The 113102-nt window shown below is 69.3% G+C and carries 107 protein-coding genes (1 of these 107 running past the window's edge); 59 read left to right on the top strand and 48 right to left on the bottom strand.

What is annotated here, in order from left to right; genetic code table 11:
* Positions 1-98: 98 nt before the first annotated feature.
* A complete protein-coding gene (locus AMK34_RS00005; protein WP_073842204.1) occupies positions 99-689 on the bottom strand; it encodes a GNAT family N-acetyltransferase in 591 nt (196 codons plus the stop codon).
* 159 nt (positions 690-848) lie between these two features.
* On the opposite strand from AMK34_RS00005, the gene AMK34_RS00010 reads away from it, so the two are divergent.
* Complete coding sequence (locus AMK34_RS00010) at positions 849-1256, top strand: VOC family protein (protein ID WP_038515242.1); 408 nt, start codon at positions 849-851, stop codon at positions 1254-1256.
* Positions 1257-1401: 145 nt separating this feature from the next.
* Positions 1402-1749: a hypothetical protein gene (locus tag AMK34_RS00015; RefSeq protein WP_228694567.1), complete on the top strand. Its 348-nt coding sequence runs from the start codon at positions 1402-1404 to the stop codon at positions 1747-1749.
* On the opposite strand, the gene AMK34_RS00020 is transcribed toward AMK34_RS00015, so the two are convergent.
* The gene (locus AMK34_RS00020) at positions 1746-1994 is read right to left on the bottom strand and encodes a dihydrofolate reductase family protein (protein WP_241832644.1); all 249 of its coding nucleotides are present in this window, start codon (positions 1992-1994) and stop codon (positions 1746-1748) included. The genes AMK34_RS00015 and AMK34_RS00020 overlap by 4 nt on opposite strands.
* Before the next feature lie 217 nt (positions 1995-2211).
* Here AMK34_RS00020 and AMK34_RS00025 point away from each other — a divergent pair, with 217 nt between their 5' ends.
* From AMK34_RS00025 to AMK34_RS00080, 12 genes are read left to right on the top strand one after another with little or no spacing between them, the layout of a single operon-like run.
* Positions 2212-3468, top strand: coding sequence for an ATP-grasp domain-containing protein (locus AMK34_RS00025; RefSeq protein ID WP_038515237.1), 1257 nt, complete (start codon positions 2212-2214; stop codon positions 3466-3468).
* Positions 3469-3527: 59 nt separating this feature from the next.
* Positions 3528-4841 (top strand): lysine N(6)-hydroxylase/L-ornithine N(5)-oxygenase family protein, encoded by a 1314-nt coding sequence (locus tag AMK34_RS00030; RefSeq protein WP_073842205.1) that lies wholly within the window; start codon positions 3528-3530, stop codon positions 4839-4841.
* Between the two features lie 21 nt (positions 4842-4862).
* A complete protein-coding gene (locus AMK34_RS00035; RefSeq protein ID WP_037344297.1) occupies positions 4863-5228 on the top strand; it encodes a cupin domain-containing protein in 366 nt (121 codons plus the stop codon).
* A gap of 2 nt (positions 5229-5230) precedes the next feature.
* Positions 5231-6850 (top strand): class I tRNA ligase family protein, encoded by a 1620-nt coding sequence (locus AMK34_RS00040; RefSeq protein WP_073842206.1) that lies wholly within the window; start codon positions 5231-5233, stop codon positions 6848-6850.
* Between the two features lie 6 nt (positions 6851-6856).
* On the top strand, positions 6857-8116 hold the full coding sequence (locus tag AMK34_RS00045; protein ID WP_038515231.1) for an MFS transporter: 1260 nt from the start codon (positions 6857-6859) through the stop codon (positions 8114-8116).
* Between the two features lie 31 nt (positions 8117-8147).
* Positions 8148-9899, top strand: a complete 1752-nt coding sequence (locus tag AMK34_RS00050) for an ABC transporter substrate-binding protein (protein WP_073842207.1) — start codon at positions 8148-8150, stop codon at positions 9897-9899.
* Positions 9896-11176 (top strand): ATP-grasp domain-containing protein, encoded by a 1281-nt coding sequence (locus AMK34_RS00055; protein WP_073842208.1) that lies wholly within the window; start codon positions 9896-9898, stop codon positions 11174-11176. Before AMK34_RS00050 ends, AMK34_RS00055 begins: the two co-directional genes overlap by 4 nt.
* Positions 11173-11637 carry a cobalamin B12-binding domain-containing protein gene (locus AMK34_RS00060; RefSeq protein ID WP_073842209.1) on the top strand — a complete coding sequence of 155 codons (465 nt, stop codon included), beginning with the start codon at positions 11173-11175 and terminating at the stop codon, positions 11635-11637. Before AMK34_RS00055 ends, AMK34_RS00060 begins: the two co-directional genes overlap by 4 nt.
* Entirely contained in the window at positions 11634-12944 is a 1311-nt protein-coding gene (locus AMK34_RS00065) for a methylaspartate mutase (protein ID WP_038515222.1), read from the top strand. Before AMK34_RS00060 ends, AMK34_RS00065 begins: the two co-directional genes overlap by 4 nt.
* Positions 12941-13936: an asparagine synthetase A gene (locus AMK34_RS00070; RefSeq protein WP_038515220.1), complete on the top strand. Its 996-nt coding sequence runs from the start codon at positions 12941-12943 to the stop codon at positions 13934-13936. The genes AMK34_RS00065 and AMK34_RS00070 overlap by 4 nt, the downstream gene beginning before the upstream one ends.
* Entirely contained in the window at positions 13933-15186 is a 1254-nt protein-coding gene (locus tag AMK34_RS00075) for a glutamate synthase-related protein (RefSeq protein WP_073842210.1), read from the top strand. The genes AMK34_RS00070 and AMK34_RS00075 overlap by 4 nt, the downstream gene beginning before the upstream one ends.
* Positions 15183-15512 (top strand): hypothetical protein, encoded by a 330-nt coding sequence (locus AMK34_RS00080; RefSeq protein ID WP_037344313.1) that lies wholly within the window; start codon positions 15183-15185, stop codon positions 15510-15512. Before AMK34_RS00075 ends, AMK34_RS00080 begins: the two co-directional genes overlap by 4 nt.
* 301 nt (positions 15513-15813) lie before the next feature.
* Here AMK34_RS00080 and AMK34_RS00085 read toward each other — a convergent pair whose 3' ends face one another.
* Both AMK34_RS00085 and AMK34_RS00090 read right to left on the bottom strand, forming a co-directional pair.
* Positions 15814-16164 (bottom strand): MmcQ/YjbR family DNA-binding protein, encoded by a 351-nt coding sequence (locus AMK34_RS00085; RefSeq protein WP_037344315.1) that lies wholly within the window; start codon positions 16162-16164, stop codon positions 15814-15816.
* Positions 16148-16840 (bottom strand): hypothetical protein, encoded by a 693-nt coding sequence (locus AMK34_RS00090; RefSeq protein ID WP_073842211.1) that lies wholly within the window; start codon positions 16838-16840, stop codon positions 16148-16150. The genes AMK34_RS00085 and AMK34_RS00090 overlap by 17 nt, the downstream gene beginning before the upstream one ends.
* Positions 16841-17027: 187 nt before the next feature.
* Between AMK34_RS00090 and AMK34_RS00095 the strand changes: the two genes are divergently transcribed.
* From AMK34_RS00095 to AMK34_RS00130, 8 genes are all read left to right on the top strand, one after another.
* Positions 17028-18494 carry an NB-ARC domain-containing protein gene (locus tag AMK34_RS00095; protein WP_073842212.1) on the top strand — a complete coding sequence of 489 codons (1467 nt, stop codon included), beginning with the start codon at positions 17028-17030 and terminating at the stop codon, positions 18492-18494.
* Positions 18495-18581: 87 nt separating this feature from the next.
* On the top strand, positions 18582-20150 hold the full coding sequence (locus tag AMK34_RS00100; RefSeq protein WP_037344321.1) for a carbamoyltransferase C-terminal domain-containing protein: 1569 nt from the start codon (positions 18582-18584) through the stop codon (positions 20148-20150).
* A gap of 88 nt (positions 20151-20238) precedes the next feature.
* Positions 20239-21396 carry an NAD(P)/FAD-dependent oxidoreductase gene (locus AMK34_RS00105; RefSeq protein ID WP_073842213.1) on the top strand — a complete coding sequence of 386 codons (1158 nt, stop codon included), beginning with the start codon at positions 20239-20241 and terminating at the stop codon, positions 21394-21396.
* The gene (locus tag AMK34_RS00110) at positions 21393-22646 is read left to right on the top strand and encodes an ATP-grasp domain-containing protein (RefSeq protein WP_037344324.1); all 1254 of its coding nucleotides are present in this window, start codon (positions 21393-21395) and stop codon (positions 22644-22646) included. Before AMK34_RS00105 ends, AMK34_RS00110 begins: the two co-directional genes overlap by 4 nt.
* Before the next feature lie 79 nt (positions 22647-22725).
* Positions 22726-23547, top strand: coding sequence for a dimethylargininase (gene ddaH / locus AMK34_RS00115; RefSeq protein ID WP_073842214.1), 822 nt, complete (start codon positions 22726-22728; stop codon positions 23545-23547).
* Positions 23548-24957: a cation:proton antiporter domain-containing protein gene (locus AMK34_RS00120; protein WP_073842215.1), complete on the top strand. Its 1410-nt coding sequence runs from the start codon at positions 23548-23550 to the stop codon at positions 24955-24957.
* Positions 24954-25964, top strand: coding sequence for a TauD/TfdA family dioxygenase (locus AMK34_RS00125; protein WP_073842216.1), 1011 nt, complete (start codon positions 24954-24956; stop codon positions 25962-25964). The genes AMK34_RS00120 and AMK34_RS00125 overlap by 4 nt, the downstream gene beginning before the upstream one ends.
* Positions 25965-26257: 293 nt before the next feature.
* Positions 26258-27112: an SDR family oxidoreductase gene (locus AMK34_RS00130; protein WP_073842217.1), complete on the top strand. Its 855-nt coding sequence runs from the start codon at positions 26258-26260 to the stop codon at positions 27110-27112.
* Here the strand turns inward: AMK34_RS00130 and AMK34_RS00135 are convergent.
* From AMK34_RS00135 to AMK34_RS00145, 3 genes are read right to left on the bottom strand one after another with little or no spacing between them, the layout of a single operon-like run.
* Positions 27075-28100, bottom strand: a complete 1026-nt coding sequence (locus AMK34_RS00135; RefSeq protein ID WP_073842218.1) for a glycosyltransferase family 9 protein — start codon at positions 28098-28100, stop codon at positions 27075-27077. The genes AMK34_RS00130 and AMK34_RS00135 overlap by 38 nt on opposite strands.
* Positions 28097-29584 (bottom strand): HAD-IIIA family hydrolase, encoded by a 1488-nt coding sequence (locus AMK34_RS00140; RefSeq protein WP_073842219.1) that lies wholly within the window; start codon positions 29582-29584, stop codon positions 28097-28099. The genes AMK34_RS00135 and AMK34_RS00140 overlap by 4 nt, the downstream gene beginning before the upstream one ends.
* Positions 29585-29618: 34 nt before the next feature.
* Positions 29619-31724, bottom strand: coding sequence for a catalase (locus AMK34_RS00145; RefSeq protein WP_073842220.1), 2106 nt, complete (start codon positions 31722-31724; stop codon positions 29619-29621).
* A gap of 106 nt (positions 31725-31830) precedes the next feature.
* On the opposite strand from AMK34_RS00145, the gene AMK34_RS00150 reads away from it, so the two are divergent.
* Genes AMK34_RS00150 through AMK34_RS00175 form a run of 6 tightly spaced genes read left to right on the top strand, consistent with a single transcriptional unit; the run spans position 31831 to position 37515 of the window.
* Entirely contained in the window at positions 31831-33195 is a 1365-nt protein-coding gene (locus AMK34_RS00150) for an aldehyde dehydrogenase family protein (RefSeq protein WP_073842221.1), read from the top strand.
* Positions 33195-34229, top strand: coding sequence for an FUSC family protein (locus AMK34_RS00155; RefSeq protein ID WP_073842222.1), 1035 nt, complete (start codon positions 33195-33197; stop codon positions 34227-34229). Before AMK34_RS00150 ends, AMK34_RS00155 begins: the two co-directional genes overlap by 1 nt.
* A 28-nt stretch (positions 34230-34257) precedes the next feature.
* A complete protein-coding gene (locus tag AMK34_RS00160) occupies positions 34258-35307 on the top strand; it encodes an NAD-dependent epimerase/dehydratase family protein (RefSeq protein ID WP_073842223.1) in 1050 nt (349 codons plus the stop codon).
* Positions 35304-36113: a nucleotidyltransferase gene (locus AMK34_RS00165; protein ID WP_038515196.1), complete on the top strand. Its 810-nt coding sequence runs from the start codon at positions 35304-35306 to the stop codon at positions 36111-36113. The genes AMK34_RS00160 and AMK34_RS00165 overlap by 4 nt, the downstream gene beginning before the upstream one ends.
* Positions 36110-36847 (top strand): metallophosphoesterase family protein, encoded by a 738-nt coding sequence (locus AMK34_RS00170; RefSeq protein ID WP_198941609.1) that lies wholly within the window; start codon positions 36110-36112, stop codon positions 36845-36847. Before AMK34_RS00165 ends, AMK34_RS00170 begins: the two co-directional genes overlap by 4 nt.
* Positions 36844-37515, top strand: a complete 672-nt coding sequence (locus tag AMK34_RS00175; protein ID WP_073842224.1) for a phosphate signaling complex PhoU family protein — start codon at positions 36844-36846, stop codon at positions 37513-37515. Before AMK34_RS00170 ends, AMK34_RS00175 begins: the two co-directional genes overlap by 4 nt.
* Positions 37516-37923: 408 nt before the next feature.
* Here the strand turns inward: AMK34_RS00175 and AMK34_RS00180 are convergent, their stop codons facing one another.
* The 11 genes from AMK34_RS00180 to AMK34_RS00230 form a co-directional block, all read right to left on the bottom strand.
* The gene (locus AMK34_RS00180; RefSeq protein WP_073842225.1) at positions 37924-38487 is read right to left on the bottom strand and encodes a hemerythrin domain-containing protein; all 564 of its coding nucleotides are present in this window, start codon (positions 38485-38487) and stop codon (positions 37924-37926) included.
* A gap of 62 nt (positions 38488-38549) precedes the next feature.
* The gene (locus AMK34_RS00185) at positions 38550-39224 is read right to left on the bottom strand and encodes a DUF6766 family protein (protein WP_073844448.1); all 675 of its coding nucleotides are present in this window, start codon (positions 39222-39224) and stop codon (positions 38550-38552) included.
* 98 nt (positions 39225-39322) lie between these two features.
* Positions 39323-39703, bottom strand: coding sequence for a hypothetical protein (locus AMK34_RS00190; protein ID WP_051972569.1), 381 nt, complete (start codon positions 39701-39703; stop codon positions 39323-39325).
* A 42-nt stretch (positions 39704-39745) separates the two neighbouring features.
* Positions 39746-40357: a flavodoxin family protein gene (locus AMK34_RS00195; protein WP_038515191.1), complete on the bottom strand. Its 612-nt coding sequence runs from the start codon at positions 40355-40357 to the stop codon at positions 39746-39748.
* Positions 40354-41661, bottom strand: coding sequence for a UDP-glucose dehydrogenase family protein (locus AMK34_RS00200; protein ID WP_073842226.1), 1308 nt, complete (start codon positions 41659-41661; stop codon positions 40354-40356). The genes AMK34_RS00195 and AMK34_RS00200 overlap by 4 nt, the downstream gene beginning before the upstream one ends.
* Positions 41654-42592 (bottom strand): glycosyltransferase family 9 protein, encoded by a 939-nt coding sequence (locus AMK34_RS00205; protein ID WP_443111195.1) that lies wholly within the window; start codon positions 42590-42592, stop codon positions 41654-41656. The genes AMK34_RS00200 and AMK34_RS00205 overlap by 8 nt, the downstream gene beginning before the upstream one ends.
* Positions 42589-43275, bottom strand: coding sequence for an SDR family oxidoreductase (locus AMK34_RS00210; protein WP_073842227.1), 687 nt, complete (start codon positions 43273-43275; stop codon positions 42589-42591). Before AMK34_RS00210 ends, AMK34_RS00205 begins: the two co-directional genes overlap by 4 nt.
* Positions 43275-44633 carry a PfkB family carbohydrate kinase gene (locus AMK34_RS00215; protein ID WP_073842228.1) on the bottom strand — a complete coding sequence of 453 codons (1359 nt, stop codon included), beginning with the start codon at positions 44631-44633 and terminating at the stop codon, positions 43275-43277. Before AMK34_RS00215 ends, AMK34_RS00210 begins: the two co-directional genes overlap by 1 nt.
* Entirely contained in the window at positions 44630-45193 is a 564-nt protein-coding gene (locus AMK34_RS00220) for a D-sedoheptulose-7-phosphate isomerase (protein WP_073842229.1), read from the bottom strand. The genes AMK34_RS00215 and AMK34_RS00220 overlap by 4 nt, the downstream gene beginning before the upstream one ends.
* A gap of 16 nt (positions 45194-45209) precedes the next feature.
* Positions 45210-46832 carry a carbamoyltransferase family protein gene (locus AMK34_RS00225; RefSeq protein ID WP_073842230.1) on the bottom strand — a complete coding sequence of 541 codons (1623 nt, stop codon included), beginning with the start codon at positions 46830-46832 and terminating at the stop codon, positions 45210-45212.
* 518 nt (positions 46833-47350) lie between these two features.
* On the bottom strand, positions 47351-48310 hold the full coding sequence (locus AMK34_RS00230; protein WP_073842231.1) for an NAD-dependent epimerase/dehydratase family protein: 960 nt from the start codon (positions 48308-48310) through the stop codon (positions 47351-47353).
* A gap of 70 nt (positions 48311-48380) precedes the next feature.
* Between AMK34_RS00230 and AMK34_RS00235 the strand changes: the two genes are divergently transcribed.
* The 3 genes from AMK34_RS00235 to AMK34_RS00245 are packed head-to-tail and all read left to right on the top strand — an operon-like array spanning position 48381 to position 51032.
* Entirely contained in the window at positions 48381-49268 is an 888-nt protein-coding gene (locus AMK34_RS00235) for a polysaccharide pyruvyl transferase family protein (protein ID WP_073842232.1), read from the top strand.
* Positions 49265-50137 (top strand): glycosyltransferase family 2 protein, encoded by an 873-nt coding sequence (locus AMK34_RS00240; RefSeq protein WP_073842233.1) that lies wholly within the window; start codon positions 49265-49267, stop codon positions 50135-50137. The genes AMK34_RS00235 and AMK34_RS00240 overlap by 4 nt, the downstream gene beginning before the upstream one ends.
* Entirely contained in the window at positions 50127-51032 is a 906-nt protein-coding gene (locus tag AMK34_RS00245) for a glycosyltransferase family 2 protein (RefSeq protein WP_073842234.1), read from the top strand. Before AMK34_RS00240 ends, AMK34_RS00245 begins: the two co-directional genes overlap by 11 nt.
* Positions 51033-51623: 591 nt before the next feature.
* Here AMK34_RS00245 and AMK34_RS00250 read toward each other — a convergent pair.
* From AMK34_RS00250 to AMK34_RS43080, 4 genes are all read right to left on the bottom strand, one after another.
* Positions 51624-52841 (bottom strand): glycosyltransferase, encoded by a 1218-nt coding sequence (locus tag AMK34_RS00250; RefSeq protein WP_073842235.1) that lies wholly within the window; start codon positions 52839-52841, stop codon positions 51624-51626.
* Between the two features lie 29 nt (positions 52842-52870).
* Positions 52871-53836 (bottom strand): glycosyltransferase, encoded by a 966-nt coding sequence (locus AMK34_RS00255; protein ID WP_073844451.1) that lies wholly within the window; start codon positions 53834-53836, stop codon positions 52871-52873.
* Between the two features lie 28 nt (positions 53837-53864).
* Positions 53865-54296, bottom strand: a complete 432-nt coding sequence (locus AMK34_RS00260) for a DUF4383 domain-containing protein (RefSeq protein WP_073842236.1) — start codon at positions 54294-54296, stop codon at positions 53865-53867.
* Between the two features lie 75 nt (positions 54297-54371).
* Positions 54372-54509 (bottom strand): hypothetical protein, encoded by a 138-nt coding sequence (locus tag AMK34_RS43080; protein WP_198941610.1) that lies wholly within the window; start codon positions 54507-54509, stop codon positions 54372-54374.
* A gap of 235 nt (positions 54510-54744) precedes the next feature.
* Here AMK34_RS43080 and AMK34_RS00265 point away from each other — a divergent pair, with 235 nt between their 5' ends.
* Together AMK34_RS00265 and AMK34_RS00270 are read left to right on the top strand one after the other, a co-directional pair.
* Positions 54745-55437 carry a HemK2/MTQ2 family protein methyltransferase gene (locus AMK34_RS00265; protein WP_073842237.1) on the top strand — a complete coding sequence of 231 codons (693 nt, stop codon included), beginning with the start codon at positions 54745-54747 and terminating at the stop codon, positions 55435-55437.
* A complete protein-coding gene (locus AMK34_RS00270; protein WP_038515167.1) occupies positions 55421-55636 on the top strand; it encodes a CDGSH iron-sulfur domain-containing protein in 216 nt (71 codons plus the stop codon). Before AMK34_RS00265 ends, AMK34_RS00270 begins: the two co-directional genes overlap by 17 nt.
* Here the strand turns inward: AMK34_RS00270 and AMK34_RS00275 are convergent.
* The 3 genes from AMK34_RS00275 to AMK34_RS00285 are packed head-to-tail and all read right to left on the bottom strand — an operon-like array spanning position 55604 to position 59244.
* Positions 55604-56614, bottom strand: coding sequence for an iron-containing redox enzyme family protein (locus AMK34_RS00275; protein ID WP_038515164.1), 1011 nt, complete (start codon positions 56612-56614; stop codon positions 55604-55606). The genes AMK34_RS00270 and AMK34_RS00275 overlap by 33 nt on opposite strands.
* 18 nt (positions 56615-56632) lie before the next feature.
* Complete coding sequence (locus AMK34_RS00280) at positions 56633-57730, bottom strand: carboxylate-amine ligase (RefSeq protein WP_038515162.1); 1098 nt, start codon at positions 57728-57730, stop codon at positions 56633-56635.
* Positions 57730-59244 carry an FAD-dependent oxidoreductase gene (locus AMK34_RS00285; protein ID WP_073842238.1) on the bottom strand — a complete coding sequence of 505 codons (1515 nt, stop codon included), beginning with the start codon at positions 59242-59244 and terminating at the stop codon, positions 57730-57732. The genes AMK34_RS00280 and AMK34_RS00285 overlap by 1 nt, the downstream gene beginning before the upstream one ends.
* A gap of 74 nt (positions 59245-59318) precedes the next feature.
* Between AMK34_RS00285 and AMK34_RS00290 the strand changes: the two genes are divergently transcribed.
* The 4 genes from AMK34_RS00290 to AMK34_RS00305 all read left to right on the top strand — a co-directional run bounded on the left by AMK34_RS00290 (position 59319) and on the right by AMK34_RS00305 (position 64152).
* Positions 59319-60617 carry an ATP-grasp domain-containing protein gene (locus tag AMK34_RS00290; RefSeq protein WP_073842239.1) on the top strand — a complete coding sequence of 433 codons (1299 nt, stop codon included), beginning with the start codon at positions 59319-59321 and terminating at the stop codon, positions 60615-60617.
* 3 nt (positions 60618-60620) lie between these two features.
* Complete coding sequence (locus tag AMK34_RS00295; protein ID WP_073842240.1) at positions 60621-62645, top strand: CocE/NonD family hydrolase; 2025 nt, start codon at positions 60621-60623, stop codon at positions 62643-62645.
* The gene (locus tag AMK34_RS00300; RefSeq protein WP_073842241.1) at positions 62632-63555 is read left to right on the top strand and encodes an alpha/beta hydrolase; all 924 of its coding nucleotides are present in this window, start codon (positions 62632-62634) and stop codon (positions 63553-63555) included. The genes AMK34_RS00295 and AMK34_RS00300 overlap by 14 nt, the downstream gene beginning before the upstream one ends.
* 150 nt (positions 63556-63705) lie before the next feature.
* Positions 63706-64152 (top strand): DUF6098 family protein, encoded by a 447-nt coding sequence (locus AMK34_RS00305; RefSeq protein WP_073844453.1) that lies wholly within the window; start codon positions 63706-63708, stop codon positions 64150-64152.
* 108 nt (positions 64153-64260) lie between these two features.
* Here AMK34_RS00305 and AMK34_RS00310 read toward each other — a convergent pair whose 3' ends face one another.
* Positions 64261-65349 (bottom strand): carboxylate-amine ligase, encoded by a 1089-nt coding sequence (locus tag AMK34_RS00310; RefSeq protein ID WP_073842242.1) that lies wholly within the window; start codon positions 65347-65349, stop codon positions 64261-64263.
* A gap of 71 nt (positions 65350-65420) precedes the next feature.
* Here AMK34_RS00310 and AMK34_RS00315 point away from each other — a divergent pair, with 71 nt between their 5' ends.
* Positions 65421-65780, top strand: a complete 360-nt coding sequence (locus tag AMK34_RS00315) for a hypothetical protein (protein WP_073842243.1) — start codon at positions 65421-65423, stop codon at positions 65778-65780.
* Positions 65781-65790: 10 nt separating this feature from the next.
* Here AMK34_RS00315 and AMK34_RS00320 read toward each other — a convergent pair whose 3' ends face one another.
* Positions 65791-66729 (bottom strand): universal stress protein, encoded by a 939-nt coding sequence (locus AMK34_RS00320; RefSeq protein ID WP_038515150.1) that lies wholly within the window; start codon positions 66727-66729, stop codon positions 65791-65793.
* A gap of 147 nt (positions 66730-66876) precedes the next feature.
* On the opposite strand from AMK34_RS00320, the gene AMK34_RS00325 reads away from it, so the two are divergent.
* Positions 66877-67224, top strand: a complete 348-nt coding sequence (locus AMK34_RS00325; RefSeq protein ID WP_228694566.1) for an STAS domain-containing protein — start codon at positions 66877-66879, stop codon at positions 67222-67224.
* A 4-nt stretch (positions 67225-67228) separates the two neighbouring features.
* Here the strand turns inward: AMK34_RS00325 and AMK34_RS00330 are convergent, their stop codons facing one another.
* The 4 genes from AMK34_RS00330 to AMK34_RS42925 form a co-directional block, all read right to left on the bottom strand.
* Positions 67229-68479 carry a PucR family transcriptional regulator gene (locus tag AMK34_RS00330; protein ID WP_073842244.1) on the bottom strand — a complete coding sequence of 417 codons (1251 nt, stop codon included), beginning with the start codon at positions 68477-68479 and terminating at the stop codon, positions 67229-67231.
* A 22-nt stretch (positions 68480-68501) separates the two neighbouring features.
* On the bottom strand, positions 68502-68849 hold the full coding sequence (locus AMK34_RS00335) for an STAS domain-containing protein (RefSeq protein ID WP_063777632.1): 348 nt from the start codon (positions 68847-68849) through the stop codon (positions 68502-68504).
* A 191-nt stretch (positions 68850-69040) separates the two neighbouring features.
* The gene (locus tag AMK34_RS00340) at positions 69041-71218 is read right to left on the bottom strand and encodes an ATP-binding protein (protein ID WP_073844455.1); all 2178 of its coding nucleotides are present in this window, start codon (positions 71216-71218) and stop codon (positions 69041-69043) included.
* A 182-nt stretch (positions 71219-71400) separates the two neighbouring features.
* A complete protein-coding gene (locus AMK34_RS42925) occupies positions 71401-71559 on the bottom strand; it encodes a hypothetical protein (protein ID WP_158073266.1) in 159 nt (52 codons plus the stop codon).
* A 262-nt stretch (positions 71560-71821) separates the two neighbouring features.
* Here AMK34_RS42925 and AMK34_RS00345 point away from each other — a divergent pair, with 262 nt between their 5' ends.
* Positions 71822-72790 carry a hypothetical protein gene (locus tag AMK34_RS00345; protein ID WP_241832645.1) on the top strand — a complete coding sequence of 323 codons (969 nt, stop codon included), beginning with the start codon at positions 71822-71824 and terminating at the stop codon, positions 72788-72790.
* On the opposite strand, the gene AMK34_RS00350 is transcribed toward AMK34_RS00345, so the two are convergent.
* Entirely contained in the window at positions 72757-75231 is a 2475-nt protein-coding gene (locus AMK34_RS00350; protein ID WP_073842245.1) for a hypothetical protein, read from the bottom strand. The genes AMK34_RS00345 and AMK34_RS00350 overlap by 34 nt on opposite strands.
* Before the next feature lie 220 nt (positions 75232-75451).
* Here AMK34_RS00350 and AMK34_RS00355 point away from each other — a divergent pair, with 220 nt between their 5' ends.
* The gene (locus tag AMK34_RS00355) at positions 75452-75886 is read left to right on the top strand and encodes a hypothetical protein (RefSeq protein WP_038515142.1); all 435 of its coding nucleotides are present in this window, start codon (positions 75452-75454) and stop codon (positions 75884-75886) included.
* Between the two features lie 4 nt (positions 75887-75890).
* On the top strand, positions 75891-76544 hold the full coding sequence (gene shbA / locus AMK34_RS00360) for an RNA polymerase sigma factor ShbA (protein ID WP_073842246.1): 654 nt from the start codon (positions 75891-75893) through the stop codon (positions 76542-76544).
* 495 nt (positions 76545-77039) lie between these two features.
* On the opposite strand, the gene AMK34_RS00365 is transcribed toward shbA, so the two are convergent.
* Complete coding sequence (locus tag AMK34_RS00365; protein ID WP_073842247.1) at positions 77040-77975, bottom strand: SEFIR domain-containing protein; 936 nt, start codon at positions 77973-77975, stop codon at positions 77040-77042.
* Positions 77976-78197: 222 nt separating this feature from the next.
* Between AMK34_RS00365 and AMK34_RS00370 the strand changes: the two genes are divergently transcribed.
* From AMK34_RS00370 to AMK34_RS00395, 6 genes are read left to right on the top strand one after another with little or no spacing between them, the layout of a single operon-like run.
* The gene (locus AMK34_RS00370; protein ID WP_228694565.1) at positions 78198-78791 is read left to right on the top strand and encodes a TIR domain-containing protein; all 594 of its coding nucleotides are present in this window, start codon (positions 78198-78200) and stop codon (positions 78789-78791) included.
* A 3-nt stretch (positions 78792-78794) separates the two neighbouring features.
* The gene (locus AMK34_RS00375; RefSeq protein ID WP_073842248.1) at positions 78795-80429 is read left to right on the top strand and encodes a CATRA system-associated protein; all 1635 of its coding nucleotides are present in this window, start codon (positions 78795-78797) and stop codon (positions 80427-80429) included.
* 21 nt (positions 80430-80450) lie between these two features.
* Complete coding sequence (locus AMK34_RS00380) at positions 80451-81077, top strand: hypothetical protein (RefSeq protein ID WP_038515139.1); 627 nt, start codon at positions 80451-80453, stop codon at positions 81075-81077.
* Complete coding sequence (locus tag AMK34_RS00385; RefSeq protein ID WP_073842249.1) at positions 81077-84154, top strand: ATP-binding protein; 3078 nt, start codon at positions 81077-81079, stop codon at positions 84152-84154. Before AMK34_RS00380 ends, AMK34_RS00385 begins: the two co-directional genes overlap by 1 nt.
* A 53-nt stretch (positions 84155-84207) precedes the next feature.
* The gene (locus tag AMK34_RS00390) at positions 84208-87576 is read left to right on the top strand and encodes a hypothetical protein (protein WP_073842250.1); all 3369 of its coding nucleotides are present in this window, start codon (positions 84208-84210) and stop codon (positions 87574-87576) included.
* Between the two features lie 55 nt (positions 87577-87631).
* Entirely contained in the window at positions 87632-88309 is a 678-nt protein-coding gene (locus AMK34_RS00395) for a DNA alkylation repair protein (RefSeq protein WP_073842251.1), read from the top strand.
* Between the two features lie 243 nt (positions 88310-88552).
* Here the strand turns inward: AMK34_RS00395 and AMK34_RS00400 are convergent, their stop codons facing one another.
* On the bottom strand, positions 88553-88936 hold the full coding sequence (locus AMK34_RS00400) for a nuclear transport factor 2 family protein (RefSeq protein WP_073842252.1): 384 nt from the start codon (positions 88934-88936) through the stop codon (positions 88553-88555).
* 124 nt (positions 88937-89060) lie between these two features.
* Between AMK34_RS00400 and AMK34_RS00405 the strand changes: the two genes are divergently transcribed.
* A complete protein-coding gene (locus AMK34_RS00405) occupies positions 89061-89609 on the top strand; it encodes a PadR family transcriptional regulator (RefSeq protein WP_073842253.1) in 549 nt (182 codons plus the stop codon).
* A gap of 5 nt (positions 89610-89614) precedes the next feature.
* Positions 89615-90037: a VOC family protein gene (locus tag AMK34_RS00410; RefSeq protein ID WP_073844459.1), complete on the top strand. Its 423-nt coding sequence runs from the start codon at positions 89615-89617 to the stop codon at positions 90035-90037.
* A 6-nt stretch (positions 90038-90043) separates the two neighbouring features.
* On the opposite strand, the gene AMK34_RS00415 is transcribed toward AMK34_RS00410, so the two are convergent.
* On the bottom strand, positions 90044-91885 hold the full coding sequence (locus AMK34_RS00415) for a cellulase family glycosylhydrolase (protein ID WP_073842254.1): 1842 nt from the start codon (positions 91883-91885) through the stop codon (positions 90044-90046).
* A 61-nt stretch (positions 91886-91946) separates the two neighbouring features.
* On the opposite strand from AMK34_RS00415, the gene AMK34_RS00420 reads away from it, so the two are divergent.
* From AMK34_RS00420 to AMK34_RS00430, 3 genes are all read left to right on the top strand, one after another.
* Positions 91947-92495 (top strand): cysteine hydrolase family protein, encoded by a 549-nt coding sequence (locus AMK34_RS00420; RefSeq protein ID WP_073842255.1) that lies wholly within the window; start codon positions 91947-91949, stop codon positions 92493-92495.
* Positions 92496-92558: 63 nt separating this feature from the next.
* Positions 92559-93545, top strand: coding sequence for an aldo/keto reductase (locus tag AMK34_RS00425; RefSeq protein ID WP_073842256.1), 987 nt, complete (start codon positions 92559-92561; stop codon positions 93543-93545).
* Positions 93545-93979: a VOC family protein gene (locus tag AMK34_RS00430; RefSeq protein ID WP_037344416.1), complete on the top strand. Its 435-nt coding sequence runs from the start codon at positions 93545-93547 to the stop codon at positions 93977-93979. Before AMK34_RS00425 ends, AMK34_RS00430 begins: the two co-directional genes overlap by 1 nt.
* Before the next feature lie 2 nt (positions 93980-93981).
* On the opposite strand, the gene AMK34_RS00435 is transcribed toward AMK34_RS00430, so the two are convergent.
* The 4 genes from AMK34_RS00435 to AMK34_RS00450 all read right to left on the bottom strand — a co-directional run bounded on the left by AMK34_RS00435 (position 93982) and on the right by AMK34_RS00450 (position 98202).
* Entirely contained in the window at positions 93982-94566 is a 585-nt protein-coding gene (locus AMK34_RS00435; protein WP_073842257.1) for a hypothetical protein, read from the bottom strand.
* A 220-nt stretch (positions 94567-94786) separates the two neighbouring features.
* Positions 94787-97096 carry a PQQ-dependent sugar dehydrogenase gene (locus tag AMK34_RS00440; RefSeq protein WP_198941611.1) on the bottom strand — a complete coding sequence of 770 codons (2310 nt, stop codon included), beginning with the start codon at positions 97094-97096 and terminating at the stop codon, positions 94787-94789.
* 114 nt (positions 97097-97210) lie between these two features.
* Entirely contained in the window at positions 97211-97633 is a 423-nt protein-coding gene (locus AMK34_RS00445) for a YkvA family protein (protein ID WP_073842259.1), read from the bottom strand.
* A complete protein-coding gene (locus AMK34_RS00450; protein ID WP_073842260.1) occupies positions 97630-98202 on the bottom strand; it encodes a Chromate resistance protein ChrB in 573 nt (190 codons plus the stop codon). The genes AMK34_RS00445 and AMK34_RS00450 overlap by 4 nt, the downstream gene beginning before the upstream one ends.
* A gap of 73 nt (positions 98203-98275) precedes the next feature.
* On the opposite strand from AMK34_RS00450, the gene AMK34_RS00455 reads away from it, so the two are divergent.
* On the top strand, positions 98276-99388 hold the full coding sequence (locus AMK34_RS00455; protein WP_073842261.1) for a sensor histidine kinase: 1113 nt from the start codon (positions 98276-98278) through the stop codon (positions 99386-99388).
* Positions 99385-100047 carry a response regulator gene (locus tag AMK34_RS00460; RefSeq protein WP_073842262.1) on the top strand — a complete coding sequence of 221 codons (663 nt, stop codon included), beginning with the start codon at positions 99385-99387 and terminating at the stop codon, positions 100045-100047. The genes AMK34_RS00455 and AMK34_RS00460 overlap by 4 nt, the downstream gene beginning before the upstream one ends.
* Positions 100048-100144: 97 nt before the next feature.
* On the opposite strand, the gene AMK34_RS00465 is transcribed toward AMK34_RS00460, so the two are convergent.
* Positions 100145-101002, bottom strand: coding sequence for an alpha/beta fold hydrolase (locus AMK34_RS00465; RefSeq protein WP_073842263.1), 858 nt, complete (start codon positions 101000-101002; stop codon positions 100145-100147).
* A gap of 114 nt (positions 101003-101116) precedes the next feature.
* Entirely contained in the window at positions 101117-101746 is a 630-nt protein-coding gene (locus AMK34_RS00470) for a TetR/AcrR family transcriptional regulator (protein ID WP_073842264.1), read from the bottom strand.
* Positions 101747-101844: 98 nt separating this feature from the next.
* Here AMK34_RS00470 and AMK34_RS00475 point away from each other — a divergent pair, with 98 nt between their 5' ends.
* Complete coding sequence (locus AMK34_RS00475) at positions 101845-103287, top strand: MFS transporter (protein ID WP_073842265.1); 1443 nt, start codon at positions 101845-101847, stop codon at positions 103285-103287.
* Between the two features lie 17 nt (positions 103288-103304).
* Positions 103305-104540: an FAD-dependent monooxygenase gene (locus AMK34_RS00480; RefSeq protein ID WP_198941612.1), complete on the top strand. Its 1236-nt coding sequence runs from the start codon at positions 103305-103307 to the stop codon at positions 104538-104540.
* Here AMK34_RS00480 and AMK34_RS00485 read toward each other — a convergent pair.
* Together AMK34_RS00485 and AMK34_RS00490 are read right to left on the bottom strand one after the other, a co-directional pair.
* Positions 104479-104916, bottom strand: coding sequence for a hypothetical protein (locus tag AMK34_RS00485; protein WP_241832646.1), 438 nt, complete (start codon positions 104914-104916; stop codon positions 104479-104481). The genes AMK34_RS00480 and AMK34_RS00485 overlap by 62 nt on opposite strands.
* A gap of 259 nt (positions 104917-105175) precedes the next feature.
* Entirely contained in the window at positions 105176-105616 is a 441-nt protein-coding gene (locus AMK34_RS00490; protein ID WP_073842267.1) for a PPOX class F420-dependent oxidoreductase, read from the bottom strand.
* Positions 105617-105801: 185 nt separating this feature from the next.
* Here AMK34_RS00490 and AMK34_RS00495 point away from each other — a divergent pair, with 185 nt between their 5' ends.
* Complete coding sequence (locus AMK34_RS00495; RefSeq protein WP_073842268.1) at positions 105802-106581, top strand: endonuclease I family protein; 780 nt, start codon at positions 105802-105804, stop codon at positions 106579-106581.
* Here the strand turns inward: AMK34_RS00495 and AMK34_RS00500 are convergent.
* Together AMK34_RS00500 and AMK34_RS00505 are read right to left on the bottom strand one after the other, a co-directional pair.
* A complete protein-coding gene (locus AMK34_RS00500) occupies positions 106572-107069 on the bottom strand; it encodes a GNAT family N-acetyltransferase (RefSeq protein WP_073842269.1) in 498 nt (165 codons plus the stop codon). The genes AMK34_RS00495 and AMK34_RS00500 overlap by 10 nt on opposite strands.
* A gap of 34 nt (positions 107070-107103) precedes the next feature.
* On the bottom strand, positions 107104-107907 hold the full coding sequence (locus AMK34_RS00505; protein WP_073842270.1) for a dienelactone hydrolase family protein: 804 nt from the start codon (positions 107905-107907) through the stop codon (positions 107104-107106).
* 72 nt (positions 107908-107979) lie between these two features.
* Here AMK34_RS00505 and AMK34_RS00510 point away from each other — a divergent pair, with 72 nt between their 5' ends.
* Complete coding sequence (locus AMK34_RS00510) at positions 107980-108951, top strand: GlxA family transcriptional regulator (protein WP_073842271.1); 972 nt, start codon at positions 107980-107982, stop codon at positions 108949-108951.
* A 42-nt stretch (positions 108952-108993) separates the two neighbouring features.
* Here AMK34_RS00510 and AMK34_RS00515 read toward each other — a convergent pair whose 3' ends face one another.
* The 3 genes from AMK34_RS00515 to AMK34_RS00525 all read right to left on the bottom strand — a co-directional run.
* A complete protein-coding gene (locus AMK34_RS00515; protein ID WP_073842272.1) occupies positions 108994-110934 on the bottom strand; it encodes an NPCBM/NEW2 domain-containing protein in 1941 nt (646 codons plus the stop codon).
* A gap of 77 nt (positions 110935-111011) precedes the next feature.
* On the bottom strand, positions 111012-112652 hold the full coding sequence (locus tag AMK34_RS00520; protein ID WP_073842273.1) for a DHA2 family efflux MFS transporter permease subunit: 1641 nt from the start codon (positions 112650-112652) through the stop codon (positions 111012-111014).
* Positions 112649-113102 carry the 3' portion of a PadR family transcriptional regulator gene (locus AMK34_RS00525; RefSeq protein ID WP_038515089.1) on the bottom strand. It continues 140 nt past the right edge of the window, so only the last 454 of its 594 coding nucleotides appear in the window; the start codon falls outside the window, past its right edge; its stop codon occupies positions 112649-112651. Before AMK34_RS00525 ends, AMK34_RS00520 begins: the two co-directional genes overlap by 4 nt.

The following is a 113102-nucleotide window of genomic DNA, read 5'->3' on the forward strand; positions in this document are numbered from 1 at the left end:
AGACCTCGCCAACCTCACCCACACCCCTTGACATCAATAGGAGCATCTTTCGGGACATCTGATGTCCCGAAAGTGGCTTTCGCGACACCGCTGGCCGGTCACGAGCCGTCGCGCAGGTCCAGCCGCATGAGCCAGCGCGGCTTCCGGTCCGACCGCGCCTTGGTCTCTTCGACGAGCTCGAACCCCGCGGCCGCGAACAGTCCGATGGTCCCCACGTGCGCCGCGGAAGAGTTGATCCGTCCTTCACCGGGATCGACGGGATAGCCCTCGATGACCGGGGCGCCGTGCGAACGCGCGTAGGAGACGGCGCCGTCCAGCAGTGCGTGCGCCACACCCTTCCGGCGATGACCGGAACGGACGACGAAACAGATGACCGTCCACGCCGGGACGTCGTCGATCGGCGGCATCGTGCGGGAACGCGTCATCCGGTGCAGGTGCGCGCGCGGGCCGACGCCGCACCAGCCGACCGGGGTGGCGCCGTCGTAGGCGAGCACGCCCGGCGCCAGGTCCGCCGCGCACAGGGCGCGGACGTGTTCGGCGCGTTCGTCACCGCGCAACCGGCTGTAGTCCGCGGGTTTCGCGCGGTAGGCGAGACACCAGCAGGCGCGGTCGTTCCCGTTCGGATTGAGGATGGTCGCGACGTCGCCGAACCGGTCGGCCGTCGCGGGGTGGATCCGGAACGCGGGCATGTGCCGACATTAAAGCGGCATTCGGGAAATCGCTCACGCATTCGGTGAACGGCGTTGAATTTTCGTTGCGCGAAGGATTCACCCGGCCGTAGTCCAGCCGTTGTCGCGTCGGGAGGCGTCTGCCAGGATGCTCGTGACCCGACCAGAAGGAGCGTTCCAGTGGCTTCTCGTCTCAATCCCTACATCAGCTTCGCCGGCGACGCCCGGCAGGCCATGGAGTTCTACAAGTCGGTGTTCGGCGGCGAACTGACGCTGAATACGTTCGGTGAGTCCGGTATGGCGGGAACGCCGGCGGAGGATCAGATCATGCACAGCCAGCTCGATTCCCCGAGCGGCTACACGATCATGGCGTCGGACACGCCGCCGGGAATGGAGCACAAACCGGGCACCAACCTGTCGGTCAGCCTCAGCGGCGACGACGGTGAGGAATTGCGCGGATACTGGGAGAAACTCTCCGCCGAAGGTACCGTTTCGGTTCCTTTCGAAAAGCAGATGTGGGGCGACGAATTCGGTGCCTGCACCGACAAGTTCGGCATCTCGTGGATGGTGAACGTCATTCAATCCTAGGGTCTTCCGGCCCTGTCCGGTCCGTGCCGAAGCTCCCGACTTCCGGGGACTTGCGGCTCCGATCGCGCGAAACCCGTTATGTCACCGGTGAAACCGCCGTTCTCCCTCGCGTGAGGATTCGGCGGTTCCACCGGGAGGCAAGAGGATGAACAGGATGGTCGCGGCACTGCTGGTATCGGCGGGTGCCGTCGCGGCGCTGGGCGGGTGCGGGACGACGACGGCCGGGACACCGGTCACCGTGGTGCGGGAGATCGTTCCGCCGCCCGCCACGACCACCGCCGTCGTCGCGCCGCCCGCCACCTCGGTGGTCGTGGTCGAGCCGCCGGTGACGGTCACCCGGGCGCCTTCGCTCACGTCGTGCCAGCGCCTGTTCGCCGAAGGGTTCTCCTACACGTACGCGTACAACGCCTGGGTGAACGCGGGGCGCCCGCTGAGCTGGGACGCCGACCGTGACGGGTATCCGTGCGAGCAGTCGTACGGGAACCGGAACTAAGCCGGCCGGAACCGCACGTCGATCGCCCCATTGGGATCCTCCGTACCGAGCCCGTGCAGCCGGATCGGCGCGCCGCCGGGGTTGTCGTACAGGCGGACGCCGTCGCCGAGCAGCACCGGTGCGATGTGCAGGTCGATCTCGTCGATCAATCCCAAGGCGAGCAACTGGCGGCCGATGTCCGGCGAGAACACTTCGAGGTTCTTCCCGTTCGCCGCTTCCAGGCCGATCCGGACGGCTTCGTCCACACCGCAGTTCAGGAACGTGAGCCCGGGGGTGGGCGTGGCGTCCTCGGGGTGGTGGGTGAGGACCGAGCATCACGGCCTCCTGACGGTTCATTCCTCGTATCATCCGCGTCTTCACCACGCATCTCGTTGATTGTTCTTCCCGAATCAAGGGTTCCGGTCAACCCGCCCCCGGGATGTAGTAGCCCGCGACGAAGTGACGGGCTGGTGGGGAGAGGGAATGAGCTCAGCGGAGGGTGTTGTCCTGGTGATCGGCTGCGGGATGCGGCCGTACCGGGAGTACCTGTTGGCGTCGGCCGGGCACCGGCATCCCTTGTGGTTGTTCAACGGGACCGAACCGACCTGGCAGGAGCGCTACATCACCGGCGCGACCGTGCTGGACACGCAGGACCAGGACGCCGTGCTGGCCGCGGCCCGCGCGCTCCACGCCACCACGCCGGTGCTCGGCGTGGTGTGCTGGGACGAGGCGCTGATCGTGGCGGCGGCACATGTCGCGGACGAACTCGGCGTCCCGGGCGCGGGGGTCTCCGCGATCGAAGGCTGCCGTGACAAGTGGTTCAGCCGGCGGACGCTCACCGCGGCCGGTGTCGCGCAGCCCGATTTCGGGTTCGTGCACGACGACGAGCAGGCGGTCCGCGTGGCGGAGCGGATCGGGTATCCGGTCGTCGTCAAACCGCGCGGCGGCGGGGCCAGCATCGGCGTCAGTCTCGCGGAAGACGCCGAGGCGGTGCGGAAGGCGTTCCGGACCGCGGAGGACGCCAGCTTCAACGGCTCTCCCGCCTACAAGGGCGGAGCGCTGGTCGAGGAGTACCTGAGCGGCCCGGAGATCAGTGTGGACGGCGCCGTCGTCGACGGCGAGTACACGCCGATGTTCGTCGCGCGCAAGACGGTCGGGATGCATCCGTACTTCGAGGAGCTCGGCCATCTGGTCAGTTCCGCGGACGAACTGCTCGCCGACCCGGCCCTGCGCTCGACGCTGGCCCGCGCGCACGGCGCGATCGACTTCCGGTACGGCATCACCCACACCGAGCTCAAGCTCACCGAACGCGGGCCGGTGATCGTGGAGATCAACGGCAGGCTCGGCGGCGACCTGATCCCGTTGCTCGCCAAGTTCGCGACCGGGATCGACCCCGGCGCGGCCGCGGTCGACGTCGCCCTCGGCATGCGCCCCCACATCCCGCACGAGGCCGAGCCCCGGTGGGTCGGCGTCCGGTTCGGCTACCCGAAACAGGACTGTGTCGTCGAGTCGGTGTCCGTGCCGGATTCCTTGCGGAACAACGGGATCCTCGCTTCGGACAGCCTCGTCGAGCCGGGTTCGCGCCTGCGGCTGCCGCCGGCGGAGTTCATCTCGCGCCACGCGTACGTGATCTGCGCCGGCGTCGATCCCGACGACTGCGAAGCGGTGCTGGACAAGGCCATGGCCCAGGTCCGGCTGACCGCGCACCCCCTGCTGCCCTCGGTGGCCGCCGGTGGCTGACCGCGCACCGGAACCACAGAACACCTTCCCAGCACTCACAAAGATGGCGGAGCGAACAAATGGCGAACCGTGATGTCGAGCTGCTCGCAGTCGGAGCAGGACCGTCGAACCTGGCCTTGGCCGTGGCGCTGGAAGAGCTCGCGCCCGGACTGGCCCGCGAATCGGTCCTGCTCGAACGCGACGAAGAGGTCTCCTGGCAGCGGGGGATGCTCCTGCCCGAGGCCCTCTCGCAGGTCTCGTTCCTCAAGGATCTGGTGACCCTGCGCAATCCGCGCAGCCGCTTCTCGTTCCTCAACTACCTGCACGCCACCGATCGGCTCAACGAGTTCGTGAACATGGGCAGCTTCGTCCCGTACCGGGTGGAGCTCGCCGACTATCTCAAGTGGACGGCCGACTCGCTTTCCCTGGTGGACCTGCAGCGTGGCCGCGAGTGCCTCGAAATCACTCCCGTGTGGACGGACGGCACGCTCACCGGCTGGAACACCCACGTCGCCGACGGCGAGACCATCCGCAGCCGGTACCTGGTGGTCGGCGCCGGCCGCGACGCGCGGATCCCCGACCGGCTCCGGACGGTGAACCAGGACCGCGTCATCCACAGCACGCAGTACCTGCCGAGGATCGCCAAGCTGCGCAAGGACCTCCCGTACCGCGTCGCGGTGATCGGCGCCGGGCAGAGCGCGGCGGAACTGTTCAGCGCGGTGCAGAAGGACCTGCCCGAATGCAAGCCGACCATGGTGATGCGGTCGATCGGCCTGAACTACTACGAGAGCAGCAAGTTCAACAACGAGCTGTTCTTCCCGTCCCATGTGGACAAATTCTTCGAGGCGCGGCCCGAAGCGCGCGAGCAGATGCTCAAGGAGATGCACCACACGAACTACTCCGGGCTCGCCCCGGGCACGATGGACGCGCTATACCGCTCGATCTACCTGGACCGCCTCTCCGGCCGTTCGCGGCTGACGATGATCACGATGAGCGACATCACCGACGCCCGCGACGAGGGCGACGAGATCGTGCTGGAACTGACGGACCGGCGTACCGGCGAGGTCCAGGAACTGCGCACCGATCTCGTGCTGCTCGGCACCGGCTTCTCCCCGGAGATGCCGAGGATGGTCCAGGAGATCGCGAAGTCGATCGGGCTGTCGGAGATCAAGGTGACCCGCGACTACCGGCTGGAGATCGAGCAGCCCGCCACCGCGGCCGTCTACCTCCAGGGCGTCAACGAGGCGACGCACGGGATCGCGGACTCGTTGCTGAGCGTCCTCGCCCCGCGCGCCAACGACATCCTGCAGGACATCCTCGCCCATCGCGGTGAGAACCCCTCGGTGCCGCCGCAGCCGACGTCGGAAACCGCCCCCATCGTCGCCACCCGCTGACCCACGAAGGAAGAGGAAGTCATGGAGATCCGTCCGCTCGAGCGGGAAAAGATGGTCTTCGAGAACGGTGCGTACGGCCAGCGGCTGCTGCCGTGGGCGGCGCTGAACGCGCCGTTCGAAGGCGCCTGGGTGACGGTGCCCGCGCACGGCGCGACGGGTGCGCATTCCCACCACGAGTACGAGATCTTCATCGCCGTCAGCGGCGAGGCGGTCGTCGAGTCCGGGGGAGAGCGCCGCGCCTTCCGTCCCGGCGACATCGAGTTCCACAAGCCCGGCACCGAGCACCGCATCCTCAACGACGGTGCCGAGGACTTCGAGATGTACGCGATCTGGTGGGACTCCGACATGACGGTGAAGTTCGCCGCCCGGCACGAGGCGGAGGCGTGAGGATGACCGACAAGCGACCGGTCGTGATCATCGGCGGCCCCCCGACGTCCAACGGCGACCTGCACATCGGGCATATCGCCGGCCCGTACCTCGGTGCCGACGTGCACCGCCGGTACCTGCGCGCGGCCGGCCGCGAGGCCGTGTTCGCCTCCTGCACCGACGACAGCCAGACCTACCTCGTCACCAGCGCGGCCAGGGTCGGGCTGACGCCCCCCGAACTGGTGGAGCAGTCGACCGAGAACATCCAGCGCACGTTCAAGGCGATGGGGGTCGAGGTCGACGGCTTCTCGCCGACCGACGACGGCTACAAGGCGCTCGTCCACGACTACGTCAAGCGCTTGTACGACAAGGGAAAGCTGCGTCTGCGCAAGGTGCGGCTGCCGTACAGTGAGAGCAAGGGCGAGTTCCTGGTCGAGGGTTTCGTCGGCGGTGGCTGCCCGACGTGCCTCGCCGACAGCCGCGGCGGATTCTGCGAGGGCTGCGGGCATCCGATCGACTTCGACGCGCTCATCGAGCCGTATTCGGTGCTCGACCCGGCCGACGAGGTGACCTACCGCGAGACCGAGATCATGGTCTTCCCGGTCTCGGAGTACCGCGAACAGCTCCTGGCCTACTACGAGGAGCGCGGTCCCGCGTGGCGGCCGCACGTGCTCGGGCTGATGCGAGAACTGCTGTCCGGGCCGTTGCCCGACTTCGCGATCACGTACCCGGTGAAATGGGGCCTGCCGGCGCCGTTCCTCCAGACGCCGGGGCAGCGGCTCAACGCGTGGGTCGAGGGGATGCCCGCCTCGATGTACTGCACCGAGTACGCGTTGCGGCGCAACGGTAAGCCGAAGGTCGCCGACGACGACGCCTGGCTCGCGGAGAACGACGCGCGGGTCGTGGTGTTCATGGGATTCGACCCCCTGTTCACGTGGGGCGTCGTCCACGTCGCCGAGCTGATCGCCCTCGAAGGACGCTACGTCCTCCCGGACGCCTTGCTGGTCAACGAGTTCTACGAGCTGGAGAACGAGAAGTTCTCCACCAGCAAGGGACACGTGGTCTGGGCTCGTGAACTGGCGGCCGAGGTACCCCGCGACATCGCGCGGTTCCACCTCAACCTCACCGCCCCCGAGTTCGCGCGGACCAACTTCTCCCGCGCCGCGCTGGAAAAGGTCGCGGGGGAGCGGCTCGTCACGCCCTGGAACGAGCTCGCCGAGACCTTGGCCAAGCTCACCGCCGAGGTCGGCGGCGAGAACGGCTCGCTCCCCGTGTCGACCGAAGCCACGGAACGGGCCGCCGCGATGGTCTCCCGGTTCGCCCTGAACTACGAGCTGGAGGACTTCAGCCTCAGCCGGGCCGCCGATCTGATCGTGCAGCACGTCGAACGCCTGCGGGCGGCGACGGAACGCACCCTGAAGGGCAACCTCGACCAGGAGATGCTCCGCGCGCGGCTCGGTGACCTCTTCCTCGAACTGCGGGCGTTGATCGGCTGTGCCTCACCGATCCTGATCGACCTCGCCGAACGGGCCGCCGCGGCGGGCGGGTTCGCCCTCCGGATCACCGCGGCCGCCTTCGACGTCACGCACACCACGGCCTTCCCCGTGCCCTCACTGGAATTCCCCCCGACGAGCGAGGTCTGACCCACCATGTCACTCGACAGCACCCCATCCACCGACGCGGTCCGGAGTTCCCGGCTCGCCGAACGCCTGCTGGTCCCGGCGGGATTCGTCACCACGGCGGGCAACGCGTTCCAGATCACCGCCGCCGCGATCCTGGTCTTCCACGCCGAGCAGACCACCCTCGCGGTCGGCTGGCTGTTCATCGCGGTGTCCATCCCGCAGGTCGCGCTGGCGGTCCTGTTCGGGAAACTGGTCGACAAGGTCGACCGACGGATGCTGTGCGTGGCGGCGGACCTCGTGAGCGCGATGACCGCGTTCGCGCTGCCGGTGTGGCTGTGGCTCGGCGGTCCGGCGAACCTCGGTTCCTATATCGCGAACTTCATGCTCGCCTGCACCGCGGCGTTGTTCATGCCCGCCAGCAACGGCCTCATCAAGGAACGGATCCGCGACGAGCGACTAGGGAAGTTCAACTCGCATTTCGAGATGGCGAGCAACGCCGGCATGCTGCTGGCGTCCTCGCTGGCGGGCTTCCTGGTGATCTGGTTCGGTGCCACGCCGTTGTTCGTGTTCAACTCGCTGAGCTTCATCCTCTCGGCCGTGCTGGTCTACGCGATCGGCCGCAAGCCCGCCAAGGCACCCGTGGCCGAAGAGGCTGCGGCGACCGACCCGTCGGCGCCGGTCGAAGCCCCGGTGCGCCAGCCGATCAAGCGGCTCGCGCTGCTGTACGCCAACGGCAACATCGGCCTGATGGTCGCCAACGTCATCCTGACCACGCTGATCCTGCAGACCTTCAACCAGGGCGCGTGGATGATCGGCGTGGTCGACGCGCTGGCGGGTGTCGGGTTCATCGTCGGCGCCGCCGCGTACGGCAAGGTCAGCAAACGGTTCAAGGGCATCCATCTGGCCGTGTTCGGCACTCTCGGCAACCTGATCTGCCTGGCGATCCAGCCACTGCACTACATCGCGCTGATGGCGGCGATCCCGTTCGCCGGCTTCTGTTTCGCGCAGGGCCGGATCGCGGCGCGCACGCTGCTGATGCGGGCCAGCCCGGAGGAGCGGGTCGGCCGGATCTTCGGCAGCACCCAGGCGCTCGGGCTCGGGCTCGGTGTCGGGGCGACGGTCGGGCTGTCCGCGCTGGCGGACGCGACCACCGTGCCCTACGCGTTCTGGGGGCTGGCGATCCTGCAGGGCGCGATCGTGATCGGCACCTACTTCAGTCTGGCGAAACCGTTGTCGGCGCAGGAGAAGCAGCGACCGGCCGAGGTTCTCGAGGCGACCGCCGCGTAAGCGCGGCCGAACTGCGGAGGAAGCGAAAGTCATGACGGACAAGCCGATCAAGGGCGGCGTGGCGACCTGGGCCTGCCTGCCCGGGTTCCCGCCCGCGGTGATCTTCCCCTTCACCCCGGGCGAGCGCTTCGGCGTGCGGAGCCTCTACGAGTTCCAGATGCTGATGTACCGGCCGCTGTACTGGCTGGGCCGGGACGGCGCGCCGGAGATCGACTGGGACCTCAGCGTCGGTGAAGAGCCGGTGTGGGACGAGACCGGCCGCACCTGCGTGGTCCGGATCAAACCGTGGAAGTGGTCCAACGGCGAGACGGTCTGCGCGGACAACGTCATCTTCTGGATGAACATGCTGAAGGTGAAGGGGCCGAGGTTCGGCGCCTACTCAGAGGGCTACTTCCCGGACAACCTGGTGTCGTTCGAGAAGGTGGCCGATGACAAGGTGAGCTTCACCTTCGACAAGGCGTACTCGAAGAACTGGGTGCTGCTGAACCAGCTCACCATGATCACGCCGATGCCGAAGGCGTGGGACCGCACCGCGGAGGGCCCGGCCGACGCGACGCACGACATCGAGCAGGCCGAAGCGGTTTACGAGTTCCTCATGGCGGAGAACGGCGACGTCGTCGAGGAGGACAACTCGCATCGCACACGCTGGGCCGACAGTCCGGTGTGGAGTGTCGTGAACGGACCGTGGCGACTCAAGAGCTACACCGAGGAAGGTGTCGTCACCTTCGTCCCGAACGAGCACTACAGCGGGCCCAATCCGGCGCATCTCGACGAGCTGCGCCAGGTCTCGACGACGTCGGACGAGCAGCAGTACGAGCTGCTGCGGTCCGGCGACGTCCAGGTCGGTTTCCTGCCGCCGGGGATGGGCGTCCAGCCCGACGGCGACCCGACGAAGGGCGGGCCGAACCCGCTGGGCGACGGGTTCCAGCTGGAGCCGCAGATCCTGTTCAACATCAACTTCATGGCGGTCAACTTCAGCAACCCGACCGTCGCGGGGAACATGATCAGGCAGTCCTATGTCCGGCAGGCGCTGCAGAGCTGCTTCGACCAGGAGTACGGCGCCCGCGAGGTCTACCAGGGTTACGGCTGGAGCCAGACGGGGTCGATCCCGGTGTTGCCCAAGAGCGACCTGGTCTCCCCGAAGATCGCCGAACGCGGCGGATTCTGGCCGTTCGACCTGGAGAAGGCGCGGCAGCTGCTCGCCGACAACGGCTGGGACGTCACCACCTCACCCGCGGTGTGCGTCCGGCCCGGCACCGGCCCCGGCGAGGCGGGCGAGGGCATCCCGGCCGGCACCGAACTGAGCTTCTCCTTGCGCTACTGGGAAGGCAGGCCGTCGCTGGCGCGGCTCATGGCGCAGTTCCGGGACGACGCGGCCAAGGCCGGGATCGAGATCCGCCTCGAAGAGGTGATGGGGTCGGTCCTGGTGGCGGAGGACGGTCCCGGCGAGAAGCGGATGTGGCAGCTGTCCTGCTGGGGCGGCGGCTGGGTCTACAACTACCCGACGGGCGAGAACCTCTTCCAGAGCGGCGCCGCCTGCAACTTCAGCAACTGGCGCGACGCCAAGGCGGACGAGCTCATCGCGAAGACCGTCACCACGGACTCGCTCGAAGCGCTTTACGAGTACCAGGAGTACATCGCCGAGCAGGCGCCGGTGATCTTCATGCCGACGTTCCCGCGACGGCTGTTCGAGGTCGCGGGCAACCTGCGCGGGTTCTCGCCGATCAACCCGTACGGCCTGATCAACCCGGAGAACTGGTACTACGTCGAGGAGGGGTCATGACGCGCCCGGTGGTGCTGGTCGGGTTCGTGGCCGCGGCGCTGGGATCGTCCATCAAGGACTTCCAGCCGGACGGCTCGGTCATCTTCGTCGAAGAGCCCGACGTCGTCCGCAAACGCGACGCGCGGAAGACCGTGGCCGGTTCGGCGCTGGTGCGCGAGCTCATCGAATGGGAGTTCCACCTGCCCGGCAAGGCGGACGAGTTCTACCACGTCCACCACGACCTCGACCCGGCCGCCGTGGTCCCGCTGACCGAGTACGCGACCCCGTTCGCGGCCCGGCTCGCGGAACGCTACGGCGTGGCGGGCGCGGGATTCGGCGCGGCCCAGATCCTGCGGGACAAGGCGGTGCTGCGCCTGGTCAGCCGGGCGGCGGGGATCGCGAACCCGGCGTCGGCGCGGGTCGAAAGCCCGGAGCAGGTCCGTGAGTTCATGGCGCGGCACCCGGGGAAGACCGTGCTGAAGCCGTCGAACCGGCAGGCGTCGGTGGGGACGCAGGTGCTCACCGACCCGGCCGAGGCCGAGCAGGCGTGGACGAACTGCGTCGTGCAGGACGAGGGGATCTTCGTCCCGGACCGCGCGATGGAGCTGAAGATGCTCGCCGAGAGCTTCGTCGAAGGAGACGAGTTCAGCGTCGAGATGCTGCTGCGCGACGGCGAGCCGCTGTTCGCCAACGTCACCGGCAAACGGCTGTTCCCCGGTCCGCGGCCGATCGAACTCGCGCATATCGTCCCCGCCGACATCCCGGACGAGCTGACCGCGACGCTGACCGAGGAGACGCGGCGGCTCACCGCCGCGACCGGCTTCCGCACCGGGATCGTCCACTGCGAGTGGATCGTCTCGGACGGCGTCCCGTACCTGGTCGAATGCGCCGGCCGGTTCGCGGGCGACGGCATCATCGAGCTGATCCAGCGCGCCTACCCGGTGGAGCTCAACCGCGCCTACTTCTCGGTGATGAAGGACGAGCCGGTCGTGGACCTGTTGCCACGCAAGGCCGAACGCGGCGCCGCGGTCCGGTTCCTGTCGATCGAGCCCGGCCTCATCGAGGACGTGCGCGGGGTGGAAAAGGCGGCGCAGTCCGAAGGCGTGTTCCTGTGCGACGTCAGTGTTTCGGCGGGCGACCGGTTCGACGGGCTGCGCAGTTCGTGGGACCGCGTCGGCGATCTGATGGTGACCGCGGACAGCCCGGCGGAGGCTTCGCGCCTGGCCGAAGAGGCGGTCGCGCTGATCGAGATCGACGTGCGGCCGGACCGAGGAGAGAGGGAGAACGCCGCACCATGACCATCGAAGCCGTCCAGCCCACGCTCCCGGACGCCGGTCTCGACGTGATCGTCACCGGGCTCTCGTCCGACGCGCACACCTGGAACCTGGTGTACCTGGAGCTGTTGCTGGAGGAACTGGGCTGCCGGGTCACCAACCTCGGCGCCTGCGTCCCGGACGCGACCATCGTGCGCGAATGCGTCACCCGGCGGCCGGATCTGCTGGTGATCAGCAGCCTCAACGGGCACGGGCGTCAGGACGGCGTCCGGCTGATGGAAGCCTTCCGCGCCCGGCCGGAGCTGGTCACGACGCCGGTCGTCATCGGCGGGAAGCTCGACGTCACGGGTGGCAGCAACGCCGCCCGGCTGCTGGAGGCCGGCTTCGACGCGGTGTTCGAGGACTCCGCCGGGCTGACGCCGTTCCGCACGTTCCTCCGCACCTTGTCCGTCCGCGCTCCCGGTGTCCCGCTGGGCGCGGGATGAACGTGCTCGCCCCGCGGCGGGGACTTTCGTTCGGCGAGGTGGTCGCACGCCACCACGCGCAGGGGGAGCTGGTCGTCCAGCCCCGGATGGGGTTCGCCGATCCGGGGCGGATGACCAGGGGGCTGCTGGCGACCCGGTCGGCGCGGGCCGCGACGGTCGGCACGATCACGATCGACAGCTACACCAGGGTCGGCGACCACGAGGCGGCGCGCGCGGCGTTGGCGGCGGGCGCCGATCTCAACGGGTACCCGCTCGTCGACCACGATCCCGTGACGACGGCGGCGTTGCTCGACGGCGTGCTGACCGGGGATTTCCCGGTGCAGGTGCGGCACGGTTCGGCGGATCCCCGACGGATCGTGCGGGCGCTGCTGGACTTCGGGCTGCACGCGACCGAGGGCGGCCCGGTGTCGTATTGCCTGCCGTACAGCCGGATGCCGCTTTCGGCGGCCGTCGACAACTGGCGGCGTTCCTGCGAGACGCTGGCGGAGGCCCGGGGCCCTGAACTGGAGCCGCATCTGGAGACCTTCGGCGGATGCATGATGGGCCAGCTGTGCCCGCCCGCGCTGCTGGTCGCGCTGAGCGTGCTGGAGGGGATGTTCTTCTGGCGGCACGGGATCCGCTGCCTGTCCTTCAGCTACGCGCAGCAGACCCACGCCGGGCAGGACGAGGAGGCCGTCGCCGCGCTGCAGGCGCTGATCAGGGAATACGTGCCGCACGCGCGGACGCATGTGGTGATCTACGGCTACATGGGCGTCTACCCGAGGACACCGGGCGGCGCGCTGGAGCTGATCGCGGAGTCCGCGCGGCTGGCGGCCCGCACCGGCGCGAGCAGGCTGATCGTCAAGACCACCGCCGAAGCGCACCGGCTGCCGACCGTGGCGGAGAACGTGACCGCGCTGGAGCACGCCGCCGAGGCCGCGCGGGGTGTCTCCCGGATCGGCAGGCTCGGCGACACCGGGATCCACGCGCAGGCGAAAGCGTTGGTGGACAACGTTCTTTCGCTCGACAACGACCTCGGCAGGGCGCTGGTCACCGCGTTCGCGCGCGGCCAGCTGGACGTCCCGTTCTGCCTGCACCCGGACAACGCCGGCCGCGCCCGCGGGCGGCTGGCCGACGGCGGCCGCCTGGAGTGGCAGCGGATCGGCGCGATGCCGCTGGGCGATCTCGTCGACCTGCCCGGCGACCGGCGGATGACCTCGAACGATCTGCTGGACGCGCTCCGGTACGTCGAGCGGTCGTTCGACGAGAAGTACGGGTTACCCGGAATCGAGACCGTGAACCGACTGACACAGGGGAGTAGGACATGACCGGAACACCGGACGCGGCGCTGCCGCCGGGCACCCGCGAACATCTGACGTCGCCGGTGACGCAGGCGGCCCTGCGCATCCAGAACAGCATCACCGCCGGCACCCGCGAGTACCTCGGCATGAACGGGTTCGTGGAACTGCAGCCGCCGTTGATCGGGCCGGTCACCGACCCGGGATGCCGTGGCGCCAAACAGGTCGACGTCGACTACTACGGGCACAAGTACAAGATGATGACCAGCGTCATCCTGTACAAGCAGGCCTCGCTGCTCGCGTTCGACAAGATCTTCTACGTCGCCCCGAACGTGCGGCTGGAGCCGCTGGAGACCTCGACCACCGGACGGCATCTGGTCGAGTTCACCCAGATCGACGTCGAGGTCGCCCGTGCGAGCCGGGAGGAGGTCCTCGACGTCGCGCAGGGCCTGCTGCGGCACATCGTCGCCCACACCCTGCGGGAGTCCAAAGTGGACCTCGCCACACTGGGCCGGGACCAGGAGGCGTTCACCGCGCTGCTGGAAGAGGACTTCGAGCGGATGACGCACCGCGAGGCGGTGTCGCGGCTGCAGGGTCTGCGGCACGGGCAGAGCGCCGACGCGGAGATCGACTGGCAGGGCGAGCGGATCATCTCCGAGCAGACGAACCGGCCGTTCTTCATCGTCGACTATCCCAAGGGGTCGCGTGGGTTCACCGACGGCGAGTCCAGCACCGAACCGGGGGTGCTGCGGAACTTCGACCTCATCGCCTCCGACGGGTTCGGCGAGCTCTGCAGCGGCGGCGAACGCACGCACGAGTACCGGCGGCTGATCGAGCGGATGCGGGAGACGGGGGAGAACCCGGCGAAGTACGCCTGGTACCTCGACCTCGCGCGCGAGGGACTGCCGCCGAGCGCCGGCTTCGGGATGGGGCTGGAGCGGGTGACGCGCTACATCGCCGGGCTGGACGCGATCTGGCAGGCGAACGCGTATCCGAAGCTGCCCGGGATCGCGACGCCGTGATCACCGCGCGGCAGCTCCCGGAGGACGCGATCCGGGCCAGGGCGAGAGAAGGCAGCGCGGCGATCTTCCCCGACGTCGCGGGATACGGCCGGTCGCTGTTCGGCGCGGACGTCGACACCCCGCCGGACGAACTCGACCGCGCGCGGATCGTGCCGCCGGTGTTCGTCCCGCGCCGCCTGGAGAAGATGTTCGACCTCGCGCGCGAACCGGTGTACGGCGACGTCGGCTTGTCGACCGTGCTCGGCGGGTTCACCGCGCCGTCGCCGGTGTTCCTGTGCGCGTTCGGATCCACGCAGGTCGCGGGCAGCGGGCTCGGGATCGCCGCGAGCGAGCAGGCGGGCAGGCTCGGGATGCCGATGGTGATCGGCGAGAACGTCGTGCCGATGCACGGTTACGGCCGGATGGGCGAGAGCGTCGAGGACGGTCTGCTCGGCCGGATCCGCGCGTACGCCGGCGCCGTACCGGACGGGCTGGGCGGCGTCGTCGTCCAGCAGAGCACCGAAGACGCGGACGCGGAGGTGTGGAACCTCGTCTACAGCGACCCGTCCGCGACGAAACTGCTGGAGACCGGGCGGCTGGCGTTCGAGCTCAAGGTCGGTCAGGGCGCCAAACCGGGGCTCGGCGGGATGACCGTGCTCTCGCGCACGGCCGCCGACGAGATCGCCGAACAGTACACAGTGGACGAAGCCTTCGGCAGAGACCAGGCCATGGTGCTGCGGTCCAGCAGTCCCGGCACGTTCACCGGCGAGATCCTGCGCCAGCAGATCCACCTGATGCGCAACAACTACCCGCGTGCCCGTGCCTGGGTGAAGCTGCACCCGGGCCGCGACGTCGGCGAGGCGGCGCGGGTCGCGTGGGCGGCGGGTGCGGACGCCGTCACCGTGGACGGCGCGGAGGGCGGCACCGGCTGGGCGCCGTCGGTCTTCCTCGACCAGGTGGGCCTGCCGCTGGTGGAATGCCTGCGGCGGGTCGGCAAACACGACGCGTCGCTGCTGGTGTCGGGGCGGATCTGGGAAGGCGCCCGCGCGCTGAAGTGCCTGGCGATGGGGGCTTCCGCGGTCGGCCTCGGCCGGGCGGCGCTGCTCGCCGTCGACGAGGACGCGACCGAGGGGCTCGTGCGGCTGGTGCGGTGCCTGGAGCTCGAACTGCGGCTGCTCGCCAGCGCGCTCGGGAAGTACGACCTCGCGGATCTCACCGCGGACGACCTCTGGTTCCCCGGTTCATCGGCACGGACGGAGCAGGACGGATGATCAACTACGACGGGAAACGGTTCCGCAAGGTCAGCACCGACCCGGACGCGCCGGTGACCCTGTACCGGCAGAAGGACGATCTGGTGTGGGCCGAACTGACCGGCGGCGGAGTGCGGCTCGGCTCGCTGACCGGGAAGTGCGGCGAGGACGGGACGATCGACATGGCCTACACGATGGTGCTGGCCAGCGGTCAGGTGATCTCGGGGCACAGCACGAACACCCCGGAGTTCCTGCCGGACGGGCGGATCCGGCTGAACGAGGTCTGGGAGCGGTACGGGAACCCCGGCTCCCGCGGCACCTCGGCGATCGAAGAGGTCGCGGAGTAGTCCCTTTCGCGCGTGAAGGCCCCCTTCACTCGGCTCAGCCGAGGGAAGGGGGCCTTCACGCGTCGGGGCTTCGGCACCGCACTCGCGTGCTTGGGCCCGGAACTCACGTGATCGAAGGCGGAACTCGCGTGATCGGAAGCCGCACATCGAGTGGAGCCTCCAGACACGTGAGTTCCGTCCCCAAGCACGCGAGTCACGTCTCTGATCACGCGAGTTCCGCCTTTCGGTCACCCGAAAGGCAATTCACGGGACCGAAAAGGGCAATCGAGGGGGCTGAACGGCGCACGCCGAAAGGAGTAGTTCAGCTCGGGTTCTTTTCGAGGTATTCGGCCCAGACCTTCTTCGGGACGCACATTCGCCACGAGTCGACGATCAGCTCTCGTAACTCTTCGTAATCGAGCGCGGACAGCCGGGCGCGGACCCACTGATAGCGCATATCGGAGGGAATCGGCATCATGAACTTGTCCGGCTCGCCCGCCACCAGCGCTTCCCGCTCTTCTTTGGGATAGCCGAATCCCATCACGGTTTCGTCGGGCGAGAGCGAAAGGAAGACGATTCGCCCCACGCGGAACTTCGCCCGGTCCCGGACCAGCGCCTCATAGGCGCGGGGCAGCCCCGAAACGATCTCTCTGACGTCATCCCCGGTTACCATTTTTCCACCATTCTCCGCTGTCCGTGCCCCAGTCACCCTTGGCGCCCATGGTGAAGGCGACGTAGAGGTACTCGTCGAGGATCTTCGCCAGTGACACGGGCCTGCCCATCAGGGCGGGGATCTCCGCCCCGCCTTCTCCCGCCTCCGCGATCACCGCGGCGGCCCACGCGCGGCCGAGTCGCAGATGCCTTCCGAACGCGGCGCCGTCACGCGCGCCGTGGAGGGTCGCCGCGATGGCGGCGTCCCACGGCATGATCGTGTTGGGCCGCAACGCATACAGTGCCTTGGCCGCGGCGGTCGGGCCCAGCGTACGCCTCGTCCGTCCCGCTGAGACGGCGACACCCACGAGGTCCGCATACGCCTTCGCGGCGGTGTCGATCCCCTCGTCGGTCAGGTCGACGAGGTCGGCGGTGGGCAGCGTGGCACTCCAGGTCTCCCACCAGGCCAGGACCCCGTCGTCGAAGGGCGCGGGCTCGCCTTCCCGCGGGTACCGGATCCGGCATCCCCACGAGTTGAGCCAGCGAAGAAGAATTGTGCGATGTGCGGGCTGTGACAGGTCGATCGCGGACCGCGTTTCTTCGATCAGTCGAAGCCACGAGGCGTCCACATTCGTGAAGCCGTTGAACACTTCGGCGGCTCGCCGGAGTTCGGCGAGTGGCGGCAGGGGGTCAGACATGGGCGAACCCTATCCGGTGCCACCAAGGGGGTGAATTTCCGCGTCCAACTATTGGACTTTGTACATTGAGTCACCTATTTGTATCTGCTGCATCGTTCATTGGTCCTTTAGGGTTGTGGCCAGGAAGGCTGCAAGGATGACGGTCACGCAGCGCGATTGCGTTACCCCATCCAGGGGAGGAGTTGGCATGGGCAGACCCGAGCGACCGTTGGACGGCTCCACTGGTCCGATCGCCGCATTCGCTCACGATCTGCGCGTTTTGAGGAACCGGGCGGGAAACCCGAGTTACCGGGAACTCGCCAGGACGGCACTGTTCGCACCTTCCGTGCTGTCCAGCGCGGCGAGTGGCCACCGGTTGCCCACGCTCGCCGTGACGTTGGCGTTCGTCTCCGCATGCGGTGGGGATCGCGCGGCGTGGGAACGGCGTTGGCGGAGCGTCGCGGGACAGACGGGTGGCGGCGCGGAGGTGCGCGAGGAACGCGCGTCCGTGCCACAGCAGGCCGAAGCACCGCCGGATGGCGTGCACGCGTTGGCATCCGGCGTCATCCGGCTCGCCCGTCCGGCCCAGCTGCCGATCGGATCGAGGACTTTCGTCGGCAGGGAAGGGGATCTGGCCGACGCCGCGGAGATGATCGGCGCGAGCGGCCCGGTCAAGGTGCCGTTGCTCGTCAGTGGTCCGATCGGGGTGGGGAAGACGGCTTTCGCCTTACGGCTGGCGGAAGAGGTGGCGGCGGACTTCCCGGACGGGCAGCTCTACGCCGATCTGGGCGGCAGCGGAACCGGCGGCCGGTCGGCCAACGGGATCGTGCGCGGATTCCTGCGCGCGCTCGGCGTGCCGGCGCATCTCGTGCCCGACGATCCGATGCAGCGGATCGGGCTGTACCGATCCCTGCTGGCGGAACGCAGGTTGTTCGTGCTCCTGGCCGGGGTCCGGGACGAGGGCCAGGTGCGGCCGCTGCTGGGCCAGGCCCCGCACAGCCAGGTCGTGGTCACCAGCCGCGCCCGGCTGCTCGGGCTGGAGGACACGAACCGTGTCGAGCTGGATACGTTTTCCCGCAAGGAATCCCTGGCCTTGATCGGCCGGATCGCCGGACCGGCCCGGGTGCGGGCGGAACACGACGCCACCGACATGATCGCCGAACTGTGCGGGGACCTCCCGCTGGCGATCAACATCGTCGGCCGCAAGATCGCCGCCCGCCCGGAGTGGGCGATCGCGTACACGGCGGGCCAGCTCGCCGATCGCGAACGGCTCATGGACAGCCTCTGCGTCGGTGACGTCAACGTCCGGGACCGGTTCATCGCGGCGTACGAACAGCTTTCGCCCACCGAACGGGAGGCCATCCACCACTTCGGGCAGAGCGGGGCGGGCTGGACGACGTCGATCGGCGTCGCCGCGGCGATGGGCATCATGATCGAGACCGCCGACGAGCTCCTCGAGTCCGTGGTGGACGCCGGACTTCTCCAGCGCGCCAACGTCGCCGGCCGGTACGCGGTCTCCCGGTTGGTCAGCGCGTTCGCCTCTGAGCGGCAACGGGAGCCGGGCTCGTTCGCCGCCGCCGTCCCGATGGCCGGTCACCGGGCACGGAAGAACGCGTTCGAATCGCTGCGCCACGAGGCCGTGCGCACCCTGCCGGGTGGCTCGTCCGAAGGTTGATTGTTCTCCCCGCGCCGAGCTTCCGGTCAACGGGCCGCGCGGCTTGAATGAGTCGACGAATGAAGGCGAGCGAAATTCGGTGACACAATGCTGATTCTGTCGATGAAGGAGGGCCACGATGGCGGGATCGTGGCGATCGAGGACGGCAAGCTGCTGTTCGCGCTGGAGTCGGAAAAGGACAACTACCCGCGCTACGACCGGATCACCGGCGAGCTGATGGCGCGTGCGGCGGGCATGCTCGACAAGCAGCCCGACGTGGTCGCGCTCGGCGGCTGGGTCAAGGGGGAGTTCTCGGTGGAACCGCCGTCCCGCACCGGATACTTCGGTGTCGGCGAGGGCGCGATCTCCGACGAGGCGGGCAAGTTCTTCGGCAAGGACGTGCGGTACTTCTCCTCCACCCACGAGCGCTCGCATATCTACACCTCCCTCGGGATGGCCCCCGCGGCACCCGGCCAGGCGTACTACTCCCTGGTGTGGGAAGGGAACATCGGTGACTTCTACCGGATCGACGAGCGCGGCGAGGCCACCCACCTGCAGCACGTCCTGACCGACCCCGGCGCGAAGTACGCGTATCTCTTCGCGTTGGCGGACCCGGGTTTCCCGCTGGGCAAGGGGAAGTTCCGGTTCAACGACGCCGGCAAGCAGATGGCGCTGACCGGGTTCGCCGAGCCGGGCCCGCTCACGCCGGACGAGCAGAAGACCATCGATTTCATCCTCGACCGCGACGGCATCATCCTCGGTCTGTCCAAAGAGGAGATGTCCTGGTCCCATCTGTACAACGCCGGGGTGTGGTCGCAGGAATACCGCAACGCGGCGGCGAAACACTCGCAGGCGATCTTCAACCGGTTCTACGACTACGCGGAGAAGAACCTGACCGAAGGCCTGCCGCTGCTGATCTCCGGTGGCTGCGGCCTGAACTGCGACTGGAACCGGTTGTGGCGGGAGAGCGGCCTGTTCTCCTCGGTGTTCGTGCCGCCTTGCCCCAACGACAGCGGTTCCGCGCTGGGCACGGCCATCGACGCGCAATGGTTCTACACCGGACAGGCGACCATCGAATGGGACGTCTACGCGGGGGAGAACTTCGTCGAGGACGTCGTCCCGGATCCCGCGAAGTACGAGACGCGGCCGCTCGTGGCGAGTGAGGTCGCGAAGTACATCAAGGACGGCAACATCATCGGCTGGGCACGTGGCCGGTACGAGATGGGCCCGCGGGCGCTGGGCAACCGGTCGATCCTCGCCGCGCCGTTCACCGTGGACACCACCGTGCGGCTCAACAAGATCAAGCGCCGTGAGGATTACCGCCCGATCGCCCCGATCGCGCTGGAATCCGACGCTCCGAAGTGGTTCGTCGGCTCGGTGCAGGACCCGTACATGCTGTACTTCAACCACGTCACCTCCGACGAGCTGAAGGCCATCACGCACGTCGACGGGACCGCCCGCACCCAGACGGTGACGCGGGAACGCAACGCCGGCATCACCGACCTGCTCGAGGCGTTCCGCGAGCAGACCGGGTTCAGCGTGCTGTGCAACACCTCGCTGAACAACAACGGGCGCGGTTTCCTCAACCGCACCAGCGATCTCATCGAGTACGGGGAGACGTACGGCCTCGACGGCTACGTCATCAACGACACGTTCGTGACCCCGCGCGCCTCCTGAATCCTTGCCCAACGAGGGTAAGGCCCGGATGCCACTCCCAGCTGTGGCATCCGGGTACCTCGTGGCGCCCGAACGAACGGGGAAGACCATGCGAGTCGTGCTCGCGGGCGGCGGCGTCATCGCGCTGCTGACGGCGCTGGAATGCGTGTCGGCCGGGCACGAAGTGGCGCTCGCCGACCAGGCGGACATCCCGTTCTCCGGTGCGACTTCGTTCGACCGGCACCGCGTGCTGCGCGCGTTGCATCCCGGCGACCTCGCGGCCACGGCGGCCGCGGTCGCCGCGCATCACGCGTGGCGCGAACTGGAGCATTCGCTGTCCACGTCGTTCTACGAACAGGTCGGCGCGCTCACCGCGATGACGGCGGACGAGGCGGCGGCCGCGCGGGATCTGCTGGCCACGGCGGGATCCAAGGCCGAAGTGCTCGGCGCGGACGAACTCGCCGCGGAGTTCCCGCACGCCGGGTTCGTGCCGGGGACGGGCGCGGTCTTCGAATCACACGCGGGCGTCCTGCTCGCCGATCGGGTGCTGACGGCGTGCGCCACCCGCCTGCGGTGGCACGCGAACGCGGAACTCCACCCGCACCGCAAGGTGATCGGGATCGACGCCGACCGGGCCGAGGTCCGGCTGGCCGACGGCGGCATCCTCCGCGGCGACGCCGTCCTGGTGGCGGCGGGCCCGTGGTCCCGGGAGCTGCTGGCCCCCGCGCTGTCCAGGGAACTCGTGCTGCACCGGCAGACGATGCTCTACTGCGACGTCCCGCCCGCCGACGCCGCCGCGTGGGCCGCCACCCCGGCGATCACGTCGCTCGGCTCGGCGGGGGGCGCGTGGCTCGTGCCGCCCGTCGCCGGGACGCCGTTGAAACTCAGCGCCGCGAGCGCGTGCCGGGTCGTCGACGAGCTCGGCGGCGCCACCGTGCCTTCGTGGTGGCGTGAGCACCTGATCGACACGTTCGCCGCGCTGATCCCGGGTTTCCGCCGGGATTGGCTGGTCGACACCCGGGACTGTCACTACCTGGCCCGGCGCTCCACCCTCGGCCCGATGCTCGCCGTCCTCGGCGACCGGGTCCTGTCCTACGCGGCGTGCGGCGGCTCGTCGTTCAAGTTCGCCCCGCTGATCGCCCGGTCCCTGGCCGCGCGCCTGACCGGCGCCGACCCGGTCCAGACCGGACTCGAACCGCTCGACCGGCCGCTCGTGCGAGCGGGCGGTGTCCACCCGATCCGTCCTGCCCTACGAGGTGTGTCGTGAAACTGCTCGCGCTGGAAGCCAGCCAGAACTCCTACTACTACCTGCCCCGGTACCAGCAGATCGAGGACTTCGGCGGGGTGCTGTACGTGCTCAACGGGGTCGGCACCGAGGATCTCTGGCCGTCCGAGCGCTACCGGATCGCCGGCAGCAACCACATCGACGACCTGATCCGGCACGCTAAGGCCTGGCACGCGGAAGAATCCTTCGACGGTGTGCTCACCTTCTCCGAGTCCGGCGTCGTCCTGGTCGCCGCGGTCGCCGAGGCGCTCGGCCTGCCCGGGATCGGCGTGGACGCGGCGCGGACCAGCCGGAACAAGCTGATCATGCGGCAGGCGCACGAGAAGGGCGGGGCCGCGCATCCGGACTTCCGGTTCGTCGAAGACCTCGACGCGGCCCTGCAAGCGGCCGAGGACTTCGGCTATCCGGTGATCCTCAAGCCGACCCTCGGCGCGGCCAGCAACTTCGTCTTCCGGGTCGACGACGAGGAGAAGATGCGGGAACGCTACGCGCAGGCACGCGAAGGCATCGACGGGATGACCTGGTACAACATGGAGGCCGAAGGGCTGGACCTCGGCCCGCACGGCCTGCTCGTCGAGTCCTTTCTGGACGGTCACGAGCATCTCATCGAAGCCGTCGCCTGGGACGACGAGGTCTACCTCGGTTCCATTGTGGACAGAGTCACCTCGGAGGGCGAGACCTTCGACGACGACGTGCACCACGCGCCCACGTCGCTCACTGCCGAGCAGGTGGCCGAGGTGCACGCGGTGGTGGCCGCCGGCGTGCGGGCCCAGGGTCTCACCCGCGGCGCGCTGCACGCCGAAGTCCGGTTCCACCAGGGCAAGCCGTTCCTGCTGGAGATCGCCGTGCGCCCGGGCGGCGGGGGACTCGACCATATGGCACGGCTTTCCGCCGGGTACGACCCGATCCGGGGACTCATGGACGTCTCCCGCGGTGTCCGGCCGGATGTCCACCACTTCAGCCCGACCGGGCTGCACACCGCCGCGATGTGCCTGATCTGCCCCGGCGGGGTGATCGCCTCGATCGACGTCCCGCCCGCGGTGAACGAATCGGAAGCCCTGTACTACCTCAAGATCTTCGCCAAGCCGGGTGACCTGATCAAGCGGCCGCCGCTCGGCAACAACATCTTCGGCGGCATCGGCGCGCTCGGCGCGTCCTTCGACGAAGCCATGCGCAACGCGAACGACCTGGCCGGGAAGATCGAGGTCAAACTCTCCGAAACCCAGAAGTAGCAAAGGATTCTGTTCGACGAAACCGGGCCTTCACCCAGGGCCCGGTGGCGAAAGACGCCCAAAACCGCGTGGAGGAAGCGTGTCACGGACTGCCACCCAACGGCACTACCTGATGGTCAGACCGACGTATTTCGACGTCGAGTACTCGATCAATCCCTGGATGGACCCGAAGAAGCCGACGGACACCGAGCTGGCCATCGCGCAGTGGGAGTGGCTGCGTGATCTTTACGCCGATCTGGGGCATCGGGTCGAGCTGCTGGATCCTCTGCCCGGTCTGCCCGACATGGTGTTCGCGGCCAACGGTGCCACGGTGGTCGACGGGCAGGTGCTCGTCGCGCGGTTCCACCACGTGCAGCGGGCAGGGGAGTCCGACGCGTATCTCAAGTGGTTCCGCGACAACGGATACCGCTACGTGCGGCAGGCGCAGTGGGTCAACGAGGGGGAGGGCGACTACCTCGTCGCCGGGAAGGCCATCCTCGCGGGGACCGGGTTCCGGACGAATCCGGAGGCGCACAACGAATCCCGTGAGTTCTTCGGCCGCCCGGTGACCAAGCTGACGCTGATCGACCCGCGCTACTACCACCTCGACACCGCGCTCGCCGTCCTCGACGACGACACGGTCATGTACTACCCAGGGGCGTTCTCCGAAGAAAGCCGTCTGCTGCTGAAAGAGCTGTACCCCGACGCGATCCTGGCTTCCGAAGCCGACGCGTCCGTGTTCGGCCTCAACGCGGTCTCCGACGGCAAGCACGTCGTGCTCCCGCAGGCGGCCACCGAGCTCACCGCGCAGCTGCGGGAGCACGGCTTCGAACCGATCGGCGCAGACCTGTCCGAATTGCTCAAGGCGGGCGGCAGCGTCAAATGCTGCACGCTGGAACTGCGCGCCGCTCAAGGAGAATAGATGGAATCGGCTGTACAGGAGCGGAGCGGGCGTACCGCGCTGCGCCGGATCCTCGTCGGGGCCGCGTTGATCGCGGTTCCGGCGGCGGTCGTCGTGGTGGTGCTCGGCCTGGGGTCGGCCTACGCGCCCGTCGCGAGCGCCGGGGCCAAGGCCGCGGGCGGCGGGCCCGACACCTACGCGCGCCTGCTGGTCGCGCTCCCGGTGATCCTGGGCGCCTGCCACCTGGCGGGTGTCCTGGCCCGGCGGCTCGGCCAGCCCGCGGTGATCGGCGAGATCGTCGCCGGCATCCTCCTGGGACCGTCGCTGTTCGGGATCGTCTGGCCCGCCGCGTTCGGCTGGCTGTTCCCCGGCGGGGTGGTCTCGGCGATCAACATCCTGTCGCAGCTGGGTTTGATCTTCTTCATGTACCTGGTCGGTTCCGAGATCGACCTCGACGCCGTGCGGCGGCGCGGGTTCACCGCGGTGACCGTCAGCCAGGTCAGCATCGCGCTGCCGATGGTCTGCGGCATCGTGCTCGCGCTCGGCATGTACCCGGCCTTCGGCGGTGACGTCGGCTTCCTCGCCTTCGGCCTGTTCATCGCGGTCTCCATGAGCGTGACGGCGTTCCCCGTGCTGGCGAGGATCCTGACCGACCGCGGCATCGCGAAGACGCCGCTGGGCGCGCTCGCGCTCACCTGCGCCGCCGTCGACGACGTCGCCGCCTGGTGTCTGCTGGCCGTGGTGGTCGCCGTCAGCCAGGGCGGGACGCCGTCGGAGGTCTTCCTGACCGTCGGGCTCACCCTGGCGTTCGTCCTGGCGATGGTCTACGTCGTCCGGCCGCTGCTGGCCAAGGTGCTCGCGCGCGTGCCGGAATCCGCGGTGCTCGCGATCCTGCTCGGCGGGATCATGCTGTCGGCGCTGGCCACCAACGAGATCGGCATCCACGCGATCTTCGGCGCCTTCCTGTTCGGGGTGATCGCGCCGAGGAAGGATCCGGTCGTCGCCCGCGCCGCCGGGAAGCTCGGCAGTGTGACCCTGACGTTGCTGCTGCCGCTCTTCTTCGCCTACACCGGGCTGCACACCGAGTTCAGCCTGCTCGGCTCCGGCTCGCTGTGGCTCTGGACCGTGCTGATCACGGCGGTGGCGGTGTTCGGCAAGTGGGCGGGCAGCACGACGGCGGCGCGGCTGACCGGTGTCGGCTGGCGCGAATCACTTTCGCTCGGGGCGCTGATGAACTGCCGGGGGCTGACGGAACTGGTGGTGCTCAACGTCGGCCTCCAGCTGAAGGTGATCAGCCCGGCGGTGTTCGCGATGCTCGTGATCATGACGCTGGTGTCGACGATCGCGACCGCCCCCGCGCTCACCCTCATTTCCAGGTTCAAGACGAGACCGCCGGTCCAGCGGCGGCGGAAAGTGGATAGGACACCATGACCAGCAAGGAAACCCTAGTCAGCACTTTCGCCGAGGTCGTCCTCGACGACGAGGTCCGGAACACGATCGGGAGCGACCTGCGTTCCTTCCCGAACCCCGTCGACGACATCGACCGTTCGCTGGCGATGCTCCGTGTCACGTTCTCGAAGCTGCCGATCGACCAGCTGCAGACGATCCTGGACTTCGGCAGGCACGTCGACACCCCCGGCGTCGCGCTCGTGCGCAACCTGCCGGTGGACCCGGAACTGCCGGAGACACCGATCGACGGCGAACCCAGCAAGGACAAGAAGACGTTCGTCGCGGAGACCGTCCTTTTGGGACTGAGCCAGCTGCTCGGCGAGCCCGTCGGGTTCACCACCGAGAAGAGCGGGCGGCTCGTGCACGACGTCGTCCCGGTGTCGGCGGGTGCGCGGAGCCAGACGAACCAGAGCTCGCACGTGTTCCTCAACTTCCACAACGACATCGTGCACGACGAGGTCGGCCGCTACGATGTGTCCAATCCGGACTTCCTGGTGCTGAACTGCGTCCGCCAGGACGGCAACAAGGAAGCCGTCACCTACTACGCCGACGGCAGGGACATCTCGGCCGCGCTGGACCCGGAGGTGCTCGACGTCCTGCGCCGTCCGCTGTTCCGGCTCAACGCGCCCGGCAGCTACGTGCGTGACGTGGCCAAGGGTGCCGACGTGCTCTCCGACCTCGTGCCGGTGATCTCCGGGCCGGCGGAATCGCCCGAAGTGGCGGTGTCGGCCAACGGTGTGGTGGGGGAGACCGTCGAGGCCGAGCAGGCGCTGGAGGAGCTGCAGCGGGTTTGTCGTGAAGTCGCGCATCAGGTCAAGCTCGAGCCGGGGACGGCGCTGCTGATCAACAACCGGAAGGGGCTGCACGCGCGGTCGCAGTTCTTCGCGCGGCACAACGGGCGGGATCGGTGGCTGCAGCGTACTTACATCCGGCGGAGCTTGTGGACGATCCGGTACCGGGGGGTTGCGGGGGATCGGCGGGTGCACTGAGGCTTACGTCTTGCCTCGCAAGTCCGTGAAGGCCTCCTTGAGGGACCCAGAGTCCCTCAAGGAGGCCTTCACGGACAGCCCTGCCGTAGGTGGTTGCGAAAGCCACTTTCGCAACACCTGCGGACGAGGTCGGCCGGCGAACATGTCGCGAAAGCCACTTTCGGGACATCAGACGTCCCGAAAGTGGCTTTCGCGACACCCCACGCGGCGCCCGCGGGCGCTGCAAGGGCCATGTTCAGGCGCGCGGCCATCCGGGTAACCCTCCCCGAAAGCACCCGACGGGAGGGAACCCGATGGCAGAGAAACTCCGGCCGCCGCAGCAGCAGGAACCGCCGGGCGTGACGTCGAAGATGGACCCGCCGCCTCGTGACTCCATGGAGGACTACGTGGGCCGCGAGCTGCTGGCCGGCAAGCGTGCCTTGATCACCGGCGGCGATTCCGGGATCGGCCGCGCGGTCGCCATCGCCTTCGCGAAAGAAGGCGCCGACGTGGCGATCGCGTATCTCAACGAGCATGAGGACGCGAAGTACACAGAGGAACGCGTCCGCGCCGAGGGGCGCGAGTGCCTCCTCCTACCGGGTGATCTCGCCGAAGCGGTGCAGTGCCGCGAGATCGTCGACCGGACCGTGAAGGAGCTCGGCGGGCTGGACATCCTGGTCAACAACGTCGCCACGCAATGGCCGGTCGACTCCCCCGAGGAGCTCACCGACGAGCAGTGGACGCATACCTTCGACGTGAACATCCACAGCTTCTTCCGGGTGACGAACGCCGCCTTACCCCATCTGGCCGAGGGCTCGGTCATCATCAACACCGGCTCGGTGAACGGCCTGCGGGGCAACAAATCGCTGATCGACTATTCGGCGACCAAGGGCGCCGTGCACGCCTGGACATACGCGATGGCGCAGGCGCTGGCCGATCGCGGTGTGCGGATCAACTGTGTCGCGCCCGGTCCGGTGTGGACACCGCTGATCCCGTCGACGTTCCCGCCGGAGAAGGTGGAGAAGTTCGGCCTCCAGGTCCCGTTCGAGCGCGCCGCTCATCCGGACGACCTCGCGCCGTCATACGTCTTCCTGGCGTCCAACCGGCTTTCGTCGTACTACAGCGGTGAGGTCATCGCCGCGCTGGGCGGCGAGACCACGCCCGGCTGAGGCGCGCCACGGCGTCGGCGACGGCTTCGGGCGCGACGCGGTCCAGGCACGGGTGGCCGGGCACGGGGCAGGCCCGGGCCCGGCTGTCCCGGCACGCCGCGTGCTGGTCGCCGAGCACTTCGGACGGCACCCCGTACGGCGCCCAGCGCGACGACGGCACCACGGGGGCGAACAACGAGACCACCGGTGTGCCGACGGCGGCCGCGAGGTGGGCGGGGCCGGTGTTGGGCGCCACCACCACGTCGGCCGCGGCGAGCACGGACGCCAGTTCGGACAGGTCCGTACGGCCGCCGAGATCGACCGCGTCCCCGGAGACCTGCCTGGTCAGAGCGCTTTCCGACGGCGAGCCGGTCACGACGACACGGCGTCCGGCGGCCTGCAGCGCACGCACGATCGCGGCGGAGCGGTCGGCGGACGGTTGCCTCGCCGGGACCGACGCGGCCGGGTGGACGACCACGTAGTCCTCGTCGCCGACCAGCCTTTCCACCGGTGGCAGTGGCCCGCGGATCGCGAGCCCGCCGTCGTCGCCGGGCGGCAACGAGAAGCCCGCCGCTTCGGCCAGGGAAAGCATCCGCACCGGTTCCGGCGGATCACCGGGCACCCGGTGCCGCAGATCCAGCAGCGATCCGGGGTAGTCCTCGCTGATCGCGCCGATCCAGGGCACGCCCGCCATCCTCAGCAGCAGGGCCAGCGGGAGCGGCGACTGGTGGAACGACGTCAGCACGAGCGCCGCGTCGAAGGAGTATTCGCGCAGACGCCGGACCAGCGCTTCGGTGTCGTCCCGGCTGACCGGCGGCGGCTCGGGATCGATCCACGGCGCGCACCAGGTGACGACCTCGTCCACGCCGGGCAGCAGTTCGCCCGCCGCGCGGCCACGGGGGCCGGCCAGCAGGACCACCCGTTCGGCACCCGCCGCGACCGCGCGGACACACGGACCGGCCAGCAGGACGTCGCCGAGGTTGTCCATCCTCGCGACCAGGACGTTCATCGGGAACCCGCGACGGCCAGGTGGACGGCTTCGGCGAGGTCGCGCGCGACGGTAGCCCGGCGGCGGGCGCGATCGACCTCCTCCGGCCGGGTCCGCGTGGTCGGGATGAGGATTCCGCGCGCCCCGGCCGCGAGGGCGGCGTCGACGTCGGCTCCGGTGTCGCCGATGACCACGCAGCGCCGGACGTCCACGCCGAGTGCCTCCGCGGCCTGCCGCACCAGCCCGGGCGCGGGTTTCCGGCAGGCGCAGCCGTCGCCGTCGTCGTGCACGCAGACCTGCCAGGTGCCGAACGGGCCGAGCATCTCTTCGACGCGGGCGTTCACCGCGGCCAGCCGGTCCGGGGTGATCAGGCCTTTGGCCACCCCGGACTGATTGCTGACCACGCCGATCCTGATCCCCGCCGCGCGCACAGCGCGCAGGAGGTCTCCGGCGCCGGGAACGGGGCGGACACCGTCGGGGTCGTCGAGGTAGGGCACGTCGACGATGAGGGTGTCGTCGCGGTCGAACAGCAGAGCCTGCGGCCTCCGCGACAACCGATGCTTCAGCTCCCCGCGCAGCCGGTGATAGCAGGCCGCGGGCGGGATGAGCACGCTGGTCAGGAGCATGCGCCCGACCTCGCCGGGCGTGAGCGGCCCCGGGGCGATCCGGCGCGCGGCGAACTCGGCGGTCAGCCCCGCCCACAGTCCGGCCGCCGCGGCGGCGGCCTTGCGGCGTCCCAGCGCGAACAACGCCACTGCGCCGGCCGCGCTTACGGTGGCCACCGCGTGCCGATCGAGCCGTCCGTGCCCGGCGCCGGTCTGCTGGCGCCAGAGGACACCGTGTTCATGCCGCATGAGCGCGTCGTCGGCGTTGCCCCGCTGGGCGCGCAGGCTGGCCAGCGGACCCGATCGTTTGGGCGGATGGACGGTGACGCGTTCGCCGCGCGCGATGAGATGACCGGCCTTGGCGACCTTCAGGGCCAGATCCGAGTCTTCCCGGTAGGCGCGGGGAAAGCGTTCGTCGAAGCCGCCGACCTCGGCGAGCACGGACCGGCGGTAGGCCATGTCGGCGGTGATCCACCGGGCCGTCTCCAGCCCGGCCGTCCCGCGTTCGTCGTCGGTCGGGCGGCGATCCGGCGGCAGCGGTACGACGAGGCGGGCCTGCGACGCCGCCGTCTCCGGGCCGAGGGAGCGCAGGTCCTCGGCGAGTTTCCGTGGCCAGTCCGAGCCGACCAGCACGTCGTCGTCGAGGAAGGCGATCCACTCGGACTTCGCGTGCCGCCAGCCGGCGTTGCGGGCCGCCGCCGGACCGCGCCCGCCGGACCGGACGACTTCGACGTCCACGGTGGACGGGGGAAGCCGCAGGTCGTCGCCGCCGGGACGGTCGTCGGCGACGACGATCCGCGCCGGCCGTGGCTCTCCGGCGGCTTCGATCCCGGCGAGGAGCGTGCGGAGGTTCTCCCGGCCGGTCGTCGGGATCACGATCGTGTAGTCGAGGTCGGTCACCCTCTTCCGGTACCCGGGAGCCACGGCGGCAAACTCACGCGGGGATCGCGTCGGTCTTCCGCAGCCACGAGCGATGTTCGCCGAGTTGCGCGGTGAACGAGGCGAAGAAGCCGTCGGGGAGCGTCGCCTCGGCCGCCGTGGTGGTCACCACGCCTTGGTCGATCAGGGTTTCGGTGTCGTCGGCCAGTTTCGAGGTCACCCCGGCCCGGCGCAGCAGGTCCAGACCCGAGCCGAAGGCGGCCACCGGTTTGCCGTGTTTGTAGGCCTCGGCGACGAAATGCACCGCGTAGCCGTCGCGTTCGAGGACGTTGATCGCGCTCGGGCCGCACGGGACGACGACGGCGTCGTAAAGCACCGAAGCCATGGTGTTGAGCTGCCTGTCCGGCCGCAGCGGATCCCCTTCACCACCCGGACGGAGTTCGGCCTCGGTCGGCGCGAGGACCTCGACGATCGCGCCCTCGGCGGTCAGCGCCTCGACCAGGCGGCCGACGCCGATCGTGTCGACGCCGTCGGCCGCGAGCACCGCGACCTTCCGGCTGGTCGGCGCCACGGAAGGCTGGTTCAGCTGGGAAAGCGCGGGGGACGTGCGGTCGTGGTGCGGCGTGGCGGGAGCGGCGGGCACGCTCACCCCGATCCCCTCGGCGACTTCGGCGGCCAGATCGTGGTCGACGTTGTTGAGCTCGGCGACAGTTCGCGCCCGGACCTCCCGGTCCTCGACCTTGCCGAGTTCGAACCGGAACGCCGCGACGATGTGCTCGCGTTCGATCGGCGACATGCTGTTCCAGAACAGCGTCGCCTGGCTGTAGAAGTCCTTGAAACTCTCGCTGCGGTCCCGGATCTTGTGGCCCGCGACGGCTTCGGTGTAGTGCCGGAAGACGCCGGAATCGGCGATCGCCGGGCAGCCGCCGCCACGCGAGTTCGGGAAGTAACTCGTCCGTCCCTTGTGGACGTTCTGCTGGCCGTACCCGTCACGCTGGTTGGTGTGCACCGGCGCGATCGGCCGGTTCACCGGGAGCTGCGAGAAGTTGGGGCCGCCGAGCCGGATCAGCTGAGTGTCGAGGTAGGAGAAGTTCCGGGCCTGCAGCAGCGGATCGTTCGTGAAGTCGATACCCGGGACGATGTTCGCGGTGTGGAAGGCGATCTGCTCGGTCTCGGCGAAGAAGTCGTCGGGGTTGCGGTCCAGGACCATCCGCCCGACCGGGCGCACGGGCACCTGCTCCTCGGGGATGATCTTCGTGGCGTCCAGCAGATCGAAGTCGAAGTCGTGCTCGGAGTCCTCGTCCACCAGCTGCACGCCCAGTTCCCATTCCGGGTACTGGCCGGACTCGATGGCGTCCCACAGGTCGCGCCGGTTGAAGTCGGGATCCTTGCCCGCGATCTTCTGGCATTCGTCCCACACCAGGGAATGCGTGCCGAGGACGGGCTTCCAGTGGAACTTCACGAAAGTGCCCTTGCCCTCGGCGTTGACGAGCCGGAACGTATGCACGCCGAACCCCTGCATCATCCGGTAGCTGCGCGGCAGGGCGCGATCGGACATCAGCCAGAGCACCATGTGCAGGCTCTCCGGCTGGAGCGAGACGAAGTCCCAGAAGGTGTCGTGCGCCGACTGGGCCTGCGGGATCTCGTTGTGCGGTTCGGGTTTCACCGCGTGCACGAAATCGGGGAACTTGATGCCGTCCTGGATGAAGAACACCGGCATGTTGTTGCCCACGAGATCGTAGTTGCCTTGGCGGGTGTAGAACTTCGTCGCGAAGCCGCGGACGTCGCGCACGGTGTCGGCCGAGCCTCGGGAACCGGCGACGGTGGAGAACCGCACGAACACGGGGATCTTCTCGCCGCTGGTGAGGAATTCAGCGACCGTGTAGTCGGCCAGCGCGTCGTCATAGGCTTCGAAGAAGCCGTAAGCGCCCGCGCCACGCGCGTGCACTACCCGTTCGGGGATGCGCTCGTGGTCGAAATGGGTGATCTTCTCGCGGGCGTGGAAGTCTTCGAGCAGTGTCGGCCCCCGGCTGCCCGCGGTCAATGAGTCGTCGGTGTGGTCGACCCGGACTCCCTGCTGTGTCGTCAGCACGGACTTCTCCGGATCCACCCGGCTTCCGTCCAGCTGCTCGTTCTTCGCGTCCTCTCGATGCTGTGCCACAGGTCTCGCCCCTTCGCGGTGGTGGGTTCCCTCGCGGCTACCCCGGCACCGTTTCGGCAAAACGACAGCGGGTAACCGGCGCGCAGAAAACATCGAGGAGGTGCGAATGACGACGGTGGAACGGCCTGCCGTGCTGGAGATCCGCGATCCCGCCGACGACAGTCTCGTCGGCAGCGTCAAAGCGGCGACGACCGAAGGCGTTCAGACGGCGCTCGCCGCGGCGAAGCGACGGGCCCCGGGCTGGGCCGCCACACCGGCGGCCGAACGCGGGATCGCGCTGAAGGACGCGGCGAGGTCGCTCCGGGCGCGAGCGGGCGAACTCGCCGTCCTCATCGAGAGCGAGACGGGCAAACCCCGCGAGGAGGCCGAAGAGGGTGTCCTGGCCGGAGCCGGGACCTTGGAGCAGTACGCCGAACTGGGACCGGTGCACCGCGGCCGGTCCCTCCTGGGTGATCCGTCGGCCACCGACCTGATGGTGCCCGAACCCCGGGGCGTGGTCGTCGCGCTGACACCGTGGAACGACCCCGTCGCGGTGGCCTGCGGGCTGCTGGGCGCGGCCCTGGTCACGGGGAACACGGTGGTGCACAAGCCGAGCGAACGCTGCCCGCACACCGGCGCCTGGCTGGGGAACGTGCTGGCGCAGGCACTTCCCGGCGACGTGCTCCAGACCGTGCAGGGCGACGGAAGCGTCGGCGCCGAACTCGCCGCCCACCCGGACGTCGACGTCGTCGCCCATGTCGGCGGCACGGCCGCGGGCCGCTCGATCGCGGTCAGCACGGCGCGGACCGGCGCGAAGGCCTTGCTGGAGAACGGCGGGAACGATCCGCTCGTCGTCGACGCCGGCGTGGACCCGGTCTGGGCGGCCGAGCAGGCGGCGATCGGGGCCTTCGCCAACTCCGGGCAGATCTGCGTCTCGGTCGAACGGATCCATGTGCACCAGGACGTCGCGGACGCCTTCCTCACCGCGCTGGTCGCCGAGGCGGGCCACCGGAAAGTGGCCCCGCTCGTCGACCGGCGCCACCGTGACGGGGTGCATGCCCAGGTCGCGGAAGCGATCGCGCAGGGCGCCGACCCGCTCACCGGCGGGTTCGTCCCCGACGGCCCCGGTGCCCACTACCCGGCGACCGTCCTCGCCGGATGCACCCCGGGGATGCGGGTCCTGACCGAAGAGACGTTCGGCCCGGTCGCGCCGGTGACCGTGGCGGCCGACTTCGATCAGGCACTCGAACAGGCGGCCGCGGGCGAGTACGGCCTCGCGGCCACCGTGCTCACCTCCTCGATGGCCCACGCGCAGCGCGCCTGGCGCGAACTCCCCGCCGGGACCGTGAAGATCAACAACGTCTTCGGTGGCGCGCCCGGCGGGGCCGCACATCCGCGGGGCGCCAGCGGCAGCGGCTACGGTTACGGGCCGGAGCTGCTCGACGAAATGACGCAGACCAAGGTCGTCCACCTGGGTCCGCCGGGTCCGTGATGGGTGGGAAGACGCCGTTCGCCTGGGTCGCCCGGGCGTTCCGGGTGCCGGGGGAAGAACGCCGGAGCCTCGTCCAGACCGCGAAGGCCACGGCCGCGGCGGTGATCGCGTGGATCGTCGCGACGGCGGTCCTGCGGCTGCCTCAGCCCTTCCTGGCGCCGTACGCGGCGGTGTTCCTGGTGCAGGCCACCGTCTACCGGTCGCTGCGTGGCTGGGCACAGCAGGTCGGCGCCGTCAGCGTGGGGGTGCTGCTCGCCGCGGGCGCCGGTCAGGTCATTCCTTCGGTGACGGTGGCGCTCGGGCTGGTCATCTTCGTCGGCCTCCTGATCGGCTCGTGGCGGGGCTTCGGCGATTCGGGGGTATGGGTCGGGATCACCGGCATGCTGCTGATCTCCTACGGCAACGCGACCGAACCCGTCCTGCTCGCCGACCGGTTGCTGGAAACCGCGCTGGGGGCGGGGATCGGCGCCGTGCTCAACGCGGTGATCCTGCCGCCGCTGCACGGCGAACGCCTGCGGGCGGCGACCTCCCGGCTGGCATCGGCGATCGCCGACGTCCTCGACAGGACCGCGGACCTGGTTCGCGGCGGTGAGGCGGCCGACGGCCTGGACGACCGGATGGAGGACGTCCGCAGCCTGGTCGCGGAGGCGGAGGACGCGATCGGCTGGACCAGGGAGGGCCGGTACCTGAACCTCCGTGGACGGCGTGAGACCCGCGAGGAACCGTTGGCGAACCTCGTCTCCCTGTGGCATCCGCTCGCCCAGCTGATCGACGCCGTGAGCGAAGCCGCCCGCAGCGAGCAGCCGTTCCGGCATCCCGGCGAACACGCGCGCGGGGTGGTCGGCGACCTGCTCGAAGCCCTCGCCGAAGTGGCCCGGTCGGGTGATCCGGCCGAACTCGATCGATGTCGCGACCTGCTCGGCGAGATCGACCACCTGCTCGTGACGCCCACGGACGAGGTCACCACCTCGATCGGGCTGGGGGCGATGGCGCTGCCCGCCCGGCGTCTCGTCCAGCGGCTCCACGCCGATTAAGGCGAGGCGACGGTGGGTAACCGTACCCATGAGCGGTAAGCGGATCGTCGTGACCGGCGCCACCGGCAATGTCGGGACGGCGGTGGTCCGCGCGCTGGGCGCGGACCCCGAGGTCGGCTCGATCGTCGGCGTGGCGAGGCGCCCGAGCCGATGGGAGAGCCCGAAGACCGAGTTCGTCACCGCGGACGTCGCCCGCGACGACCTCCGTGCCGTGTTCGACGGCGCCGACGTGGTGATCCACCTGGCCTGGCTCTTCCAGCCCACCCACCGGCCCGAGATCACCTGGCGCTCCAATGTGCTGGGTTCGATCCGGGTGTTCGAAACCGTGCAGGCCATGCGAGTGCCGTCGCTGGTGTACGCGTCGTCGATCGGGGCTTACTCGCCGAGGGACGACGACCATCCGGTGACCGAGGAATGGCCGACGCACGGGTCGCCGAAAGCGGCGTACACCCGTGAAAAGGCTTATGTGGAAAGGGTTCTCGAAGCGTTCGACCGGAGTCATCCGCGGCTGAGGGTGGTCCGGGTGCGGCCGGGGTTCCTCTTCCAGAAGTCCGCGGCGCCCGAGCAGCGACGGCTCTTCGGCGGCCCGTTCGTCCCGGGCAAGCTCGTGCGCCCGTCGCTGATCCCGGTGCTCCCCGACATCCCGCAACTACGGATCCAGACCGCGCACACCGAGGACGTGGCCGACGCCTATCGCCGCTGCGCGCTGCAGGATGTCAAGGGAGCCTTCAACATCGCCGCCGATCCGGTGCTGGACACCCGCGCGCTGGCGCGGATCTTCGGCGCCAAACCGGTGAAGGTCCCGGCACCGTTCGTCCGTCGAGCGCTGGCCGCGGCCTGGTCTTTGCACCTGATCCCGGCGACGCCGGGGCTTTTCGACGCCGTCCTGCATCTGCCGGTGATGGACTGCACGCGCGCCAGGGGAGAGCTGGGCTGGACGCCGCGATACTCGTCGGAGGACGCCATCGAAGCCTTCCTCAAAGGACTGCGGGAAGGCGAGGGATTCCCGACCGAACCGTTGAAACCGGACGTCGGCAGGGCACACGAACTGGCCACCGGGGTGGGGGAGCGACCGTGAACGAGAAGGAACTGCTGCACACGCTGACCAGGGTGGTGTCCACTTTGGACCAGACCGCTGTGCGGTTCGCCGTCGCGGGCGGCCTCGCCGTCTACGCGCGGGGCGGGCCGCCGTCCGATCACGACGTCGACCTCTTCCTCAAGGAGGAGGACATCGAGGTGGCGGCGGAGGCACTGGAAGCGGCGGGGCTGAGACGGGAGCACCCGCCGGAGGACTGGCTCACCAAGGTCTACGACGGCGACTGCCTCGTCGACCTGATCTTCCGGCCCAACCATCGGCCGGTCACCGACGAGATGCTCGATCGCGCCTCGCTGATGCGGGTCGGGGCGACCGCCGCCCCCGTGCTCAACGGGACCGACCTGCTCGTCGACAAGATCCTCGTGCTCAGCCCGCACCGGTGCGATTTCGCGCCGCTGCTGCGGATCGCGCGCGACCTCCGCGAGCAGGTCGACTGGCACCGGGTGGCCGAAGAGACCGCCGAATCGCCGTACGCGTGGGCGTTCCTGACCCTGCTCGCGGCCCTGTCCATCATCGACGGAAAGGAGCTTCCGATGCCCGAGGAAGCGCCCCAGTACCTGGTCGCCAGGCTGACCAAGGCGCTGGCGGAAGACCCGAGGACCGCCGAACTCGGCGTGCACGTCACCGTGCGCGGCGACCAGGTCCGGCTCAGCGGCGAGGTCCCGTGCGCCAACCGCAAGACCGACATCGAGGCGGTCGTCTGCGAACACATCGCGGCCGAGCTGGTGCACAACGACGTCCGGCTGGCAGACGTCCGGGAGCCGTCGCACGCCGAGGAGATCCGGTGATCCGGGTCGCCGCGGTCGGGGACGTCCACCTCGGGGAGGACAACCGAGGCCTGCTGCGGCCGGCACTGGACAACATCGCCGAACACGCCGACGTGCTGCTGCTCGCGGGCGACCTCACCCGGCACGGCAGCGTCGACGAGGCCAGGGTGGTGGCCGACGAGTTCGCCGGGCTCGCCGTCCCGGTGATAGCGGTGCTGGGCAACCACGACTATCACTCGGACGAGGCAGAGGCGGTCAGCGGGCTGCTGGAGGAAAGCGGGATGACCGTCCTCGAGGGTTCGGCGACCACAGTGGACCTTGAGGGCGGGAAGCTCGGCGTCGCCGGGGTCAAGGGCTTCGGCGGCGGGTTCGCGGGCAAATGCGCGAGCCGGTTCGGCGAACGCGAGATGAAGGATTTCGTCGAGCACACCATGGCGGCGGCCAAACGGTTGCGCACCGCGCTGGAAGGCCTCGAACACGAGCAACCCGACGTGACCGTCGCGCTGACCCACTACTCGCCGATTCCCGGCACCCTGCACGGCGAACCGCCGGAGATCCACCCGTTTTTGGGGTCGTACCTGCTGTGCGAGCCGATCGACGACGCCCAGGTGGCCCTCGCCGTGCACGGGCACGCGCACTACGGCAGCGAACAAGGCGTCAGCCCCGGCGGGGTCCCGGTCCGCAACGTCGCCCAACCGGTGATCCGCGCGGCGTACGCGACGTATGTCCTCGAACCTGCGAAAGTGCTCACATGAGGGAACGATTCCACGGTCAGCTGAGCGTTCTCGGCGAGCTCCTGTCGAGTATGTGCGGCATGGCCTGCGAAGAACTGCACCTGGCGAACCGGGTCTTTCTCGACCGGGACGTCGAAGCCGCCGCCGAACTGGCGACGGTCGAGGCGAGACTGAACGCGGCACGGACCCGATGCGAGGAGTCCGCGCAGAAGCTGCTCGCCCTGCAGGCGCCGGTGGCAGGCGACCTGCGGACCGTACTCGCGGCGGTGTACTGCGCCGACCGGCTGGAGCGGATGGGCGACCTCGCCCAGCACATCGCCGACCAGGCCCTGCGAGCGCCGGAGTTCGCTGTCCCTGACGCGCTCACCGGCCATTTCGGTGAGATGGCCGGACTCGTCGGCTCGATGGCGGAAGACCTCGGCGCCGCGATCGAAGGCTCGACGGCGGAGGTGTTCCACTCGCTGGCCCGGTCCGACGAGCGGGTCGACGCGCTGTACGAGGAGCTGATGACCCTGGTGACCGAGCCGGACTGGGCCGACGGCGTCGCGTCCGCGATCTCGGTGGCGCTGCTGGCGCGGTTCTACGAGCGGTTCGCGGACCAGGTGGTGTCGGTGGCGCGGCGGGTGGATTTCGCGCTCACCGGGGAATTGCCGGAGTCTTCCGTGCGGGATGCGCCTGCTGAACTTTGAGGTCTCGCCGCCAGCGTCCGTGTCGCGAAAGCCACTTTCGGGACATCTAACGTCGCGAAAGTGGCTTTCGCGACATGCGTTTGGTGACGGAGCCGAGTTCGATGCCCAACCCCACCAGCGCGGTCCGCGTGAAGGCCTCTTCCCTCGGCTCACCCGAGGGAAGAGGCCTTCACGCGTTGGGCCTCGTGGCTGGAGCAGCGATGCCCCTCGCCAAGGTTGCGAAAGCCACTTTCGCAACCTTCAGCGTTGCGAAAGTGGCTTTCGCAACCTCTTGGCGAGCGGCCCCGACGCATTCACCAGGCTCGAAGTCCGTGAAGGCCTCCTTGAGGGACCCAGAGTCCCTCAAGGAGGCCCTTCACGGACTTGACCGACGCGTGAGTGACCAACGCGTGAGCGCCCGGCGAAGGGTCAGGTCGAGCGGTCCGTCAGCGCGTCCCGGATCTTGTCGATGAACGCCGTCCCCGGCGCCAGGATCCGGTTCGCCGGCGGCCGGTCCGGAGCGGCGGGGTGCGGCCTGGTCGGCGCGATCTCCTTGGCCCGCAACACCTTCTCGCCCAGCTCCCGCAGATCTTCCGGCGAACAGGCGGCCTGGAGCTTGGGCAGCAGGTCGCCTTCCTCTTCTTCGATGTGGTGCCGGACGTCCTCGATCAGCTTGCCGGCCAGTTCGTCGAACCGTTTGTCCGTCGGTTCCAGGCCGATGAGGTCGTTCATCACCCGTTCGGCTTCGGCGTGCTCCTCGATCTCGTGGTCGGCGACCTCATCGCCGTCGGGGAGGTGCTTCCGCGCGGCGGGGTACATGTGCTGTTCTTCGGCGATCGAATGCCGCACGAGTTCGGCGATCAGGTGGTCCGCGAGGTCCTTGCGATGCCGATCGCCGCCCTTGCCGGACTCCAGTTCCTTGAAGATCCGTTCGAAGGCACGGTGATCTTCCGTGATCACCGTGACGAGGTCGTGTTCCGTGGTGGTGGTCATGGACACTCCTGTCCGTGGTCGTCAGTCCGACGCCGGGCGGATACCCGTTTCCCGCGGTTCAATCACCCGGATTCGTCGGTGGCCCGGTGCGGCGCGCCGACGGGTTTGGATTCCGGGGAGCCGCGCTGGCGCAGGTACACGCTGAACACCGCCATCGAGCCGATGGCGAGGAATTCCGACTGCCAGTTCTGCAGTGTGCGATTCCAGAAATCCGAGGACGCCAGATAGCCGAACCACGACACCGGATCACCGAATTCGGTGAGCTGTTCGGCGTTGTAGGCGCTCATCCCGGCCACGGACTGGGCGAGCCAGGACAGCAGGAACAGCCCTAGCATCACCAGTCCGAGTGACATCGAGAAGATTCCCGTGCGCCAGCCGCCCGCCCTCACCCATTTCGGTGAATCGGCCGTCGCGTGGCGTCCGACCTGCTGTTCCTCGTCCGTTTCCAGCCCTTCCCGGCCGGCCGGTTTCGATTCGGGGGAGCCTCGTTGCAGCAGCCACACGGTCGCGAAGACGTAAAGGAAGAACTGCAGGTATTCCGATTGCCAGTTTTCGGCGACGTCGACGGCGAAGTCCGCGGACGCCAGGTAGTCGAGCAGGCCGACCGGCTCGGCGGCGTGGCTGAGCCGCCCGTCGTTGTAGTCCGCGAGCCCGGAGAACGCCTGTCCCGCGAGACTCAGCAGGAACAGCAGCCCGAAGCCCAGCGAAAGGGCGTTGTCACGAAGAAAGCGCCGCATCATCCGCCCCCTTCACCGGTGCAGCAGGCCCAGCAGGACGCAATAGCCGAGGACGGCCACGACGAAGACGAGGTAAACGGTGAACACCGGACGCGCTTTCATGGGCCACCCACGGCGCAGTCGTAGACCTGTTCGTTGCGGTGGCGGCAGCCCGCTCCCGTGATCACCCATCCGGTGGACGACTCGTGCAGGAAGAGCGTGTCGCGGGCGGTCTTCACCTGGGCTTCTTCGCTCCAGATCGAGACCGTCTCCGGTGTGCCGTCCGGGACGTTCGCACCGGACAGGCCGCGCTCGCAGCTTTCCGGTGCCCAGGATTCCCTCGCCCGGGGCGCGAGCAGCGCGCACGCCGAGCGGTGGTCACCCGACGCGAGCGCGCCGAGGAACCGCCCGGCTGCCTCTCGCGCCGGCTCTTGCCCGCTCGCTCCCGCGCAACCGGCGAGCAGCAGGCACGCGCCGAACGCCAGCGTTTTGACGATCACGGAAAACGGGTACCCGGCCCGCCCGGCGGTTACACCTCGGGGTCAGGACGCGGGGTACTGGCGCTCGCGCAGCAGGTTCGCCAGGTGGATCGCGTTGCGCGCCAGGGTCGCGTTGGTCGATTCGACCGCATCGGGCGTTTCGTCGAGGTCGTTGTAGTCCCCGCCCTTCATCGCCTCACCGTTCCAGTAGGTCCCGCCCTGTGCGGGCACGGTGAATCCGATGTCGTTGAGGGCCTGGAAGAGATCGGCGGTGATCTTGTGCGCGCCGTCCTCGTTGCCGACGACGGCGGTGACGCCGACCTTGCCGAACATCGCGGGCCTGCCCTCGTCGTCCGTTTCGGACAGTTCGGCGTCGAGCCGTTCCAGCACTCGTTGCGCCACGCTGGACATGTGGCCGACCCAGGTCGGCGTCGAGATCAGCAGGATGTCGGCGGCGGCGATCTTGCGGCGGATCTCCGGCCAGGCGTCGCCGTCACCCATGTCGCCCTCCACGCCCGGTTTGACGTCGTGGTCGACCACGCGCACGAGTTCGCCGGTGGCGCCGTGCCCGGCCAGTTCGTCCAGGAGCTGCTGCGCGATCAGCGCACTGCTCGACGGGGCGGGCGACGGTTTGAGCGAGCACACCAGTGCGAGGGCCTTCAACGGCTGGGTCATCCTGTCCTCCTGTTCGGATCGGTGCCGAGTCCCGTGTGGACGAAGCCCGCTTCGCCGACGGTCGCCGGGTCCAGGAGGTTCCTGGCGTCGACGACGACGGCGCGTTCGGTGGCGGCGGCGAGCCGGTCCCAGTCGAGTTCGCGGAACTCGGGCCACTCGGTGAGCACGACCAGCGCCGCCGCGTCCTTCGCCACCAGGTACGGGTCGTCGACGACCTGGACGGTGTCCGGTTCGACGGCTTCGACGCCGGGGTCGTACGCGGTCAGCACCGCGCCGCTCCTGGCGAGCTCCCGCGCGACCGCGAGCGCGGGGGAATCGCGCAGATCCCCGGTTCCCGCCTTGAACGCCAGTCCGAGCAACCCGATACGGATGCCCGAGAGCGAGCCGTCCGAAACCCCGGTGATCGCGCGGCGGATCTTCCGCACCACGGCCGCCCGCTGACGGGTGTTGGCCTTCATGGCGTCACGGAGGATGCCGAAGTCCACCCCCGCGTGTTCGGCGGTCCGCAGCAGCGCGGCGGTGTCCTTGGGCAGGCACGAGCCGCCCCAGCCGGGGCCGGGGACGAGGAAGGCTGGCCCGATCCGCGAATCGAGCCCCATGAGCCGCCCGACGTCGCGGATGTCGGCGCCGTAGTGCTCGCAGAGTTCGGCGAGGACGTTCACATAGGACACTTTCAGCGCCAGGAACGCGTTGCTGGCGTACTTCGCGAGCTCGGCGCTCGCCGGATCGGTGAACCACACCGGTGCGTTCGTCTCCCCGTACAAGGCGGCGACGCGCTCCGCGGCCGTCCTGTTCCCGGGGACCGAGCCGAGGACGACCCGGTCGGGCTGCAAGAAGTCTTCGACGGCGTGCCCCTCGCGGAGGAATTCGGGATTGCTCACCACGGGCAGATCCGGTCCGAGCGATTCCGTCAGCCGGGCCCCGGTGCCGACCGGCACGGTCGACTTGGTGACGACGACGCAGCCGGGCGCCAGCAGTCCGGGCAGCGTGGCCACGACCTCGTCCAGCAACCGGACGTCGGCGTCGCCGTTCTCCCCTTTCGGCGTGGGCAGGCAGAGCAGTACGAAGTCCACATCGGACAGTTCTTCCGGCGCGCCGGTGAAGCGGAGCCGTCCGCAGCCCAGCCCGTCGCGGACCAGTTCCGTGAGCCCTGGTTCGGCGATGGTGACCTCGCCCCGGTTCAGCTCGTCCACTTTGGACAAATCGTTGTCGACGCAGACCACCTGGTGGCCCAGATGAGTGAAGCATGCCGCGCTGGTGAGCCCGACGTATCCGGCGCCGATCACCCCCACCCGCTCAACCACGGGAGGCTCCCGTCCGGAGCAGATCCTCGGCCGCGGTGAGGACGCGTTCCTCGCGCAACAGCAGCAGACCCGGATCCGGGGCGCCACCGTGCGGGTCGCCGACGTCCCCCACCCAGAGGACCGTATGCCGCCGGTCTCCGGCGGGCGGGCCCCAGAGGCGCGGTGGGGTCGGCCCGAACAGCAGCACCGACGGCGTCCCGTACGCGGTGGCGAGGTGGCCGACACCGGTGTCACCGCAGATCATCAACCGTGCTTCGGCCACGGTCGCGGCCAGCTCGGCGAGGCCACCGCCCACGAGAGCCGCGTCGCCGGGAAGCCCGGCCTCCTCGACGATCGCGCGGACGAGAGGCGCTTCCGGCGCGCTTCCCGTGACGACCACCCGATGCCGGGCGGAGAGCTCCCGCGCCACCCGCGCGTACCGGTCCGGCGGCCAGCGCCGGGCGGCGAAGGCGGCACCGGGGTGGATCACCACGGCGTCCGCAGCCGGGCTGGGGCCGGGCGGCGGGGGCAGGGCGAGGTCGCTCCGGTCGGCCGGGATACGCGCGGCTTCGAGCAGACGGCACCAGCGGTCGACTTCGTGCGCCTCCGCGGGCCAGTCGGGGCCGTCGACGCCGGGGAAGTCCGGATGCCGGTGGGTGATCAGCTCCAGCGGATCCTGGGCGAGCAGGTCGTGGATGCTCTCCGGGCCGCGGCCGTGCAGGTTCACCGCCAGCCGCGGCGGCTCGCCGGGCCAGGACAGTTCGCCGAGCCCGGCCGTCGGGAGCAGTTCGTCCACGGCGTCGATCAGCTCGACGAGATCGCGCAGGTTCTCCGGCGCGGCGAGGACGAGCCGTTCGTCGTCGAAGGCGCGGCGCAGGGCCCGCAGGGCGGGGGCCGCGGTGAGCAGGTCTCCCAGGCCGAGGGCGCGCAGCACAAGGATGCCACCGGTCACGGCCAGGACCCCTCTTCCGAAGCGCACACCACGAGTTCGCGGACTTCGCAGCCGGGCGGCTGGGAGAGGGCGAAGACCACCGAGGCGGCGACGTGCTCGGGCTGGTTGAGCTTCGCGTCCGGCGGCGGCTTGTACTGCTCGGCTCGGTCGTCGAAGAACGCCGTGTGCATGCCGCCGGGGACGAGCAGCGTCACCCCGACCCGCCCCGCGAGCTCCATGGCGAGTGCCCTGGTGAAGCCGACGACGCCGAATTTCGACGCGCAGTAGGCACTCGCGTCCCCGGCGACCCGCAGGCCCAGGGTCGACGCGCAGGTCACCACCGTGCCGTGGCTCAGCCGCAGATGGGGCAGCGCCGCACGGACGACCGCTGCGGTGCCGAGCAGGTTGACCCGGATCACGCGTTCCCAGTCCTCTGTGGACACTTCGTCGAGCGGACCGCACGCATCGGTGCCCGCCGCGGTGAAGACGCCGTCGATCCCGCCCGCCCGTTCGGCGAGTTCGTCCACGGCGCGCGCGGCCGCGGCGGAATCGGCGAGGTCGGCCCGGACGAACGCGACGTCGCCCGCCGGTTCCGCGCGATCGACGACGAGAGGGGTGCCGCCCGCCTCGCGGACGGCTTCGACGGTCGCGGCACCGAGGCCGGAGGCGCCGCCGGTGATCAGGACGTTGCCGAGAGGGCGCATCATGCTCCTTCCGCCGCGGCTACCAGCCGGGAGGTGGAATAGCCGCGGATGGTCGGGATCAGGACGATTTCGCCGCCGTGCCTACGCACCACGGCGCTTTCGGGGAGTTCGGTGTCGGCGTAGTCGCCGCCCTTGACCCAGACGTCCGGGCGCAGGCGGTCCAGCACGGCGGCCGGATCGGGTTCGTCGAACACCACAACGGCGTCGACCGAAGCGAGTTCGGTGAGCAGTCGGGCGCGGTCGCGGGCGGTCACGATCGGCCTGCCCGGCCCTTTCAGGCCGCGCACCGAGGCATCGGAGTTGAGACACACGACAAGGGCGTCGCCGAGGGAACGCGCCTGTCGCAGCAGGGCGGCGTGGCCGGGGTGCAGCAGATCGAAACAACCACCCGTTGCCACGAGCCTGCCGCCTCGTGCGCGGACCCGTGTCGCGAAGTCGAACGCCGAAGTGCCGTGGTGGTGGGCTTCCGGTTCGGGCGAGTTGTCCACTGTGGACAGCGTGGCGGCGCCGCCGGTCGCGACGAACCGGGCCGCCGTCTCGACGCCGGCCGCGACGGCGTCGGCGGTGGCCGCACCGTCGAGCAACGCCGCGGTGACCGCGGACGCGAAGCGATCACCTGCGCCGCAAGTGTCCTTGGCGACGACTCCCGACGGCGGCCGGAACGTCGTGCACTGCCCGCCCTCGGCCAGCACCGCGCCGTGCGCGCCCGTGGTGACGCCGACCGCGTCGGCCTTCCACAGTGCGTGCACCCGCTTCGCCAGCTCTCCGGCGTCGGCGCGGGTCTCGGTGAGCTGTTCGGCTTCGGCGAGATTCGGGGTGGCCAGGCGGACTCCCGCGACGGGCTCGCTCCCGCGGGGATGCGGATCCCAGACGACGGGGATCGTGCCCGCCAGTTCGGCGAGCAGCGCGCGGATCTCCGGATGACCGGTCACGCCGCGGCCGTAGTCGGCGACGAGGATCGCGCCCGCCGACCGCAGCGCCGCCCGGACGTCGGAGGTGAGCGGCGAGAACTCGGCCCTGCCGTCACCGCTGTCGAGCCGGACCAGGGACTGCCCCGCGACGCGCACCCGCTTCTTGGTGACGGTGGTGCCGTCCAGCGGCATCGGCACCACGCGGACTTCGTGCTCCAGCAGCCCGATCAGGGCCCGTCCCGCCTGATCGTCACCCAGCGGAGTGACCAGCACGACCTCGGCGGTGGACCGGGCCGCGAGCAGCGCGGCCAGCCCGGCGCCGCCCGGCCGCCGCCATTCCCGGACCAGGTCGACCACCGGGACGGGCGCGTCCGGGCAGAGCCGGTCCGACGTGCCGTCGACGTCTACGTCCAGCAAGGCGTCGCCCAGGACGACCAGCGGCCTCACGTGGGCACCCCGAGCGCGTCGTCCAGCGCGGTGCACAGGGCGTGCACCAGTGCGAGGTGGACCTCCTGCACGGTCGCCATCGACGGTGCCTCCACCGGGATCGCGTCGGAGCACAGCGCGGCGAGCGGATTGGGGGAGGGGCCGGTGATCGCCCAGGTGGTGACGCCGAGTTCGTGGGCGGCCTTCGCCGCCGCGACGACGTTCTGGCTGCCCCCGCTAGTGGAAAGGCAGACGAGGATGTCGCCGGGGCGGCCGTGCGCCCGCACTTGCCGGGCGAACACGTCGTGCTCGCCGTAGTCGTTGACGATCGCCGTCACGGCCGAGGTGTCCGCGTGCAGGGCGATCGCGGAGAACGGCTGCCGATCGTTGCGGAACCTGCCGACCAGCTCACCGGTGAGATGCTGCGCTTCGGCGGCGCTCCCGCCGTTGCCGCACGCGAGCAGCCGTCCGCCGGAGGACAGCACGGCGGCCAGCTGGTCACCCCAGCCACGGATCTTCGGCGACCAGGAAGCGGACTTCCCGGCGGCCTCGCTCAAAGCCGCGAAGTGTTCTTCGATCACGACACTCCTCCAAAGGTCAGGGACGGCGGACCACGAACGGTCCGAGGGCGAGCAGGTCGATGGGGGCCGAACCGAAGCACTCCAAGGCGTCCCTGGGGGAATCGACCATCGGCCTGCCCGCGGTGTTGAGACTGGTGTTGACCACGGCGGGGACGCCGGTGCGGCGTTCGAACGCGCCGAGCATCCGGGCCACGAGCGGCTCGTCGTCCGCGTCGACCGTCTGTACCCTGGCCGTTCCGTCGACATGGGTGACGGCCGGGATCTTGTCCCTCCATTGTGGAGCGACGTCGTGCACGAAGAGCATGTAGGGACTGGGAAGCGGGCCGCGGGAGAAGATCTCGCCCGCACGGTCGGCGAGGACCATCGGGGCGACCGGACGGAACTGTTCGCGGCCCTTGACGTCGTTCAGCCGTTCCAGATTGGTCTCGTGCCCGGGATGCGCGAGCAGCGAGCGATGGCCGAGCGCGCGCGGGCCGAACTCGGACCGGCCCTGGAACCAGGCCACGATCCGGTTTTCGGCCAGCGCTTCGGCGACGGTCTCGGCGACGTCGTCCGGCCGCTCGTAGCGCACGTTCGCGGTCTTGAGCGCGTTCTCCAGCTGGTCGTCGGTCCAGCCGCGGCCGAGATCCGCGCCGGTCATCGGACCGCCGCGATCGCCGAACTCCGCGGCGAGCTCCAAGGCCGCGCCGAGCGCGGTGCCGGCGTCACCGGCGGCGGGCTGGACCCAGATCCGGTCGAACGGTCCCTCGGCGTGGAGCCGGGTGTTGGCGACGCAGTTGAGCGCGATCCCGCCCGCCAGCGCGAGGTCGCCGTGCCCGGTGTGCTCGTGGAGCTTGGTCGTCAGGTCGAGAAGGACGTCCTCCAGGCACCGCTGCACGCTCGCGGTCAGGTCGGCGTGCACCTGCCCCGGTTCCTGGCCGGGCTCGACGGCGGGAGCGAACGACGCCCAGTCGATCTCGTCGGTGCGGAACCCCATCCCGTTGGTGTGCACGCTTTCCGCGATCCGGTCGAGGAAGCGGGGTTTGCCGTAGGAGGCGAGGGCCATCACCTTGTACTCGTCACTGGACCGGGCGAAACCGAGGTGCTCGGTCAGATCCTCGTACATCAGCCCGAGGGAATGGGGCAGCCGTTGCTCGGCGAGTTCCTCGAACTTGCCGTCGCGATACTCGCCCGCGAGATATGACGTGCTCTCGCCACGGCCGTCGGCGACCAGCACCGCGCAGTCGTCGAACGGCGCGGCGAGCGCGGCCGAGGCGGCGTGCGCGACGTGGTGCCGGACGAAGCGGACGGTCGCGGGATCCAGCCCGGGCAAGGCCGCCTTGAGGAACGCGGGAGCCCGGCGGGCGAAGTCGGTGCGGAGGCATTCGTTCTTCCCGTCGTGCCCCGCCATGCCCGGCTCCACGAGCGCCGGATCGTAGGAATAGCCGACGGCGTCGAGATCCTGAGCGGAGATCCCGGCCTCGGCCAGGCACCACGCGGCGGCCTCGACGGGCTGTTCCCAAGCGGAGAACGGCACCGGTCGTTTGCCGTGTTTGCGGCGGCTGAACCGTTCTTCCTCCGCCGCCGCCACGATTTCGCCATCGACGACCAGGGCGGCGGCCGGGTCGTGGAAGACGGCGTTGACACCGAGTATGCGCACCGGGCCACCTCTCCGGTCGGGGCCGCGGGCCGTGACCCGCGCTTACTCCCGTAGCGCTACCCGGTGCGTTCGGGGATAAACGATGCGGCGCAAAAGCCCAGGACGTCGCTACTGAGCGAAGCGTCTGTCGGGGGAAATGGGTGAGACGACGCGCGTGATCAGAGGGACGACACACGTGACTGGACGGACGACACACGCCTGACCCGGAACCTGCGCCGAGCCGTCCGCCTGGACACGTGTGTCGTCCGTTTGATCACGCGTGTCGGCCATCCAGTCACGCGCCGACGGTGCGTGGAAGTCCTTCCGCCAGAACGATCTCCGGCTCCCAGCCGAGTTCGCGGCGGTCCGGTGTCGGCGAGTGGGGAGGATTTGAGACGTTCAACGTCCCAAATCCTCCCCACTCGGCTAGACCTTGGTCAACGTCCTGATTCCTACATCGTCAGCACCCGGCGCGCCGAGCAGCCGGCCTCCACACACGATCGTGCCGCGGCGAGTATCCCGAGACGCCACTCACGGGGTCACGCGCCGACGGCCGGGAACGGGCCCGACCTCTGCCGCGTGAACCAGGCGACGGTGCGTGGAAGGCCTTCCGCCAGAACGATCTCCGGCTCCCAGCCGAGTTCACGGCGGGCGCGGGAGATGTCCGGGCACCGGCGGGCCGGATCGTCGACGGCGGCGTCGACGTATTCGATCCGGGACGCGCTGCCGGTGACGGCCAGGATCTCCTCCGCGATCCGTAGCACGGTGAGTTCGTGCGGGTTGCCGAGGTTCACCGGGCCGGGCACGTCGGAAGCGGCCAGCGCGATCAGGCCGCGGACGGTGTCGTCGACGTAACAGAGCGAACGGGTCTGGCCGCCGGTGCCGGTCACGGTGAGCGGCGCGCCCGCGAGCGCCTGCCCGATGAACGTCGGGATCATGCGGCCGTCGTCGGGACGCATCCGAGGACCGTACGTGTTGAAGATCCGCGCTATGCCGGTGTTCACGTCCCGCTCCCGGCGCATGGCCGAGGTGAGCGCTTCGGCGTACCGCTTGGCTTCGTCGTAGACGCTACGCGGGCCGATCGGGTTCACGTGTCCCCAGTATTCTTCGCGCTGCGGATGCTCTCGCGGATCGCCGTAGACCTCGCTCGTCGACGCGAGGACGAAGCGGGCGCCGTCGCGTTCGGCGATGTCCAGCGCCCGTTCGGTGCCGTACGAGCCCGCGCGCAGCGTCTCCAGCGGAAGGCGGAGGTAGTCACGCGGCGAGGCGGCGGACGCCAGGTGAAAGACGACGTCGAACGGGCCCGGCGCGGTCATCGGCCCGGTGACGTCACGGGAGAGGAGCCGGAACCCCGGACGGTCGAGCAGATGCGCCACGTTGACCGTGGCGGCGGTCGCGAAATTGTCGGCCGCGACGACCTCCGTTCCCGCCTCCAGCAAACGTTCGCACAGATGCGAACCGACGAAACCCGCGCCCCCGGTCACCAGCGCTCTGTCCATGGCGACGGGCTACCCGGTGCGGGCCCGGAAAAAACCGTGTGAACGCGGACAAGCCGGGTAAGTCTCCGATATGCGTGCATTGGTTATCGGCTGGGCCAGCTTCCGCCACGGCGAGGCCACCGCGGGAGACGTGCTCAGCATGCGCAGGGTCGACGAGGCGTTGTCCACCATGGGGATGGAGCACGATCTGGCGTGGAGCCCGGTCTACCGGCCCGGGGACGTCAACTACGAAGAGGTGGATCCGGCCCGGTACAGCCACGTGGTCTTCGTCTGCGGGCCGGCGCACGGATGGCAGATCCGGGAGGTGCACCGGCGCTTCGCCCATTGCCGCCGGATCGCGGTCGGGGTGTCGGTGATCGACCCGGAGGACGACACGGTCACGGGCTTCGACCAGGTTTTCCCTCGAGATCAGGGGAAGGTCGGCACGCCGGACCTCTCCCTCGGTGTGCCGACCGACCAGGTACTGGTGACCGGCGTGATCCTGGCACCGCCGCAACGGGAGTACGGCGAGTCCGGTCGCCACGCGGAGGTGCACGCGTCGGTGCGGGACTGGATCGCCGGAGTGGACTGCGCCCGGGTGCCGCTCGACACGCGGCTGGCGTCGTCGGATTGGGAACGCTGCGAGACGCCGGATCAGTTCACCTCGATCCTGTCGCATCTGGATGTCGTGGTCACGACGCGGCTGCACGGCCTGGCGCTGAGCCTTCAGGCCGGGGTGCCGGCACTGGCCATCGACCCGGTCGCGGGCGGCGGCAAGGTCAGCGCCCAAGCCGACGCGCTCGGCTGGCCCGCGCTCGTCCCGGCCGAAGAAGCGGGGGATCGGGACGTGCTCGACTCCTGGTGGCGCTGGTGTTCTTCGGTGCAGGGCCGTGCGGTGGCCGCGCTTCGGGCATTGCCTGCCGACAACGGGCTCATGCGGGACATGGTGAAGGCACTCAAGACCAGGCCGGTGCGATGAGCGCCGCCTCGACGACGGTGGTGATCGCCACCCGCGATCGGGCACCGGAACTGGAACGGACGTTGCGAGAGCTGACCGCGTTGCGGCCGCCTCCGCCGATCGTGGTGGTGGACAACGGTTCGTCCGACGGCACGGCGGCCAGGGCGGCGGCGTTCCCCGGGGTGCGGGTGGTCCGGTTGCCGCGCAACATCGGGGTGGCGGCGCGGAATCTCGGGGTCGCGGTGGCTCGGACGCCGTACGTCGCCTTCAGTGACGACGATTCCTGGTGGGCCGAAGGTGCGCTCGCCGAGGCGGAACGGATCCTCGACACCCACGACGACGTCGGTTTGGTGGCCGCGAAAACGCTGGTGGGCGAGGAAGAACGGGAGGATCCGGTCGTCTCGATGATGGCCGCGAGCCCGCTCGGCAGGCCCGAGGGGCTTCCCGGACCGGCCGTGCTCGGGTTCCTCGCCTGTTCCGCGATCGTCCGGCGGACCGCCTATCTGCAGGCCGCGGGCTTCCATCCGCTGCTGCATTTCGGTGCCGAGGAGCGTTTGCTGTCCTACGACCTGGCGGCGCGCGGATGGTGGCTCTGCTACGCGGAGGCGGTGCGCGCGCATCATCATCCGTCTTCGGTGCGGCCGTCGTCTTCCTGGCGGGAGCGTGCCGAACTCCGCAACCGCATGCTGATCACGGTGATGAGACGGCCCGTACGCCGATGCCTCGCCGAGGTTTTCCGCACGCTGGCCAGGGCGCCGAGGGAACCACGCGTACTCGGCGCGCTCGCCGGGGTGGTGCGGCGCCTGCCGTGGGCGCTCGCCGACAGACGACGGCTGCCCGCTTCGGTGGAACGCCGGATCCGGGTACTGGAACACGCCCATGGAGGATGAAGTGAAGGACCGGATCACGGTCGTGGTGATCACGCACAACCGCCGGGCGCAGTTGCTGGAGACGCTCGCCTCGATGACCGCGCTCCCCGACGCGGCGCCGATCGTGGTGGTGGACAACGCTTCCACCGACGACACCGCGGACGCCGTCGAAGAGCGGTTCCCCTCGATCCGGCTGATCCGCGCGCCGCGGAATCTCGGCGCCGTCGCGCGCAATCTCGCCGTCCGCGAAGTGGAGACGCCGTACGTCGCCTTCTGCGACGACGACACCCGATGGCAGCCCGGATCCCTGCGCCGCGCCGCCGACCGGCTCGACGCGTTTCCCGGGCTGGGCGTGGTGACCGGCCGGTGCCTGGTGGAGCCGTCCCTGACGGAGGATCCGATCACCCCGGAACTGCGCCATTCACCGGTCCCCGGCCCGGAATGGCTGCCCGGTCCCGCTCTGCTGGGTGTCATGGCGGGGCTTTCGGCCGTCCGCGTCCGCGCGTTCCACGACGTCGGCGGATTCTCCGACCGGATGTGGCTCGGGGGAGAGGAGGAGCTGTTCGCCCTCGACCTCGCGAGCAAGGGCTGGTGGATGTGCTGGGACGAGGAGATGGTGATCCATCACGCTCCCTCGCCCGTCCGCGATCCGCGACGACGCCGGCAACTCGGCATCCGCAACACGCTGTGGACGTTGTGGCTGCGGCGACCGCTCGGCAGTGTCCTGCGCCGGATGGTCGCGGTGCTGCGTTCGGCGCCCCTCGATCGGGCGACGTTCGCGGCGGTGGCGGAAGCGGTACGGGGGATTCCGTGGGTGGTGCGGGAACGGGCCGTGGTCCCGGCGGCGGTCGAGCGGGGGCTGGTCCTGCTGGAGGAATCGCAGCGGAACTCGGTCGCGCGCCGGTACGTCGGGTGACGCCCGGCGCTTCTCGGAGGTCAGGCAGGTTGCGAAAGTGGCTTTCGCAACGTCGGCGAAGACAGGGGCGGGCTGGCTGAAGCGGCGAGGGAACCTTTCGCGGCGGCCCTGGCGTCGACCTTGGCGCATCCCATGGTCGAGACATGTCGCGAAAGCCACTTTGGCGAACCCGTATTTGCTGACCCGCTGGTGTGGCCGGGGCCGAGTGTGGAGGATTCGGGACGTTGTGCGTCCTGAATCCTCCACGGTCGACCCCGTTGGTGAGGCAGGCGGGGCAGTGAAGCTCATGCCGGCTGTCGTCTTGGGCGAGTGGGGAAGATTCCAGCCGTCCAACGTCCAGGATCTTCCCCACTCGGTCGTCCACCCCGGGGCGCGACCGGCACGATCAAGGGTTCAAGACCAGGACGGCCACCGCGACGATGAAGGAATCGGGACACTCAACGTCCAAACTCCTTCATCGTCATCCCTCGACGACAACCGGACTCTCGCTCCCACGCAGGTCGGACGTAAGTACACAAATGCTGGTTCGCCTTCGCGACATGTGATGTCCCGAAAGTGGCTTTCGCGACACAGCTGTGGAACGACTGGACCTCAGGAAGGTGAAGCGGCCGCCGCCACTTCCGTCTCCCCGGCCGGAACGCGTCCGTAAGCGCGCAAGCAATCCGAAGCGACCCTGTCCCACGAGTACCGGGCCCGCACCCGATCGGCTCCGGCGAGCCCGAACGACTCGCACAACGAAGCGTCACCGAGGAGGCGCCGCAACGCCGCCGCCAGCTCCCCGGGGTTGCGCGGCGGGACCAGCATCCCGGTGACCCCGTCGACGACCGTGTCGGTCAGCCCGCCGACGGCCGTCGCCACGACCGGGACACCGCAGGCCATCGCCTCCAGCGGCACGATGCCGAACGGTTCGTACCAAGGCGTGCAGACCACCGCGTCGGCGGAACGCAGGAGCGCGGGCATCTGCTCGCGCGATACGAGCCCGGGCAGGTGTACGCGGTCGGCGACGCCGGCCCGATTGGCGATCGCTCGCAACCGCCGGACCTCCGGCGCCTTGTCGAGCGGCCCCGCGTCCGGGCCGCCCACGATGACCAGTTCCGTGTCCGGGAGCGACGGCAGCGCGGCGATGGCGAGGTCGAAACCCTTGCGCGGGACCAGCCTGCCGACGCTGACGATCCGGCGTCGAGCCGTCCGGCCTGCCACGCCACCATCCGGGGTGAACGTGGTCAGGTCGACACCACACGGGACTACCGAAGCACGCGATCGCGGCAGCCCCATCCGCACGAGTTCGAAGACCTCGTCCGAGCAGGTCGCGATCACGCGGTCGGCCTGTTTGGCGATCATCCGCTCGAGCCGGATCCGGTCGGGCGGGCTCGTGTCGTTCTCGCCCTGATAGCGGCGTTTCACCACGCCCAGCGCGTGAAAGGTCTGTGCCACGGGGATTCCAAGGTCCTTCGCCGCGAGAATCGAAGCCAGGCCGGACATCCAGAAATGCGCGTGGACGACGTCGGGCCGGTCCTTGGCCCAGCGGGACCGCAGCACCCGGCCGAACTCGCCCATATATGGCAGCAGCTCGTCCTTCGGCAGTTTTTTGGCCGGTCCCGCGGGAACGTGGACGACGCGGTAGCCGTCCGGCGTCTCGACGGCCGCGGCGACACGGCGGTTGTCGCGGCGCGTGTAGACGGTGACGTCGTGTCCCTGCCTGCTCAGCGCCGAGGAAAGCGCCGCGACGTGGACGTTCTGACCCCCGGCGTCGGCTCCGCCCATGGCGGCGAGCGGGCTCGCGTGCTCGGAAACCATCGCGATCCTCATCGGGCTCCTTCCCTCCGCCTGCGGCGGAATCAAGCGGTCACTTCGGCCAGCAGGGCGTCCCAGCGGCTGAGGAACGCGTCGAGCCCGTAGTGGCTCAACGCGAACTCTCGCGCGGTTTTTCCTGCCAGCACGGCGAAATCGGGTTCGTGGATGAGCTCGCGGTACGCCTTCGCCAGCGCCTTGACGTCCGTCGAGACGGCGCCGGCGTCCGGCGGGACCGCGAGTACCGCTTCGGTGGTCGCCAGTGCCACGACCGGCATGCCCAGATGCATCGCTTCGAGCAGTGAAAGGCCCAGCGACGTCCACCTCGCGGTGTGGAGGTAGACGCGGCGCCGGGCCACTTCGTCGTACAGCTCCCGGCTCCGCAGATCGCCGCCGGGACGTAACGCGGGGTGTCGTCCGTCGAGTTCTTCCGCGCCGATCCCGTACACGTCGACCGGCGCGATCTCCGCGAAGGCGGGGAGCAGATCGGTTCCGGTGATCCGTCCCCGTCGCGCGGGTTCGTTGATCAGGGCCGCGCCGTGGGGCAGTTCCCCGGTGTACCGCTCGCCGGGATCGGGGATCCCGTGCGGCACGACCACCGTGGGCGCGAGGCCGGAGTCCCACATCAGTTCGTTGAAATGGGTCACGTGGACCAGCGGGATGTCGTCGCGCCCGGCCAGCGGATGCCGCGTGGTGGCGGCGTGCTCCCGGGGCGTGTTGTGCTCGACGTAGACGGCGGGCACTTCCTTGCCCGGGCGGCGGCGCAGCCACCGCGCCGACAAGTGGATCTCCTCGGGCCGCTGAAGGATCACGACATTGACGTCGAGATCCTTCAGTTCGTCGACGGGAACCTCTTGGGCGGAGGGCCAGTCACGGCCGCTGAGTCCGCGACCCCACGGTCCGCCTTCGTCGAGGAGCGGCAGGAAACAGTGGTGGCCACTTCGGACGAAGGCCTCGGTCCAGGAACCGTGCACGTGCCACAGGAGAATCCGGAGCGGGGCCGATTTCGTCATACCCGCCAAGTTGCCCGTTGTGGACGGACTAAACGTTTTCCGTTGTCTTACTTTGCTTCCGCTGGGAAACGCGAGTGGACGCGACGCCCACCACGAGCGCCACGAGGGCGGTCACCCCGTGCAGGACGTTGTCGGCCCAGTTGAGGTTGACGGCGTCGCCGGCGGAATCGGTCCCCGCCGAGAGAGCACCGAAAGCGGTCAAACCGGTGAACGCGACGAAGACCAGCCAGCTGTAGGCCGGGATCGCGGACGGTTTGACCACGGCGACCAGGCCGACGACGCCGATCACGGTGCGGATGACGTCGAGCATGCCCGTCGCGCTGAAGATCCAGAGCGTGTTTTCGCCGACCTCGTTCGCCTCGGGGAGGAAGAAGAAGCCGAGCACACCCAGGACGAGGTGGACCAGCGCGATGACCAGCACCACCGGTCGCAGAAGGAAGCCCGTCGTACGTAGGTTCATCGGAAAGCCTCCGTTTCGCCGCGAGCCGATCGGGTACCCCGTGGTGCGGCCGCGAAACGCGTTCGGCGGCGCGCCTCATTCACCGGACTGCGGGTCGGTGTCGTCGTGCGGGTCGCCGGACGACGTGCCCTGTTCGCCGCGGGTCTCTTCGCGGTCTTCCTGGTCCAGCTTCTCGCTGCCGGTGGAATCGCCCTTGGCGGGTCCGGTGTCCATGAGGGTCTCCTTCGTTCGGTTTCCTCGCGATTACCCGCTTTCTCGCGTTCTAGTGATGGGTGAAGGCGTGACTCGCGTGATCAGGCACGGAACTCGCGTGACTGGAGGCTCCACTCGGTGTTCCGCCGCTGATCACGTGAGTTACGGCTTGAATCACGCGAGTGCGGACCATTGTGGACGTTTCGCGCCATACGACCGGGGTAGCCGTGAGCAACTACGGCGAACCGGAGGGGACATGACCGCGATCTCCCAGGCAGCAACGATTCCACTCGCCCCGGCGCGGCCATGGCTGCTGCGGCTGCCGGGGGTCTACCGCCCGCAACACGACACGTGGTTGCTGGCGAGCGCGTTGAGCGCGTCGGGAATGCCGCGCGAAGCGAGAGTCCTCGATCTCTGCACCGGCACCGGCGCCCTCGCGCTGACGGCCGCGGCGCACGGCGCGAGATCGGTGACCGCCGTGGACATCTCCCGGCGGGCGCTGGCCGCGGTGTGGGTCAACGCGCGGCTACGCGGCCTCCCGGTCCGGCCGCTTCGTGGCGGCTTGGCCGAGGCGGCTCGCGGTGGCCCGTTCGACGTCGTGCTGGCGAACCCGCCGTACGTTCCCTCGCCGGTGCCGGCCACCGGGGCCGCGCGGGCGTGGGACGCGGGGCCGGACGGCCGGATCGTGCTCGACCAGGTCTGTGCCCAGGCGGCCGAATTGGTGGCGCCGGGCGGCTACCTGATGATGGTCCACTCCGCGGTCTCCGGTCCCGACACGTCGTTGACGCAGTTGCGGGCGGCGGGGTTGACACCGTCGGTGGTCGCCACCCGATCGATCCCCTTCGGACCGGTCATGCGGGCACGGGCGGCCTTCCTCGAAGCGGCGGGCCTGATCGAGGCCGAGCAGTGTCACGAGGACCTGGTGGTGATCCGTGCCGACCGGCCGTAGGACCAGGGTCCGGATCGAATCCGGCGGGCCCCTCCTGGTGGAGGGGCCGGTCGAGATCGTCACGGACGACGGCGAGACGGTGACCTCGGATCGCTTCGTGGTCGCCCTCTGCGCCTGCCGCCGCAGCAAGCGTTACCCGTTCTGCGACACGAGCCATCGCCGCCGGTCACGGCAGGGGATGCAGCGGCCTGAGGAGTGAGGTCTCCCCGGCTGACCAAGCGCCGAGCAGGTGCTCGGTCAGCCGGGTTTCCAGCAGGTCGGTGGCCTGGATGCCCAGCGCGACGTCCGCCGCGAGTTCGGGTTCGCGGTCGAGCAGATCGCCGACGACGTCGTGCCGCAGCACCTGTTCGTGCACCGCGTCGGCCTCGATGTGCTCGGTGTAGAAGTAACGGCATTCCGGTGCCGCGCCAAGACGTTCCAGCGCCTGGTCCATGCGCCGGGCGGCGGGCGCGGTGGTGATCTCGGCGGCGGCGAAATGCCCGACGAGCGCGCCACGCAGGCCCCGGTGCAGGCCGAACAGCGACATCATGTTCACCGTCGCGAGCGTGCAGGCGGGGACGTGATCGAGGTAGGCGAGGTAGCCGTCCGACAGGCCGGCGGCGGTCAGCAGATCCCCGAACAGCCGGGAATGCGCCTGATCGGCCCGCCCGCCGCCGAACTCGTCGAACTCCACGGCGACCAGCGCGGCCTTGGCCCTGCCCCGCAGGCGCGGGATCACCCACGCGTGGGGATCGGCCTCCTTCAAGTGGTAGATCGACCGCTGCGCGAAGTACTCCTCGACGTGCCACCATTCGCCCTCGTCACGCAGGAAGTGGGAAACGCCGCCGCCTTCGACCGGTTCGACGAGCAACTCGTCCAGCAGCCCGCCGACGTCGTCCCCGCCGGGCACGGCGGCGCGGATGCCGTCGAGGAACACGTGCTCCAGAACGGATCGGAAGGCGAGCAGGCGCGAGTCCCACTCCCACTCCGAGTCGACGCCGTCGAAGCCCTGGTAGTGGAGTTCGTAGCAGACGTGCAGCGCCAGCTGGAGGTCTTCACCGAACGGGTCGGCGCCGGTCGCCACGTCGGGGTCGAAATCGTCTCGGCGTCCGCCAGCCAGGGTGTCCACCACGGCCGCCGAAAGCGGGCCGCGGATTTCAGGCAGCCTCGCGGCCACGTCACGGTCGATCGTCGTCATGTCGCGCGAGTACCCGATCTAGGCGTGCGGAACCGTCTCTTCGGTCAGCATCCGCAACACCGCGATCTCTCCGTCGGCGGCGGCCCGGCGCTGCCGTTCGGCGCCGGTGCCCTCCCGTTCCAGCCGGCCGAGCAGGGTGCGGACGAGGTCCGCGTCGCCCGTGTCCTCCAACGCCTGTCGTGTACGCGACAGCAGCGCGGCGACCCGGTCGCCCGCCGGGACCGGCTTTCCCGCCACCGGGTCGACGGCGGGGCCCGAAAGCCCGTGACGTGCGGCCGACCACACGGCCGCGGCGGCGATCTGGGGATCCAGTGGCACGGCCTCCACGCCGTGGTCCAGGTCGGCGAGGGCGGTGCGCACCAGTGCCCGGGTCAGCAGTCCCTGCAAGACGGCTTCGTCCACGGTGGACGCGGTGTCGGCGGCGCGGACCTCGACGGTCGGCCACCGCGCCGACGGCCTCGCGAGCCAGAAGGTCTGGTTCTCGTCCACCAGGACCCCGCAGTCCACCAGCTTCCCGACCTGTTCCTCGTAAGCGGCGGCGTCGACGAAGTACGGGGCGATACCCGAGCCGGGGAACCGGCTCTGCTCCACCATCCGCCAGCTCTCGTAACCGGTGTCGCGGCCGCCTTCGAAAGGCGAGTTGCCCGACAACGCCAGCAGCGTGGGCAGCCATTCACCCAGATGGTTCACCACGGCGACCGCGGTCTCCCGGTCGGGCACGCCGACGTGCACGTGGCATCCGCAGGCCTCGTAGGCCTTGACCACCCCGGCGTACAGCGCGTCGACCTTGCCGAACCGGTCGACGGCGTCGTGGTCGCGGTCGGGCGAGGGACGCGGGGGAGTGCCGGCGGCGATGATGGCGCAGTCCTCGCCCGCGGCCGCCTCGGCGAGCGTGCGGCGCCCCGCGGTCAGGTGCTCGTACAGCTCGTCGGCCGTGTCGCAGACGCCGGTGGCGGCCTCGATCTGGGTCGGCCGCAGTTCCCGGTGGACCGCCGCGCCGTCCGGCAGCGGACAGCAGATCCGATGCCGTTCGAGCACCGCCTCGGCCCGGGGGCAGCTCACCCCGGTCCTGGGATCGACCAGCAGGAACTCTTCTTCGATACCGATCCCGGTCATCACCGCTCCCGCTTCTTCGGTAGCGCGCGCACGGCCGGCCCCTGGATCACCGACCCGTCCAGCCCGAACCTCGAACCGTGGCACGGGCAGTCCCAGGTCTTCTCCGCGTTGTTGAACGCGACGAGGCAGCCGAGATGGGTGCAGTGGGCGCCGACGGCGTGCAGCTCGCCACCCGGATCGCGGTAGGCGGCGACAAGTTCGCCGCCGTCCCGGGTCACCTTCGCCTCGCCCGGTACGAGCTCGTCGAGGGAAGCGGGTTTGCGCAACGCGCTGAGATGGTCGCCCACCAGGAATTTCGCCACGGTGGCGTTGTTCTCCACGGTCGAAATCGCCGACCGGAGGTCGAAGCGGTTCGGGTCGTACAGGCCCGCCGACGGATTGTCGCGTCCTGTCAGCAGATCCGCGAGCAGCAGCCCGGCCGCGGTGCCGCCCGTCATGCCCCACTGGCCGAAGCCGGTGGCGACCCAGAGGTGGCGGCTGGCCGGGTGATAGCGCCCGACATACGGCACGGAGTCCAAAGTGGACAGATCGTGCGCGGACCACCGGTGGGTGACCCGGTGCACGCCGGCGTGCTCGCGCGCCCACGTGGCCAGCCGCTCGTAGCGGCTCTCGACGTCGACGGAGTCACCGACCCGGTAATGCTCGCCGCCCACGACCGCGTACGGCACACCGTCGTTGAGGTAGCTCCGGACGGAGTGGTGGGTGTCGGCGTCCAGATACATTCCCTCGGGCGGGTGATTTCCCGCGACGGGTCCGGCGACCACCAGATCGCGGACCGGATCGAGCCGGGCGAAGAACAGGCCGCGGTCGAACACGGGGTAATGGGTCGCGACCACGACCTCACCGGCGCGCACGTCACCCGAGCTCGTGCGCACCTTGGTCCCGCCGAGTTCGTCGAGACCTTCCGCGCGGACCCCTTCGACGATCGTCCCGCCCGCGCGTTCGATTTCGGCGGCCAGCGCGAGCAGCCAGCGGCGCGGGTGGAAATGCGCCTGCGACGCGAATTTGACCGCGCCGAGGGCGGGCACGTCGAGGTCGACCTCGGTGACGTAGGTGGCCGGAAGACCCGCCTCGGCGGCCGCTTCGGCCTCCCGTTCGAGGCTTTCGACGGTCTCGGGCATGGTCGTGTAAACGAAGCTGTCGGCGCGGGTGAACCCGCAGTCGATGCCCAGTTCGGCCGTGGCCGCCGCGATCCAGTCGAGGGCGGCCGCCTGCGTGTACGCGTACATCGCGGCGGCTTCGGTGCCCTTGGTCTTGGCCAGCGTGGCGTACTTCAGCCCGTGCTGGGCGCTGACCTTGGCGGTGGTGTGGCCGGACACCCCCGCAGCGATACGTCCGGCCTCCAGCACGAGGACCGAACGCCCGGCCCTCGCCAGCCGGTACGCCGTGGTGAGCCCGGCGATGCCGCCGCCGAGGACCGCGACGTCGACCTGCGGCGGCAACGGCGTGCCGGTGCGATCGGGAGCGGGAGCCGTGTCGAGCCACAATGAACGCGTTCCGGGCAACTCCGTCATGCGGCCCGGATTCCCTCGGGGCGGAGCGGGCAAACCCTGGTTTTCCGGCCCACTCGAGCGGGTAGGCCTGGCCTATGACCACATCCTCCAGGCCCCCAGAGGAAAAGAACATCTTCGTCATCGGTCTCGACGACGCGAACGACGAGGTGCTGAGACGAATCCCCGGCGCCGACCGGTACCGCTTCCACGCGTTGCTCTCACCGGAGGAGCTGCAGCACGGCGAGATCCCGATCGTCGAGCTCGTGGAGAAGGCGGAGGCGCAGTTGGACGCCTTCTCCGAGCCGATCGACGCGATCGTCAGCTATTGGGACTTCCCGTCCTCGACGATGGTGGCGATGCTGTGCGAGAAGTACGGGCTCCCGGGAGTTTCCCTCGAGGCGGTCCTGAAATGCGAGCACAAGTACTGGAGCCGCCTCGAACAGGCGAAGGTGATCGACGAGGTGCCGTCGTTCGGCATCGTCGATCTGGACGAGGACGACCCCCGCCCGCCTGAGGGCGTCGGCTACCCCATGTGGCTCAAACCGGTGAAGTCGTTCTCCTCGGAGCTTGCCTTCCACGTCGCCGACGACGACGAGTTCGACAAGGCGGTCGCGGAGATCCGGGCGGGTGTCGACAGGGTCGGTAAACCCTTCGAGCGCGTGCTGGCCACGGTCGACCTCCCCGAAGAGGTGGCGAACGCCGGTGGGGCCGCGTGCCTCGCCGAAGGAGAGCTCAACGGCGTGCAGGCCGCGACCGAAGGCTATGTCTACAAAGGACAGGTCACGGTCTACGGGGTGCTCGATTCGATCAACTACCCCGATTCGACGTCCTTCCTGCGGCACCAGTACCCGTCGCAGCTGCCCGTGGACGCCGTCGAGCGGATGAAGGAGATCTCCGTCCGCGTGATGGAGCAGATCGGCTTCGACAACGCGACGTTCAGTATCGAGTTCTTCTGTCATCCCGAATCCGGGCAGGCCTGCCTGCTGGAGATCAATCCGCGGCATTCGCAGTCGCACGCGGAACTGTTCGAGTACGTGGACGGGGTGGCGAACCACCAGATCATGGTCCGGCTGGGCCTGGGACAGGATCCCGGAGCGCGACGGAACCGGGGCGACTACCGGATCGCGGGCAAGTGGTACTACCGCCGTTTCCGCGACGCGCTGGTCACCCGGGTGCCCACCCGCGCCGAGATCGCCGACCTGGAGGCGGAGATCCCCGGGGTGAAGATCGAACTGGTGGCCGAGAAGGACACCAGGCTGTCCGATCTGCCCGAACAGGACAGCTACAGCTACGAACTCGCGCACATCTTCGTGGCGGCGCAGACCGAACGGGAGATGGAGAGCAAGTACCGCCGGTGCACCGAGGCGCTGCGGTTCGACTTCGAGGAGGGATAGCCCATGCGGACGGTGGCTTCGCTGCCGTACGAGATCACCGAGGAGGACCATGTCTGGATCCCGGTTTCCGACGGCGTCCGGCTGTCGGCCCGGATCTGGCGGCCGGTCGCTTCGGACGGCGAGCCGGTGCCGGCGATCCTGGAGTACATCCCTTATCGGCACCGTGATCTGACGTCGGTGCGGGATTCGGTGCACCATCCGTACCTCGCTGGGCACGGTTACGCGTGCGTCCGCGTCGACATCCGCGGTTCGGGGGAGTCGGAGGGAGTCCTCGCCGACGAGTACCTCGAACGGGAGCAGCTCGACGCCGAGGACGTCCTCGAATGGATCGCCGCGCAGCCATGGTGTTCCGGCCGGACCGGCATGATGGGCATCTCCTGGGGCGGGTTCGCCGCCCTGCAGGTGGCGGCGCGCAAACCGCCGAGCCTGACCGCGATCGCGATCTCGTCGTTCACCGACGACCGGTACTCCGACGACATGCACTACATGGGCGGCTGCCTGCTCTCGGACAATGTCGCCGAAGCGTCCACGATGTTCGCCTACGCCACGTTGCCGCCCGATCCCGCGTTGGCGGGGGAGCGGTGGCGCGACCTGTGGCACGAACGCCTGGAGAACTGCGGTCTCTGGGTGGGCGAATGGCTGAGCCACCAGCGGCGCGACGAATACTGGCGGCACGCTTCGGTCTGCGAGAACTACGGCGACGTCCAGGTGCCGGTCCTCGCGTCCAGCGGCTGGGCGGACGGGTACTCGAACGCGGTCTCGCGGCTGCTGGCCAATCTCGACGTGCCGCGGCGCGGGCTGATCGGGCCGTGGTCGCACAAGTACCCGCATCTCGGACGGCCCGGCCCCGCCATCGGCTACCTGCAGGAACTGGTCCGCTGGTGGGACCACTGGCTGAAGGACGTCGAAAACGGCGCCATGGACGGGCCGATGCTGCAGACCTGGATGCAGGACAGCGTGCCGCCGTCGACCTCGTACGAAGATCGCCCCGGCCGCTGGGTCGGGGAGCCGTCCTGGCCTTCGCCGCATGTGCGTCCGTCGGAGCATCGGCTCGCGCGGCACCGGATCGCACGGCCCGGCGAGGAGGTCCCGGCGGAGGACCTGCCGGTGGAATCGCCGCTTTCGGTCGGCCAGTTCGCCGGTAAGTGGGCTTCCTACAGCGCTCCGCCGGATCTGCCGTACGACCAGCGGGAAGAGGACGGCGGCTCGCTCGTCTTCGACACCGACGAGCTCGCCGAGCCGTGCGAGATCCTCGGATCGCCGGTGGTGGATCTGGAGGTCTCGGCGGACAAGCCGGTCGCGCAGGTCGCCGTCCGGCTGTCCGACGTCGCGCCGGACGGCAGGGCGACGCGAGTGACCTACGGACTGCTGAACCTGACCCACCGGGACGGGCACGACGACCCGGATCCGCTCGAACCGGGTACGCGATACCGGGTGCGCGTCGAGCTCAACGCCGTCGCGCAGGCTTTCCCCGCCGGGCACCGGATCCGGTTGTCGATCTCGTCGTCGTACTGGCCGCTGGCGTGGCCGCCGCCGGAACCGGCGAGGGTGACCGTCCACACCGGACAGAGCACGCTGACGCTGCCGGTGCGGCCGATGGCCGAAGCGGACGAGGTCCCGGCTCGGCCGTTCGGTGAACCCGAAGGCGCGGAACCACTGCCGGCGACCCAGGTCGAACCCGGCGAGCAGCGCTGGACCGTCTCCCGCGACCTGATCGACTACCGCTCCGCGCTCGACATCGTGAAGAACGAGGGCAAGGTCCGGTTCGAGGACATCGATCTCGACGTCACGAGAAACGTCTTCGAGCGGTACTCGTGGGTGGCCGACGACTTCTGTTCCCCGGTGGCGGAGACGGCGTGGTCGATGACGTTCGCCCGCGGGGACTGGTCCGCGAGGTCCGAGACGCGGACCCGGGTTTCGTGCACTCCCACCGAGTTCGTGATCGACGCGCAACTCGACGCCTTCGAAGGCGAGCGACGGACGTTTTCCCGCAACTGGCATCGGACGGTTCCCCGTGATCAGGTCTAAGACGAGTCTCACGGCGAAATCGCTGCTCGCCTGGCTGCGCCTCACCAAACGGAAGCGGACGTATGCCGAGCTCGACCGATTCCGCCGGAGCATCGAAAGCAGCCAGGCGAAGGGCGACCGAGGGCCGATCCGCTCGATCCGGCGCCGGTTCGCCGTCGATCGGTCCGAAGTGGACGGACGGCCCTGCTACACGATCCGCCCGCGCCGTGGTGGGGCCGCCAAGCACGTGCTGTACTTCCACGGTGGTGCTTACGTGCACCAGATCCAGCACGACCACTGGCGGTTCTTCGGGCGGCTGATCGACCGCGCCGGCTGCTCGGTCACCGTGCCGATCTACCCGCTGGCCCCGGACCATCAATGCCCGGAGACCATCGCGTTCGTCCGCCGCGCCTACGACGGGTTCGCCGCTGCTACCGAGCCGGAGGACCGGATCGTGATGGGGGATTCCGCCGGCGCGGGCATCGCGCTGGCGCTCACCAAGGCGTTGCGGGACGAAGGCAGGCCGGTGCCGAAGGAGACCGTCCTGCTGTCGCCGTGGCTGGACCTGACCATGAGCCATCCGGCACAACCCGCCCTGGACGAGCGCGACCCGTACCTCGCGCTCACCGGCCTGAACGAGGCGGCGAGGCTCTACAGTGGACGATTGCCCCGCACCGATCCCAGGCTCAGCCCGCTGTCCGGCGATCTTTCCGGGCTCGGGGCGCTGACCGTCTACATCGGAACCAAGGACGTCCTGCTCGCCGACGCCCGGCGTCTTCACACGCTGTGCACCGAGCAAGGCGTGCCGCTGAGCTATCACGAGTACGAGGGCATGATCCACGCGTGGATGCTGGCCTCGATCCCGGAAGCGAAGCTGGTGCTGGAGGAGATCGCTCATCTCGTGGATCGATCGCTCGTGAAATCGGTGTAGACGCGTGACGAGTGGGTAACCGGAAGACAACGGCCGGCGTAGCGAGGTTGTACGTCCACCGGCCGTGAGGTGGACCGGCGCGGGCAGCCCCGGCGGAGCAGGGACGCCGGCGCGCCGGTCACCGTGTCCACTTCCCGGCTGGAGTGCTCGATGGAACGGTTGGAGTCACTGGGGGATCTCGCCGTGCTGGTCAGGAGGCGGGAAGGACTGTACGTGCGGTGGGCGCCGACTCCCGAGCATCGCCCCGGCACGAGCCGGGACGAACTCACCGGTGTGGAACTGCCGGGGCTTTCGGTGAACCCCCTCGATCCCGAACCCTGGTGGCGGGATCAGCCGCTCGAACTCTGGCTGGCCCGGAGGCTCTACGACTACTGCCACCTCAGCCACGAACGTCGTCGTGAGACCAAGCCGTGGGTGCTGGCGGGCCGGATCGTGGGATCGGGTCCGGACAACGAGCCGCTGCTGACCGATCCCGAACCGGTCGGCAGGATCTCCACCGCGGTGCTCGGGGAGGCCCGGGATCTGTTGCGGGACCGGGCGCGACACGACGCGGACTGGGGTCCGTTGCGCCGCCCGCCGGAACTCGGCCGGGCTTGAAGCCGTAACTCGCGTGCTTGGGGCCGTAACTCGCGTGATTGGAGCCGTAAGTCACGAGATACGGCTCCAATCACGCGAGTTGCGCTTACGAGCACGCGAGTTACGGCTTCAATCACGGGCGGGCCGGACGGCGAGCAGGTCCACGACGTCCTCCGCCACACCGCGCTTCTCGAACCGCGCCCGTTGCCGATCGGCCCCGCCGCCCTCGGCGGCCAGCCGCGCACACCCGTCGCGGACGAAGTCGAGATCACCGGTTTCGGCCAGCGCACCCGACGCGAACGTGACGACGTCGTCGAGCACGTCGCTCGCCGGGGCGAGATCGCCGGTCCGGAAATGCGGGCAGCGCCCGGAGAGTCCTTCCCGCGACGCCCGCCAGATCTGCGCGCGCAGAACCTCGTTGGACAGCTTCGACGGCCGTTCCTCCGAGGTGAGGATGGTGCCGACCAGGCCGCGGATCAGCACCCCGTAGAGGACCGCTTCGCCGACGGTGGCCGCGACGTCGCCGAGCCGGAACTCGACCGTCGGCTGTTTCTCGGAAAGCCTTACGTCCCAATAGACCATCGCGCGATCGAGGATGGCGCCCGCCCGGAGCCAGGCATCGACGATGCTCTCGTAGTGGTCCAGCGAGCCGAACCGCGGCGGCGCGCCCGCCGAGGGCCAGCGGTTCCATTGCTGGTAACGCCAGCTGGCGTACCCGGTGTCGTAGCCGTCGCAGATCGCGGAATTGGCGGTCACGGTCAGCAGCGCGGGCAGGAATGGCCGCACGCGGTCGATCACCCGGATCCCGGTTTCCCGGTCCGGGACGGCGATGTGCACGTGGCAGCCGCAGGTGTGCGACGTCCGCGCGGTCGCCCCGAAGTGTTCGGACATCCGCTCGTAGCGCGGATTCGGGGTGATGGCGGGCAGAGCCGTTTCCGCGAGCGGCGCGCTGCCGCTGGGCAGCAGGCGGCAACCCCGCCGTGCGGCGGCTTCGGCCAGGTCGGTGCGCAGGGTCGTCAGCTGCCGCTCGGCCTCTTCGCGGGTCGTACAGATGCCGGTGGCCGATTCGGCCTGGGAACGGGTGAGCTCCTGCTGGAGTTCGCCCTCATCTTCGTCCGCGGCGTCCACGACGGCGTCGCCCGCCGGGGAAAGGTGACCGGTCCGGTCCACCACGAAGAACTCTTCCTCGACCCCGAAGGTGAGTACGTCGTTGTTCACAACCGCTGATACCCCCGGCCCGCTGGGCACAAACTTGTTTTCGCAGGTCGTGGACGGGGTATTTCAGGGCAATGAGTCCGAAGTCGCAGGAGCCTCCGTATCTGCTGGCCGCACAGGCCGGATCAGTCGTGCGCCACCTGCACAGCAGCCTGCGGGCGGGTGAACCCGCTTCGCCCGCCGACCTGTGCCGGACCATCGGGGCGTTGCAGCAACTCGCCGACGACCTCGTCCAGGTCCTGCCCGGTCTGCAGGGCCAGCTCGAAGAATGCCTGCTGGCAGGCCAGGTCGGCGCGGGCGACACGGCGGCCGAGGCCTGGGACAAGGTCGCCGACGTCGGGTACGCGCTCGCCCAGGCCCGCACGGGCGGCCTCCTGCTGGCCGCGGAACTCCGCGTTTCGCGACGCACGCTCGGAGAACTCGCTTCTTCGTGAGACGCCGGGCTCAGCCGACCGGCTGGGCCCGGACCACCGCCACCGGGCAATGCGCGTGATGCAGCGCGTCGTCGCTGACCGAACCCAGCAGGAGACGCCGGAGATCGCCGTGATCGCTCCGGCCGAGCACCAGCAGCGCGGCCTCACTGGATTGCACGGTCAACGCCTGCGCGGCGGGCCCCACCCCGTGCACCGTCTCCACAGCGACGTCCGGATAGCGCTCCCGCCACGGCTTGAGCTGCCGTGCGACGAGTTCGTCGGCCACCTCCTGGGGTATACCGGGCGCCGGATCCAGCACCGGCCCGCCGAGCAGCGGCTCGCTCGCGGGACCCCAGAGCGGCATCCGCGCGACATGCACCGCGTGCACGGTGAGCCCGTGCCGGGACGCGAAGTCGAAGGCGAACCCGGCCGCCTGCGAGCTCTGCTCCGAACCGTCGGTGCCGAGGATCACCGGCCCGCCGGGCGGCGGCTCGTCCCCGCGCACGACCACGACGGGCCGGCCGGCGGTCTTGGTCACGCCGGATTCCGTCGAGCCGAGGACGGCCCTGGTGAACAACCCCGCGTGGGATTCGCCGAGCACGATCATCGCCGCATCGGTCTCGTCGGCGACCGAGGTCAGGACCTGCTCCGGAACGCCACCGCGCACGACCGTGCGGACATCGAGGTCCGGGTCGGAGCGTTTCAGCGCTTCGGCCATCGAGGCGAGCTGCCGCCGGGCGGGTTCCACTTCCGCGGCCTCGTCGGCGGCTTGGGGGACCGCTTCGTTCAGCGGTGTCGCGACAGGGTCCGAGCCGGGCGGGGGAAGCCGATCGTGGGTGCAGTACGCGAGGACCACGCCGAGGCCGCGGGTCTTCGCCTCGGCGACCGCCCAGCGGACGGCGCGGCGGGCCTCGGGCGAGCCGTCGAAACCGATCACCACCGGCCCCTGGCCGGTCTGTTCAGCGGACATGGGACATCACCTCCGACGCGCTGCTGATACCCGCTTTACGGGGTCTTCAAGCGGACCGCCGGTTTCGCCGCACCGCATGTCTGGGTACTTCCACATATGACTTCCCTGTCGACGCCCCGCGCGCTTGACAAGAAGCGCGCCTTCTCAGTGTCCTCCGAACGGCGGGCGCTCGAAGAACCACGGGGACGTCTCCGCCTGCACGTGAGCAGGCCGACCAGGGGGACCACCGTCGTCAAGATGAACGGCGAGGTCGACCTCGGAACCGCTCCGCGCCTGTGGGAGATGCTCGACCAGCGACTCCACGGCAGCGGCACGACGGTGATCGTCAACCTGTCCGAGCTCGAGTTCTTCGGAGTGACGGGTATCCGGGCGCTCGAACGCGCGCAGCTGCTCGCCGACGAAACAGGGACGAATCTCTTCATCTTCGCCGGAGAGTGCCGTTCCGCCTGCCGCCTGCTCGGCCTGTGCGAGAGCGAAACCCTTCACGTGCTGTGACGTGTCACAAGGCCTTGGGCCGGGCGGCGGCGCGAGCCGCAAGGGCCGCGTTCAGCAGCGCGATATGTTCGAGCCGGGTGGGGTCCAGCCCGGTGAGATCCGCGATCCGGCGCAGCCGGTAGTCGACCGTGTTGGGGTGGACGTGCAGGGCCGCGGCCGTCTGACGGCGCCCGCCCCGGTTGAGGAAGGTCTCCAGCGTCTGCAGGAGTTCCTCGTTGCCGTCCAGCGGCATCAGGCGGGTGGCCAGCCGGTCGAGTGCCGGGCCCGGACGCGAAAGCTGGTATTCGAGCAGGACGTCGTCGAGCCGGTACAGCCCGGGCGGCCGCCCGGTTCCGGTGGCGACCGCGAGCACGTCCTGCGCGAGCTTCGCCGCGGCGGGCACACCGGACGGCTCGGCCGCGGCGGTCCCGGCGATGACCTCGGCGCCCGCCGTCCTGGCGACGTCGGCGAGCACGCGTTCCAGCCGCGCCCAGTCCCGTGTGGACAGTTCGTCGGCCGCGGTTTCGTGCGGTAGCAAGGCGAGCCCGCCGTCCGGCGTGAGCGAAGTCAGGACGGTACCCCGGATCTGGCGTTCCAGTTCGACCCGCAGCCGCCGGAGCTTCCGCCGTCCGGCGACCAGCGGGTCGACCCCGTCGACCTCCTCGTCCGGATGCGCTCCGACCGACGCCGCGAGGACGATGTAGCACGGCGGCAGCCGCAGGCCCGCCTGTCCCGCCGCGACTTCCGCGGGTTCGCCGTCGAGCAGCGCGGAGAGCACCGTGTGCCGCGCCGACCGTTCGTCGTCGAACATCGTTCGGCGTTCGTCGAGGTAGCCGGCGCCGACCGCGGGCGTGACCACCTCCAGATAACGCAGAGTCAGCGCGTTGACGGCCAGGACGTCGGCGACCTCGTCCGGCCGCGCGTCCGGCGTCAGCGACGCCCAGACCACCTGGATGCCGATGTGGTACGCGGTGAGGACGACGTCGATCGGGATGCCCTCCTCCGCGCGCCGGGCCGCCGATTCGCGGAGGAAGTCGAGCTCCCGCCGCGTCGGCGTCGCGCCGGTGCGCAGAGTGTCGATGAAGGACCGCAGGTTCTGCTCGATCACGTGGGTGATGTCGCCGCTGAGTTCCTCGGCGGGCAGCAGGCCGTACTCCGGGATCCGCAGGACGATCTCGGAGAGCACCGTCTTCGCGAGCGAAGGCAGGACTTCGGTCAGCCGTTCCGCCAGGGGACGTCCGCCGATACGGAAGCCTGGATCCTTGTCACCCGTCACAACCGCCCATCATGACAGCTGGTCAGTGCGTGAGCACGTCCCGTGCCGAATCGAGCGTCGGGTGCACGGTGAGGACCGCGTCGAGACCGAGCAACGACATCGGGCGAAGCAGGGCCCGCTCCTGGGTGACCAGGATGAACGGGACGCCGGCTTCTTCGGCTTTCGCGCGGGTCTGCACGAAGACGGTGAAGCCGGAGGAATCACAGAAGGTGACCGCGGACAGGTCGGCGATCAGTACCGACGGCTTGAACCGGAGCTCCTCGTCCAGCGCCTTGCGCAGGTCGTCGGAGACGCCGAGATCGATTTCGCCGGATACGGTGACCACCGTGTCGGTGGCGGAGGCCGTGATCGAGATGTCGAGAGGGGACACGAATCTCCGTGTCGGACGGGGCGGATCGGAAGCGGGAGCGCGGTAGTCGGTCAAGTTGACTCCTTGCCGGTACGGGGGACCGGCTGCTGCCCATGGGCATGCCGGACCCGGAAAAGGGACCCGGCGGCTGGTGTCTGAACCGCGACAGGCCAACCGTAGCAGCCTCGCGGCCCGTTACGCCGGTTGAGCGGTCACCCCATCCGTACCCGAGCCTCGCCGACCATCACCCGATCGAGGTCAGGGTGGGTCTCGTCGGCTCGATTCCACAGTTCGGCGGCCAGTTCGGCGGAGCCTTCAGCGGCCGCGACATTGCCGAGCCCGGTGTAGGCGCGAGCGGTTTCGTAGCGGCTCCCGCAGGCCTCCGCCCGGTCCGCGGCGGCACGATAGGCCGAGGCGGCCAGGTCGTGGCGTTCCGCGTGGTACCAGGCCCAGCCCAGGCAATTGAGGGCCATGGCGGCGTCGAGATCCAGCCCCAGTTCGTCGAAGACGGCCAGCGTCCGGCCGGCGATCGCGGCGGCGTCTTCGGATCGCCCCAGCGCGGTCAGCACCAGCGCGATCCCGCGGTCGGTGATCGCGGCGTTGCGGCGATTGCCGTCACGGACGTAGAACGCGTGCGCCTGCCGGAGATCCCGCAAGGCGTCGTCGTGGTTGCCCCGGTAGTGCTCGGCCCAGCCGTTGTGCGCGAGGGTGGTGGTCTCGCCGTGCCCGTCACCGATGCGCCGGAACAGCGCGAGCGCTTCGCCGTAGTACGCCGAAGCCTCGTCCAGGTCGCCGCGATCGACGTGCGCGACCCCGAGGTTGGCGGTGGTGGTGGCCAGCGCCCACGTGTCCCCGAGCGCTTCGGCGGACGAGCGCGCCCACCGGTGCGTCTCCAGCCACGGGTCCCACAGTTTGGCCACGAAGAAGAAGTCGCGCAGGAAGAAGGCGAGCTGCCAGCATCGTTCGTGTTCGCCGCGTTCGCCCGCCGTCCGGCACAGGGCCACCAGGCCGGGCCATTCGGCGCGGAACCAGGACATCGCCATCTCGCTGTCGTCCAGCCTGGCCGGTTCCGGGACGCCGGGGTCGAAGACGATCTCCGGGAAGTAGCGGTGCGGGGTGATTTCCCGGTCGGCCAGCGCGGCGGTCCGCACCGCGAAATCGGTGAGCCTGCTGAAGGCCTTCATGCCGTCCTCCGCGTCGGTGAGCACGAATTCGGTGGCGAACGCGCGCAACAGGTCGTGGAATCCGTATCGGTCGGAGTCCGGTTGGGTGAGCAGATGGGCTTCGTGCAAACGGTCCAGCAGCCGATCGGCCTCCCGGAACGGAAGCGCGCTCAACGCGCTGGCGGTATGGACGTCGACGTCGGTTCCGGGGTGGACGGTGAGCAGCCCGAAAAGTCTCGCCTCGGCGGTGCTCAACTGCTGAACGGACAGCCGGAACGCGGCGGCGAGCGAACGTTCGCCGTCGTCCAGCTCGCCGAGGCGGGCCGATTCGTCCGCCAGCCGCCGATCGAGTTCCGCGACGTCCCACGCGGCATGCGCGCGAAGCCGCGCCGCGGCGATCCGGATCGCGAGGGGGAGCCGGGCGCAGCGCCGGACCACCCGGGTGACGGCGGGTCCGGCGGGAACGCCGGTGATCGCGGTGAAGAGGTCGACCGCCGCGTCGAGCGGGAGCATGTCCAAAGAGACGTGCGTGGCGTCGTCGAGCGCGCTCAGCCTGGACCTCGATGTGATCAGCACGCGGCATTTCGGTTCGGCGGGAAGCAACGGACGCACCTGCGCCGCGCTCACCGCGTTGTCGAGTACGAGAAGCAGACTGCGGCCGCGAAGCCGCGATCGGTACAGCGCCGCGCGATCGGCGGGTTCGGCCGGGATGCCGTCCGCAGGGACACCGAGCACGCGAAGCAGCCTGTCGTGCACCGCGGCGGGTTCACCGGCTTCGTCGCGCAGGTCGACGAACAGGCAGCCGTCGGCGAATCCGGATTCCAGCCGGTGCGCGCATCGCACCGCGAGTTCCGTCTTGCCGACACCGCCCATGCCGGACACCACACAGACACCCCCGTCGGCTTCGAGCGCCGCGCGGATCGCCCGCAGTTCGGCCGCCCGGCCGGTGAAGGACGAAGTCGCCGGTGGCAGGCCGGACGGTCTGACGTCCGGCCGCGTCCGGCGCCGCACGGGTTCGCCGGGCAGCAGCGGTTTCAACTCTCCTTCCGCGCCGAGTTCCGTTTCGCACAACTCCGCCAGTGCTGGATTCGGCGCGGAAATCCCGGTCTCGACTTTACTGAGGTAACCCTTGCTGTAGTGAGTGCGGGCGGCGAGTTCGGTGAGCGAAAGGCCCGCCGCTTTACGGCGGCGACGCAACTCCGCTCCGAACGTTGCTCTCTCGTTCATCGGCACCCATCCTCGTCGGAGGATCAGTATGGCCGTGTGGACGATGTTCCGGCAGTGGCTTCCGTCCGGCGGCCGGATCCGCGGATCCGGCCGCCGGACGCGGGTGTGTTTCATACCGTGTCCTCAGCCGAACACGATGCCGAGCAGGGCCAGGATCAGGCCGATGGCGTGGGTCTGCATGATCAGTCCACCTCCTTTCCGTGTGTGGCGACCACGGGAGAGACCGGGTTCGCGGGCGCGGTCCCCGCCGCGCTGCCGAGCGCCACCCCGATGAGGAGCGCGACCACCCACAGCCAGAAAGCGATCCGTAAGAGCAGCGAAAGCGAGCACTTGACGGTCATTCCGACTCCTTCGGTGAGCGCATGAGGGCAGCACTCGACAACGCGGGAAAACCGCTGGTTGAGGTGTTATCGCCGCGAATTGGGGCGGCTCACCAAGAATGCGTCGCCGGTCCGGGGGCGACAAGGAGTTTCCTGTTTCCCGTATGAGCGGGAAACGAAAACCCAAAATAACGATCGGCGATACACGGCCGCCACCGGCTGGACACGGGCCGCCGGGCTGGCGACTATTGACGACCGTGCTTGAACCACTAGGGGAGGACTGGTGACCGTCAGCGCTGCGGATCTGGCCGGCGAATTGAAGCTGCTGCGGAGGGGCCGGGGTATCGCGGCCCCTCAGCTGGCCGAACGGGCGGGACCCGCGTTACGCGCGGTCTGCGGCATGGCCGAAGGCGAGGGGAACGCGGCGATCCGGAAGACACTCGGAGAATGCCTGTCCGGATGGGCGCGTTCGCTGCCCGAGGACCTGTGCACCGCCGTGCTGGCCGCGCTCGGGCTGCATCCGGAGGCGGCGCACCCCTTCTATCAGGATCGGGTGCGCTGGCTGGCCAGGCATCTGCAGCGCGACGACCGGACCGCCCGCCGCCGGATCGACGACGGCATCCATCAGCTCGCCGAGGTCGCCGTCGCGTCCACAAGCGAATCCGACGAGACCGAAGCGGCTCAGCCCAGCCGAAGATGGCACACGGAGGAACTGCGCGTGGCGGTGGCGCTCGACCAGCCGGTGCCGGAGGTCCTCGAATCCCGCCGGATCGTCGCCGATGCCGACGACATCGCCGAACTGGACCTGGCCCTCACCCTGACCGACTCGGTCTACCGGGGCGAGGCCATCGGCAGCGAAGACCTCCGCGTGGACGTGTTCCACGGTGGACGGCTGACCGGACGGGTGATGGAGTCCACCGATCGCGTCGGTCTGGCGTTGCGGTTGCCCAGCCCGCTCAAGCGGCTGAGCAAACACGAGATCGCCTTGCGGTTCCGGGCGGAGTTCAGGCATCCGCATTTCGTCTGCGTCCCGCGGCATCCGGTCGATCTGTTCGATCTGCACGTCCGGTTCGCCCTGCCGATCCCGGTGGAAGTCGTCCTGCTGGAACGGGTCTTCCAGGACGACGCGAGCGACGAGGCGGCGCGCGGGTTCTCCCTGACGCCGGACGCGTCGGGCGAGGTTCATGTCCAGTTTCGGCATCTGACACCGGGTTTCGCCTACGGAGTGCGCTGGCGGCCGTCGGAGAACTGACTCGCCGTGCCCCGCAGCACCCGTTTCGCCGCGATCGCCTTCTCGGACAGTTCGGTCGCGGGGCCGAGCGTCGCGACGATGTCGTCCGCGGCGCCGTCGACCAGTTCGGTGGCCCGCCGGTACTGGTCGCGTCCGCTGAAGGCCAGTGCGAGGCCGAGGTCGAGCCGGCTTTCGAGGGTTTCCGGATGGGTCGCGCCCAGCAAGCGGATCTGTGGCTGGAGGATCTCCTCGAGGAGTTCGGCTTGGCGGCCGAAGTCGCGTGACTGTCCGTGCGCCAGGGCCATGCCGTGCCTGATCCGGTACCGCAAGCGGTTCTCGCCACCGAAGACGCGGAGCACGGTCCGCTCGGTCTCACTCAACGCCTGCAGGGCCCGCTCCGGCCGGCCCCGCAGCAGGAGCGCGCGGCCGGCCAGGGCGGCGGCGGTCAAGGCCGCCGGGCTCTCGGCGCCGTGACGCCGTCCATATCGGCTTTCGAGTTCGCGCAGGGCGGCGACGGACCGGTCCGGGTGAAGGTCTTGGAGGTCGAGGGTGACCGTCGCCTCGGCCCACAGCAATTCGGCTTCGGTGCATCGGAAATGCCGCATTCTGCCGGTGGCGTGGAACGCCGCGATCACTTCCGCCGCGGCTTCGCGTGCCCGCCGCGGCCGGTCGTCGAGCAGCAGGACGCGGGCGTATTCCAGCAGGGCCGTCGGCAGGAGGTCGCCGGATGGCGAGTCGCGAAGCTCCGGCAGGACCGTGTCGAGCGAGGCGATGGCCTCCCGGGCCCGGCCTCGGAGTCGTAGTGCCTGTGCGCTCGCCACGACCGCGGATAGCCGGGCTGCACCCCGCCAGGGAAGCTCGTGCCAGAAAGCCCGTTCGCCGGCGCCGTAGTCGCCCTGACAGTCGAATGCCTGCGCGGCGACCAGTTCGGCCGCGTATCGCTCCTCGTCGTCGGCCGCGGACAGCAGGGCGTGCCGGGCGTGCCGCACGGCTTCCGGATACAGCCCGCAGGCGATCTCCACCCGTGCGGCCGTCACGAAGTCCGTGCTCGTGGCGCCTTCGGTGGACAGGATCGCGGCGTGGACCTCACCGGCGGCGAAGAAATCCCGGTGCCGTTCGTGAGCGGCCGCGACCGGGCGCAGCAGCCGGATCCGGAGCGCCGCGGACGTGCGCTCGGCGAGGGCGCGGGCATGCTGCAGGAGGAAGTCCCGGTACTCGGTGCGTTCGTCGGAAAGCAGTCGTAGCAAGGACTTCGCCGCGGAAGCGGGCAGGTCGCCGGGATCGAGCCCCGCCCTGGCCACTTCGGCGACGAGGGGTTGCAGCCGCAACCCGCCGTCCATAAGCAAGGCGAGACCTTGTTCTTCCAGTTCGCCGACGGCTTCCACGGAACCGGCTCCGAGCACGTCACGGGCGATGCCGAGCGGAAAGGGGACCGGCGCCAGCAGTCCGCCGAGGCGGATGATCCCGGCGGCGACCGGACCGCAACCGGCTAGCAGACCGCGAATCGCAGGTGGCGCCGTGTCCGGACAGGACGCGAGCCGTTCGCCCTGGCGTCGCACCGCCAAAGCGTTGGCGCGCAGCGTGATCGGATGTCCGCCACAGTGTTCGACGAGACGGAGCACCGCTTCCCGCTCGGTGTCGTCGGCCGGGGCGCGGTAGTCGCTGAACAGCCTGAGCCCTTCGGCCGGGGTCAACCCGGCGAGGTCCAGCGCGGCGGCGTCCCACGGAGAATTCCCCACCCGGCTCACGAGCAGTGTGGACACCATGGAGGCAGGGAGGAGCAGCCGTTCGAGGACGTCCGGAGGGAGTCCCGGCGGCACGTCGTCGATGAGGACGAGAACGCGACGCCCGTCGGCGCCGATCCGCTCGGCGACGTGGTCGCGCAGCCGGTCGAAGCCGATGCCGGACAGATCGGCGTCCAGCCGGTCGCCGGCCGCGCGGGCCAGCGAGAGGTGGAACTGGGACAGGACCTCTTCCGGCGCGTGCTGCCCGAACGGGCCCAGCCGTAGGACACCGCCGTCGAAGGTGTCCTGGAAGAGGCGGGCGTACTGTTCGGTCAACACGGTCTTGCCGACGCCTGGCAGGCCTCGCACCATCAGTACCGGGTGCGCGTGCAGGCCACGATGGAGCGCCAGGAGCTCGCGATACCGCCCGACCATCCGGGCCGGGCGTCCGCGGCGGGCGTCGGCCACCTTGCGCCGGACGAGCCAGACGAAGGCGGGCAGATCCCGCGGATCGACGGCCTGCTCGCCGTCCGCCCCCGGATCGACGACCAAGGCCCGGTCGGCACGGGAACAAAGGACCAGCACGAGACGGGAGTTCGCGAGCGCGTCGGCGAACTCGTCGACGGCGGAGTCCCGGAGAACACGGAGCCCCGCGTCGCGAAGTGCCGCTTCCGGCCCGTCCACCGGGGCCGCACCCTCCGAAGTGAAACACAACAAGACATCGAAACGATCCGTCATCCGTGCTCTCCCCGTGATCGTGGCGATTCGACAGCGCAGGGATCGATCCAGGGGCCGGTTTCGCTACCGATGATCGCGCCTTGGCGAAAGCTGTCCTTGAACTGCCCGCTTTCCGGCGAACGGCAACGGACAAAATCAGGACAACAAACTCCGGCGCGCAACGCCGTCCGCGATTTCCTCGATTATCGGGCATTCGGACCGCGAACGCCCGGGAGAGAACATGGGAATCGCCCTTGACACCACGAGCGAGGGAAACGGCACGTCCGGTGTGCTGATCCTCGTCGTGATCGCCGTCGTGTACCTGGGCTACATCGCCTTCAAGAGACACGGATTCCGGCCACGGCGCGTGGAAACCACCCTGACCGGGCAGCAGTTGCGGCAGGTCTTCAAGAAGAAGATCGCGAGGAAGGGCTGGTCCGTCGCGGACGACGGCAACCCGATGATCGCCCGGTCCGCGGAATCCGACGGAATCCGGCAAGGGATCTCGCTCAAGATCTCCGAGGCGGACGGACGCACCGTCGGGGAACTGGCCGCGATCCTCCACAAGAAGAAGGTCTTCGGCGACACGGCGAAGGCGTACAGCCTGCGGTGGCGGATGAACGCCTTCATCGCGCAGGTGCGGCGGCTCGATTCCACCGCGAAAGTGATGGGCTGAGCCGATGCCGACCATCGACACCCACCCGATCGACGGCGAAGTCCGGGGATACCGCACCTTGGACACCCTCCCGCGCCCGTCGGGCCGGCTGACCAAAGAGATGCTCGATCCGCTCGTCATGGCGGCGAAGACCGGTGACGAGGATGCCGTCGACAGGCTGCTCGCCGTCGTCAAGCCGATGCTGGTGCGCTATTGCCGCGCGCGGATGGGCGGGCGCGACCTCTCCTACCTGTCGGCCGACGACGTCGCGCAAGAGGTGTGTCTCGCGGTCTTCAAAATGCTGCCGGTGTACGAGGATCGCGGCGGCTCGTTCCTCTATCTCGTACGGGCGATCGCGGCAAACAAGGTCGCCGACGCCTTCCGTGTGGTGTCCCGCGACCGGTCCGATCCCGTACCCGAACTGCCGGAGGCCGGGCCGGTCCGCAACGAGCCGGAAAGTCACATGCTCGACGTCGACCTCGGCGCGCGGCTGGGCAGGCTTGTCGCCCAGTTGCCGAAGCTGCAGCGGGAGGTGCTCACCTTGCGGATCGTCGTCGGGCTGAGCGCCACCGAGACCGCGGCCGCGCTCGGGCTGTCGCCGGGGAACGTCCGGGTGAAACAGCACCGGGGGCTGGTGAAGCTGCGGGAGCTGGTGCAGGAGGAGGACGACTTCTCTTGAGGGGCAAGGGGGACGAGGGGCGTCGCACCTGAATGTGGGTGGCTGTTGGTCGCAAGTCCGTGAAGGCCTCCTTCCCTACTCTGAAGGTAGGGAAGGAGGCCTTCACGGACTACGCGATCGTCACCCGCGGCTCTGCAACACCACCAGCCGCAGCAGTCACAGCGGATGCGCGTGAAGGCCCCCTTCACTGCGTCTAATGCGGCGAAGGGAGCCTTCGGCCCTGGTCAAGCGCGGGTCGTGAGTGGCGTTTCGGGTTAGAACCCGAAACGCCACTCACGACCACCTGCACCGGCCACGCCACAACGAGAACTGCTGTCCCTTATGGACAATTGACTCTTCGCCGGTTCCCCCCTGAGCAAGTCTGACGCACTTCCTCAAGTACATGATGGCCCCCTTCCTGGCGCTAGACGCAAGGAAGGGGGCCATCATGTACTGATGCGCAGCCCACTGTGGCTGGAGGTTGGGCGAACGTGGCGATCGGGAGCGACACAAGCGCTACTCCAGCACGGGATCGCCCCACGCCAGTTCCGGCAGCCACCTGCTCTCCGTCGTACCCGGACGGTGGAACTCCAGCCGGAGCCTCAGCACACCGGTGACGCCGACGTCGATCTTCGCCGGTTTTCCCAGCGCCACCTTGACCTCCGGTGACGGCCGTCCGTCGAGGAGGACGCGGAAGTGGCCGACCTGGAAGGGCTCGGCGGCGTCGTCGAGGACGCCGACCGTCGCGGTGAATCTCCGGTAGGCCATCCCGAGGTCCACTTCGACATAAGCGAGCCGCTCGGCCGCCCGCAAGACGATGCTGTCCTTGTAGTGCACGTCGTTGATCCGCGCGCCTTCGGTGCGGATGCCGTCGCTGCACGCCCGCCATTCCAGGCCGGTCGCGACCGAGGTCTTGCCCGGGCCGGCCGCGTTCGCCGCGCCGCCACGCCACTGGCCGCGTTCGGGGCGCTGGTGCCGGGCCCTGCCGGTGATCGCGGCCAGAAGATCCTCCACACCCTCCTCGGTGAACACGTCGACCGGATATCTCGTGGTGGAGTGCGGGTTGAGGAAGTTCGGGATGTCGTCGACGGACTGCTGGGGGAACACGACCGGCAGGATCCGTTTGATCTCGCCGCCGAGATCCCTGGTCAGGCGATCGCGGATCCGCGCCGCCTCGAACTGGGAGCCGCGCCCTTCGTCGAACGCCGCGTTTCCCTCGGCACGGCGTTTGTAGTCGGGTGAGGCGATGACGACCACGAAATTCGCCGTGTCGAGGTGCTTCAACGCCCACAAAGACCAGTCGCGACGTTCGCCGTCGTCCCATTGATCAAGATGTACTTCGAGACCGATCCGGCCGTGCAGGAAATCCGCGAAGTGGCGGACCCGTTCCTTGTGCTCCGGTGAATCATGTGCGTAAGTGACGAACACATGCGGTGGCTCGTTGTCGGCCATCGAAACTCCTGTCAGTGAAGGGTGCCCGGCAGGCCGGGTGGTCGCATTCTCGGCGATCGGACGCGCGCGGGACACCCATTGTCTCCCGCTTGTCATCTTTCTGTCTTTCGCGGACTCGTATGCGGCGCCGTGTCCAGTTTTTGTCGTGTTTTTGTACCTTTTTGAGAGTGTCTTCGGCCCCTACGATCGGTGCTGTCAAACGGATCCGGGTGCGAAGGGGCGATGGCGCTCGTGTACGAGTACGACGTGTTCATCAGCTATCGCCGAGGCGGAGGCGACGCCCCGGACTGGGTGCGGAATCACTTCCACCCTCGGCTGCAGAGACTTCTGGACGACAATGTCGACTATGACGTCAAGATATTTCTCGAAGACAGTGTCGCCGTCGGCGGGAACTGGCCCCGGGAAGTCCGTGAGGCGTTGCAGCGTGCCCGGATCCTGATTCCGGTCTGCTCCCCGAAGTACTTTCGCGACGAGCGGTGCCTCGCCGAATGGCACACGATGGCGAAGCGGGAGGAAATCGTCGCGCGGGACGGCGTGACGAAGGCGGGCCGGTTGATCTATCCGGTGATCTTCAGCGACTCGGATTACTACCCCGCCTGGGCGCACGAGCGCCGGATGCGCAGTTTCCGGGACTGGAACAAACCGCATCCGCAGTACCAGAAGACCCCCGAGTACATCGAGTTCGAGGACGAACTGGGGCGGATGGTGAAGGAACTGGTGGAGATCATCGAGCAGGCACCGCCGTGGTCTCCGGAGTGGCCGATCGAAACACCACCGCCCGAACCGCCGCGACCGTCGAAGCTGCCGAGGTTCTGATCCATGCCGGGAACTGTGGTCACCTTCTACTCCTTCAAGGGTGGTGTCGGCCGGAGCTTCACCATGGCCAATATCGCCGTTCTCTTGGCACGCTGGGGATATCGGGTGTTGTGTTTGGACTGGGACCTCGAAGCGCCAGGCCTGGACACCTACTTCCGGCCGATGATGAGCGCACCCCCGTCGGGCGGGGTCGTGGACCTGATCGACGACTTCCGTGAAGGCAGGCTGGCTCCGGGCGCGCATACGACCCGGCTGACCGGGAAGGTGAAACTCGACGTCATCACCGCCGGCCGCGGGGACGACGCCTACGTCCGGCGAGTGCAGGATCTCGACTGGGAAGGCTTGTACGAACAGGGTTTCGGCGACTACCTCGAACAATGCCGTGAACAGTGGACGGCCGCCTACGACTACGTCCTCATCGACAGCCGCACGGGCATCTCCGACATCGGGGGTATCTGCACCGCGCATCTTCCGGACCGGCTCGTCGTCCTCTTCACGGCGAACGTGCAGAGCATGCGGGGCGCGGTCGACATCGCCGAACGCGCCAACGCCGCGCGCGACCGCATGCCTTACGACCGGCCGCAGCTGACCGTCCTGCCGGTGCTGTCGAGGTTCGACGCACGCGAAGAGTACGCGCGCTCGGAGGAGTGGCGGCGCATCTGTCTCGAAGAGACCAAGGACCTGTTCCGCAGCTGGCTCGACCGCGACGTCTCGCCGGACGTGATGTCGCGTCATCTGACGCTGCCGTACGTCTCCTTCTGGACCTTCGGTGAACAGCTCCCGGTGATGACGGAGATCAGCCCGACCGCCGACCAGATCAGCTTCGCGCTGGAAACGGTCGCGGCGGTCGTCGCGCACGACTTCGACCGGACGGACCTGCTCGCGGAGAACCGCGACGCCTATGTCGCCGCGGTCCGGGCGGAGAAACGCACCTTCTCCCACGACGTCCGGGTCAGCACGACCAGACCGACGATGTACCTCGCCGAAGAACTCATGAAGTACCTGGTGGAGCTCGGTGTCCGGCCGGTGCTGTCGTTGTCCGGGGAACGGTCGCTGCTCGAAAAGACCGCGGACGACGCGAAACATCTGTGCCTGATCGTCGACCGCGAGGTGAGCCGCTGGCAGTCGGCCGAGGTCGAACTGTTCCTGCACCGGACCCTCGGGCAGGACCGCCGCGTCGTCCCGGTGCTCACCAAGGGAACCGAGCCGAACAGCCTGCCGGGGTACGTCGGCAATCTGCGGCATCTCCAGTTCGGCCCGTCGCGTGGACCGATGGAGATCGCCCAGAACCTCGTCGACCAGCTCAGAGGGACGACGGCACTCGTCGAACCGGGCGACCTCGACGTCGCCGGCGTGCTCCGGCAAACCGCGCACGCCCGGCTGCGGCCGCTCATGTGGGGCTTCGTGGACGAGATCGTCGCCGAGCTGCAGATCGCGATCGGCGCGGGGGACCGGGAACGGGTGCAGGACCTCGCCGAGGAGCTCATGTCGGCGACACGGGTCCGCGCGACCGACGCGGTACCGGGACATCGCGTGCTCGCCCCGCCGGAGACGCGGGAGGCGCTCGAATGGGCCGTGCGCACCTCGGAGGCCAGGGTGACACGCCAGGGATTCAGCGGATTTCTCGATCAGCGCTAATCACGTACGGAAGGATCACGGATGACGGATCGATTGGGACAGAAGCAGACCGCGGCGATGCTGGCGCTGATGGTGGTCGCCCGGGAGGTGTCGAACCCGGAGCTGCGCGAGATCGTCGGCTTCGCCCTCGACGGCAAGGAACGCCGTCAGCTCAACGGCCTCGATCTGGTCGCCAGCGAACAACGCGGCCGTCCCTTCTACCACGAGTTGACCGAGCGCGGCTGGGCTTGGTGCGAGGAGGAACTGAGCCAGGAAGAGGCGCCGCCGCCCCGGGGCAGCCTGGGCAGCGCCCTGTACGTCGTGCTCGGCGGGCTCGGCAGACACCTCCGGCGCGAGAAGCTCCGGCTCGCCGACCTCTTCATGCCCGAGGTCGACCTGACGGTGGAGGAGATCGAGTCCCGGATCCGGATCGCCTACCGCAAACTGTCCCGTTCACCGCGCGACTGGGTCTCGTTGGTGGAACTGCGGCCGATGCTCGGCGAAGCGTCCACTGTGGACGTCGACGCGGTCTTGAAGGAGCTCAGCCGGTCGGGACAGGCGCATCTGGTGCCGGAATCGAACCGCAAGGCGCTCACCGCCGCCGATCACGAGGCGGCGATCCGCATCGGCGGTGAGGACAACCATCTGATCTCGATCGAGGCGCCGTGATGGACGAGCTGAGCGCGCTCGCGGCCCTGCGGTTCGACTGGGCCGACACCCCCGATCACGTGTGGCGTGATTCGCCGTATCACGTCGACGGCCTGCACACCGGCGTGCTGAAGCAGGTCAGCTCGGGGATCAAGGAGGCCGTCGCCAGTGACGGCCCGAGCCCGATCGGGCTGGTCCTCCAAGGGAAGAAGGGCGTGGGCAAGACCCACCTGCTCGGCCTCGTCCGGAAACAGGCCCACGACGCCCGCGGCTACTTCTTCCTCAACGACCTCACGGCGGGCGACGCGTTCTGGGAGAACACCGCCGAGGCGATGCGCCGTGGGCTTTCGCGGCTCGACGGCTCCGGCGTCCCTCAGCTCACCAGTTTCCTCCGCCGCGTCTGCCTTCGCGCGAGCATCGACGCGAACGTCACCAAGAAGATCCTGGACGGGCGTGGCCTGTCGAGGGCCGACGTCGACACGTTCGTCGACGGCCTGCGCGGCCTCGATCGGGACGTCGCCAGGGAATGCGCCGACACGGCACGCGCGCTGGTGCTCTACGCGAGCGAAGACCCGAGCAAGAACTACGTCGGGGACGACTACCTCGGCGTGTTCCCGGAGTCGAAATCCGGTGACCGTCGCAAATGGGGTATCCGGTCGGATCCGAAATCCGCGAAGACGCAGGTCAGGAACATCACGCGGCTGCTCGCGCTCACCGGGCCGATCGTGATCGCCGTCGATCAGCTCGACACCCTGGTGGCCCGGTCCGCCGTCGGCCAGCGGCAAGTGCGGGACAGCGACGAACAGGACCTGCTCGTCGCCCAGATCGCGGACGGGCTGATGGGTCTGCGGGAGGTGACCAGAAGGACCATGACGGTCCTCGCGTGCCTCCCCGGCACCTGGGAGCTGCTCAAGGAAAAGGCCACCGACACCGTCCCGGATCGCTTCCGGGAAGCCTTGATCCTCGGCCGGGTCACCGATGCCGAAGTCGGCAGGGCCTTGGTCGAGAAACGCCTCGGAGTCGCGTACGAGACGATGAAGTTCGTTCCTCCCTGTCCCACGTGGCCGGTGGCCCCGTCGGCCTTCGACGGGGAATGGGAGGAGATGTCGCCGCGAGACGTCTTGAAACGGATCGGCGCGCATATCGACGCCTGCGTCCGGGCGGGCCGGGTGATCGAGCTGACCACGTTCGACGAAGGCGGCGTGCGGTCGGCCGGACCGCCGCGGCCGGCGATGGCCGCCGATCGGTTCGCGGAACTGGACAAGCGGTTCGAGGAACTTCGCTCGGAGGCCGACCCGTCGGCCTTGCTGGATCCGAAGGTCGAGGACAAGGTGATGCCCCGGCTCCTGTCCGCCGCGATCCGGGGATGGATCACCGAGGTCGGCGACGACAACCTGGAATGGGTCTACGGCGCCAAAAGCGACCGCAACGAGCTGCACGCCTGGCTCACCCGCACGGTGGACGAGGCGTCCGACCTCGAAGAGCACTGGGCGTTCCGGGCGATCGCGGCGTCGCATCCGATCGCCGCGTTGCACCGGTTCCGCAAGGCGCGGTCGGCGGCCGGGGTGCGGAAGGGCGCGGAGAACCGGCATCTGGTGCTGCTGCGCAACCCGGCGTGGTCGGGCGGGGTGAAGACCCAGGCGGAACTCAAGGAGTTCTTGAAGGAGGGCGGCAAGTCCCGGGGAATGTCCGATGCGGACATCCGCACGTTCTGGGCGCTGGACAAGATGTTCGCCGAGGGAAGCCGGGAGCTGCACGAGTGGCTCGTCGACCGGCGGCCCGCCGGCCGGTCGGAACTCCTGTCGGAGGTCCTGCCGGAACCGTTGCCCCGGGCGGTGTCCACCGAGACGTCCCCGGCGGCCGAAGGGGAGGTCACCCTCGGCACCGTGTCGGGCAGCGGGAAACCGGTCCGGATCGAACTGGCGGCCCTGCGCAAGCACGCCGCGGTGTTCGCGGGTTCGGGTTCCGGGAAAACGGTGCTGCTGCGGCGGATCGTGGAGGAATGCGCGCTGCAGGGCGTTTCCGCGATCGTGCTGGATCCGAACAACGACCTCGCCCGCCTCGGCGACGCCTGGCCGGAGCCGCCCGAGGCCTGGGGAGCGGACGACGCCGGGCTCGCTGAGCGATATCTGGCCGAAACCGACGTCGTCGTGTGGACGCCGGGGCGGGCCGGTGGCAGGCCGCTCGCGTTCCAGCCGTTGCCCGATTTCGCCGGAGTCCTCGACGACGAGGACGAGTTCAACGCGGCCGTCGAGGTCGCCGTGGCGACACTCGCACCGCAGGTGAAACTGACCGGCAGCACGGGGAAGGCCAGCGTCGGGCTCGCGGTGCTGCGGCAGGCCGTCGTGCACCACGCCCGGACCGGATCACGGAGCCTGCCCGCGCTCATCGAGGTGCTCGAAGACCTGCCCGACGGGGTGAGCACGTTGAACGACGGGCGAAAGCTGGCGGCCGAGCTGGCCGAGCTGCTGAAGGCCTCCATGGTCAACGACCCCCTCCTGGCGGGTGGCGGCGAGCCCGTCGACCCGGCGCTCCTGCTCGCTCCCGGGGAAGGCAAGCGGGCAAGGGTTTCGGTGATCAGCTTCATCGGGCTGCCTTCGGAGAAGCAGCGGCAGAACTTCGTCAATCAGCTCCAGATGGAACTTTTCGCCTGGGCCAAGCGGAATCCGGCCGGTGACCGGCCGCTCGGCGCCCTCTTCGTGATGGACGAGGCGCAGATGCTCGCCGCGTCGGGGACGCTCACGGCGAGCACCCGCAGCACCATCGTGCTCGCCTCGCAGGCGCGGAAATACGGCCTGGGACTGCTGTTCGCGACACAGGCGCCGAAGGGCTTGCACAACCAGGTCGTCGGCAACGCGATGACGCAGTTCTTCGGCAGGCTCAACAGCCCGGCGCAGATCGCCGCCGCGAACGAATTGGCCAGGGCCAAGGGCAGCCCCGTCGACGACATCTCGCGGCTGGAACGCGCCCAGTTCTACGTGTCGGGGGAGGCGTTCGGCTTCCAGCGGGTGACCACCCCGCTGTGCCTCACCCACCATCCGGCCAGCCCGCTCAGCGTCGAGGAGGTGCTGGCCCGCGCCCGCGGCGAAGCCGAGTGAAACCACAGCCCGTACGCATCGACAACTGTGCTCGCTGGAAAGGATTTCGCACCATGGCAGGAATCTTCATCACCGTCCGAGCCGGTGACGGCCAGGACCGGCTCCGCGGTCTCGACCGGAGTCTCGGTCACGTGTTCGGAAAGGACCGGATCGTCCGGTCCGGCGACGCCGCGTCCGTCCTCGTGGTGCCGATCGGCACCGAGGGGCTCGACGACGCGGTCCGGGAGGAGGTCGCCGAGGCATCGCGGCTCGGCAAGAAGATCGTCGCGGTCCTGGTGGACGACGCCGTCATGCCCGGGGAAATCACCGCCGACTCTCACCGGCGGCTCGGCGGACGTACGGCGGAGCAGGACATCGCGGGCCTGATCACCGAACTGACCCGGGTCGCCCCGGAATTGGGCATCGGGGTCGTCCCCGGCCTCGAAGACCTGGCCGAGTGGCTCGAATCCTGGCGGGACGAAACGCGTCCCGTCCTGCCCGAGAGCCTCCCGCTGCTCGGCCGCGCCCGTGAAACGGATCGGCTGTGCGACTGGCTGGACGCCGAGCCGTCGGTCCTTCCCGTGTACGCGGGCAGCCGGACCGAGGCGGCGGCGTTCGTCGCGACCGCGTTGGCGGCTCACCGTCCGGGGCTCCGGGCGGTCCGGGTGTCGAGCCCGGAGGCTTGGCGTCAGTGCCGCGACCTGGACGGGCCGTTCGTCGCCGTGGTGGACGGCGTCGAGGTGGGGGAGGAGACGATCGGCGGCCATGTCGTCGTGGTGCGGAGCACGCCGGACCGTGCCGGTGCCGATGTCCTGGTACTGCCCCGGATCCCGCGCGACGAGGCGGCGGAGGCGTTCGCGGCGGCCGGTGTCCCGTCCGCCGACGCGACCGCCTGGGCCGACCTCGCCCGGCGGAGTCTCGGTGCCCTGCGCCGTCAACTCGCCGTCGCCGGTGACCTCCCGAGATGGGTGAACCCGCTGGAGCGCGATCTCGCCGCGCCGCTGCTGCTGATCGGCCGGTGGTCGGCCGGGTCGCGGCATGATCTGGAGGAGATCGCCGCGATCGCCGGCCGGGAGATCGACGAGCTCACGCGTTTCTTCGCCAGGGCCGAGACCGGCGACGACCCACTGCTCGCCCGCTCGGGCGACGTCGTACGGCTGGCGGATCCGCACGATGCCTGGACGCTTCTCCACGGCAGGCTGAGCGCGCAGGATCTGCGGCGCTGGCACGAAGAAGCCGTCAAGGTGCTCACCGAGCGAGAGCCGGGTCGGAAATGGTCGGCGGAAATGCGGCAGGGGCTGGCGCGGAGCGCGGCGCTCCTGGCCGCCGAGGGGGACACGACGCTGTCCGGCGGCATCTCGGGCGCCGACCACGCCACGCGGTTCGTCCGCGACGTGCTCGGCCGGGCCAACGAAGACGGGGACGGAGTGCTCTGGCGCTCGCTCGCCGATGTGCTGCCCTTGCTCGCCGAAGCCGCTCCTCACGAGTTCCTCAATGCCGTCGACCACGCGCTGACCAGCGACCCGTCGCCGCTGAGCGGCACATCCGAGGGGCTGATCGCGGCGCTGGAAACGGTCGGCTGGTCCGACGACGCGTTGCCGATGGTGGTGTCCCTGCTGGCCGAGCTGACGCGGCCGGGGCGAGAGGCCGGTGACCGGCCGCTCGAATCCCTGATCACCCTCGTGCAGCCGTGGTACCCGTACCTCGACCTGCCCGGCGGGCAGCGGACGGAACTGGTCAAGGCGATCGGCCGTCGCTCGCCGGAAGCTGGCTGGCGGCTGGCTCTCGCCCTGCTGCGCGGTCCGCGTGGACATCTGCTCGCGAGCCCGAGCCGGCCCCAGGTCCGTCTCGAATGGACGGTCCCGTCGGCACCGGTCGCCGTCGCCGACGGACCGGAATTCGAGGACGAACTGGTCGCCTCGGCGCTGTCCGCACTGGCGGAACGGCCGTATCGGTGGTGCGAATTCTTCGAACGGCTTCCCGAGCTGAACGCGGCGCAGTGGGACCGCGTCGTGGAGGCTTTCACGCGGCTGGACACCGAACGGCTCTCGGCGGACGAACGTCTCCGCCTGTGGGGCCTGCTCACCGGGGTGACCGCCGAGCACCGGCATCACGCCGGCGCCGGCTGGACCCTGCCGGAGGAATTGCTGCAATGGCTGGAATCCTGCGCCGAGCTGATCGAGCCCGCGGTCAACCCCGGGCGGCACGGCCTGTTGTTCGGCCGGAATCCGTACCTGGACGGTGGCGAATCCCTCGAACCGGAGGCGCGTGAGGCGGAGATCGGCCGCCTTCGCCGCGACGCCGTCGGCGGTGTCCTGCGCGAACACGGTGCCGCCGGGCTGAGCGCGCTCGCCGCCGAGAGCGCCCTGCCCAGACTGGTCGGTGTGGTCGCGGCCCACGTCGCCGCGGACGACCTCCGGGAAGACGCGCTCGCGGAACTGGGGCGCGAGGACTGGGCGGCGGGCTGGGCGGGCGAGATGGCCCGGTCCCAGGGCGGAGAATGGCGGCAGGAGGTCGCGATCCAGCTCAAGGAGCAGGACCGGCTGGTCGACTATCTCCTGGCCATCCCGGTGGACCACGCGCTGGAGCTCTTCGAGTCCGCCGACGAAGCGGTTCTCGAGGGCTACTGGACGCACGTCGGTCCGTGGCCGCTTCCCGAAGGACAGGAGTCGTTCTTCGTCACGCAGCTCGCGCGGCGCCGGCCGTGGGCCGCGGTCAAGGCGCTCGCGGCGGGGGTGCGCGACGGGGCGGCCCTGCCCGCGTCCCTGATCGAGGAAGTGCTGCTCCAGGCGTCCGCCGACGGTGTCGAGGCCCCCGACCGCAAGGCCGTCGCGAACGTCGGCCCGCTGCTGGACCAGCTGGCCGAGGCCGGCGATGCGGACGTCGCGGTCGCCCGCTTGGAGCTGCGGTTCCACGCGGCGCTCAAACACCACCGGAAACCGCGGAGCCTGCAGCGGATCCTCACCGAGAACCCCGGCGCGTTCGTCGAGCTCTGCACCCGGATCCAGCCCGCGGACGACGGCGCCCCGAGCGTGGAACTGGTCGGCGCGTGGCTGACGATCTTCGAAACGCGCACCATGCCGGGGACGACCGATTCCGGTCTCGACGGTGCCGCGCTCAAGGCCTGGGTTTCGCGTGCCCGCACGGACTTCGCCGAACGGGGACGGGCCGAGTTCGGGGACCGGGCGATCGGCACCCTGCTGGCGAGCGGTTCCCCCTTGCCCGACGACGGGTGGCCGCCGGAGCCGGTCCGGGACGTCCTCGACGTCGCCGACGGCGGGTACCTCCGGGAGGGCTTCGCCACCGGATTGACCGTCCAGGACGGTGACGCGGGGGATCTCGCGCAGCGTCATCGTGGCTGGGCGCGGCGGATCAACGTCGGCTGGCCGCGGGTCGCCGCACTCCTGCGTGAGCACGCCGACGACCTGGCACGACGCGGATAGCGGTCAAGGCGCTCCGGGTGGCTCCTCCACCCGGAGCGCCTCGTAGGCTGGACGGGTGACCGGGACGACGACGGCCGAGGTGCTGGCCGAACTGGCCGAGCTCGAGGATCCGCGCGCACGCCAAGTGAACGAGAAGCACGGCGACGACCACGGGGTGAACCTCGGCAAGCTGCGCGCGCTCGCCAAGCGGCTGAAGACCCAGCAGGAACTCGCGCTGGAGCTCTGGGAAACGGGCGACACCGCCGCGAAACTGCTCGCACTCCTCATCTGCCGCCCGAAGGCGTTCGGACGCGACGATCTGGACCGCATGGTGCGCGAGGCCCGCACCCCGAAGGTGCACGACTGGCTCGTGAATTACGTGGTCAAGAAGAATCCGCACGCCGAAGAGCTGCGCGTGGCGTGGTCCGCCGATCCGGACCCCGTGGTCGCGAGCGCCGGCTGGGCTCTGACCACCGAACGAGTGGCGAAGAAGCCCGAAGGCCTCGATCTCGCCGGGCTGCTCGACGTCATCGAGGCGGAGATGAAGACCGCGCCGGATCGCCTGCAGTGGGCGATGAACCACTGCCTGGCGCAGATCGGCATCGAGCACGCGGCGCACCGGGCCAGGGCGATCGACATCGGGGAGCGCCTGGAAGTGCTCAAGGACTATCCGACCCCGCCGAACTGCACGTCGCCGTTCGCGCCCGTCTGGATCGCGGAGATGGTGCGGCGGCAGGACCCCGGCCCCCATTGACGTTGCGAAAGCCACGTTCGCAACCTTCAACGTTGCGAACGTGGCTTTCGTGACACCGCCGCTGGGGCTTGTCCAGTTCCGGTGTGCCGCAGACGGACGACACTCGTGATCAGACGGACGACATGCGTGTCCGGACGGACGACTCACGGCGGACCTGGCCGCGCACGCGTGCCGTCCCTCCAATCACGCGTGTCGTCCGTCTGATCACACGCGCCGTCCGGACAGTCACGCGTGCCGGCTCGCTCAGCCGAGCGCGTCCGCCTTGATGGCCTCGAACTGGGCACCCATGCGTCCCGCGAGCGCCTCGGCCGTCCGCAGCGGCCGGACCATCACCTTGAAGTCGACGATCTTGCCCTCGGCGTCGAAGGTCAGCAGGTCGCAGCCGTTGATTTGAAGCCCGTCGACGGTCGCTTCGAACTCGTACACGTGGTGCACGCCGTCCTGGATCTCGCGGACATAGCGGAAGTCCTCGAACACCCGCAGGACCCCGCGCAGGATCGCCGCCGTGATCGCCTTCCCCTGGTAGGGCTTGAACGCCACCGGACTGGTGAAGACCACGTCGTCGGCGAGCAACGCCTCGATCGCGGCGGCGTCCTTCGCTTCGACTGCTTCACGGAACGTGGGCATGGCGATCTCCTCATAGTCAACTTGTTGAGTAGATGTCGCCGAGCGTAGGTGATCACCGCTCCGCTGTCCATCAAAGTGTCTAATCAACTTTGCGACTACTCGCGGCGATGCTTATCATCGCGCCATGGCGCTGCGGAACGCGATCCTCGCGACGCTCCTGGACGGCGAGTCCTCGGGCTACGACCTGGCGAAGAGCTTCAACGCGTCGGTCGCCAATTTCTGGACCGCGACATCGCAGCAGCTCTACCGCGAGCTGGACAAGATGGAATCGCAGGGCCTCGTGGCGGCCCGGGTGGTCGAGCAGGAGCGGCGTCCCAACAAGCGCCTCTTCTCCTTGACCGACGCCGGCGCGGCCGAACTCGCCGGCTTCACCACGCGGGCGCCGAAGCCGACCGCGATCCGCGACGAACTGCTGGTGCAGGTCCAGGCGGTCGAGGCGGGCGACGACGAGGCGATCCGGCGCGCCGTCGCCGATCGGATGGCCGTCGCCGAAACGAAGCTCAAACGGTTCGAGCGCCTTCGGGAGCGGTTGCTCGGCGACTCCGCCGAGGCGGAGTTCCTCGCCACGGCGCCCCGCGTCGGGCCGTATCTGACGCTGGCCCGTGGGATCATGTTCGAACAGGAGAACATTCGCTGGTGTGAGCACGTTCTCGCGGTGCTCGAACAGAGGTGAACGGCTTGGTCGAGCGGAAAAAGGGGCCGAAGTTCCGTCAGGTGGTGCTGGACTGCACCGACGTCCGCGCGCTGGCGGAGTTCTACCGGCGCCTGCTGGTCTGGGACTACCGCCCCGGCGACGAAACGCCCCCGCCCGGCGCCGAGGACAAGGACTGGCTGGTGCTGCGGAACCCGGACGGCGGGGCGCAACTCGCCTTCCAGCAGGTCGATCGGCTGGAAGAGGCGAGCTGGCCGGATCCCGAACCCGTGCCTCAGCAACTGCACCTGGACCTGACCGTGGACTCGGTCGAGGAACTCGAAGAGCAGCACGCCCGCGTCCTCGAACTCGGCGGGCGGCTCCGGTACGACCGCAGCGACGACCCGGAAGAACCGCTGCGCGTCTACGCGGATCCGGCGGGGCATCCGTTCTGCGTCTTCGTCGCCTGAACGCGCTCAGGCACGGCAGAGCACCGCGTCCGGAGTGCGATTCGAGCCGACACGGCCGGTGTACGCGACACCGGCGACGTATTCGCCCGGAGCGCATTGTCCCTTGGAGTGGCCCGAGGCGAAGTCGCCGCCGGGATTCCCGGACGGCCGGTTGTCACCGCGGTCGAACCAGACCGTCCGGCCGGCGCCGCCCAGCGGGGTGGCGGACCGGCCGCACAGGAGCGCGGAGAACGCCGCGCCGGTGACGCTGTAGCCGACGGCGGCGTGCCCTGGCGGGCATTGCACCTTGGTGTAGCCGGACGCCCAGTCGGTGTCCACATAGGACTCATCGCGGACCACGGCGTATCCCGCCGGCGCGGCGAGCGTGCCGGTGCACAGGCCCCGGTTGCCGGTATGGGCAAGGCCGCTGAGCCGCTGGCCGTCGGGGCAGGCGCCCTTGCGAGCGCCCGGATTCCAGTCCGCCATGGCGCGAACCCCGCGCGAGGCCTGGAAATCGGCGTAGTCGAGGTTCAGCATCGACCAGCGCTCGGCGTCGGGGACCCGGCCGGAGCGGGACGGCGCGTCCACCAGCCGTCGCCAAGCCGGGCCACGCCAGTCCGTGCCGTCGAGCACGTCGACGCGCCTGCCGCCGGTGTCCCAGGAGAGCAACGACCAGCCGTTGCCCGTTCCGCCTTCGTGGAAACCGACCGCCGGCCAGTAGGCGAAGTCCGTGTCGGTCTCGGCGAGGTAGCCGACGAAGTTCTCGAACCAGGCACGGCTGGCGGCGTCGGTGGTGTGGCGGCCTTCGCCGAACTCGCTGATCCAGAGTGGGGCGGTGTAATGCTTGCCGGTCTCCGCCGAGACGAAGAACGCTTGCCGGTAAAGGACATCGCGTAGTTCCTGGGGTGACAGGTCACGGTAGCGCGGGTCGTGGGTCTCGCCGGTGCCGGTCGCCCCGGAATGGTTCGGACCGGTGTAGCCGTAGAAATGCGCTGCGTAGACCAGTTTTCCGGAATCCACGAGCGTATGCGAGAGCGTGCGGGCCGGCTCCAGCGTCGGCCTTCCGTGGGGCAGGCCGTCGACGGGCACGCCGGTCCAGTTGATGCCTTCGACGATGATCAGCAGATCGGGGTTGGCCTCGGTCTGGATGCGGTCGGCCACCCGCTGGCTCGCACGTTGCCAGTCCGGGCCGTTTCCCCAGCCCCAGTTGGGATCGTCGAAGACATCGCGCCGGACCTCGTTGTACAGATCGGCACCGACGACGCGCTTGTTCGCGGCGTAGCGGCGGGCCATGAACAGCCAGTCGTCCTGCCAGCGTTGCTCGGTCTGCGCGGTGTTCCAGCGTTCGTTGCCGTCGAGACCGCAACACCAGCGGGAGGTGGTGGTGTGGTTGTTGAGGATCACCGCGAACCCGCGCGCGGTCAGCCGCGCGACGACGCGATCGTAGACCTGCAATGGGGTCAGGCCGCGCAGTTCCGGGTTCGCGGGGAGATCGGGGACGGGCTTGGTGTCGTGGATCATCGCGTTGGAGAAAGGCAGCCGGACACTGTTCAGGCCCAGTTCCGCGAGCCCGTCGATGACGGTGTCGATCGAAGCGCGGTCCAGCCCGAGCGGCGTCTGATAGGCGATCTCACCGGCGTGGTGCGAGGCCGGATCGTTCACGTCACCCGAACCGGTCCATGTCCCGCTCGCGCCGTGCCAGTTGGCGGCCTTCAGCTTGAACCGGTCGCCCGCCGCGTCGACGATGTAGCGGCCGCGCGTGCTCAACGGTGCCACCCAGCCCGACGGATCCGCCGAGGCGACGGCGGGCGGGGGAATCACGATTCCGGCGGTCACCAGGACGGCGAGCAGCACACTCTTGATCCTCACCCGCCGGAGGCTAGCCACTCGCGCGGCCGGTTGTATACGGACGATCGGGTAGCTTGCCCGCATGACCACCGCGTTGATCATCGGTGACCTGCAACGAGGCATCACGGGCACTTACCCGTTCACCGGAACAGTCCTGCCGCCGATCAAGAGTCTGCTGCCGCGGGCGCGGGCGGCCGGCGCGCTCGTCGTGTTCGTCCACTTCGCACTCCGCGGCAACGGGACCGACCTGCCCGCCGGGAACGCTTTGTTCAAGTCGTTCCACGAAGCGGGGGACACCTTCCACGAGGGCTCGGCCGGGACCGAGATCGACCTGCCGGTCGCCGACGAGGACGTGGTCGTGCTGAAACGCCGGGCCAGCGCGTTCGCCGGCACCGATCTCGACCTCGTGCTCCGGGCCCGGGGCATCGACACCGTCGCCATCGCCGGGGTCGCGACCAGCGCGATGGTGGCCGCGACGGCCTACGACGCGGCGGATCGCGGCTATCACGTGACCGTGCTGCGCGACGGTTGCGCCGACGGGGATCAGGCGATGCACGACTTCTTCGTGGACACGGTCTTCCCGAGCCGGGGGTTCGGGGTCGTGACGTGCGCGGACTGGCCCGGCGAATAAATCGCGCGAGCGAAGCGCCCGGATGTGGCACGGTGATCGGCGAGCTGATCGAGGGGGCCGCGGATGGAGACGAAGCGACTCGGGCGCACCGACGTCGAGGTGACGAGGCTGGGCTTCGGTGGAGGACCGCTCGGGGGCTTGTTCGCGCCACTGGACGACGACACCGCGGCGGGGGCGCTGGCCGCGGCCTGGGACGGCGGGATCCGGTACTACGACACGTCTCCGCACTACGGGATCGGGCATTCCGAGCGCCGTATCGGCGAGTTCCTGCGCTCGCGGCCGCGTGACTCCTACGTCCTGTCGACGAAGGTCGGCCGCCTGCTGATTCCCCAGGATCCGGACGGGAAACCGGATCCGGCGGGCTTCCACGTCCCCGCGGCGCACCGCCGGGTCCGCGACTTCACCCGTGACGGGATCCGGCGCAGTGTCGAGGATTCGCTGGAGCGGATGGGCTTGGACCGGATCGACGTGCTGTACCTGCACGACGCCGAGGAGTACTTCGACGACGCGCTGCGCGACGGCTATCCGGCCCTCGCGGAGCTGCGGTCGGAAGGGATCGTCGGCGCGATCGGCGCCGGTATGTACGACACGGCCATGCTGACCACTTTGGTCAGGGAGACCGATGTCGACGTGGTCATGCAGTCCGGGCGTCACACGCTGCTCGACCACAGCGCGCTCGACACCTTCCTTCCTGCATGCGAGGAACGCGGTGTCTCGGTGATCGCGGCGTCGATCTTCAACTCCGGGCTGCTCGCCGTGCCGCGGCCGGTCGAGGGCGCGTACTTCGACTACGCCGCCGCCACACCGGAGGTCGTGGAGCGGGCGAACCGGATCGCCGACGTGTGCGAGACGCACGGTGTGACGCTTCCCCAGGCGGCCATGGCGTTCCCGTTGCAGCATCCGGCCGTCGCCGGTATCGCGGTCGGGATGCGGTCCGCCGAAGAGGTCCGAAGCAACTTGGAATCCTTCGAAGCGAAGGTTCCCGCACAGGTCTGGGCCGAACTGCGGGCCGCGGGCTTGATCCGTTCGACAGCGATTAGGGTGGACTGATGGTGTCGGTCAAACAGGTACAGGTCACGTTCGATTGCGCGAAACCCGAGCGCCTCGCGCGGTTCTGGTGCGAGATCCTGGGCTACGTCGTGCCCTCGCCGCCGGAGGGGTTCGACACCTGGGACGACTACAACCGCACGTTGCCGCCCGAGAAGCAGGACGCGGGCTTCGCCTGCAGTGACCCGACCGGCGTGGGCCCGCGGCTCTACTTCCAGCGCGTTCCCGAAGGCAAGGTCGTCAAGAACCGGGTGCATCTCTGCGTGCGGGCGGGCACCGGCCTGGTGGGGGAGGAGCGCCTCGCCGCGCTCCAAGCCGAATCCGACCGCCTGACGGCGCTCGGGGCGGTGCAGCAGCGTGTCCTGCTCGCCGACGAGGAGAACGAGTCGTGCATCGTGATGCAGGACATCGAGGGCAACGAGTTCTGCCTGGACTGACATCAGCCGGTGGTGCGAATGCTGAACGTCGTGACGCAGAAACCGCCGTCCGCCTTGAGATCCGAGATCACGATGCCCTTCGCCGACCGTCCTTTGGCGACTCCGGCGACGTCGGCGAGGACGAACCGGGACGTCCCGTTGACAGAGGTCACCTGAACACGTGACCCCAGCGGGATCAGGGAATCGATCTTGTCGTCCATGAACCTCTTCTGCGCCTCGCAGGCCAACGCGATCGCCCCCGGCTTGTCGCTCCCGGCGATCTTGGTGAGGAAGTCCACGATCACCTGAACGCCCTGCGCCGGCGGCGTGGCCGGGTTCCTGGTGGGGGTGATCCTCGGACGGCTGACCCTCGTGCTGGTCGGGCTTTCCGTGGTGCTCGTGGGCGAGGAGGTCGTCGTCGCCGGGCTGGAGGTGGGGACGGGCAACGAGAGCCCGGGTCCCTTGCGGAGCAGGAAACCGGGAGCGGCGAAGCCGGTGATGCAGAAGGAGACCAGTGCGATCACCGCGACGAGGATCCCGACGGCCACGCCGGGCTTGACGGTCGCGGGGCGGGTGTTCTGCTGGTCGGGCAGGCCTGGGTAGGTCATCGGAGGTACCTTCCGTGCGGGATCTGGTTGGGCGATCCGACGGGGTCTCTCCGGTGGGGGTTCCGATCCTTTCGGGGTTCTTACGGCTTCGCGAAAGGCGTGCTGGAGTACTCCATTATGGACGGTTCGAACACGCGCGACCGCTGAAGCTCACGGTGGTCGTGAGTGGCGTTTCGGGTTAGAACCCGAAACGCCACTCACGACCCGCTGTCGCGACAGCTCAGCAGGGGTTCAACAGCCAGCAGAGCCGATAGTTCGCCTGGTAGGTCGTCGACGTACCGGGCGCGATGATGTTCTGCGTCCGCGCGCCGCCGTGCGCCCAGCCGGTGAAGGCGTACTTCAGGTTGAGCGGTGGCAGTTTCTGCGGGCTGTCCGCGCTGATCGAGTTGGTGGATCCCGCGATCACCGTCCGGGAGAACGGCGTGCGTTGCTGCGTGCCGCCGACGGTGAGCGTCGCCTGGCTGGGACTGGAGGCGAAGTTCAGCGACACCGTCTTCGGCTGGAGGTCGACGGTCTTGCTGCCGGTCCGGCCGGTCGAGTCGGTCGCGGTGAGGGTCAGCTGCAGGTACGACGGGTAGTCGTGGTCCGGCGCGACGAACGACCCGGACGCGACGCCGGGGAAGTCCTGGACGTTGTGCGTATGGCAGGTGCCGTTGGTCGCGCAGTGCCGGATCGCGAGCCGCCACGACAGCGCCGACGCCGGGAGCTGCCCGTCCTGGGCGTCGATCGCGCGGCCGGAGAAGGACACGGTCTGGCCGACCGACCAGGTCAGCGTGCCCGCCGGGCTGTCGATGACCGGCACCGGGTCGAGGCCCTCCGGGTTCCCGACGGTCACGCGCACCGTCGTGGTCGCGCTCGCGCCGTGCGAGTCCGTCACCCGGAGCCCGGCGTCGACGGCGGCTGCCGCGGTGTAGGTCCAGGTGGGGTCGGCGGCCGCCGAGTCGTCGTACGCGCCGTCGGCGTCGAGGTCCCAGGCGTAGGACAGGGTGTCCCCGGCGTCCGGGTCGGTGGACGCGGTGCCGTCGAAGCGCACCGTCAGCGGCGCCGGTCCGCTCGACGGGGTCGCCGTGGCCACCGCGGTGGGCGGCCGGTTGGTCCCGCCGGGATGGCTGACGCGGCGGAGTTCGCCGCTGCCGAGCGCGACGTAGAACAGGTCGCCGCCCGGGCCGGTCAGCACCTGCACCGGGACGTTGACGCCGGTCACGAACGGCACGAGACGGCTCGCGTTCGGCTGGCCGTCGACGGTCTGCATGGCCCAGATGCAGCCACGGGAGGAGTCGGCGAAGAACAGCGCGCCGGAATACTCGGCGGGGTAGTTGCTGCCGGATTCGAACGCGATGCCGCTGATCGAAGAGCCGCCCGTGGGGCACGGGTCGCTCGCGACCACCTTGGCGCGGTGGTTGTAGGCGTAGTACGGGGCGGAGTGCCCGCCGGAGGAGTAGAGGGATTCGCACCGGTCGAGGTTCGCGCCGTCGTAACCGGCCTGCCTGGCGTTCCCTTCGAAACAGGGCCAGCCGAAGTTCTCCGCCACGCTGTCGCCGACGTCGGCGACGCGGTTGATCTCTTCCCACGTGTCCCAGCCGACGTCGCCCGCCCAGAGCTCGCTGGTACCCGGCCGGAAGCCGAAGCGGAACTGGTTCCGCGCGCCATAGGCGATCACGCGCCGCGCGTTGGCGTCGGAGCTGTTCGCGAAGGGGTTGCCGGGGACGCCTTCGCCGGTGTCCGGGTCGATGCGCAGCAGCGTGCCGTTGAGCAGGACCGGTTGCCCGGCGGCGCGTCGCGGCGACTGCGAACGCAGCGCGCCGCCTTCGGCCGACGGCGGCGTCAGGTTCGTCCCGGCGGGCGAGGGCGGATCGGCACAGGGGTTCCCCACCTGGCCGTAGTCGGCGAACGTGAAGCTGGCGCCGTCGCCGCCTCCCGCGTACAGGGCGCCGTCCGGACCGAAGGCGAGTGCGCCGACCGAGTGGCTCGGGAACTGCTGGCACCAGCCTGTGACCAGTGGTTTCTCGCTCACGGCCGTGCCCGCCGAGCCCATCGTCAGCTGGGAGACGCGGCCGGTCACGACGCAACCCTTGTCGGTCGCGCCCGGCGGGGTCGGGCAGGTGTCACCCCAGCGCGGCGCGGTGCCGCCGGGCTCCGCGTCGAGGGTGTACGAGACGTAGACGTACGGCCTGGCGGGGAAAGCGGGGTCGACGGCGAGCCCGAGCAGGCCGCGGTCCCAGAAGTCCTGCGTCTGCGTGCGGAGATCGGCGAACACCGTCGCCGTCGGGTCGGCGAGCGAGTCGAAGACCTTGACCAGACCGCTCTTCTCGGCGACGAACACCCGGCCGTCCGGCGCGAACGCGGTGGCGGTCGGCGAGCTGAGCCCGCCGATCGCCACCGTGTCGGTGAAACCGGTGGGCACCGCGGCTTCGGCCGGTGCCGCGGCGACGAGCCCGACCGCGAGCGCGCCGACGAGCGGGCCGACGACACCCACCGCCAGCGCGCGTCGCGATCTTCGGGGGAACAGGAAACGACGGGATCTCGACACGCGAATCCTCCAGCGGCGGGGACCGGACAGAACAAGACAGCTCTCCGGTATGCCGCAGGAAGGCCGAAAGTTGTTACGCCTCCGACAGGAAATGCGCACAACTCGCTAAACGGATCAGGGGGTGGCGGCGGGAAATCCGGTCAGGCGGGCGAGTGCGTCGAAACCGTCGTCGGTACCGGGCCAGTGCGCGCGGACGGCGTCGAGCCCGGCGCGGCGGACGACGCCACGCAGGACGAGGGTGACGACGATGGCGTCGTCGGCATAACCCAGAACGGGGATGAAATCGGGGACGAGGTCGATCGGCAGGGCGAGGTAGACCATCAGCAGCGCGAGCCTGATCCGGACGCCGCGGGGCAGCGTCTTGTCCGCGGCCAGACGGCGGATGAGCCGCAGCACGTCGGGCAGCAGCCGCAGCGCTTCCCGGAGCAGCCCGCCCCGCGGCCGGGCGAGCACGAGTGCCACGACGAGCGCGAGCCAGGCCACGACCAGCGCACCGGCGATGCCGAGCAGCAGATCCCACCAGAACGAGCCGGTCATCGCTGCTTCCCCGCCCGGATCTCGGGCGCTTCGGCGCGCAGGGCGGCTTCCTCGAAGGCGGCGAGTTCTGCCGCGGCCAGCTCGACGGCGTCGCGGGCTTCCTGGCCGCGTGGGGCGCCGAAGTAGTCGCGGGCGGCGATCTTGGCCAGCCAGCTGCGGAACCGGTGCAAATCGGCTTCGGATTCTTCGACTTCCGCGTAGGTGGCGTTGCCGCGGGCCTGCTCGTCCGCGAGTTCCCGGCGAAGCTCGGGCAGCCGCTCGAGGACCTCGGCGTACTCGGCGTCGCGGGCCTCGTTCAATTCGGCGATCACCGCACGCTCCTCGGCCGGGTCGGTGAACGCCATCGGCAGCGCACGGGCCGTCCCGCCCTGATGGCGGACCCGGTCGAGCAGGCGGCGGATCTCCCGCACCACCTCCGCCCGCGCGGGCAGGAGACATACCGATTGCTGCAGGTAGAGCGCGCCAAGAGAACGTAGTTTGCGCCAGACCTGAACCCGTAGCGAGTCCGGTCCGCCTGCGGTGGACACGCTGATCACCAGCCAGTTCCGGCCGTCGGATTCGTCAGTCACAGGTCCATGTTACGCCCGTAACATCGCCGATCGGCATACGGGCGATTCACCCGTTCGGAATAAGATCCGCTGCGTGGTCAACCTTCGGTGGGTCTCGAGGCAGTGGCGGTGTGGCCCGGTCTGGTACCTCCCGGTCGCTTTGACCCTCCTCGTGGGATCGCTGGTCCCGGCGTTGCAGAGCCACGGAACGCAGTTCGGCGGCCTGCCGAACCGCCCGTACGACGCACTGGCCGTCGTGGGGATCGCCCTGCAATGCGTCCCGCTCGTCGTATGCCACCGATGGCCCGTCGCCGGTTTCGCGCTGGTGTCGCTCGGGTTCGCCGTCGACCAGTTCGGCGGTTATCACTCGTTCGCCGGCACGGCACTGCCGATCGCCCTGCTGACGGTGGGACTCCGGCTGGAGCGGCACCGCCGCGTGGTGGCGATCGTGTCCACCGCGGCGTTCCTCGCGTCGGCGATCGCGTTCGCTTCGCTCGGCGGGACGGAACCCCTCACCGGCTACGTGACCTTTTATCTCGCGCTGGTGCTGGCCTGGGGGATCGGGACGGCGTTGCGGTCCAACCGGGTCGCGGAAGCGGAACGTCGCCGCCGGGTCGCCGAGGAGACGCGGGCGGCCGAGCGCGCCCGCATCGCCGCCGAACTCCACGACGTCGTGACCCATCACGTCACGGCGATGGTCGTGCAGGCCGAGGCCGCCCGGTATCTCACCGACGAGCGGCTCGACCAGAGCCTGACCGCCGTGGCCGACACCGGACGGCTGGCCATCACCGATCTGCGTCACCTGCTCGACGTCATCGATCCCGGCCGCGGCGCCGAAGCGATCCCGACCCTCGTGGAGCGCACACGCCGCGCGGGACAGCCGGTGGAGTTCTCCGAACAGGGCGAGCCCACCGCGGGGGACGCCGGGCCGATGGCGTACCGCGTCGTTCAGGAGGCGTTGACCAACGCGCTGAAACACGCGCGCGGCAGCCGCACCTCGGTGCTGGTGCGCCACGGAGCCGGGGAGATCACCGTCGCGGTGGACACGGAGGAAGCAATGTCCGCAGTGGACTCTCCGGGCGGCGGACGGGGCCTCGCCGGCCTGCGCGAACGGATCGACGTCCTGGACGGCGAATTCAGCGCAGGCCGCCGAGGGGACGGCGGGTTTTCCGTCCGTGCCCGCATTCCCGCGGGAAACCCGTCGTGACCGCGCCGACGCGGGTACTGGTCTGCGACGACCAGATGCTGGTGCGCACCGGCCTGGTGACGATCATCGACGCCCAGTCCGACCTCGAAGTGGCGGGCGAATGCGGTGACGGCCGGACCGCCGTCGACCTCGCCGCCCGGCTACGCCCGGACGTCGTGGTGATGGACGTGCGCATGCCGGTGCTCGACGGCATCGAAGCCACCCGCCTGCTGGCGGGCGCCGGTGTTGCCGAACCCGGCAAGGTCCTGGTGGTCACCACGTTCAACCTCGACGAGTACGTCTACCGGGCGCTGCGCGCCGGTGCGAGCGGGTTCCTGCTCAAGGACAGCCCGCCCGACCGGCTGCTGCACGGGATCCGCACCGTGGCCGCCGGCGCCGCCCTGCTGGACCCCGAGGTGACGCGGCAGCTGGTGGGACGCTACGCCTCCCGGATCCGGCCCGCCGAGGACGAAGGCCCGGCCGGAAACCCGCTGACTCCCCGGGAACTGGAGGTCCTCCGGCTCATCGCGGACGGCCGTTCCAACAGCGAGATCGCCGCGACGCTCATGATCAGTCAGGAGACCGTCAAGACGTTCGTTTCGCGCATGCTCGCGAAACTCGGGCTCCGCGACCGGGTGCAGGCGGTCATCTACGCCTTCCGTCACGGCCTCGTCACCTGAACCGTCCTATTCGGAGGGTTGTGTCGAAGGCTCCCTTCACCGCATCAGACGCGGTGAAGGGAGCCTTCAGCCCGCCAGCGAACACGGCACGCCGGTCCTATTCGGACTTGGCCTCGTCCGCGACGCGCTGGATCGCCCGGACGGCGAGGTCCGGCTGGTCGACGTAGATGTAGTGCTCGCTGTTCGCCGCGACGCTCAGATTGCTGCGGCCGGACAGCGCGAGCCACTTCCGTTGCCCCTCCGACCACGCCTGCTCCAGGCCCGCGCCGTACTCGGGGACGGCCGTGAGGTACTGCTTGCCGTGCTGGATCACCTCGACCGGGATGTCCCCGGCGGGGCGGACTTCGGCGTCGGTGACCACCAGCTTTTCGGGGCCCTGTCCCGCGAACACCGCCAAGGTCTGCGCCCGCAGTTCGGCCGCCATCCCGGTGGCCGAATCCGGAATCCGTTGGCGCAGATCGGCTTCCTGGGTCGGCGAGGTGGCGTCCATCAGCACCAGCCCCTTGACCCGGTCCTGGTGGTCGGGGGAGTACCTGGCGGCGATCAGCCCGCCGAGCGAATGCCCGGCCAGGACGACCGGCTCGCCGCCGGCGACCTGGTCGAGTACGCCGGTGAGGATCTTCCCGGTGCTCTCGAAACTCTGCGGCCCGTCGGGCTGGTCGCTGGCGCCCGCGCCGAGCCGGTCGTAGGAACAGACCCGGCCTTGCGCGGCAAGAGTGTTCTGGAACCCGCTCAGTTTCCCGAGATCGTCGCCCCCGCCGTGCAGCAGGACGACGACCGGCCGCCCTTCGGCCGCGTTCCCCGCGCACGACACGTTCACCGAACGCTCGCCGACCTTGATCTTCTGTGTTCCGGTGAACGCGGATTCCGCTTCCGTGGCTTCGTCGCAAGCCGACAGCGCGACGCCTGCCACTGCGCAGCACAGCGCGATCAGAGCGGATGCCTTACGGGACATGGTGAACTCCTGGTACAGGGGAACGATTCACCTGGCACGCTACGGATCCGGCGGCCGGGAATCGTCACCATGCGGAGGACACCCGCGGGTAGCTCTCAAGGGTGACAAGGCGCGTCAGCGGTAGGCACGCAGGAACACGTCCACCCCGTCGGTGAGGATCTCGAGGATCTCCGCCTTGCCCACCGTCTGGTCCTCGTCCGTCACGTCGAGGACGAGGCGCATGGTCAGGGCGACGAAATGCTGCATGGCACGTCGCGGGTCACTCACCCGAAGCTTGCCGTCCGCCGCGAACTTCGCGAACCGTTCCTCCATCATCCGTTCCGGTTGGTCACGTGCCGCTTTCGGCAACCGCGGCGCCACCGGGGCCTGGGAACTCAGCCGCCGGAACGTCGCGTAGTCCGACGTCGGGAACATCCCGGTCGTCACCCGCCGCGCGAAGCCGAGCAACGCGTCGCGGATGTCGCGGTCTTCGGTGAGCTCCTCGTCGATCGCCTTGCGCACGGTCGCGACCACGGCGTCGTTGGCACGGCCGAGGACAGCGCGGAAGAGGGTCTGCTTGTCGCCGAAGTGGTCGTAGACGGTGCGTTTGGACACCCCGGCCCGTGCGGAGATCGCGTCGACGCTGGTGAGTTCGTAGCCGTCCGACACGAACAACGCCTCGGCGGCGTCAAGGATCGCCGCCTGCTTGGCCTCGGCCTGCAGACGCCTGCCCGGGGTTCGCGCGGTCGCTCGCGGGGTCGCCATGTTCTCATCGTATTCTCAGTTCCAGAAAACTGCACCGTGTAGTGTAGTTTTTGAGGCGGGGGGCCCGCCTTTCCCTGAATCCCGCACAAGGAGTCTTCATGCAGGAGAGCAGGATCGGCGCAGGACCACACACCAGGTGGAGCGGGCGGCTCGTCGGCCTCGTCGCGGTCCTGGTGCTCGTCAACTTCATGGTCGACACGGCGATCACCGCGCCGCTGCTCGTCCTCCCGGAAATGCTCGACCATTTCGGCACCGATCAGACGGCGTGGCTCAACGCCGGCGCGATGCTGGCGGGGGTGATGTGGGCGCCGCTGCTCGGCAAGAGCGCGGACGTGCACGGCAAACGCAAAGTGCTCGTACTGACCTTGCTGCTCAGCTGCGCGGGTGCGCTCGTCTGCGCGGTGGCACCGAATCTGTGGGTCTTCGTACCCGGACGTCTGCTGCAGGGTGCGGCCGTGGCCGCGTTGTTCCTTTCCGTCGCGATCGTCCGCGAGCTCTGCGCGCCCCGGATCGCGATGGTCGTCGTCGGCATCGTGACCTCGGGGTCCGCGGTGCTCAACATCGGTTGCCGGTTCCTCACCGAGAAACTGGCCGCCGAGTTCGGCTTCCAGATCTTGTTCGTCGTCTCGGCCGTCGTCGCGATCGCGATGGCGATCTGCGTGCGCGGCGTCATTCCCGAATCCGTGGTCAGGACACCGGGCCGGATCGACGTCGGAGGCGCGCTGCTCCTCGGTGGTGGCCTGGCCGGAGTGCTCGCCTATGTCAGTCTCGGCTCGGAGTTCGGCTGGTTCGCCCTCGCTCCGCTGGTTCTGCTCGCCGGTGGCGGCGCCGCGTTGGCGCGGTGGCTCCTGGTTTCGAGCCGCAGGCCCGATTCGCTGATCGACATCCGGAACATCGGGGCGCCCTTGGCGCTCACGTTGCTCGTGCTCGTGCTGAGCACCGGCTCCTACCAGAGCATGCTCCAGCTCATTCCCCTGGTCAGCGACGTTTCGGCGGACCAGGGCCTCGGGTACGGACTGGCCGGCCAGGGAGCGCTGGCGCTGCTGCTCGCGGCGCCCGGCGTGGGCGTCATGATCGGCGGCCCGGTCGCCGGGGTGCTCGCCACCCGGGTCGGGCCGGCGATGACCTTGGCGGGCGGAATCGCGCTCGGAACCGTGGGGACCGTCGGGATGTTCGCCGGTGTCTCGCAGTTCCCGGTCGCCGTGTTCTTCGCCTTCCTGCTGGGTTTCACGGTCGGCGTACTCGGGACCTCCGGCTTCAATCTGGCGGGCAGCCTCGCGCCCGCCGAACGACAGGGCATCGTCTCCAGCCTGGTGATGGTCGTCGTCGCGATCGGTTCGGTGGTCCTGGATTTCGTGGGCGCCGCGGTGCTCAAGTCGACCGCCGTAGCCGTCGGCGGCGAAACGGTGAACTCGGGAACGGGTGTCTTCAGCTACATCACGATCGCTTCCGTCGCCTTCGCGATGGCCGCGGTCCTCGTCGTCTTTCTGGTGCGAAAGTCGCGTTCCGGCAAGGAAACACAAGCACTGGCGTCTCTCTGAGAGAAATGAGGAAACCCATGAAGGGCACGGTTCTGGTCTCCGGCGCGAGCATCGCCGGACCCGCGGTCGCGTTCTGGCTGCGACGGCACGGATTCTCGGTGACGGTGGTGGAAAAGGCGGGCGGGCTGCGCGGCGGCGGCTATCCGATCGACGTCCGCGGCACGGCGTTGGAAGTGGCCGGCCGGATGGGAATCCTGCCGCTGCTTCGGGAAGCTCATATCGAGACCCGTTCCCTGACCTTCGTCGACGCCGAGGGCGGCGAGGTCACTTCGCTGAATCCGCAGACGGTGACCGGCGGGGTCGACGGACACGACGTCGAGGTGCGACGGGGCGATCTGGCGGAAATCCTGTACGGAGTCACGCGCGATGACGTGGAGTACGTCTTCGACGATTCGATCGCAACGCTCACCGAGCACGAACACGGCGTCGAAGTCACGTTCCGCGGCGGAACGCGGCGCGAGTTCGACCTGGTGGTGGGAGCCGACGGCCTGCACTCGCGCACCAGGGAACTCGTTTTCGGGCCGGAGCACCGATTCCACCGTTATCTGGGATATTGCTTCGCCGGATTCACCATGCCCAACGAATTCGGCCTCTCGCGGGAGGGCGTGATCTGGAACGCGCCCGGCCGAGGGGCGGCGCTCTACGCGGTCAAGGGAAGCGACAAGGTGCACGGATTCCTGGTCGCCGCCCGCCCTGAACCGCCGTACGAGGTACTCCGCGATGCCGGCGCGCAACGTGACCTGATCGCCGCGACCTTCGACGGCGACGGCTGGGAGATCCCGGCCATGATCGGCGCCCTGCGCGACGCGGACGACCTGTTCTTCGACACCGTCAGCCAGATCCACCTGCCGCGCTGGTCCCAAGGTCGGGTCGGCTTGGTCGGCGACGCCGCCTACGCGCCGTCGTTCCTGACCGGACAGGGCACCAGCCTCGCACTCGTCGGGGCGTACATGCTCGCCAGGTCAGTGGCCACCACCGGCGCTTTCGACGCCTACGAACGGGAGACGCGGGAGTTCGTCGAACTGAACCAAGCGCAGGTCGGCGTGGGCGACGCGGCGCTCTTCCCGGTCACCGCCGAAGCCCTGGCGCGGCGCGACAACCGGCTTCGGGGCCTGACCGCGTTGGCGCCGGATACGGGACGTCCGGCGCACACTGCTCTGGTGCTGCCTGATCTGTCGCGTAGCCGCGGGGTCAGCGCGGCATCAACGTCGGTGCCGCTGGGATCGAGTCACGGTCCACGGAAAAGACGGTGAGGAAGTAGTTCGCGGTAGCGCAATTGACGTTCTCCCCGCCGGTGAGTTCCGCCCTCAGCGTGTCGCGCTCGATGGTCATTTCGGCGCCGTCCTCGGCGCAACCGGGCATGACGAAGGCGAAGGCGCGCCGATCGGACGGCGGTGCGAACGACAAGGCGGCACGGACTTCGTCCGGCTTCGCGACCTTGGCGCCTTCCAGGATGCGCTGGAACTCCTGCCCCTCGGCCGTCCCCAGTTCCGCGGACTTCAACCCCGCCGGCCGAGGGGCCGAGCCGAGTTCCACGAAAGCCTCCAGCTTCACCTGACTTGCGCCGGGCCCGGTGCCGACGCCGCATCCCGCCAGGACCAAGAGGAGGCACACTGCGATCCATCTCATGTGCCGAGGACGTAGTGGACGGGTCATTCGGTTGCGTCGCCTTGGTCTCGAACCGGCATCTGGCCGCGAAAGCCTCGGTGAGGCGTGTCGCCAAAGCCACTTTCGGGACATCTAACGTCGCGAAAGTGGCTTTCGCGACACCTGGCCGGACGCCTGGGTCGACCGCTCGCGCCGGCGTTGCGAAAGCCACTTTCGCAACCTTCAACGTCGCGAAAGTGGCTTTCGCAACGTGCCACCAGCGCATGCGTCCACAAAGGACTCACTGAGTCGGGCCGAGACGTCCCCGCCGGAAAGGCTCGACCCCGACGACATGGCGGACGCGGGTCGGCTCGACGAGAACCTTCACCCGCCGTTCTCCGGGAATTCGCCATTCGAACCGATCGGTGCCGACGTATTTCTTCGCCAGCCGGTCCATGCAGCGATCCGCCTCGTCGCCTTCGACGAACTCGACGGCCCGGCCGTGGATCACCACCCGGTCGTAGGGATCGACCGTGTCCAGGCACGACAACGAGACACGAGGATCGCGGCGCAGGTTCTCCTCCTTCACCCTGCCGATGGCGGTGTTGAACACGATGAAGTCGCCTTCGACGTCGATCCACATGGGGGAGACCTGAGGCGAACCGTCCTGGTTCACCGTGGCCAGATGCCAGAAGTTCGGTGCCACGACCCAGTCGCGGATCTGCTCGCTCAACTCGGCCACACGGCCCTCCGGTGAGTCACGATCAGAACGTCGATTGTCGCGTGACCGGCGGCGGATGTCACCAGCCGAAAGTGGGTGTTGACAGACATGACAGTATTTTTCCAACTAGCTGACTAGTGCGTTGTCAGGGCCGTGGTCGAGCGGACGACGATCCGGGCAGGCGCCTCTGGGGAGAGGAACTGTGCATGCAGCCGACCCGCCGTATCTCCTTCGTTCTCGCGCTCGGCGCCGCGGCGGGGCTCGCGTTCGCGCCACCGTCTCTCGCGGGGCCGGTGTCCGGTGACGACTACTACCAGGACGCGCTGGGCAAGACCGGTCCCGAACTCAAGGCCGCGTTGCACAAGATCATCAGCACCAACACCAAACTGACCTACGACCAGGTGTGGGACGGGATCAGGGCCACCGACGAGGATCCGGCCAACAAGGCGAACGTCGTCCTGCTCTACAGCGGCCGCTCGCAGGCGAAGACCGCCAACGGCGGGGGAGTCGACGACTGGAACCGGGAACACGTCTGGGCCAAGTCACACGGCGACTTCGGCACGGCCGTCGGGCCGGGGACCGACCTGCATCACCTGCGCGCGGAGGACGCGTCGGTCAACAGCACCCGCGGGAACAAGGACTTCGACGCCGGAGGCTCTCCGGTCGAGGAGGCGCCCGGCAGCCTGACCGACGACGACTCGTTCGAGCCGCGGGACGCGGTCAAGGGCGACGTGGCGCGCATGATCCTGTACATGGCCGTCCGCTACGACGGCACCGACGGTTTCCCCGATCTCGAACCCAACGACGCCGTCGACAACGGCTCCAAGCCCAACATCGGCCGGCTCTCGGTACTGCTGACCTGGAACACCCAGGACCCGCCCGACGCCACCGAGCAGCGCCGGAACCAGGTCATCTACGACCAGTTCCAGCACAACCGCAACCCGTTCATCGACCACCCGGAGTGGGCGGCCTCCATCTACGGGTAGCCGGTGAGCTTCCGGAAGAAGCACACCCGGTCCTGGCCGGGGCCGTCGTAGTCGCCGTGCACGGGAAGACCGTCGATCACCCGGTCGCCTGCTTCGAGCGTGAACCCCATGGCGCGATGGAAGGCGATGGATCCGGTGTTCGCCGGGGAGGTGATCGCGCGGACCTCCGTGCGGCCCTCCTCGGCGGCGTGCCGGAAGAAGGCCGTGTACAGGCGGCGCGCCGTCCCCTGTCCGCGGAGTTCAGGATCCACTCCGACGAAGTGGATGTACGCCTCGAAGTCGTTGTCAGGGGCGTGAAAGCCGACGAGAAACGCCCTGATGCCGGTTTCGTCTTCCAGGACCAGGCTCGTCCTGGAGAAGAACTGCAGGAACAGCTTGGGCAGCAGCAGCGAGAGTTCGCGTGCTTCGGCGGGGGTGCGCGAGTCGCCCCACCACCGCTGGACACGGTCGACGATCGCGCTGTGGTCGGCGACGTCGGCTCGGCGCATGTCGTTCTCCTTTCGATGCCATGGCCGTTCGTTTCTACAGGCGCTCGGTGAGGAACGCGAGGATCTCGTCCCTGGCCCGCACCGTGGGGTGGCCTTCGGCGTCGACGAAGTGGGCGGTCACGACGCTGTGCGGGCTGCCGACCACGTCACGGAAGAACGGCGGCGGTTCGGTGTTCGCGGCGGTGTCCGGCAGGACGCGCCCGTCGAAGGCGTCACCGAGGAGAGCCTGGTAAGCGGCGAACCGCTGTCCGGTGCACCAGCGGTCGCCTTCGAAGCGATACGCGAGCACCTTCAGGCCGTCGCGCGCGATCCGGTCTCGGAGCGCGGCCGCGTCCTCGTCGCCGAGTTCGAGGCCGCCCGGGTCGTCCAGCGGCAGTGACGGGTGGTTGACCACGGGGGCGATCACGGCGGGTTCGAGTGCCATGGTGAGCGCGAAGTTGCCGGTGAAGCACAGGCCGATAGCGCCGACGCCGGGGCCGCCGCATTCCGCGTGGGCGATCCGCGCGAGCCCGCGCAGCCACCGGGTGACGGGGCTGGTGCCGCCTCCGGCGAACGCCCGGAATTCGGCGCTGACGCAGGCTCGGCGGACCACTTCTTCGCCTGCCTCGGCGGCGGGATAGGCACCGTCGACCCCGAAGAGTGACGGGACGTACACGGTGAACCCCGCGTCTCGCACCCACCGCGCGAACCGGAGGACGTCAGGACTGATGCCGGGCATTTCCGGCATCAGCACCACGCCGGGGCCGGAACCCGCGACGTGAACCGTCTTCGTCACGCCGTCCACCTCCACCGGGCGGTGGGAGAAGTCGGCGATCGCATCGTCGGAGTGTTCGCGCATGGCAGCAGCCTCGACCAGGGCCGCGATCAAGGGAATGGGCCGGATCGCCGGATATCGGGGTAATCTCGCCACGTGTTGCGAGTCGGTGTCCTGGCGTACCCGGGCTGCTTCGCGTCCGAAGTCTTCGGTGTTCCCGATCTGCTCACCATGGCCACGTACGTCGCCGGCCCGGACCATGCCGGGTACGAGGTTTCCGTCGTCTCGCCCCGCCGCCGTGTCGTCGCGTCGGGCGGTGTCACGTTGACCGTCTCGCCGCTGCGCGAAGTCGACGTCCTCGTCGTGCCGGGATTCGAGCACATGCTCGGCCAGGACATCGGCGCGAAGCTGGCGCGTCTTGCTGGAGAGGTCGAGGCGATCCGCGCCCACGCGGCCGCGGGCAACGTCGTCGTCTCGATCTGCGTCGGCGCGTTCCTGCTCGCCGAGGCCGGGCTCCTCGACCATCGCCGCGTCACCACCTCGTGGCTCTTCGCGGACGAGCTGGCCCGGCGTCGTCCTGAAGCCCTGATCCAGCCAGAGCATCTCGTCGTCACCGACAGGGGAGTCACGACGACGGCGGCCTTCAGTGCCATGTACGACTTCGCGCTCGGACTGATCCGGGAACACAACGGTGCCGAAGTGGCACGGAAGACGGCGCGGGTGGCGCTGGTCGACGACGCGCGGTCTTCGCAGACGCCGTACGTCGACGCGCGGCTGCTTCCCAGGCCGGGCAACGGGTTCGCCCGCCCGGTCATGCGATGGCTCGACCAGAACCTGGCCGCCCGCTACGACCTCGCCGCGTTGGCCGGACGGTTCAACGTCAGCACCCGGACGATGTTGCGGAGGTTCGCGGCGGAAGCCGGGCAGAGCCCGCTCGAATACCTGCATTCCGCACGGGTCCGGCGCGCCCGCCACCTCCTGGAGACCACGGACCGCACGGTCGCCGGGATCTGTGCCGCCGTCGGCTACCGGGACCCGGGGACGTTCGCCGCTCTTTTCGCGAAGCACACCGGGCGGCGGCCCAGGGACTATCGCGCCGCCTTCCGACGGTCGTCGCCCGGTCCGTGAAGGCCTCCTTAAGGGGGCCTTCACGGACCGGCCACCAGAGGCTCAGCAGCTGATGTACGGCATCACCCAGTCACCCCAGTCATCGGCCGAGCCGTCGCCGGCGTCGTCCACGGCGAGCGCGAGCACCTGCACACCCGTCAGTGGCACGACCAGACGCTGCGCGGCGTCCCCATGCCGCATGTCACCCGTGGCCTCCAGCTCGACGCCGTCTCCGAGCACCCGGAACCCGAGTGTCCCGTTCGGCCCGCGGTCGTCGACACCGACGGTCGCGGTGAACTGCTTGCATTTGCCGCCGAGGTAGTACCGCACGACCGACGGCGCGTGGGCCCCCAGCCCGCCGCGCGTTTCGACCTTTCCGTTGATCGTGAACGGATGGCCGTTGTCGATACTGTCCCGCTCCACCGGGCCGAGGCCGTTCTCCGTGGAGATCCACGGCTGGGTGCTCAGCAATCCGTTGCTGTACGGCGGATTCGGCGCGAGCATGAGCGGCGACTCGGCCGACGCGGTCGCGGTCCGCGGGCCCTGCGCGGTCGTGTAGGCCACCGTGGCCGGCATCTTGAACGGCTCGGTCGCGGTCGAAACCGGACGCAGCGTCACCGCGGTCTCCCAAGTGGAACCCGGTTCGACGGTCTCCGTGGTCGCTTCGGCGGGGCCGTCGAACTGCCACTGCGCGGGCGCGGTCAGGCGCAAGTGGGCTCCGGTGATCGGGGTCGTGCCGGAGTTGGTGAACTTGACCGTGGTGGTCACCGGCTGGGACGGCGGCACGGAGTCGGGCAGGTCGACGGTCAGCGACGTCCGCGGCGCGGCGGTCACATTCGTCGGCCACACCCGCAGCACGGTGGCGGCGTGCCGCCCGACGGTGCCGCCGAGCGCGCCGGTCGTCACGGTCTCGTCGCCCGTCCACAGGTCGCGCACGCGATATCCGGCCGCGGCGGGGAGTCCGGCGTCGGCAACGGACGTGGTGATCGGCGCGGCGAGCTCGCCGCGGTTGAACAGCACGAGGACGGCCGAGCCGTCGGACATCGGTTTCGTCCACACCTCGGTCCAGCCCGTGTCGCGGACCTTGTGCCCGGCGACCCCCGCCCAGTCCTGCTGGACGGCGATGATGTCGCGGTTGCTCATCTCGGCGGCGGGGAGCGTGGTGTCGGCCGTCAGCGCCATGTCGGCGACCAGCGGCGCGTTGAGCACCGCCCACAGCCCGAGTTTGGCTTGGCGCTCCGCGGTGTCGAGATAGCTGAAGGTGAACGGGCCCGGCATGTTCCAGCCGCCCGGGCCCTTGTAGCCGTCGAGTCCGTACTGCTTGTCGAGACTGTTCGCCGAGTAGCCGAAGTTGGTGGTCGAGTTCTTGTAGGTGCGCCAGACCTGTGCGCCCGCCGCCCGTGCCCACAGCCACGGCTTCTGCTCGCGGTCGTAGTCGTCGATTTCGAGGGTGATCGGACGGCCGGTGCGCTTGATCGCGTCCGCCATCTTCTTGACCCGCGCGGGCGCGTCACCGTTGACGCTGTAACAAGTGTCGTAGCGCAGGTAATCCGCGCCCCAGTCGGCGAAGGTCCGGGCGTCGAGGTCTTCGTGGTCGAGTGAGCCCGCCGCCTGACGGCTGCAGGTCGTCGCCCCCGTACCGCTGTAGAAACCGATCTTGAGCCCGCGTGAGTGCACGTACTCCACCAGCGCCGGGATGCCCGACGGGAAACTGGCGCGGGCGGTGAGCTTGCCGTCGGCGTCGCGCTGAGCCGCCTGCCAGCAGTCGCCGAGCATGACGTACTCGTATCCGGCGTCACGCAGCCCCGAGCTGACCAGCTGGTCCGCCGCGGCCTTCACGGCGTTCTCGCTGTATTGGTAGACGCAGTAGGGATCCCCAGTCGCCCAGGTGATTCCCAGCGGGGGTCTTTCGCCGGGAACCGGATCGGACGGTGTATCGGCCGCCGCGGGGACGGCCGTCGCGAGCAGGAAAAGGGCGCAGAGAAGTACGAAGAGTCGTCGCATGGTTCCCCTCCGGAAAAGCAGACAAGACTTCCAGCATCGTCTCGCCGCTTGCCCCTGGTCAAGAGGGGTTTTTTGCCCTAGCGCGCCGGGGCGGACAGCTGTTCCGCCGTGCTGTCCGGTGCGGCCGGAACCGGTGGCTGCCTGCGTTTGGCCAGCAGTGCGCAGACCGCGCCGAGGAGCACGGCCGTGATCGGCAGGACCATCGCGCCGTGCATCGCCGCGACGTAACCGCCGGAGAACACCTCGTTCGCCGCCGCCGTGATCTGCCGGGCGACCGCGGGGGTGGTCCCGCTCGGGACCGGCACCGCGGTGCCCGCCTGCAGTTCGGCGAAGTCCAGGCCGCTGCCGGTGGCACGCCGTACTCCGTCGACGAATTCCCCGCGTACCTCGGGCGGCAGCGTCGCGGCCACCGACTCGGCGCGCGTCAACAGGTTGCCGACGAGCTGATTCTGCAGCAGCACACCGAAACCGGCGGTGCCGAGCACGGCGCCGATCTGCCTCGTCGCGTTCAGCACCCCGGCCGCCGACCCCGCCATCATCGGCTGCACGTCGTACATGGCCACCGTGGTCAATGGTGCGAACGTCGCGCCGAGTCCCAGCCCCATCACGATCATCGCGGGCAGCAGTGTCCACACCGTACTGTCCACAGTGGACGTCAAAGAGAAGATCAGCAGGCCGAGACCGAACAGCAGCAGGCCGGTGACCACGATCGGCTTGCCGCCCACCTTGTCGCTGAGCCTGCCCGCGTACGGGCCGAGGACCACGGAGATCGCCGACATCGGCAGGCTGATCATGCCCGCGGCCAGTGCCGAGAAGCCCAGCACCGACTGCGCGTAGAGCTGGAAGCCGATCGCCATGCTCATGATGCCGACCGACAGCCCGATGGCGCCGGCGTTCATCAGGCTGAAGTTGCGGTTGGTCAGCAGCGCGAACGGCACCATGGGCGTGCGCGTGCCAGGCCTGCGCTGGGTGAAACCGAACGCGACCAGCAAGGCCACGCCCGACACCAGCAGCAGCGGGATGCTCACGAAGGACCAGATCGTCCCCCAGTGGTAGCGCTGTCCTTCCTGCAGGCCGAAAGCCAAGCAGGACAGGCCGAGGATGACCAGTACCGCGCCGGGGACGTCGAAACGGCCGGTCCTCGGCGGTTTCGCCCCGGCCGGGATGATCATCGGCGCGAACACCAGGATCAGGATCCCCAACGGCACGTTGAGGGTGAAGATCCAGCGCCAGTCGAGCACGCCGACGAGGAAGCCGCCCAGCGGCGGCCCGGTAATGGTGGCGACGCCGGCCACCGCGCCCCAGACGCCGAGCGCGGTTCCGCGCCGCTGCGGCGGGAAGATGCTCATGATGATCGACATCGTCTGGGGGATCAGCAAAGCGGCGCCGAGGCCTTGCAGTGTGCGGGCCGCGATGAGCTGGCCGGGATCCCGCGCCAGCGCGCACAGCAGGGACGCCAGCGTGAACACCGCGACCCCGGTGAGGTAGACGCCGCGTTTGCCGAACAGGTCGCCGAGCCTGCCGCCGGTGATCAGGAAGACCGCCAGCACCAGGACGTAGGAGTTGCTGACCCAGAGCACCTCGTTGTAGGAGGTGCCCAGCCGCTCGACGATGTTCGGGATCGCGACGCCGACGACCGTCGTGTCGAGCAAGGTCATGAAGAACCCGAGACAGAGGGCCACCAGCACGGCCCAGGGATTCCCCCGCAGTTTCCTCATCCGTCCGCTTTCTCTTCGGTCGCTGATTCGCCGGGCTGCCAGTCCAGGCGTCCTTCGTGGATGTCCTGGACGATCGCGCGTGTCAGGTCCAGGTCGGCGCGCAGATGCGCCTGCAGATGCCGGATCTCGACGATGTCGATCGCCGCCACGCCGCGTTTGACGAGCGCGTCGCTCCCGGCCGTCGCCGACGCGAGCGACGCCTCCAGGAGCACGGCCCGGCGCTCGAGCTGGGCGACCGCGTCCTCCTTGGGGAGCAACGACATGAAGGCGAGCGCGGCACTGTACGTCGGGTACTCCGGCTGGAGCGTGGAAAGCAGTTCCCGCAGTCGTTCGAGGGCGACTTCGCGCCCTTCGTCGGTGATCGCGTAGACCGTCCGCTCCGGGCGCTTGCCCTCGCGGGTGGTCTCGACCGTCTCGATCAGCTCGGCCTTCGCGAGCACGTCGAACGTG

Source organism: Amycolatopsis sp. CB00013, from assembly GCF_001905755.1.
Lineage (GTDB): Bacteria > Actinomycetota > Actinomycetes > Mycobacteriales > Pseudonocardiaceae > Amycolatopsis > Amycolatopsis japonica.

What these genes read in the sequence shown, in the direction of transcription:
- AMK34_RS00005 (WP_073842204.1), bottom strand. Translation starts at nt 689, where the DNA reads ATGCCCGCGTTCCGGATCCACCCCGCGACGGCCGACCGGTTCGGCGAC.
- AMK34_RS00015 (WP_228694567.1), top strand. Translation starts at nt 1,402, where the DNA reads ATGAACAGGATGGTCGCGGCACTGCTGGTATCGGCGGGTGCCGTCGCG.
- AMK34_RS00025 (WP_038515237.1), top strand. Translation starts at nt 2,212, where the DNA reads ATGAGCTCAGCGGAGGGTGTTGTCCTGGTGATCGGCTGCGGGATGCGG.
- AMK34_RS00030 (WP_073842205.1), top strand. Translation starts at nt 3,528, where the DNA reads ATGGCGAACCGTGATGTCGAGCTGCTCGCAGTCGGAGCAGGACCGTCG.
- AMK34_RS00035 (WP_037344297.1), top strand. Translation starts at nt 4,863, where the DNA reads ATGGAGATCCGTCCGCTCGAGCGGGAAAAGATGGTCTTCGAGAACGGT.
- AMK34_RS00040 (WP_073842206.1), top strand. Translation starts at nt 5,231, where the DNA reads ATGACCGACAAGCGACCGGTCGTGATCATCGGCGGCCCCCCGACGTCC.
- AMK34_RS00045 (WP_038515231.1), top strand. Translation starts at nt 6,857, where the DNA reads ATGTCACTCGACAGCACCCCATCCACCGACGCGGTCCGGAGTTCCCGG.
- AMK34_RS00050 (WP_073842207.1), top strand. Translation starts at nt 8,148, where the DNA reads ATGACGGACAAGCCGATCAAGGGCGGCGTGGCGACCTGGGCCTGCCTG.
- AMK34_RS00055 (WP_073842208.1), top strand. Translation starts at nt 9,896, where the DNA reads ATGACGCGCCCGGTGGTGCTGGTCGGGTTCGTGGCCGCGGCGCTGGGA.
- AMK34_RS00060 (WP_073842209.1), top strand. Translation starts at nt 11,173, where the DNA reads ATGACCATCGAAGCCGTCCAGCCCACGCTCCCGGACGCCGGTCTCGAC.
- AMK34_RS00065 (WP_038515222.1), top strand. Translation starts at nt 11,634, where the DNA reads ATGAACGTGCTCGCCCCGCGGCGGGGACTTTCGTTCGGCGAGGTGGTC.
- AMK34_RS00070 (WP_038515220.1), top strand. Translation starts at nt 12,941, where the DNA reads ATGACCGGAACACCGGACGCGGCGCTGCCGCCGGGCACCCGCGAACAT.
- AMK34_RS00080 (WP_037344313.1), top strand. Translation starts at nt 15,183, where the DNA reads ATGATCAACTACGACGGGAAACGGTTCCGCAAGGTCAGCACCGACCCG.
- AMK34_RS00085 (WP_037344315.1), bottom strand. Translation starts at nt 16,164, where the DNA reads ATGGTAACCGGGGATGACGTCAGAGAGATCGTTTCGGGGCTGCCCCGC.
- AMK34_RS00090 (WP_073842211.1), bottom strand. Translation starts at nt 16,840, where the DNA reads ATGTCTGACCCCCTGCCGCCACTCGCCGAACTCCGGCGAGCCGCCGAA.
- AMK34_RS00095 (WP_073842212.1), top strand. Translation starts at nt 17,028, where the DNA reads ATGGGCAGACCCGAGCGACCGTTGGACGGCTCCACTGGTCCGATCGCC.
- AMK34_RS00100 (WP_037344321.1), top strand. Translation starts at nt 18,582, where the DNA reads ATGCTGATTCTGTCGATGAAGGAGGGCCACGATGGCGGGATCGTGGCG.
- AMK34_RS00105 (WP_073842213.1), top strand. Translation starts at nt 20,239, where the DNA reads ATGCGAGTCGTGCTCGCGGGCGGCGGCGTCATCGCGCTGCTGACGGCG.
- AMK34_RS00120 (WP_073842215.1), top strand. Translation starts at nt 23,548, where the DNA reads ATGGAATCGGCTGTACAGGAGCGGAGCGGGCGTACCGCGCTGCGCCGG.
- AMK34_RS00125 (WP_073842216.1), top strand. Translation starts at nt 24,954, where the DNA reads ATGACCAGCAAGGAAACCCTAGTCAGCACTTTCGCCGAGGTCGTCCTC.
- AMK34_RS00130 (WP_073842217.1), top strand. Translation starts at nt 26,258, where the DNA reads ATGGCAGAGAAACTCCGGCCGCCGCAGCAGCAGGAACCGCCGGGCGTG.
- AMK34_RS00135 (WP_073842218.1), bottom strand. Translation starts at nt 28,100, where the DNA reads ATGAACGTCCTGGTCGCGAGGATGGACAACCTCGGCGACGTCCTGCTG.
- AMK34_RS00150 (WP_073842221.1), top strand. Translation starts at nt 31,831, where the DNA reads ATGACGACGGTGGAACGGCCTGCCGTGCTGGAGATCCGCGATCCCGCC.
- AMK34_RS00155 (WP_073842222.1), top strand. Translation starts at nt 33,195, where the DNA reads ATGGGTGGGAAGACGCCGTTCGCCTGGGTCGCCCGGGCGTTCCGGGTG.
- AMK34_RS00160 (WP_073842223.1), top strand. Translation starts at nt 34,258, where the DNA reads ATGAGCGGTAAGCGGATCGTCGTGACCGGCGCCACCGGCAATGTCGGG.
- AMK34_RS00175 (WP_073842224.1), top strand. Translation starts at nt 36,844, where the DNA reads ATGAGGGAACGATTCCACGGTCAGCTGAGCGTTCTCGGCGAGCTCCTG.
- AMK34_RS00180 (WP_073842225.1), bottom strand. Translation starts at nt 38,487, where the DNA reads ATGACCACCACCACGGAACACGACCTCGTCACGGTGATCACGGAAGAT.
- AMK34_RS00185 (WP_073844448.1), bottom strand. Translation starts at nt 39,224, where the DNA reads ATGCGGCGCTTTCTTCGTGACAACGCCCTTTCGCTGGGCTTCGGGCTG.
- AMK34_RS00195 (WP_038515191.1), bottom strand. Translation starts at nt 40,357, where the DNA reads ATGACCCAGCCGTTGAAGGCCCTCGCACTGGTGTGCTCGCTCAAACCG.
- AMK34_RS00210 (WP_073842227.1), bottom strand. Translation starts at nt 43,275, where the DNA reads ATGCGCCCTCTCGGCAACGTCCTGATCACCGGCGGCGCCTCCGGCCTC.
- AMK34_RS00230 (WP_073842231.1), bottom strand. Translation starts at nt 48,310, where the DNA reads ATGGACAGAGCGCTGGTGACCGGGGGCGCGGGTTTCGTCGGTTCGCAT.
- AMK34_RS00235 (WP_073842232.1), top strand. Translation starts at nt 48,381, where the DNA reads ATGCGTGCATTGGTTATCGGCTGGGCCAGCTTCCGCCACGGCGAGGCC.
- AMK34_RS00240 (WP_073842233.1), top strand. Translation starts at nt 49,265, where the DNA reads ATGAGCGCCGCCTCGACGACGGTGGTGATCGCCACCCGCGATCGGGCA.
- AMK34_RS00245 (WP_073842234.1), top strand. Translation starts at nt 50,127, where the DNA reads ATGGAGGATGAAGTGAAGGACCGGATCACGGTCGTGGTGATCACGCAC.
- AMK34_RS00250 (WP_073842235.1), bottom strand. Translation starts at nt 52,841, where the DNA reads ATGAGGATCGCGATGGTTTCCGAGCACGCGAGCCCGCTCGCCGCCATG.
- AMK34_RS00255 (WP_073844451.1), bottom strand. Translation starts at nt 53,836, where the DNA reads ATGACGAAATCGGCCCCGCTCCGGATTCTCCTGTGGCACGTGCACGGT.
- AMK34_RS00260 (WP_073842236.1), bottom strand. Translation starts at nt 54,296, where the DNA reads ATGAACCTACGTACGACGGGCTTCCTTCTGCGACCGGTGGTGCTGGTC.
- AMK34_RS43080 (WP_198941610.1), bottom strand. Translation starts at nt 54,509, where the DNA reads ATGGACACCGGACCCGCCAAGGGCGATTCCACCGGCAGCGAGAAGCTG.
- AMK34_RS00265 (WP_073842237.1), top strand. Translation starts at nt 54,745, where the DNA reads ATGACCGCGATCTCCCAGGCAGCAACGATTCCACTCGCCCCGGCGCGG.
- AMK34_RS00275 (WP_038515164.1), bottom strand. Translation starts at nt 56,614, where the DNA reads ATGACGACGATCGACCGTGACGTGGCCGCGAGGCTGCCTGAAATCCGC.
- AMK34_RS00280 (WP_038515162.1), bottom strand. Translation starts at nt 57,730, where the DNA reads ATGACCGGGATCGGTATCGAAGAAGAGTTCCTGCTGGTCGATCCCAGG.
- AMK34_RS00285 (WP_073842238.1), bottom strand. Translation starts at nt 59,244, where the DNA reads ATGACGGAGTTGCCCGGAACGCGTTCATTGTGGCTCGACACGGCTCCC.
- AMK34_RS00290 (WP_073842239.1), top strand. Translation starts at nt 59,319, where the DNA reads ATGACCACATCCTCCAGGCCCCCAGAGGAAAAGAACATCTTCGTCATC.
- AMK34_RS00295 (WP_073842240.1), top strand. Translation starts at nt 60,621, where the DNA reads ATGCGGACGGTGGCTTCGCTGCCGTACGAGATCACCGAGGAGGACCAT.
- AMK34_RS00305 (WP_073844453.1), top strand. Translation starts at nt 63,706, where the DNA reads ATGGAACGGTTGGAGTCACTGGGGGATCTCGCCGTGCTGGTCAGGAGG.
- AMK34_RS00315 (WP_073842243.1), top strand. Translation starts at nt 65,421, where the DNA reads ATGAGTCCGAAGTCGCAGGAGCCTCCGTATCTGCTGGCCGCACAGGCC.
- AMK34_RS00320 (WP_038515150.1), bottom strand. Translation starts at nt 66,729, where the DNA reads ATGTCCGCTGAACAGACCGGCCAGGGGCCGGTGGTGATCGGTTTCGAC.
- AMK34_RS00340 (WP_073844455.1), bottom strand. Translation starts at nt 71,218, where the DNA reads ATGAACGAGAGAGCAACGTTCGGAGCGGAGTTGCGTCGCCGCCGTAAA.
- AMK34_RS42925 (WP_158073266.1), bottom strand. Translation starts at nt 71,559, where the DNA reads ATGACCGTCAAGTGCTCGCTTTCGCTGCTCTTACGGATCGCTTTCTGG.
- AMK34_RS00350 (WP_073842245.1), bottom strand. Translation starts at nt 75,231, where the DNA reads ATGACGGATCGTTTCGATGTCTTGTTGTGTTTCACTTCGGAGGGTGCG.
- AMK34_RS00355 (WP_038515142.1), top strand. Translation starts at nt 75,452, where the DNA reads ATGGGAATCGCCCTTGACACCACGAGCGAGGGAAACGGCACGTCCGGT.
- shbA (WP_073842246.1), top strand. Translation starts at nt 75,891, where the DNA reads ATGCCGACCATCGACACCCACCCGATCGACGGCGAAGTCCGGGGATAC.
- AMK34_RS00365 (WP_073842247.1), bottom strand. Translation starts at nt 77,975, where the DNA reads ATGGCCGACAACGAGCCACCGCATGTGTTCGTCACTTACGCACATGAT.
- AMK34_RS00370 (WP_228694565.1), top strand. Translation starts at nt 78,198, where the DNA reads ATGGCGCTCGTGTACGAGTACGACGTGTTCATCAGCTATCGCCGAGGC.
- AMK34_RS00375 (WP_073842248.1), top strand. Translation starts at nt 78,795, where the DNA reads ATGCCGGGAACTGTGGTCACCTTCTACTCCTTCAAGGGTGGTGTCGGC.
- AMK34_RS00380 (WP_038515139.1), top strand. Translation starts at nt 80,451, where the DNA reads ATGACGGATCGATTGGGACAGAAGCAGACCGCGGCGATGCTGGCGCTG.
- AMK34_RS00385 (WP_073842249.1), top strand. Translation starts at nt 81,077, where the DNA reads ATGGACGAGCTGAGCGCGCTCGCGGCCCTGCGGTTCGACTGGGCCGAC.
- AMK34_RS00390 (WP_073842250.1), top strand. Translation starts at nt 84,208, where the DNA reads ATGGCAGGAATCTTCATCACCGTCCGAGCCGGTGACGGCCAGGACCGG.
- AMK34_RS00400 (WP_073842252.1), bottom strand. Translation starts at nt 88,936, where the DNA reads ATGCCCACGTTCCGTGAAGCAGTCGAAGCGAAGGACGCCGCCGCGATC.
- AMK34_RS00405 (WP_073842253.1), top strand. Translation starts at nt 89,061, where the DNA reads ATGGCGCTGCGGAACGCGATCCTCGCGACGCTCCTGGACGGCGAGTCC.
- AMK34_RS00420 (WP_073842255.1), top strand. Translation starts at nt 91,947, where the DNA reads ATGACCACCGCGTTGATCATCGGTGACCTGCAACGAGGCATCACGGGC.
- AMK34_RS00425 (WP_073842256.1), top strand. Translation starts at nt 92,559, where the DNA reads ATGGAGACGAAGCGACTCGGGCGCACCGACGTCGAGGTGACGAGGCTG.
- AMK34_RS00430 (WP_037344416.1), top strand. Translation starts at nt 93,545, where the DNA reads ATGGTGTCGGTCAAACAGGTACAGGTCACGTTCGATTGCGCGAAACCC.
- AMK34_RS00435 (WP_073842257.1), bottom strand. Translation starts at nt 94,566, where the DNA reads ATGACCTACCCAGGCCTGCCCGACCAGCAGAACACCCGCCCCGCGACC.
- AMK34_RS00445 (WP_073842259.1), bottom strand. Translation starts at nt 97,633, where the DNA reads ATGACCGGCTCGTTCTGGTGGGATCTGCTGCTCGGCATCGCCGGTGCG.
- AMK34_RS00465 (WP_073842263.1), bottom strand. Translation starts at nt 101,002, where the DNA reads ATGTCCCGTAAGGCATCCGCTCTGATCGCGCTGTGCTGCGCAGTGGCA.
- AMK34_RS00470 (WP_073842264.1), bottom strand. Translation starts at nt 101,746, where the DNA reads ATGGCGACCCCGCGAGCGACCGCGCGAACCCCGGGCAGGCGTCTGCAG.
- AMK34_RS00475 (WP_073842265.1), top strand. Translation starts at nt 101,845, where the DNA reads ATGCAGGAGAGCAGGATCGGCGCAGGACCACACACCAGGTGGAGCGGG.
- AMK34_RS00480 (WP_198941612.1), top strand. Translation starts at nt 103,305, where the DNA reads ATGAAGGGCACGGTTCTGGTCTCCGGCGCGAGCATCGCCGGACCCGCG.
- AMK34_RS00485 (WP_241832646.1), bottom strand. Translation starts at nt 104,916, where the DNA reads ATGAGATGGATCGCAGTGTGCCTCCTCTTGGTCCTGGCGGGATGCGGC.
- AMK34_RS00495 (WP_073842268.1), top strand. Translation starts at nt 105,802, where the DNA reads ATGCAGCCGACCCGCCGTATCTCCTTCGTTCTCGCGCTCGGCGCCGCG.
- AMK34_RS00500 (WP_073842269.1), bottom strand. Translation starts at nt 107,069, where the DNA reads ATGCGCCGAGCCGACGTCGCCGACCACAGCGCGATCGTCGACCGTGTC.
- AMK34_RS00505 (WP_073842270.1), bottom strand. Translation starts at nt 107,907, where the DNA reads ATGCGCGAACACTCCGACGATGCGATCGCCGACTTCTCCCACCGCCCG.
- AMK34_RS00515 (WP_073842272.1), bottom strand. Translation starts at nt 110,934, where the DNA reads ATGCGACGACTCTTCGTACTTCTCTGCGCCCTTTTCCTGCTCGCGACG.
- AMK34_RS00520 (WP_073842273.1), bottom strand. Translation starts at nt 112,652, where the DNA reads ATGAGGAAACTGCGGGGGAATCCCTGGGCCGTGCTGGTGGCCCTCTGT.